88 protein-coding genes (2 of these 88 running past the window's edge) are annotated in these 115,343 nt (G+C 73.8%); 50 read left to right on the top strand and 38 right to left on the bottom strand.

Going from position 1 to position 115,343, the window contains the following annotated elements; genetic code table 11:
• On the bottom strand, window positions 1–457 hold the 5' portion of the coding sequence (gene trhA / locus NF338_RS06435) for a PAQR family membrane homeostasis protein TrhA (RefSeq protein ID WP_412846248.1). Its footprint begins 317 nt before the window's first position; only the first 457 of its 774 coding nucleotides appear in the window; its start codon is at window positions 455–457; its stop codon lies off the left edge, out of view.
• A gap of 311 nt (window positions 458–768) precedes the next feature.
• Between trhA and NF338_RS06430 the strand changes: the two genes are divergently transcribed.
• From NF338_RS06430 to NF338_RS06420, 3 genes are all read left to right on the top strand, one after another.
• Window positions 769–1,530: an isoprenyl transferase gene (locus NF338_RS06430; protein WP_204542751.1), complete on the top strand. Its 762-nt coding sequence runs from the start codon at window positions 769–771 to the stop codon at window positions 1,528–1,530.
• A gap of 63 nt (window positions 1,531–1,593) precedes the next feature.
• Window positions 1,594–2,133: a MarR family winged helix-turn-helix transcriptional regulator gene (locus tag NF338_RS06425; RefSeq protein WP_264030012.1), complete on the top strand. Its 540-nt coding sequence runs from the start codon at window positions 1,594–1,596 to the stop codon at window positions 2,131–2,133.
• A gap of 78 nt (window positions 2,134–2,211) precedes the next feature.
• Window positions 2,212–3,411, top strand: a complete 1,200-nt coding sequence (locus NF338_RS06420) for a glycerate kinase (protein ID WP_264030011.1) — start codon at window positions 2,212–2,214, stop codon at window positions 3,409–3,411.
• Between the two features lie 48 nt (window positions 3,412–3,459).
• On the opposite strand, the gene NF338_RS06415 is transcribed toward NF338_RS06420, so the two are convergent.
• Window positions 3,460–4,671 carry an AAA family ATPase gene (locus NF338_RS06415; RefSeq protein WP_264030010.1) on the bottom strand — a complete coding sequence of 404 codons (1,212 nt, stop codon included), beginning with the start codon at window positions 4,669–4,671 and terminating at the stop codon, window positions 3,460–3,462.
• Window positions 4,672–4,882: 211 nt separating this feature from the next.
• Here NF338_RS06415 and NF338_RS06410 point away from each other — a divergent pair, with 211 nt between their 5' ends.
• Entirely contained in the window at window positions 4,883–5,542 is a 660-nt protein-coding gene (locus NF338_RS06410; RefSeq protein WP_264030009.1) for a manganese efflux pump MntP family protein, read from the top strand.
• An 81-nt stretch (window positions 5,543–5,623) separates the two neighbouring features.
• Here NF338_RS06410 and NF338_RS06405 read toward each other — a convergent pair whose 3' ends face one another.
• Genes NF338_RS06405 through NF338_RS06390 form a run of 4 tightly spaced genes read right to left on the bottom strand, consistent with a single transcriptional unit; the run spans window position 5,624 to window position 10,973 of the window.
• Complete coding sequence (locus NF338_RS06405; RefSeq protein WP_264030008.1) at window positions 5,624–6,031, bottom strand: RidA family protein; 408 nt, start codon at window positions 6,029–6,031, stop codon at window positions 5,624–5,626.
• 40 nt (window positions 6,032–6,071) lie between these two features.
• Window positions 6,072–7,436 (bottom strand): alanine racemase, encoded by a 1,365-nt coding sequence (locus tag NF338_RS06400; protein ID WP_264030007.1) that lies wholly within the window; start codon window positions 7,434–7,436, stop codon window positions 6,072–6,074.
• 52 nt (window positions 7,437–7,488) lie between these two features.
• Entirely contained in the window at window positions 7,489–9,141 is a 1,653-nt protein-coding gene (locus tag NF338_RS06395; protein WP_264030006.1) for an N-acyl-D-amino-acid deacylase family protein, read from the bottom strand.
• Window positions 9,138–10,973 carry a beta-N-acetylhexosaminidase gene (locus NF338_RS06390; RefSeq protein ID WP_264030005.1) on the bottom strand — a complete coding sequence of 612 codons (1,836 nt, stop codon included), beginning with the start codon at window positions 10,971–10,973 and terminating at the stop codon, window positions 9,138–9,140. The genes NF338_RS06395 and NF338_RS06390 overlap by 4 nt, the downstream gene beginning before the upstream one ends.
• 256 nt (window positions 10,974–11,229) lie before the next feature.
• Here NF338_RS06390 and NF338_RS06385 point away from each other — a divergent pair, with 256 nt between their 5' ends.
• From NF338_RS06385 to NF338_RS06365, 5 genes are all read left to right on the top strand, one after another.
• Entirely contained in the window at window positions 11,230–12,261 is a 1,032-nt protein-coding gene (locus NF338_RS06385) for a LacI family DNA-binding transcriptional regulator (RefSeq protein WP_412846243.1), read from the top strand.
• 489 nt (window positions 12,262–12,750) lie between these two features.
• The gene (locus tag NF338_RS06380; RefSeq protein WP_264030057.1) at window positions 12,751–14,445 is read left to right on the top strand and encodes a glycoside hydrolase family 13 protein; all 1,695 of its coding nucleotides are present in this window, start codon (window positions 12,751–12,753) and stop codon (window positions 14,443–14,445) included.
• 120 nt (window positions 14,446–14,565) lie between these two features.
• Complete coding sequence (locus NF338_RS06375) at window positions 14,566–15,966, top strand: ABC transporter substrate-binding protein (protein ID WP_264030003.1); 1,401 nt, start codon at window positions 14,566–14,568, stop codon at window positions 15,964–15,966.
• Window positions 15,967–16,124: 158 nt separating this feature from the next.
• Window positions 16,125–17,090, top strand: a complete 966-nt coding sequence (locus NF338_RS06370; protein WP_374615002.1) for a carbohydrate ABC transporter permease — start codon at window positions 16,125–16,127, stop codon at window positions 17,088–17,090.
• Window positions 17,087–18,148 (top strand): carbohydrate ABC transporter permease, encoded by a 1,062-nt coding sequence (locus NF338_RS06365; RefSeq protein ID WP_264030002.1) that lies wholly within the window; start codon window positions 17,087–17,089, stop codon window positions 18,146–18,148. The genes NF338_RS06370 and NF338_RS06365 overlap by 4 nt, the downstream gene beginning before the upstream one ends.
• A gap of 89 nt (window positions 18,149–18,237) precedes the next feature.
• Here NF338_RS06365 and NF338_RS06360 read toward each other — a convergent pair whose 3' ends face one another.
• Together NF338_RS06360 and NF338_RS06355 are read right to left on the bottom strand one after the other, a co-directional pair.
• Entirely contained in the window at window positions 18,238–19,536 is a 1,299-nt protein-coding gene (locus NF338_RS06360) for an alkaline phosphatase (RefSeq protein WP_264030001.1), read from the bottom strand.
• A gap of 164 nt (window positions 19,537–19,700) precedes the next feature.
• Window positions 19,701–20,744 carry a DUF2804 domain-containing protein gene (locus NF338_RS06355; protein WP_264030000.1) on the bottom strand — a complete coding sequence of 348 codons (1,044 nt, stop codon included), beginning with the start codon at window positions 20,742–20,744 and terminating at the stop codon, window positions 19,701–19,703.
• A 204-nt stretch (window positions 20,745–20,948) separates the two neighbouring features.
• Between NF338_RS06355 and NF338_RS06350 the strand changes: the two genes are divergently transcribed.
• The gene (locus tag NF338_RS06350) at window positions 20,949–22,178 is read left to right on the top strand and encodes a ferrochelatase (protein ID WP_264029999.1); all 1,230 of its coding nucleotides are present in this window, start codon (window positions 20,949–20,951) and stop codon (window positions 22,176–22,178) included.
• Between the two features lie 40 nt (window positions 22,179–22,218).
• Entirely contained in the window at window positions 22,219–22,953 is a 735-nt protein-coding gene (gene hemQ / locus NF338_RS06345) for a hydrogen peroxide-dependent heme synthase (RefSeq protein ID WP_264029998.1), read from the top strand.
• A 148-nt stretch (window positions 22,954–23,101) separates the two neighbouring features.
• Here the strand turns inward: hemQ and NF338_RS06340 are convergent, their stop codons facing one another.
• A complete protein-coding gene (locus NF338_RS06340) occupies window positions 23,102–24,979 on the bottom strand; it encodes a M48 family metallopeptidase (RefSeq protein ID WP_264029997.1) in 1,878 nt (625 codons plus the stop codon).
• A gap of 138 nt (window positions 24,980–25,117) precedes the next feature.
• Here NF338_RS06340 and NF338_RS06335 point away from each other — a divergent pair, with 138 nt between their 5' ends.
• Window positions 25,118–25,948 carry a tryptophan-rich sensory protein gene (locus NF338_RS06335; protein ID WP_264029996.1) on the top strand — a complete coding sequence of 277 codons (831 nt, stop codon included), beginning with the start codon at window positions 25,118–25,120 and terminating at the stop codon, window positions 25,946–25,948.
• Between the two features lie 25 nt (window positions 25,949–25,973).
• Here NF338_RS06335 and NF338_RS06330 read toward each other — a convergent pair whose 3' ends face one another.
• The 3 genes from NF338_RS06330 to NF338_RS06320 form a co-directional block, all read right to left on the bottom strand.
• Window positions 25,974–27,299, bottom strand: a complete 1,326-nt coding sequence (locus NF338_RS06330) for a Glu/Leu/Phe/Val family dehydrogenase (RefSeq protein WP_264029995.1) — start codon at window positions 27,297–27,299, stop codon at window positions 25,974–25,976.
• 86 nt (window positions 27,300–27,385) lie between these two features.
• Window positions 27,386–28,189, bottom strand: coding sequence for an aldo/keto reductase (locus NF338_RS06325; protein WP_264029994.1), 804 nt, complete (start codon window positions 28,187–28,189; stop codon window positions 27,386–27,388).
• Between the two features lie 136 nt (window positions 28,190–28,325).
• Window positions 28,326–29,075, bottom strand: coding sequence for a helix-turn-helix transcriptional regulator (locus NF338_RS06320; RefSeq protein ID WP_264029992.1), 750 nt, complete (start codon window positions 29,073–29,075; stop codon window positions 28,326–28,328).
• 53 nt (window positions 29,076–29,128) lie between these two features.
• On the opposite strand from NF338_RS06320, the gene NF338_RS06315 reads away from it, so the two are divergent.
• On the top strand, window positions 29,129–32,731 hold the full coding sequence (locus NF338_RS06315) for a bifunctional proline dehydrogenase/L-glutamate gamma-semialdehyde dehydrogenase (protein ID WP_264029991.1): 3,603 nt from the start codon (window positions 29,129–29,131) through the stop codon (window positions 32,729–32,731).
• A gap of 112 nt (window positions 32,732–32,843) precedes the next feature.
• On the opposite strand, the gene NF338_RS06310 is transcribed toward NF338_RS06315, so the two are convergent.
• The 7 genes from NF338_RS06310 to NF338_RS06280 all read right to left on the bottom strand — a co-directional run bounded on the left by NF338_RS06310 (window position 32,844) and on the right by NF338_RS06280 (window position 41,139).
• Window positions 32,844–34,049 (bottom strand): winged helix DNA-binding domain-containing protein, encoded by a 1,206-nt coding sequence (locus tag NF338_RS06310; protein ID WP_264029990.1) that lies wholly within the window; start codon window positions 34,047–34,049, stop codon window positions 32,844–32,846.
• 79 nt (window positions 34,050–34,128) lie between these two features.
• Window positions 34,129–35,145 carry a LacI family DNA-binding transcriptional regulator gene (locus NF338_RS06305; protein ID WP_264029989.1) on the bottom strand — a complete coding sequence of 339 codons (1,017 nt, stop codon included), beginning with the start codon at window positions 35,143–35,145 and terminating at the stop codon, window positions 34,129–34,131.
• Between the two features lie 55 nt (window positions 35,146–35,200).
• A complete protein-coding gene (locus NF338_RS06300) occupies window positions 35,201–36,736 on the bottom strand; it encodes a glycoside hydrolase family 1 protein (protein WP_264029988.1) in 1,536 nt (511 codons plus the stop codon).
• Between the two features lie 139 nt (window positions 36,737–36,875).
• Window positions 36,876–37,796, bottom strand: a complete 921-nt coding sequence (locus NF338_RS06295) for a carbohydrate ABC transporter permease (protein WP_154798131.1) — start codon at window positions 37,794–37,796, stop codon at window positions 36,876–36,878.
• Window positions 37,793–38,917, bottom strand: a complete 1,125-nt coding sequence (locus NF338_RS06290; protein ID WP_264029987.1) for a carbohydrate ABC transporter permease — start codon at window positions 38,915–38,917, stop codon at window positions 37,793–37,795. Before NF338_RS06290 ends, NF338_RS06295 begins: the two co-directional genes overlap by 4 nt.
• A 123-nt stretch (window positions 38,918–39,040) precedes the next feature.
• A complete protein-coding gene (locus tag NF338_RS06285; RefSeq protein ID WP_264029986.1) occupies window positions 39,041–40,375 on the bottom strand; it encodes an ABC transporter substrate-binding protein in 1,335 nt (444 codons plus the stop codon).
• A 263-nt stretch (window positions 40,376–40,638) separates the two neighbouring features.
• A complete protein-coding gene (locus NF338_RS06280) occupies window positions 40,639–41,139 on the bottom strand; it encodes a DUF2505 domain-containing protein (protein WP_264029985.1) in 501 nt (166 codons plus the stop codon).
• A gap of 155 nt (window positions 41,140–41,294) precedes the next feature.
• Here NF338_RS06280 and NF338_RS06275 point away from each other — a divergent pair, with 155 nt between their 5' ends.
• A complete protein-coding gene (locus NF338_RS06275) occupies window positions 41,295–42,776 on the top strand; it encodes a sensor histidine kinase (protein WP_264030056.1) in 1,482 nt (493 codons plus the stop codon).
• 150 nt (window positions 42,777–42,926) lie between these two features.
• Here NF338_RS06275 and NF338_RS06270 read toward each other — a convergent pair whose 3' ends face one another.
• Window positions 42,927–43,175 carry a WhiB family transcriptional regulator gene (locus NF338_RS06270; RefSeq protein WP_021481972.1) on the bottom strand — a complete coding sequence of 83 codons (249 nt, stop codon included), beginning with the start codon at window positions 43,173–43,175 and terminating at the stop codon, window positions 42,927–42,929.
• Between the two features lie 234 nt (window positions 43,176–43,409).
• Here NF338_RS06270 and NF338_RS06265 point away from each other — a divergent pair, with 234 nt between their 5' ends.
• Window positions 43,410–43,871 (top strand): hypothetical protein, encoded by a 462-nt coding sequence (locus NF338_RS06265; protein WP_264029984.1) that lies wholly within the window; start codon window positions 43,410–43,412, stop codon window positions 43,869–43,871.
• 19 nt (window positions 43,872–43,890) lie between these two features.
• On the opposite strand, the gene NF338_RS06260 is transcribed toward NF338_RS06265, so the two are convergent.
• The 5 genes from NF338_RS06260 to NF338_RS06240 all read right to left on the bottom strand — a co-directional run bounded on the left by NF338_RS06260 (window position 43,891) and on the right by NF338_RS06240 (window position 54,235).
• Window positions 43,891–48,183, bottom strand: a complete 4,293-nt coding sequence (locus NF338_RS06260) for an FtsK/SpoIIIE domain-containing protein (RefSeq protein ID WP_264029983.1) — start codon at window positions 48,181–48,183, stop codon at window positions 43,891–43,893.
• A gap of 113 nt (window positions 48,184–48,296) precedes the next feature.
• Window positions 48,297–50,831: an ABC transporter permease gene (locus NF338_RS06255; RefSeq protein WP_264029982.1), complete on the bottom strand. Its 2,535-nt coding sequence runs from the start codon at window positions 50,829–50,831 to the stop codon at window positions 48,297–48,299.
• Window positions 50,832–50,854: 23 nt separating this feature from the next.
• Window positions 50,855–51,679 carry an ABC transporter ATP-binding protein gene (locus tag NF338_RS06250; RefSeq protein ID WP_264029981.1) on the bottom strand — a complete coding sequence of 275 codons (825 nt, stop codon included), beginning with the start codon at window positions 51,677–51,679 and terminating at the stop codon, window positions 50,855–50,857.
• 247 nt (window positions 51,680–51,926) lie between these two features.
• Window positions 51,927–52,670: a response regulator gene (locus NF338_RS06245; RefSeq protein WP_264029980.1), complete on the bottom strand. Its 744-nt coding sequence runs from the start codon at window positions 52,668–52,670 to the stop codon at window positions 51,927–51,929.
• Complete coding sequence (locus tag NF338_RS06240) at window positions 52,667–54,235, bottom strand: sensor histidine kinase (protein ID WP_264029979.1); 1,569 nt, start codon at window positions 54,233–54,235, stop codon at window positions 52,667–52,669. The genes NF338_RS06245 and NF338_RS06240 overlap by 4 nt, the downstream gene beginning before the upstream one ends.
• A gap of 105 nt (window positions 54,236–54,340) precedes the next feature.
• Between NF338_RS06240 and NF338_RS06235 the strand changes: the two genes are divergently transcribed.
• Both NF338_RS06235 and NF338_RS06230 read left to right on the top strand, forming a co-directional pair.
• Complete coding sequence (locus NF338_RS06235; RefSeq protein ID WP_031316534.1) at window positions 54,341–55,024, top strand: response regulator transcription factor; 684 nt, start codon at window positions 54,341–54,343, stop codon at window positions 55,022–55,024.
• Window positions 55,025–55,067: 43 nt separating this feature from the next.
• On the top strand, window positions 55,068–56,399 hold the full coding sequence (locus NF338_RS06230) for an ATP-binding protein (protein WP_087469611.1): 1,332 nt from the start codon (window positions 55,068–55,070) through the stop codon (window positions 56,397–56,399).
• 27 nt (window positions 56,400–56,426) lie between these two features.
• Here the strand turns inward: NF338_RS06230 and NF338_RS06225 are convergent, their stop codons facing one another.
• Window positions 56,427–56,948 (bottom strand): GtrA family protein, encoded by a 522-nt coding sequence (locus tag NF338_RS06225; protein WP_264029978.1) that lies wholly within the window; start codon window positions 56,946–56,948, stop codon window positions 56,427–56,429.
• A gap of 137 nt (window positions 56,949–57,085) precedes the next feature.
• On the opposite strand from NF338_RS06225, the gene NF338_RS06220 reads away from it, so the two are divergent.
• The 4 genes from NF338_RS06220 to NF338_RS06205 all read left to right on the top strand — a co-directional run bounded on the left by NF338_RS06220 (window position 57,086) and on the right by NF338_RS06205 (window position 63,284).
• Window positions 57,086–58,339: a 5-(carboxyamino)imidazole ribonucleotide synthase gene (locus tag NF338_RS06220; protein WP_264029977.1), complete on the top strand. Its 1,254-nt coding sequence runs from the start codon at window positions 57,086–57,088 to the stop codon at window positions 58,337–58,339.
• Window positions 58,336–58,875 (top strand): 5-(carboxyamino)imidazole ribonucleotide mutase, encoded by a 540-nt coding sequence (gene purE, locus NF338_RS06215; RefSeq protein ID WP_264029976.1) that lies wholly within the window; start codon window positions 58,336–58,338, stop codon window positions 58,873–58,875. The genes NF338_RS06220 and purE overlap by 4 nt, the downstream gene beginning before the upstream one ends.
• A 129-nt stretch (window positions 58,876–59,004) precedes the next feature.
• Window positions 59,005–61,131 carry an acyltransferase family protein gene (locus NF338_RS06210; protein WP_264029975.1) on the top strand — a complete coding sequence of 709 codons (2,127 nt, stop codon included), beginning with the start codon at window positions 59,005–59,007 and terminating at the stop codon, window positions 61,129–61,131.
• Window positions 61,131–63,284 (top strand): acyltransferase family protein, encoded by a 2,154-nt coding sequence (locus NF338_RS06205; RefSeq protein ID WP_264029974.1) that lies wholly within the window; start codon window positions 61,131–61,133, stop codon window positions 63,282–63,284. Before NF338_RS06210 ends, NF338_RS06205 begins: the two co-directional genes overlap by 1 nt.
• 6 nt (window positions 63,285–63,290) lie before the next feature.
• Here the strand turns inward: NF338_RS06205 and NF338_RS06200 are convergent, their stop codons facing one another.
• The 4 genes from NF338_RS06200 to NF338_RS06185 form a co-directional block, all read right to left on the bottom strand.
• Window positions 63,291–64,205, bottom strand: coding sequence for an LCP family protein (locus NF338_RS06200; RefSeq protein ID WP_264029973.1), 915 nt, complete (start codon window positions 64,203–64,205; stop codon window positions 63,291–63,293).
• A 541-nt stretch (window positions 64,206–64,746) separates the two neighbouring features.
• Entirely contained in the window at window positions 64,747–65,955 is a 1,209-nt protein-coding gene (locus tag NF338_RS06195) for an LCP family protein (protein ID WP_264029972.1), read from the bottom strand.
• Window positions 65,956–66,134: 179 nt separating this feature from the next.
• Window positions 66,135–66,539 (bottom strand): DUF2304 domain-containing protein, encoded by a 405-nt coding sequence (locus tag NF338_RS06190; RefSeq protein WP_087469604.1) that lies wholly within the window; start codon window positions 66,537–66,539, stop codon window positions 66,135–66,137.
• A 13-nt stretch (window positions 66,540–66,552) separates the two neighbouring features.
• Window positions 66,553–67,275, bottom strand: a complete 723-nt coding sequence (locus NF338_RS06185) for a glycosyltransferase family 2 protein (protein ID WP_087472484.1) — start codon at window positions 67,273–67,275, stop codon at window positions 66,553–66,555.
• A gap of 138 nt (window positions 67,276–67,413) precedes the next feature.
• Here NF338_RS06185 and NF338_RS06180 point away from each other — a divergent pair, with 138 nt between their 5' ends.
• The 4 genes from NF338_RS06180 to NF338_RS06165 all read left to right on the top strand — a co-directional run bounded on the left by NF338_RS06180 (window position 67,414) and on the right by NF338_RS06165 (window position 73,006).
• On the top strand, window positions 67,414–68,010 hold the full coding sequence (locus tag NF338_RS06180) for an acyltransferase (protein WP_264029971.1): 597 nt from the start codon (window positions 67,414–67,416) through the stop codon (window positions 68,008–68,010).
• Window positions 68,007–69,107, top strand: coding sequence for a DegT/DnrJ/EryC1/StrS family aminotransferase (locus NF338_RS06175; protein ID WP_264029970.1), 1,101 nt, complete (start codon window positions 68,007–68,009; stop codon window positions 69,105–69,107). The genes NF338_RS06180 and NF338_RS06175 overlap by 4 nt, the downstream gene beginning before the upstream one ends.
• Entirely contained in the window at window positions 69,107–70,093 is a 987-nt protein-coding gene (locus tag NF338_RS06170; protein ID WP_264029969.1) for a Gfo/Idh/MocA family protein, read from the top strand. Before NF338_RS06175 ends, NF338_RS06170 begins: the two co-directional genes overlap by 1 nt.
• A gap of 156 nt (window positions 70,094–70,249) precedes the next feature.
• Window positions 70,250–73,006, top strand: a complete 2,757-nt coding sequence (locus tag NF338_RS06165) for an FG-GAP-like repeat-containing protein (protein ID WP_264029968.1) — start codon at window positions 70,250–70,252, stop codon at window positions 73,004–73,006.
• Window positions 73,007–73,013: 7 nt separating this feature from the next.
• Here the strand turns inward: NF338_RS06165 and NF338_RS06160 are convergent, their stop codons facing one another.
• Window positions 73,014–75,011: a SpoIID/LytB domain-containing protein gene (locus NF338_RS06160; RefSeq protein WP_264029967.1), complete on the bottom strand. Its 1,998-nt coding sequence runs from the start codon at window positions 75,009–75,011 to the stop codon at window positions 73,014–73,016.
• 132 nt (window positions 75,012–75,143) lie between these two features.
• Here NF338_RS06160 and NF338_RS06155 point away from each other — a divergent pair, with 132 nt between their 5' ends.
• From NF338_RS06155 to NF338_RS06115, 9 genes are all read left to right on the top strand, one after another.
• The gene (locus NF338_RS06155; RefSeq protein WP_264029966.1) at window positions 75,144–75,599 is read left to right on the top strand and encodes a GtrA family protein; all 456 of its coding nucleotides are present in this window, start codon (window positions 75,144–75,146) and stop codon (window positions 75,597–75,599) included.
• A 2-nt stretch (window positions 75,600–75,601) separates the two neighbouring features.
• Window positions 75,602–76,564, top strand: a complete 963-nt coding sequence (locus tag NF338_RS06150; RefSeq protein WP_087469597.1) for a glycosyltransferase family 2 protein — start codon at window positions 75,602–75,604, stop codon at window positions 76,562–76,564.
• Window positions 76,561–77,838 (top strand): glycosyltransferase family 4 protein, encoded by a 1,278-nt coding sequence (locus tag NF338_RS06145; protein ID WP_264029965.1) that lies wholly within the window; start codon window positions 76,561–76,563, stop codon window positions 77,836–77,838. The genes NF338_RS06150 and NF338_RS06145 overlap by 4 nt, the downstream gene beginning before the upstream one ends.
• A gap of 186 nt (window positions 77,839–78,024) precedes the next feature.
• Window positions 78,025–79,080, top strand: a complete 1,056-nt coding sequence (locus NF338_RS06140; protein WP_264029964.1) for a glycosyltransferase — start codon at window positions 78,025–78,027, stop codon at window positions 79,078–79,080.
• Between the two features lie 145 nt (window positions 79,081–79,225).
• Window positions 79,226–80,452 carry a glycosyltransferase gene (locus NF338_RS06135; RefSeq protein ID WP_264029963.1) on the top strand — a complete coding sequence of 409 codons (1,227 nt, stop codon included), beginning with the start codon at window positions 79,226–79,228 and terminating at the stop codon, window positions 80,450–80,452.
• Window positions 80,453–80,523: 71 nt separating this feature from the next.
• Window positions 80,524–81,609 (top strand): glycosyltransferase family 2 protein, encoded by a 1,086-nt coding sequence (locus NF338_RS06130; protein ID WP_264029962.1) that lies wholly within the window; start codon window positions 80,524–80,526, stop codon window positions 81,607–81,609.
• Between the two features lie 91 nt (window positions 81,610–81,700).
• Window positions 81,701–82,888: a glycosyltransferase gene (locus NF338_RS06125; protein ID WP_204542717.1), complete on the top strand. Its 1,188-nt coding sequence runs from the start codon at window positions 81,701–81,703 to the stop codon at window positions 82,886–82,888.
• Window positions 82,885–84,666 carry an ABC transporter ATP-binding protein gene (locus NF338_RS06120; protein WP_087469591.1) on the top strand — a complete coding sequence of 594 codons (1,782 nt, stop codon included), beginning with the start codon at window positions 82,885–82,887 and terminating at the stop codon, window positions 84,664–84,666. The genes NF338_RS06125 and NF338_RS06120 overlap by 4 nt, the downstream gene beginning before the upstream one ends.
• Before the next feature lie 15 nt (window positions 84,667–84,681).
• Window positions 84,682–85,845 (top strand): glycosyltransferase family 1 protein, encoded by a 1,164-nt coding sequence (locus NF338_RS06115; RefSeq protein ID WP_264029961.1) that lies wholly within the window; start codon window positions 84,682–84,684, stop codon window positions 85,843–85,845.
• 36 nt (window positions 85,846–85,881) lie between these two features.
• Here the strand turns inward: NF338_RS06115 and NF338_RS06110 are convergent, their stop codons facing one another.
• Both NF338_RS06110 and wecB read right to left on the bottom strand, forming a co-directional pair.
• The gene (locus tag NF338_RS06110) at window positions 85,882–87,078 is read right to left on the bottom strand and encodes a glycosyltransferase (RefSeq protein WP_264029959.1); all 1,197 of its coding nucleotides are present in this window, start codon (window positions 87,076–87,078) and stop codon (window positions 85,882–85,884) included.
• Window positions 87,079–87,141: 63 nt separating this feature from the next.
• On the bottom strand, window positions 87,142–88,227 hold the full coding sequence (gene wecB, locus NF338_RS06105) for a non-hydrolyzing UDP-N-acetylglucosamine 2-epimerase (RefSeq protein ID WP_087469588.1): 1,086 nt from the start codon (window positions 88,225–88,227) through the stop codon (window positions 87,142–87,144).
• Window positions 88,228–88,369: 142 nt separating this feature from the next.
• Here wecB and NF338_RS06100 point away from each other — a divergent pair, with 142 nt between their 5' ends.
• The 12 genes from NF338_RS06100 to NF338_RS06045 all read left to right on the top strand — a co-directional run bounded on the left by NF338_RS06100 (window position 88,370) and on the right by NF338_RS06045 (window position 107,422).
• Window positions 88,370–90,559, top strand: coding sequence for a cell wall-binding repeat-containing protein (locus NF338_RS06100; protein ID WP_264029958.1), 2,190 nt, complete (start codon window positions 88,370–88,372; stop codon window positions 90,557–90,559).
• 70 nt (window positions 90,560–90,629) lie between these two features.
• The gene (locus NF338_RS06095) at window positions 90,630–92,717 is read left to right on the top strand and encodes an acyltransferase family protein (RefSeq protein ID WP_264029957.1); all 2,088 of its coding nucleotides are present in this window, start codon (window positions 90,630–90,632) and stop codon (window positions 92,715–92,717) included.
• Window positions 92,718–92,837: 120 nt separating this feature from the next.
• Entirely contained in the window at window positions 92,838–94,148 is a 1,311-nt protein-coding gene (locus tag NF338_RS06090; protein ID WP_264029956.1) for a nucleotide sugar dehydrogenase, read from the top strand.
• Window positions 94,149–94,285: 137 nt separating this feature from the next.
• Complete coding sequence (locus NF338_RS06085) at window positions 94,286–95,245, top strand: glycosyltransferase family 2 protein (RefSeq protein WP_264029955.1); 960 nt, start codon at window positions 94,286–94,288, stop codon at window positions 95,243–95,245.
• Entirely contained in the window at window positions 95,242–96,087 is an 846-nt protein-coding gene (locus tag NF338_RS06080) for a glycosyltransferase (RefSeq protein ID WP_264029954.1), read from the top strand. The genes NF338_RS06085 and NF338_RS06080 overlap by 4 nt, the downstream gene beginning before the upstream one ends.
• Window positions 96,080–98,104, top strand: coding sequence for a DUF6541 family protein (locus NF338_RS06075; RefSeq protein ID WP_264029953.1), 2,025 nt, complete (start codon window positions 96,080–96,082; stop codon window positions 98,102–98,104). Before NF338_RS06080 ends, NF338_RS06075 begins: the two co-directional genes overlap by 8 nt.
• A 120-nt stretch (window positions 98,105–98,224) precedes the next feature.
• Window positions 98,225–99,412 carry a UDP-galactopyranose mutase gene (gene glf, locus NF338_RS06070; RefSeq protein ID WP_264029952.1) on the top strand — a complete coding sequence of 396 codons (1,188 nt, stop codon included), beginning with the start codon at window positions 98,225–98,227 and terminating at the stop codon, window positions 99,410–99,412.
• Entirely contained in the window at window positions 99,409–101,427 is a 2,019-nt protein-coding gene (locus NF338_RS06065; RefSeq protein WP_264029951.1) for a glycosyltransferase, read from the top strand. The genes glf and NF338_RS06065 overlap by 4 nt, the downstream gene beginning before the upstream one ends.
• Window positions 101,424–102,293, top strand: a complete 870-nt coding sequence (locus NF338_RS06060; protein WP_087469583.1) for an ABC transporter permease — start codon at window positions 101,424–101,426, stop codon at window positions 102,291–102,293. The genes NF338_RS06065 and NF338_RS06060 overlap by 4 nt, the downstream gene beginning before the upstream one ends.
• A gap of 1 nt (window position 102,294) precedes the next feature.
• The gene (locus tag NF338_RS06055; protein ID WP_087469582.1) at window positions 102,295–103,020 is read left to right on the top strand and encodes an ABC transporter ATP-binding protein; all 726 of its coding nucleotides are present in this window, start codon (window positions 102,295–102,297) and stop codon (window positions 103,018–103,020) included.
• 11 nt (window positions 103,021–103,031) lie between these two features.
• The gene (locus NF338_RS06050) at window positions 103,032–105,317 is read left to right on the top strand and encodes a hypothetical protein (protein WP_264029950.1); all 2,286 of its coding nucleotides are present in this window, start codon (window positions 103,032–103,034) and stop codon (window positions 105,315–105,317) included.
• Between the two features lie 77 nt (window positions 105,318–105,394).
• Window positions 105,395–107,422: an acyltransferase family protein gene (locus tag NF338_RS06045; protein WP_412846214.1), complete on the top strand. Its 2,028-nt coding sequence runs from the start codon at window positions 105,395–105,397 to the stop codon at window positions 107,420–107,422.
• An 18-nt stretch (window positions 107,423–107,440) separates the two neighbouring features.
• Here the strand turns inward: NF338_RS06045 and NF338_RS06040 are convergent, their stop codons facing one another.
• Together NF338_RS06040 and NF338_RS06035 are read right to left on the bottom strand one after the other, a co-directional pair.
• The gene (locus NF338_RS06040) at window positions 107,441–108,286 is read right to left on the bottom strand and encodes a glycosyltransferase family 2 protein (RefSeq protein WP_264029948.1); all 846 of its coding nucleotides are present in this window, start codon (window positions 108,284–108,286) and stop codon (window positions 107,441–107,443) included.
• The gene (locus NF338_RS06035) at window positions 108,283–108,837 is read right to left on the bottom strand and encodes a GtrA family protein (protein ID WP_264029947.1); all 555 of its coding nucleotides are present in this window, start codon (window positions 108,835–108,837) and stop codon (window positions 108,283–108,285) included. Before NF338_RS06035 ends, NF338_RS06040 begins: the two co-directional genes overlap by 4 nt.
• A gap of 89 nt (window positions 108,838–108,926) precedes the next feature.
• Between NF338_RS06035 and NF338_RS06030 the strand changes: the two genes are divergently transcribed.
• The 3 genes from NF338_RS06030 (at window position 108,927) to rfbB (ending at window position 111,945) form a co-directional block, all read left to right on the top strand.
• Window positions 108,927–109,931, top strand: a complete 1,005-nt coding sequence (locus tag NF338_RS06030) for a glycosyltransferase (protein WP_264029946.1) — start codon at window positions 108,927–108,929, stop codon at window positions 109,929–109,931.
• Window positions 109,928–110,884, top strand: a complete 957-nt coding sequence (locus NF338_RS06025) for an NAD-dependent epimerase/dehydratase family protein (RefSeq protein ID WP_264029945.1) — start codon at window positions 109,928–109,930, stop codon at window positions 110,882–110,884. Before NF338_RS06030 ends, NF338_RS06025 begins: the two co-directional genes overlap by 4 nt.
• Window positions 110,885–110,949: 65 nt before the next feature.
• Window positions 110,950–111,945, top strand: a complete 996-nt coding sequence (gene rfbB, locus NF338_RS06020) for a dTDP-glucose 4,6-dehydratase (protein WP_264029944.1) — start codon at window positions 110,950–110,952, stop codon at window positions 111,943–111,945.
• Between the two features lie 34 nt (window positions 111,946–111,979).
• Here rfbB and NF338_RS06015 read toward each other — a convergent pair whose 3' ends face one another.
• Window positions 111,980–112,606 carry a dTDP-4-dehydrorhamnose 3,5-epimerase family protein gene (locus NF338_RS06015; RefSeq protein WP_264029943.1) on the bottom strand — a complete coding sequence of 209 codons (627 nt, stop codon included), beginning with the start codon at window positions 112,604–112,606 and terminating at the stop codon, window positions 111,980–111,982.
• A gap of 2 nt (window positions 112,607–112,608) precedes the next feature.
• Window positions 112,609–114,120, bottom strand: coding sequence for a DUF2142 domain-containing protein (locus tag NF338_RS06010; protein ID WP_264029942.1), 1,512 nt, complete (start codon window positions 114,118–114,120; stop codon window positions 112,609–112,611).
• 73 nt (window positions 114,121–114,193) lie between these two features.
• Here NF338_RS06010 and rfbD point away from each other — a divergent pair, with 73 nt between their 5' ends.
• Complete coding sequence (gene rfbD / locus NF338_RS06005; protein ID WP_264029941.1) at window positions 114,194–115,042, top strand: dTDP-4-dehydrorhamnose reductase; 849 nt, start codon at window positions 114,194–114,196, stop codon at window positions 115,040–115,042.
• Between the two features lie 28 nt (window positions 115,043–115,070).
• Here the strand turns inward: rfbD and rfbA are convergent, their stop codons facing one another.
• Window positions 115,071–115,343, bottom strand: the final stretch of a protein-coding gene (gene rfbA / locus NF338_RS06000) for a glucose-1-phosphate thymidylyltransferase RfbA (RefSeq protein ID WP_087469573.1). 591 nt of this gene lie beyond the right edge of the window; the window shows 273 of its 864 coding nt (coding positions 592–864); the start codon falls outside the window, past its right edge; it ends in the stop codon at window positions 115,071–115,073.

Below are 115,343 nucleotides of genomic sequence, written 5' to 3'. Positions count from 1 at the left end.
CGCCGCCCCACACGATCGCGAGCAGGATCGTCGCGGTCCGCTGGGGGAGCAGGAGCACGGCGAGGGGCGTGTAGGTGCCGGCGATGATGAGGAAGATGTTCGAGTGGTCGGCGCGGCGGAGCACCCCGGCGACGCGCGGCGACCACGTGCCGCGGTGGTAGACCGCGCTCGTGCCGAAGAGGAGGCACGCGCTGAGCCCGAAGATCGCGCACGACACCTTGCCCGCGACGGGCGGGGCGACGACGACGAGGACGATGCTCGCGACGAGGACGAAGGGGAACGTCCCCGCGTGGATCCAGCCCCGCAGCCGCGGCTTGACCGCCTCGGCGACCTTCTCGACGGCGTCGCCCACGCTCTCGCGGACGTCCTCCAGCGCGTCGGCGCCCGGCAGGCGCGTGCCTCCGGCGTCGGTGGCGGGCGCGCTCGGGGTGGGGTCGCTGTCGGTCGGTCGGTCCACGGCGTCTCCTCGGGGTCGGGCCGGGTCGGGCGGTGGTCGGGCGGTGGTCGAGCGGTGGTCGAGCGGTGGTCGAGACGGTCGGGCGCGCGGCGCCGTCCCTCGAACCTACGCCATCGTAAGTTACGCGAGCGTAGGTTCGCGACCCGTCGCCGCTCCGCGGTGTGAAGATCCTGGGCAGGGGCGTGCGCGGTCGCGAGCACCCTGCCGTCCGGACGCTCCAGAGCGGTAGCGTGTGCGGGTTCGGCCCGCACGTCCCGACCCGGGACCAGCCCGCCGGGCGACACCCGTCCTTCCACCGTCGAGGAACCGTCGTGCGCCTGCCCCGCCCTGTCTACGGACTCTACGAGCGTCGTCTCGCCGCGACCCTCTCGCGCGAGAGCGTGCCGCGCCACGTGGGCGTCATCCTCGACGGCAACCGCCGGTGGGCGCGCTCGTTCGGCGAGTCGACGGCGACCGGCCACCGCCGGGGTGCCGACAAGATCACGGAGTTCCTCGGCTGGAGCGAGGACCAGGGCGTCGAGGTCGTGACGCTGTGGATGCTCTCGACCGACAACCTCTCGCGCTCGCAGGAGGAGCTCTCCGCGCTGCTCGACATCATCGAGGACGCGGTGCGCGACCTCGCCGACTCGGGCCGCTGGCGCCTGCGGGTCATGGGCCGTCTCGACCTGCTCCCCGAGCGCCTCGCGGGCGCGCTCCGCGAGGCGCAGCAGCGCACGGCCTCGGTCGACGGGCTCCAGGTGAACGTGGCGATCGGCTACGGCGGCCGGCACGAGATCGCCGACGCCGTGCGCTCGTACCTGCGCGAGCAGGCGGCCGCGGGCGCGCGGCTGCAGGACCTCGCGGAGAACCTCGACGTCGAGCACATCGAGGAGCACCTGTACACCAAGGGGCAGCCGGACCCGGAGCTCGTCATCCGCACGTCGGGCGAGCAGCGGCTCGGCGGCTTCCTGCTCTGGCAGAGCGCGCACTCGGAGTTCTACTTCTGCGAGGCCTACTGGCCGGACTTCCGGCGCGTGGACTACCTGCGCGCGCTGCGCGCCTACTCCCAGCGCGAGCGTCGCCTCGGCCGCTGAGCGCGCCGCCCGCGACCCGGTAGGGTCGATGCGAACGCATCGATCGAGCGGTCCGGGGGTGTCATGGTCGAGCAGGGCCAGGGCGAGCACGTGACGGCGCCCGGGCACGGGAGCCCGCGGCTCGCGGTCGAGACCTGGGAGTCGTTGTTCCGGGCGCAGGTCACCGTCATGCGCCGTCTGCAGGCCGACCCGGTCTGGGACGGTCTCACCCTGCGCGAGTACGACGTGCTGTTCTCGCTCACCAAGGGCCCCGACGAGGGGATGCGCCTGCGCGACCTCAACGTGTACATCCTGCTCAGCCAGCCGTCGCTGAGCCGCATGGTGGACCGGTTGGCGACCCGCGGCCTGGTCGAGCGCACGTCCGCGCCCGACGACGCGCGCGGCACGCTCGTCCGGCTCACCCCGGCGGGCCGGGACCTCCAGCGGGCGACCGGCCGCGCGCACGCCCGCGCCATCGCGACCTACGTGGGTGGCGCGCTCGACGACGACGAGCTGACGACGCTCGGCGAGCTCCTCGAGCGGTTGCGCGCGGCCCAGCAGGTGATCCCCGACGTGGTCCGTGCGGCGGTTCCCGAGCCGCGGGCGGGCGAGCGGCGCCCCTGAGCGCTGTGGCGGGGAACACGTCCGGTCCGTCCGTTCCCGGGCGGACCGGAGCGGGTCCCGCTGCCTAGGATGCGAAGCGTGTCCTCAACGCCGAGCACCACCCAGACCGGTTCCTCGCAGCGTCCCGACGGCCCGCTGCGCGTCGTCGTCGCACCCGACTCGTTCAAGGGCAGCCTGAGCGCCGCGGACGTCGCGCACGCCGTCGCCGCCGGGGTGCGCGGCGTCGTCCCTGATGCCGAGGTCGTCGAGCTCCCCATGGCCGACGGCGGCGAGGGCACCCTCGACGCGCTCCTCGCCGTGTGGGGCGTGCCGGCGCGCGAGGTCGCGACGGTCGACGCGATCGGGCGCCCGCGTACCGCGCGGTTCGGGGTCTCGGCCGACGGGCGCCTGGGCGTCGTGGAGCTGGCGGAGGCGAGCGGCCTGCCGCAGGTGAGCGACGTCGCGCTGCAGCCCCTGCACGCGCACACCCTGGGCACGGGTGCCGCGGCCGCCGCCGTGCTCGACGCCGGGGTGGACGAGGTGATCGTGTGCCTCGGCGGGTCGGCGTCCACCGACGGCGGCGCCGGCATCCTCACCGGTCTCGGCGCGCGGCTCCTGGACGACGGTGGCGCGCAGGTGCCCGACGGCGGCGAGGGGCTCGCGCGGGTCGCGCGCCTCGACCTGTCCGGGCTGCACCCGCGTGCTCGCGACGTGCGTTGGCGTCTCGCGGTCGACGTGACCAACCCGCTGCACGGCGAGCGGGGCGCGGCGCACGTGTTCGGCCCGCAGAAGGGCGCCCAGGAGGCGGACGTCGCGTTCCTCGACGACGCGCTGCGCCGCTGGGCGGGCGTGCTCGTCGAGGAGGCCGGGTTCGACGTGTCCGAGCTCGCGGGCGCCGGCGCGGCGGGCGGTGTGCCCGCGGCGATGGTCGGCGTCCTCGGCGCGGAGCTCGAGCCCGGTGCGCGCCTCGTCGCCGAGGCCGTCGGGCTGCCGGACGCGGTCCGCCGCGCGGACCTGGTCTTCACGGGCGAGGGGTCGTTCGACTCGCAGTCGGTCAACGGCAAGGTCGCCGACGCGATGGGCGCGCTCGCCGCCGAGGCACCTCGGCGTCCGCCGGTCGTCGTGCTCGCGGGGCGCGTCCTGCTGCCCGCGCACCAGGCGCGCGACGCCGGGATCGCCGCGGCGTTCAGCATCGCCCCCGGCCCCATCGAGCTCGACGAGCTCCTCGACCGCACGGCGTCCCGGCTGACCGACCTCGCTGCGACGGTCACGAGCCTCCACGTCGCCTCGCGGCGCTGACCGCCCCCGCCGAGGCGAGGCTCGAGCCCGGGGCCCGCGCGGCCTGAGTCACCGCCGGGGCCAGGTCCAGGGCGGCTGGTCGAGCAGCCCCTCGCGCCCGGCGACCGTCGTCTCGCCGGACGGCGAGCGGACGAGCTCGACCTCGAGGAGGTCGTCGGGACCCGGCAGGTCCGCCGTGCCCGACGCCGTCGCGTCCCGCAGCGCCGCGACGAGCGGCGCCGCGTGGGTCACCACGACGACCTGCGTCTCCCGTGCCGCGGCGTGCACGAGCGTGCCGAGCGCGGGCAGCAGGTCGGGGTGCAGGCTCGTCTCGGGCTCGTTGAGCACGAGGAGCTCGGGCGGGCGCGGCGAGAGCAGCGCGGCGACGAGGAACAGGTACCGCAGCGTGCCGTCGCTCAGCTCGGCGCCCGTGAGCGGTCGCAGCAGGCCCTGCTGGTGGAGGGCGAGCTCGAACCGTCCCTCGTCGGCCTGGACCGCGAGGCGGCTGCCGGGGAACGCGCGGGAGACGGCGGCGTCGAGCTCGTCGCCGCGGCCGAGGTCGCGCACGGTCTCGAGCGCGGCAGCGAGGTCCGCGCCGTCGTGCGCGAGGACCGGCGTGCGCGTGCCGACCTGCGGAGCGCGGGCCGGCGCCCCCGCGTCGGTGCGGAGCTGGTCGTAGAACCGCCACGAGCGCAGGGCCTCCCGCACCGCGACGACCTCCGGCGCTCCCACGGGGTCGACGAGCTCGGTGAGCACGCTGTCGAACGACCGGAGCCGGGCGGGTGAGGAGGCCCAGCCTCCGGCGTCGTCCCGCACGCGGACGGCGGGCCCCCGCCGCTCGACCTGGAGCGTCGCGGGGCGCGGGGACGGTCCGGACCAGATCGTCTCGACCTTGATCTCCGGGTCGAGGCCGAACGCCGACCCGGGGTGCTGCGGCAGGCCGAGGTCGACGGCGTAGCCGAGGTCGCCCGGAGCCGCGCCCGCGAACCCCAGCCGCAGCGCGACGGGCGCGGTCCGCCGCGTGCCCTGGACGGGCCCGCCGTCGCGCACGGCCCGGCTGCCGCCCTGCTCTGGCCCGGCCCACAGCGTCGACCGCAGCCCGCCCTCGCGTGCGACCGCCCCGACCGCGCCGCCGAGCGCGCACTCGGCGAGCAGGCGCAGCGCGCGGTACAGGCTCGACTTGCCGGTCCCGTTGGCACCGGTCACGACCGTGAGCCGGTCGAGCGGCAGCACGAGGCTGCGCAGCGAGCGGTACCCCTCCACGGCGATCGTCGCGAGCATCCGTCACCTCCTGCCGCGCACGCTACGCGTCGCCTCCCACGGGCCTCCTCGCGGGCCGCGGACGTCCGCACCCGAGGTTGCGGACACCCGTATCCGGGAATGCGGGGAAACGCGTCCAGGAATGCTGGGAGCCACGTCCGGAAATGCCGAGATCAGCGTCACCACGACGCACCTGGACGCATTCGTCCGGCGCTTTCTAGGCTGCTTTCTCGTGGGAATTCTCGAGCTCGTGGTGATCGCCGTCGCGCTCGCGGCGGACGCGTTCGCCGTGGCGCTCGCGCAGGGCACCCGGATGCGGCGCCCGACGTGGCGCGAGACCGCGCGCGTCGCGGTCCTCTTCGGCCTCTTCCAGGCGCTCATGCCGCTCGCCGGCTGGGCGCTGTCCACGTGGTTCGCCGACGCGGTGTCCGGCGTCGCGCCGTGGATCGCCTTCGGGATGCTCGCGTTCGTGGGTGCGCACATGGTCAAGGAGGGCCTCCAGGACGAGGCCGAGCACGCCGTCGAGCACGTGGAGGGACCGGCGGACGGGCAGGCCACCGGCGCGGAGGTCGGGGCGCCCGGCGAGCCGGGCGCCGTCGCGACGCTCGCGCCGCCCGTCACCCGGCGCCCTCGCGTGGCCTACCGGGTGCTGCTCCCGCTGGCGATCGCGACGTCGATCGACGCCGCCGCGTCGGGCGTGACGTTCGCGGTGCTCGGCGTGCCGATCCTGCCCGCGGTCGTCCTCGTGGGCGTCGTGACGCTCGTGCTGTCCGGCCTCGGGGTGCGCCTCGGTGCCCGCGCGGGCGAGCGCCTGGGCCGCTGGGCGACGGTCGCGGGCGGCGCCGTGCTGATCCTGCTCGGCCTGCGCATCCTGCTCGCACACCTCCTCTGACCCGCCGACCCGCTGTGGGCGTGAAATGGGCCCGGTTCTCGATCGAGAACCGGGCCCATTTCACGCCCACAGCGGGTCGGGTCAGTCCGTGATCGCGAAGGCGTCGATCTCGACGAGCATCTCCTGGCGGGGCAGGCCGGTGAACACCGTCGTGCGGCTCGGGAGCACGCCCCTCGTGGTGTGCTGGGCGACGAACGCGCCGTAGGCGTCGTTCATGAGGGGGAAGTCCTCGCGCTTGGTGAGGTAGACGCGCAGCATGACGACGTCGTCGAAGGTCGCGCCGGACGCCTCGACGATCGCGCGCACGTTCTCGAGCGTGCGCGTGGTCTGCGCGGCGACGTCGCCGGGGTAGAGGTACTCGTTCGTCGCGGGGTCGACGGGGCCCTGGCCGGAGACCTGGACGAACGGGCCCTTGCGCACGCCCTGGTGGAACGTGTGCGCGGGCGCCGGGGCGTCGGGGGTCGAGATCGCGGTCTTCTCGCTGGTCATGGTGTCCTCTCGGTTGTTCGTGGTCGCAGGGTGAACGGGGTCAGAGGTCGATGGTCGCGAGGTCGACGACCTCGTCGCCGCGCACGACGGCGGCCACGCGCCAACGGTCGAACGTCGTGCAGGGGTGGGAGATGCCGAACCCGACGACGTCGCCCGGGCGGACCTGGGCGGTCGCGGGGCCGGTGACCTGGCCGGCACCCGCGTCGAGCGCGAGGTAGAGGTGCTGGTCGTTGAGCGCGGTGACGCGCGTCCCGGCGAGCTCGCGCGCGGGCAGCCAGCCGTCGTCGGACTGCGAGCGCAGCCAGAGCGCGACGGGCAGGTCGATGTCGAACGACACGTCGCGGCGCCCGACGCCGCAGATCGCGAGTCCCGGCTCGGGGACGGACAGCACCTGGCCCCAGACCGTCGCGGCGCCCCGCAGCGGCTCGGCGCCGGGGATGCGGCTCCACGGGTCGGTGCGCGAGTAGAAGCCGTGGTCGTGCGTGACGTACGCGCCCGAGCGCACCACGACGCGAACCTCGACCTCGCGACCGTCGGCGCCGGCGACCGGCCCGGGCAGCTCGGCGAGCACGACGTCGAGGAACGAGCTGCCGCCCGCGGACAGCACGAGCGGCTCGTCGACACCCGCGAGGCCCTCGCGGGCGAATGCGGCACCGAGGTCGCGCAGACCGTCGCACCACGCGCCGACGGCCGCGAGCTCGTCGCCGCTCGTGCCGCCCGCGACCGAGCCCTCGTACCCCGTGACACCGAGCAGGCGCAGGCCCGACGCCCGGACGGCGCGCGCGAGGTCCAGGGCAGCCGCGGTGCTGCGCACCCCCGTGCGCCCGCCGGGGACGCCGAGCTCGACGAGCACGCCGACGCGCGCCCGGACGGCGGCCGGAGCGTCGGCGAGCCCGCGCGCGAGAAGGTCGACGCCGTGCGGCGAGTCCACGCACAGCCACACCTCGTCGGCGGAACCGTCGACCACACCGGTCAGGTCGTCGCGCAGCCAGGCGATCTCGCGCGGGTCGAGCAGCTCGTTCGCGAGCAGGACGCGCGGCACGCCCCAGTCGCGCACGGTGCGCAGCTGCGACGGCGTCGCGACCGTCGCCCCCCACGCGCCCGCCGCGGCCTGGCGCGCGTAGAGCGCGCGCGACATCGTCGTCTTCACGTGCGGCGCGTGCTCGACGCCGCGCTCCGTGCACACGCGTGCGACGACACCGACGTTGTGGTCGAGCGTCGCGTCGTCGAGCGTGAGCAGCGGCCACGAGAAGGCGCCGTCCGTGACGCGCGGGGCGCCGGCGAGCACGTCCGCGACGGTCGCCGGGGCGGCGAGCCGCAGGCCCTTGGTCCGGGGCCCGACGCCGTCGCGCGCCCAGGGTCGGGCGGGTGCGGGACCCTGGGTGTGGTCCGTCGTGCCGGTCATGCGGTCCTCCTCGGGAGTCGTGCCCTCGTGCCGGACAGGTGCGGGCTCCCGCTCATACCCGCGTCGCGCCGGGGCGCAGCGGCCGGCCGGGGAGGGCGGTGGTGAGCCGGCCGTCGCGCAGGACGGGCACGCCCGCGACGAGCACGTCGTCCACGCCAGACGCCGGGCGGCGCGGGTCCTCGTACGTCGCCTCGTCGCGGATCTGGTCGGGGTCGACGAGCGCGAGGTCCGCGACCGCGCCCGGCACCACCGTGCCGCGCCCGGTGAGCGCGAACCGCTCGGCGGGTCGCGTCGACAGGTGCGTGACAGCGTCGTGCCAGGTCCAGTCCCCGAGCCTACGCACGTGCTCGGCGCAGAAGCGCGCGAAGGCGCCCCAGCCGCGCGGGTGGGGCCGGCCACCACCTCCGACGGGCGCGTAGATCGCGTCGGACCCGCCCACGTGCGCGCGGTGGCGCAGCAGGGCCCGCACGGAGTCGGGCGAGTTGGTCGGGGGCTGGGCGAACACGCACGAGGCGCGCAGGCGGGTCGCGACGAGCAGGCGGACCGCGGTCTCGGCGGGGGTCAGGCCCAGGCGCGCGGCGACGTCGGGCAGGGTCATGCCCTCGGTCCAGGTCAGGTCCTCGGCGGGCTCGCCGGGCCGTACCCCGGTGGGGACAGCGGCCATCGTGACGCGGGGCCACAGGTCGGTCAGGGTGGGGAAGTGCTCGCGGTGCAGGCGGTCCAGGACCGCCGGGTCCGTGAGGGCGGCCACGGTCGCGTCGACGTCGGCGATGGGCAGCCAGGTCGGCAGGGACACCATGGACAGGATCGAGCAGCCGCGCAGGTAGGGGTAGGAGTCGAAGGTGACGTCCAGGCCCTGGGCGTGGGCGTCGTCGACGTACCCCAGCAGCTCGGCGGCGGGGCCGTGGTAGTGCGAGACGTGGGTCGCGACGCCGGAGGTGCGCGCGACGCGCACGAGCTCGGCGAACGCCGGGCCGGCCTTGTCCTCGTAGCCGCGCATGTGCGACACGTGGGGGAGCCCGCGCGCGGCGAGGACGCTGGTGAGGGCGACGAGCTCGGCCTCGTCGGCGTAGGTGGCCGGGACGTACTCCAGGCCGGTCGACATCCCCAGGGCGCCGTCGTCGAGGGCGGCGGTGAGCAGGGCGCGCATGCGGTCGGTCTCGGCGGGCGTCGCGGCGCGGGCGGCGGCACCCAGGACCGCGTACCGGATCGTGCCGTGCGGGGCGAGGTAGCCGACGTTGACCCGCGTGGTGCGGTCGTAGGTCGCGAGCAGGTCGGCGACCGACCCGCCGCGGAACGTGGGGTGGGCGCCGTTGATCGCGGCGAAATACCCGGCCGCCCAGGCCGCGGCGTCGTGCAGGCCCGACGCCGTCTCGTCGCCCGCGGCGCGCTCCTCGCCCGGGGCGGGCGAGGGCGCGTAGGACACCCCGTCCTGCCCCACGACGACGCTCGTCACGCCCTGGCGCAGCATCGCGAGCTGCACGTCCTCGTCCAGGACCGCCGCCTCGCCGTGCACGTGCGCATCCACGAACCCCGGGAGCAGGAGGCGCCCCCCGGCGTCGAGGGTGTCGACGCCTGCGGGCGCGGCGGACCCGGCGGGGACGATGCTCTCGACCCGGCCCGCGTGGACCGTGACGTCCACGGGAACGGACGCACCGCCGTCGGGCTCGACGAGCCGGGCGCCGCGGACCACGAGCGCGCTCACGCGGGGCCGCCTTCGTCCTCGTCGCGCCCCTCGACCCAGCCGCCGACGCCGCGCAGGCCGCCCGCGGCGAGCTCGGCCGCACGGTCGCGCGGCCAGCCCGCGACGCCGGGCCGGGTCTGCCAGGGGCGCGGGCCGTCGAGCGGCCGGTACTCCACGCCCGCCGCGTCCAGGCGCGGGAGGTGGTGCGTCACGAGACGCTCGCGGAATGCGATCGACGCCGGCGAGCCTGGGGTCCGGTCCTCCTCCGGCGACCACATGACCTCGGCGAACGCCGCGAGGCGCGGGAACGCGGCGTAGTCGACCCGGCGGGCGGAGTCGAGGTGCTCGGACCAGAGCTCGGCCTGGCCTCCGAGGAGCGCGCCGGTGCGGCCCGCACCGGGCTGGTCCGTGTCGGTGTCCGTGTCCGTGTCGGTGTCCGTGCTCGTGGTCGCGAGCCCGGACGGCAGCGGCTCGAACGCGTACACGTCGTCGAGCGTCGTGAGGAAGCCGACGGGCGCCGGTTCGTCCGGGGCGTCGCCGCCGCGATGGTCGAGGTAGACGACCTGCTCGGGCGCCATGACGACGTCGTGCCCGGCGGCGAGCGCGTCCGCCCCCACGGCCCAGCCGCGCCACGACGTCACGACCACGTCGCGCGGGAGCACCGGCCCGAACGCCTCGTCCCACACGACCGCGCGCCGTCCGCTCCTCGCGACGTGCTCCGCGAGCCGGGCGAGGAACCAGCCGTGCAGCCCGCCGACGTCGTCGAGCCCGAGCGCCTCCGCGCGCGCCACGATCTCCGGGTTCTCGCGCCACAGCGTCGTCGGGACCTCGTCGCCGCCGATCGCCACGAACGGTGCGTCGAACACGTCGAGGACCTCGTCGAGCACGTGCCGGAAGAACGTCAGCGACTCCTCGGACGGGTCGAGCACCTCCGTGCTCACGCCCCACGTCGTGCGGACCTCGTGCGCCTGCTTGCGCGTGCCGAGCTCGGGGTAGGCGGCCACGGCGGCCTCGACGTGCCCCGGCGCGTCGATCTCCGGCACGACCGTCACCCCGCGCTCGCGCGCGTACGCGACGATCTCGCGCAGGTCGTCCTGCGTGTAGTAGCCGCCGTGCGGGCGACCGTCGAAGACCCCGGCGCGCCACGTGCCGACGCCCGACTCGCGACGCCACGCCCCGACCTCCGTGAGCCGCGGGTAGCGCGCGATCTCCATGCGCCAGCCCTGGTCGTCGGTGAGGTGGAGCTGCAGCACGTTGAGCCGGTGCGCCGCGGCGAGGTCGACGAACCGCAGCACGTCGGCCTTGGGCAGGAAGTGGCGCGCGACGTCGAGCAGCACGCCGCGCCACGGGAACCGCGGATGGTCGGTGATCGTGACGTGCGGGAGGACGAGCGTCGGCGTGGCGGAGGTGTCCGCCGGGGCGCGGCGGAACGAGGCCGGGCCGGCGAGCTGGCGGAGCGTCTGCGCGGCGGCGTGCGCGCCGTCGAGGTCGCCGGCGTCCACGCGGACGCCGACGGCGTCGATCGTCAGGCGGTAGCCCGACGGCGGGAGGTCGCCGTCGAGCGCGAACGTCACGGCGGTGGGCTCCGTGGCACCGAGGGGTGCCGGGACCGTCGGGGACGCCTGTCCGGGGGTCGAGGGGTCGGCCGGCACGAGGTCGAGGCCGAAGGCGTCCTCCGTCGTCCGGCGCCACCAGCGCGCGGCGGCGCGCAGCGCCTGGTCGCTCACGACCCGCGTCCCGTCGACGACGGCGGTCGTGCCCTCGCCGGGCGTCAGCGCCGCGGGGGCAGGGACGAGCCCGAACGGGTCCGTCGTGGACGCGGGGCGTGGCGCGGGCACCTTTTGGAAGGACACCGAACGAGCCTAGCCGCTACCGCCGCCGACTCCCCACCCACCCCGCGCCGGCTCGGTCGCCGCCCCGCCCCGCTCGCGCCCCGACCTGCGCCGAGAACGACATGGCGGTCAGAATGAGCGACCCCGCGGCCTTCCTGTCGGGTTCGGCAGGGCCATGCGCCCGGCGCGGACCTCGCACGTGCCCACGGACGCAAGCATGCGTTCGCTCGCCCCGGATTCACGCAAGCGGCTTGCAGCGGCGCGTATAGTCGACGGCATGTCGAGACGTCTGGCGGAGGTCGCCACCAAGGTCGGTGTCAGCGAGGCCACGGTGAGCCGCGTGCTCAACGGGAAGCCCGGCGTGTCGCAGGCGACGCGCGACGCGGTGCTCACCGCGCTCGACGTGCTCGGCTACGAGCGGCCGACCAAGCTGCGGGGCGAGCGCGGACGCCTCGTGGGACTCGTGCTCCCCGAGCTCGTCAACCCGATCTTCCCGGCGTTCGCCGAGGTCATCGGCGGCGCGCTCGCGCAGCAGGGCTTCACGCCGGTGCTGTGCACGCGGACCGCGGGCGGCGTCACGGAGGCCGAGTACATCGACCTGCTCCTGGGCCAGCACGTGTCGGGCGTGATCTTCGCGGGCGGGTTCTACGCGGAGCGCCTGGCCGACCACGCGCACTTCCGCCGGCTCGAGAAGCTCGGGCTGCCGGTCGTGCTCATGAACGCCTCGATCGAGGACCTCGACTTCCCGCGCGTCTCGTGCGACGACCTCGTCGCGATGAACCAGGCGCTCGGCCACGTGCTCTCGCTCGGCCACGAGAAGGTCGGCCTGCTGCTCGGGCCGGCGGACCACGTGCCGTCCGAGCGCAAGCTCGCCGCGGCGCAGACGTTCGCCGAGCGGCAGGGGCACGTCCTCGACCCGACCCTCGTCGTGCACAGCCAGTACTCGCTCGAGAGCGGGCAGGCCGCCGCGAACCGGCTGCTCGAGGCCGGCGCGACGGCGATCGTGTGCGCGAGCGACCCGCTCGCCCTCGGTGCCGTGCGCGCGGTCCGGCGCGCGGGTCTCGACGTCCCGACGGACGTGTCCGTCGTCGGCTACGACGACTCGAACCTCATGAACTCCACCGACCCGGCGCTGACCACGGTCCGCCAGCCCATCGAGCCCATGGGCCGGGCGGCCGTCGACCTGCTCGCGAGCATGATCGCGGGTGCCGACGTCTCGCGCGACGAGCTCCTGTTCGAGCCCGAGCTCGTCGTGCGCGGCTCGACCGCCGCGGCGCACGCCGCCGGCCGCGAGGCCACCGCCTCCTAGACGGCACCCCCACTCCTCCAGGGCCCCGCCCCGGCCGCTCAGGCCGGACGGGGCCCTCGTCGTCGTGCCCTTCGCGTCGACGTCGAACCCGGGATCGCTCCTGACCCGTGCCCGTGCGTGGGGAGAGAGCCCGGGTTCGACGCCGTCGGGACGCGTCGTCGGCGGGGGCAGTCTGCCTCGCAGAGGCTTCCGCAAGTCGTCGTAAGTCTCTCGACGTCGAGAGATAGCGTTTCGATAACGACACTGTCGGATTCTTGCGCGCATCCTGTCGTCTAGTTACAGTCGTCCACGACGGCGCGGTCGGCACCCGGTGCACGACGGCCGTCCCGGGAACCCCACCCGGTCGGATGGAACGCAGTGCGCAGCAGCAGGCGAGGCACGGCCCCGGCACGTGCAGCCCACGAACTCACGGAAGAGGACGCGGTGAGCAACGATCACCCCCGAGTCGCCGACGGCGAACCCACCCCCGACGCGACCCTCGCGCAGGCGGTGCGGGCGCCGGGGGCGGCGTCGCCCGACTGGTGGCGCAGCGCCGTGATCTACCAGGTGTACGTGCGCAGCTTCGCGGACGGCAACGGCGACGGCACGGGCGACCTCGCGGGCGTGCGCCAGCACCTCACCTACCTGCGCGACCTCGGGGTCGACGCGATCTGGTTCACCCCCTGGTACGTGTCCCCGCTCGCGGACGGCGGCTACGACGTCGCGGACTACCGCGCGATCGACCCCCAGTTCGGCACGCTGGCCGAGGCGGAGCAGCTCATCGCGGAGGCGCGCGAGCTCGGGATCCGCACGATCATCGACGTCGTCCCCAACCACGTCTCGTCCGAGCACGAGTGGTTCAAGGCCGCCCTCGCCGCCGGCCCCGGGTCGCCGGAGCGCGAGCGCTTCTGGTTCCACCCGGGCAAGGGCGAGGACGGGTCCGAGATCCCGACGCGCTGGGTCTCGGAGTTCCAGGGCAGCACGTGGACGCGCACGACGAACCCCGACGGCACGCCCGGCGAGTGGTACCTGCACGTGTTCGCGCCCGAGCAGCCGGACCTCAACTGGAACCACCCCGACGTGCGCCGCGAGCACGAGGACATCCTGCGGTTCTGGTTCGACCGTGGCGCCGCGGGCATCCGCATCGACTCCGCGGCCCAGCTCGTCAAGGACCCGGCGCTGCCCGAGGTCCCGGCCCACCCCGGACCGGGCGAGCACCCGCACGTCGACCGCGACGAGCTGCACGACATCTACCGCGGCTGGCGCGCCGTCGCCGACTCCTACGAGGAGCCGCGCGTGCTCGTGGGCGAGGTGTGGCTCGCGGACCGTGCGCGGTTCGCCCAGTACCTGCGCCCGGACGAGATGCACACGGCGTTCAACTTCGACTTCATGGCGCGCCCGTGGGACGCGAAGGCGCTGCGCGAGTCGGTCCAGACGACGCTCGACGCGCACGCCCCGGTCGCGGCGCCCGCGACGTGGGTGCTCTCGAACCACGACGTGACGCGTCCCGTGACGCGGTACGGCCGCGAGGACAGCTCGTTCGCGTTCGCGACCAAGCGCTTCGGCACGCCGACGGACCTGGAGACCGGGCGCCGTCGGGCCCGCGCGGCAGCGCTGCTGTCCGCGGCGCTGCCGGGGTCGCTCTACCTCTACCAGGGCGACGAGCTCGGCCTGCCCGAGGTCGAGGACCTGCCGCTCGCCGCGATCCAGGACCCCATGCACTTCCGCTCCGACGGCGTCGACCCCGGTCGTGACGGCTGCCGCGTCCCTCTCCCGTGGACGCGCGGCGGCACGAGCAACGGGTTCGGGCCCGACGGCGGCGCGCAGCCGTGGCTGCCCCAGCCCGCGGGCTGGGGGGAGGTCTCCGTCGAGGCGCAGGCCGACGACGAGACGTCGATGCTCGCGCTCTACCGCCGCGTCCTCGCGACGCGACGCGCGGAGCCCGCGCTGCACGGCGAGACGTTCCGCTGGCTCGACTCCCTCGGCGGGGTCGCGCTCGGCGACGACGTGCTCGCCTTCGTCCGCGAGGACACCCGCGGCGACGACGACCGCGCGGTCACGTGCGTCGTCAACCTCGGGGCCGAGGACGTGCCGCTGCCCGCGGACGCCGAGGTCCTGCTCCACAGCGGCACCCCGCACGGGGCGGACGCGTCGGAGCCGCCGACGCGCCTCGCCCCCGACACCGCGGTCTGGCTGCGCGCATGACGCCGCGCACGAGCCGTCAGGCCTGACCGCCACCAGTCCCCGGGCCGCGAGCCGGTCGGCCCGGACACCCAGCACCCACCCAGCACACCCACCCAGCACCACCGGAACACAGGAGTGACGATGAAGTCCACACGTCAGGCGATCGCCTTCACCCTCGCGGGGGCGCTCGCGATCAGCACGCTCGCCGCGTGCTCGAGCGGCGGCTCGGGCAGCGACGACGAGACCAGCGGCTCGGACGGCGACGGGAAGGTCACCCTCAAGGTGGTCTCCCTCCTCCCGGGCTCCGAGCAGGAGGCGATCGACGCCTTCAACGCGCAGGTCGAGGAGTTCGAGGCCGCGAACCCGGACATCGACATCGTGCCGGAGGAGTACGAGTGGAAGGCGACGACGTTCGCCCCCCAGCTCGCCGGCGGCACGCTGCCCGACGTCTTCGAGATCCCGTTCACCGACGCGAAGACGCTCGTCGAGAACGGCCAGCTCGCCGACCTCGACGAGCAGTTCCGCACCCTGCCCTACGCCGACAAGTTCAACCCGGCGATCATCGAGGCCGGGACGGGCGCCGACGGCCACGTCTACGCGATCCCCGCGAAGAACGTGTACGGCGTGGGCCTGCACTACAACCGCGCGCTGTTCGAGTCCGCCGGGCTCGACCCCGACCAGCCGCCGACCACGTGGGACGAGGTCCGCGAGGACGCGAAGAAGATCGCGGACGCCAACCCCGGCGTGGCGGGCTACATGCAGATGTCGCAGAACAACACCGGCGGCTGGCAGCTCACGGTCAACACGTTCGCCCGTGGCGGCCGCACGCAGGAGGTCGCGGACGACGGCACGGCGACGTCCACGCTCACCAACGACGGCACCAAGGAAGCGCTCGAGTGGCTCAAGGCCATGCGCTGGGAGGACAACTCCCTCGGGAGCAACTTCCTCCTCGACTGGGGCACGATGAACCAGGCGTTCGCCGCCGGCCAGGTCGCGATGTACACGTCGGGCTCGGACGTCTTCACGTCGCTGGTGCAGACGAACGACCTCGACCAGTCCACCTACGGCCTCGCCGCGCTGCCGCTCGAGGGCGACGACGCCGGCGTCCTCACGGGCGGCACGCTCGCCGCGATGCCCGCCAACGTGGACGAGTCGAAGAAGGAGGCCGCCATCAAGTGGATCGACTTCTTCTACCTGGCCAAGCTCGTCGACGAGAAGCGCGCGGTCGCGGACGCCGAGACGCTCGTCGCGAACGACCAGCCCGTGGGCACCCCGGTCCTGCCGATGTTCTCCCAGGAGCAGTACGAGCAGAACCAGGAGTGGATCAAGGACTTCATCAACGTGCCGCTCGACCAGATGACGAGCTACACGGACACGATGTTCGACCTGCCGCTCGTCGGTGAGCCGTCGCAGAAGACGCAGGAGATCTACGCCCTGCTCGACCCGGTCGTCCAGGCGGTCCTGACGGACGAGAACGCCGACGTGGACGCCCTGCTGGAGCAGGCGAACACCGAGGCGCAGGCCCTGCTCGACCAGGGCTGACGCCCGTGGTCGCGCGGTCCGCACCGGGCCGCGCGGCCCGCAGACCCGGGTCGGCCGGCAGCGCCCCCTGCCGGCCGACCCGTACCCCACCGGTGCCCGACGGCGCGACGCACCTCGCGTCGTCGGGCACCTCCCACCGCACCGAAGGACGTTCGCCCGTGACCGCCACCACCGCCCCGCCGCGACGGGGACCCGCCTCCCACGCGCGGGCCGACCGCGACGGCCGACGCCGCAGCCCCGTGACGTGGTTCCGTGGCGGCGGCCTGAGCAACCTCGTCTTCCTGCTCCCGCTCATCCTGATCTTCGGCGTCTTCTCGTGGTTCCCCATCGTGCGCGCGGTGATCATGAGCTTCCAGGAGACCAACCTCGTGAGCGACCCGACGTTCGTCGGGCTCGACAACTTCCGCCAGGTGCTGAACGACCCGCTCCTGTGGAAGGCCGTGAAGAACACGCTGTACTTCGCGTTCCTCGCCCTGCTGTTCGGGTACCCGATCCCGCTGATCGCGGCGGTGCTCATGCGCGAGGTCCGCCGGGCGCGCGGGCTGTACTCCGCGCTCGCCTACCTCCCGGTCGTCGTGCCGCCGGTCGTCGCCGTGCTGCTGTGGAAGTTCTTCTACAACGGCAGCCCGACGGGCGTGTTCAACACGATCCTCGGCTGGGTCGGGCTCGGCCCGTACCCGTGGCTCCAGGACGCCTCGACCGCGATGCCGTCGCTCGTGCTCGCCGCCACGTGGGCCGGCGCGGGCGGGACGATCATCATCTACCTCGCCGCCCTGACGAGCGTGCCGCCCGAGCTCTACGACGCCTCCGAGGTGGACGGCGCGGGGCTGTGGCGCAAGATCTGGCACGTCACGCTCCCGGCGCTGCGCGGCGTCCTGTTCATCACGCTGATCCTCCAGGTGATCGGCACGGCACAGGTCTTCCTCGAGCCCTACCTGTTCACGGGCGGCGGGCCGAACAACGCGACGCTCACGATCCTGCTGCTCATCTACCGCTACGCCTTCCAGAACAGCCTCGGCGGCGACTACGGGGCCGCGACCGCGCTGTCGATCATGCTCGCGGCCGTCCTCGCCGTCTTCTCGATCCTCTACTTCCGGCTCACCCGGTCCTGGAGCACGTCATGACTCTCTCGCCCACCGACAACCCGAGCGAGATCGGCGTCGTCTCGCAGGACTCCGCGGCCGCGACGGACGCTGTCGACGACCCCGCAGGGACCTCGCGTCGCGCCGCCGAGGCCAGCCGCAACCGCCGCGAGTCCGAGCGCCGCAAGGTGCGCGCGCGGCGTCGCAAGGTGCTCGACGGGGTCGAGGACCGCGGCGCGCTCTCCGAGGCGGACTGGCGCCGCCCGTCCATCCGGTGGGGGATGGGGAGCACGCACGTGCTCCTGCTCGTGATCCTCGTCGTCGCGGGCCTCGGGCCGATGCTGCTGCTCGCCAAGTACGCCGTCACCCCGACGCAGGACATCCTGCGCACCCCGATGGCGATCTTCCCGAACGGCATCGCGTGGGACAACCTCGACAAGGCGTGGAACGACGTCCAGGTCAGCCGGTACTTCCTCAACACGATCTGGCTCGCGGTCGGGTCGTGGGCGTCGCAGATCATCGTCGCGACGACGGGCGGCTACGCGCTGTCCGTCCTGCGGCCCCGGTACGGGAAGGTCGTGCAGGCGCTCGTCCTGTCGACCATGTTCGTCCCGGCGATCGTCCTGCTCGTCCCGCTGTACCTGACGATCCTCGACCCGCCGCTGCTGGGCCGGTCGCTCATCAACAGCTTCTGGGCCGTGTGGCTGCCGGCGGGCGCGAGCGCGTTCAACGTGCTGCTGGTCCAGCGGTTCTTCGACAGCCTCCCGCGCGAGGTGTTCGAGGCGGCGCGCATGGACGGCGCGGGGCCGTACCGGCTGTTCTGGTCGGTCGTGCTGCCGATGTCCAAGCCGATCATCGGCGTCGTCTCGGTGTTCGCGGTCATCGCGGCGTGGAAGGACTTCCTCTGGCCGCTGCTCGTCCTCAAGGACCCGGCGATCCAGCCGCTGTCCGTGCGCCTGCCGTCCATCGAGGCGTCGACCGACCTCGGCGTGTTCCTCGCGGCCCTCGCGATCTCCACGCTCATCCCGGTCGCGCTGTTCCTGGTGTTCCAGCGCATGTTCCTCCAGGGCGCGGGCCTCGGCGGAGCGGTCAAGGGCTGACCTTCGGTCCGCTGCCGAACACGACTTTGGTGTCGTTATCCCGCGGATAACGACACCAAAGTCGTTCTCGACCGCGCGCAGGGTCGTGCTCAGCCGCGGCCCCGGCCCTGCATCGCGCGCAGGACGGCGTCGTGGACGTCGGTGTTGCGCTGCGCGCCCGCGAGCCGTTCGGCGCCCGGCCCCTGCGCGGTGATCGGCGTGGCCTCGCCGGTGTGGCCGCCCGTGGTCCAGTCGACCGTGAACTGCAGGTCGGAGCCGGCGAGGTCGAACGGGCCGTCCTCGGTCGTCGCGCCGTCGCCGCTCTCGTCCTCCGGGTCGACGTTCTCGATCGCGAGCCCGCCCGTGGCGTGGTCACCCACGACGAGCACGAGCGTGCCCCGGTTCTTCGTCGCGAAGTCGAGCGCGAGCGCGACGGTCTCGTCGAGCGCCTGCCCCGCCTGGATCGTGCGCGTCGCGTTGCTGCGGTGCGCGAACTCGTCCACCGCCTCCTCCTCGACGAGCAGGAAGAACCCGTCACGGTCCCGCGACAGCACGTCGAGCGCCTTGGCCGTCATGTCGACGAGCGGCATCTCCGGCTCGTACAGGTCGCCCTCGCCCTCGTTGCGCTGCTCGAACATCTCCTCGTTGGCGAACAGGCCGAGCAGCTTGCGCCCGCGCGCGTCCGCGAGCCCGTCGGCGTCGCTCACGTACGTGTAGCCGAGGTCCTGCGCGCGCTCGACGAGGTTCCCCTTCGTGCCCTTGCTCTGCTCGGTCGGGTCCTTCGCGGGGTTGTCCTCCCACGCGCCCGGGTCGCCCGCCGGGAACCACCAGTCCTCGCCGCCGCCGAGCACGACGTCGGGCCGCGAGCTCTCGAGGAGCTGGCGCGCGATCTCGCTCTGGTCGCCGCGGTCGGGCACGTGCGCCCCGAACGCCGCGGGCGTCGCGTCGGTGACCTGCGCCGTCGTGACCAGACCGGTGGCCTTGCCCGCGCCGCGGGCCGCCTCGAGGAGGGTCGGGACCGGGTTCCCGTCGACGTCGACGCCGACCGCCCCGTTGTACGTCCGCACCCCGGACGCGAACGCGGTCGCGCCCGCAGCGGAGTCCGTGACGGCCTCCTCGGGGTCGGCCGAGTCCGTGGTGGTCCAGCCGGCGTGCTCGAGCGAGTCCATCGCGAGCTGCCCGTCCTTGCCGACCGTCGCGAGCCGGATCAGCTCGCGGTGCGACAGGCCGAGCCCGTCGCCCTGGATGAAGATGACGTTGCGTGCCCGATCGTTCCCGTAGCCCTGACCCTGGACGTGGCCCTGGCCGGCACCGCGCTCGCTCCCGCCGAACGGCAGGAGGAGCGCGAGCGCCGCCGCCGCCGCGACCCCCGTCGTGCCCGCGCGGAGCCGTTCTCGTCGTGACTGCATGAGCTTCCCCTTCCCACCGGCGTCGCTGCCGGTGCCGGCACGGCCGCGGAGGGGACGGGTTCGCCGTCGCGCGCGGGCCGCGCCCGACGGCGTCGGTGCCGCCGGATCGTCCCCACGCTAGGCACGCCCCGGGCACTGGCAAGCGGGGCGGAGGCGCGCCGCGCTCACCAGCGGTTGTGGACCTCCTCGGCCCAGCCGACGAGCCCGTCGAACCGCACCGGCTCGGCCGTGCCCGCCCCCGACGGGCCGCCGTCGGACGGCGTGAACGTGCCCGACCAGGTCCCGAAGCACTGGTCGGTCGACGACGACACGACGCCGAGGTGCGTCCGCGTGACCTTCGTGTGGAACGGCTCGAACGTCGCGTCGAGCCCGCCGCCGGTGACGCGCCACGGCCGGTGCGGGTCGGCGAGGTCGTAGTCCCACACGAGCTCGTCGGGGAGGTGGTGGATCCGCCCGTCGAGCGAGATCGCGTTCTCGGTCGAGCCCGTGCCGACCGTCCACCGACCCCCGACCTGGATCCCGACGACCCGCCCGTGGCTCTCGCCCGAGCCCGCGCCCCAGTTCCACCGGACGTCGTAGGGCCAGCGCCCGCGGCCGTGGTCGAGGACGGCCCACGACGACCCGGCGGGGACGTCGACCGTCCGGCCGTCGACCCACAGCGTGCCGTGCGCCGGGCGGGCGACGTCCTTGACCGTGTACTGGAAGCGCGAGTCGCTCCACGGCACGACGACGGCGAGCCGCTCGTGCCCGGGCGGCAGCTCGGCGACGACGTCGAACGAGACGTCGCGCGTCCGGGCGCGCAGGCGCGTCCCGCCGTCGACCTCGTCGAGGTCGATCGCGAGGTTCTTCGCCCGTGCGCGGGCGGGACCGTCGCCGAGCGAGCCGGGCAGCTCGACGCCGCGCGCCGGGACGACGGTCGCGGCCTCGCCCCACGTGCGGCCCGACTCCCGGTCCAGCACCCACACCTCGTGCACGGCCGCGTAGTCGAGCGACGAGACGGTCAGCGCGAGGACGTGCGTCGGGGTGACGACCCCCCAGTACTCCCAGCGCTTGTTCCGGCCACGGTGACGGCTCCAGCGGCGGTGGCCGTCCCGTGCCACGCCGGACGTGTCGACGAGCGGCTGCCGCGCCCAGCCGACCGACCGGCGGTCGAGGCTCCCGTCGGGCAGGGTGAGCGCCACGCGCTCGGTGATCTCCGGGAGCGGCACCGCTCCACCTCCACGTGGTCGGGCTCGGGCGGCTCTGCGCGGCGGGCGACGGCGCCCGGTGCCCGGCCCGAGGAGCGAGCGAGGCCGAGTCTAGGGGCCGCGGGAAGCCACCTGGACGAGGTGACACTCTGTCCCGTCAATGTCACGTCCGCCCGGTCCGTTTCCCGACGGGCGGGCCCCGGAGCAGGTGCCATGATCGGGAGCATGCCCCCGTTCTCCCCCCAGGACGTCGCTGCCGACACGGGCCGGGCCGCTGCGCCCGCTGAGCCTGCCATCGACCCCACGAGCGACGTCGACCCCGGTCCCACCCCCGACCTGCGCCCCTACGACGCGCTCCTGCTCTACTCGTTCGGCGGGCCCGACAAGCCCGAGGACGTCGTGCCGTTCCTGCGCAACGTCACCGCGGGCAAGGGCATCCCGGACTCGCGCCTCGAGGAGGTCGGCGAGCACTACTACGGCTTCGGCGGCAAGAGCCCCATCAACGAGCAGAACCTCGCGCTGAAGGCGGCGCTCGAGGCCGAGCTCGCGCGCCGCGGCGTCGACCTGCCGGTCGTGTGGGGCAACCGCAACTGGGCGCCGTACACGACCGACGCGATCGACGAGCTCGAGGAGAGGGGCGCGAAGAACGCGGTCGCGCTCGTGACGTCGGCGTACTCGTCGTACTCGGGCTGCCGCCAGTACCGCGAGGACCTCGCGGTCGTGCTCGACGGTCGCGGCCAGCTCGGCCCCGACGGCTCGACGGGCGTGCAGTTCGACAAGGTGCGCTCCTACTTCAACCACCCGGGCTTCGCGCAGGCGAACGTCGACGCGGTGCTCGACGGCTACGCGGCGCTCGCGGAGAAGGGCGGCGACGGCGCGGCCGCACGGCTCGTGTTCGTCACCCACTCGATCCCGGACACGATGGAGGTGGCGTCGCGCGTCTCGCACGCGACGTACTCCGAGCAGCACCTCGACCTCGCGCGGGTGATCGTCGGCGAGGTGTCGGCGCGCCTCGGTCACGAGGTGGCGTGGGACCTCGCGTACTGCTCGCGGTCGGGCCCGCCGAGCCAGCCGTGGCTCGAGCCCGACGTGAACGACCACCTGGAAGCCCTCGCGCAGGACGGCGTCCGCGACGTCGTGCTGTCGCCGATCGGCTTCGTCTCCGACCACATGGAGGTCGCCTACGACCTCGACACCGAGGCGATGGAGACCGCGACGGGGCTCGGGATGACCGCGGTCCGCGCGGGCACCGTGAGCACGCGCGAGCCGTTCGTGCGCGGGCTCGTCGACCTGCTCGTCGAGCGCGCCGCGCTCGCCCGGGGCGAGGCCGTCGCGGAGGCCACCGTCGGCAGCCTGCCCGCCTTCCGCTCGGTGTGCGCGCCCGGCTGCTGCCTGCGTCGCGACGGGGAGCCGAGCGGCGTCCCCGCGCTGTGCAGCACGGACGTCCACAGCTGAGCCCCGCGAAGACCCCGCACGGACCCGAGAGGAACCCCCGATGAACGACGCCGCGCGCGTACCTGCGGACCACGAGCAGATCAACACCACCATCCGCTACGCGATGTGGTCCGTCTTCGCGTCGGCGGCGCCGCTGCCCGCCGACGCGGAAGAGCGCGCGGGCCTCGTGGCCGACACGCTGACCGCCGTCGGCGGCGGTGACGACCCGGCCGCCACGGACGGCGACCTCGTCGTGCGCGGCTGGTACGACGTCGCCGGGCTGCGCTCGGACGCCGACCTCATGGTGTGGTGGCACGGCCCGACGATCGAGTCCGTCCAGGGCGCCTACCAGCGCCTGCGCGCGAGCGGCCTCGGGGCGCACCTTGAGCCCGTCTGGTCGAACGCGGCCCTGCACCGCCCGGCCGAGTTCAACCGGGGGCACGTGCCCGCGTTCCTCGCGGGCGAGGCGCCCCGCGACTACCTGTCCGTCTACCCGTTCGTGCGCTCCTACGACTGGTACCTGCTGCCCGACGCCGAGCGCCGCACCATGCTGCGCGACCACGGCCTCGCGGCGAAGGACTACCCGGACGTGCGGGCCAACACCCTCGCGTCGTTCGCGCTCGGCGACTACGAGTGGATCCTCGCGTTCGAGGCCGACGAGCTGCACCGCATCGTCGACCTCATGCGCGAGCTGCGCGCCACGGAGGCCCGCCGCCACGTGCGCGAGGAGGTCCCGTTCTTCACGGGCCCGCGCACGACGCTCACGGCGTGGGCGGACCGCCAGCCCCTGGCCTGACCCACCCCAACCCGCCGAACATGACTCTGGTGTCGTTATCCGAGGGATAGCGACACCAGAGTCGTTCTCGACGGCGCGCAGGGTCGTTCTCGGTGGGGGGCGGGGGCGAGGTCGGCGGGGCGGTGGGCGGTGGCCCGACGGCGCTGGTTCAGCCCGCGGGGACGGCGTCCGGCTCGCCCTCGCGGACGTAGGGCGCGACGTGCGCGACGAGCGCCTCGTCGCTGTCCTTGGTGAGCCGCTCGCCCGACCACGTCTCGTGGAGCGTGAGGGTCGTGCCGTCGTGCAGCGTGAGGTCGACGCGCGCGGGCGTGACCTTGCGGATCGCCGCCGCGGCGATCTGCTCGTAGGGGACGTACCGGTACCGTGCGGCGAGGTCGGCGACGGGCGCCGAGCGCAGGAGCTCCACGAGGCGCGCCTTGCCGCCCTCCGTCTTCTTGGGGCAGGGCGCCAGGATCAGCCCCACGTCCAGCACCAGGACGTCGTGGTACGCCCCGTCCACCTTGACGTTCGCGAGGCCACCGACGACGTCGCCGCCGTGCGCGGTCGCCTGCGCGGTCTGCTGGACCGCGCCCGCGACGTCGATGCCGAGGGCGTCCAGCCGGGCGCGGGCCTCCGCGGTGGTCGCGGGGTCGGCCGCGAGGCGCGCGACCTCCGCCAGGTCGAGGACGGTGCCGTCGGGGGTCTCGAGCGTCGCCGGTCCCGTCCACGACGCGCGCCACCGCGCCGCGCCGGAACGGACGGCCGCTGCCGCGAGCGCCGAGGAGATCGCGCCGGTGATCGCCTCGCGCGCCTCGGCGGCGGGTGCCCCCGGCACGAGGTCGCGCGCGACCGCGTCGAGGCGGCCGGCGCCGAGGAGGTCGAGCAGCGTCCCCAGGTCGCCCTGCGGGCGGCCCGCGGCACGGCCGACCGCACGGTAGAGGGTGTCCGCGGTGCGCTGGTCGTGGATGGGCATCGCCGCGGCGACGAGCGCGTCCCACGGGAGCTGCGCGCGCGTCCCGAACGCGACCTCCTCGACCGCGACGCGCTCGGCCCACGTCGCGAAGCCCGGGACGAGGGCGGTGGCGGGCCGCTCGTCCGTGGCGAGCGTGCCGCCGTCAGGCATGCTGTCCATCGCGGCGACGCGCCGGGCGATCGACGGGTGCGTGTCCCACGCGGACTGCTCGGCGGGCGCGTCGTCGGACCGGAGCTCGGCGAGGTCGCCGGCCCGGCCGCGCAGGAGCTCGTCGAAGCCCCCGAAGACGCCCGCCGGAGTCGGGGCGAGGCCGTGCTCCCAGCCGAGCCCGACGTACTGGCCCGTGTAGAAGCCCCACGCGGCGTCGATCACCGGGACCTCGCGCAGCGCTGCCTGGGCGGTCGCGCGACCCGCGACGCGCACGGACAGCTCGTCCGCCTCGAGCTCCTGGCGCCGGCTGACCGCTGCCGAGACGAGGACGTAGAGCTTCGCGTACTGCTTGAGCAGCCAGCCGACGACGTTCCCCCGGAGCTGCCCGACCGTCGCCATGATCGCCTCGCGGCCCCGGTAGGCGAGGGGGCCGAGACGCGTGTGCGAGCGGGAGTAGTGGCCGAGCTCGTGGGCGAGGACCGAGCGGAGCTGGGACGCGGACAGTCCTTGCAGCAGCGGGACGCCGAGGTAGAGGCGCCGCGTCCCGCCGACGAGCCCGAGCAGGCGCGTGTCCTCGCCGACCGCTGCGTTGACGTCGGCGACGAGCCGGATCTCGTCCGGCGCGCGCGTGTCCGCCACCTGCGCGAGCTCGCGGACCGTGGCCCAGAGCTCGGGCGCGTCGCGCTCCGCGAGCGGCACCCCGCCCGGACCCTGCTTCTCCGCCCTGGCGACGCGCACGAGCGCGACGACGAGGCCCACGGCGACGACGATCGTGAAGAACCCGAGCTTCGCGGCACCACCGCCCGCGTGCTCCGAGAACGCCCAGACGGTCGCGGCCCCGAGGCCGACGACGGCGCCGAGCGCGAGGACGTAGAAGCCGACGAGGAGGAGGACCGACAGCGCGGCGCGCAGGGTCGTGGTCATGGGCGTGCCTCTCACGATGCGCCGCATCCGCGCGGCGGTCTGGCGCCGGAGCATAGTGGCACGCGTGCCCGGGGCACCAGTCCCGTCCACCGACCCCTCCCCAGATGCTCAGCATGCTGATCGATGCGACGGTGGAGCATGACCACCGCAGCCGTCCCCGCTGGCGCCGTCCCCGCACCCGTTCCCTCCGACCGGGTCCGCCAGGTCGTCGTCCTCGTCGGCTCGCTCGTCGCCGCCGGTGCCGCGGCGTACGGGGCGGGCGCGTTCGGCGGCACCGCCGTCGAGCAGACCGCCGGGGGAGCGCTGTCGTCGACCGCGACGCCCGTCGCGCCCGACAACCCGGCGTTCCGCATCTGGTCCGTGATCTACCTCGGCCTCTTCGCATTCGCCGTCTACCAGGTGCTGCCGCGGCACGCGACGAGCCAGCGGCTGCGCGCGACGGCGTGGTGGGTGCTCGCGTCCATGGTCCTCAACGCCGCGTGGATCGGCGTCGTGCAGGCCGGATGGATCCCGCTCAGCGTCGTCGTCATCGCGGCCCTGCTCGCCGTGAACGCCGTGGTCGTGGTGCGGCTGGTACGGCGGCGGCCCGAGTCGACGGCGCAGGCCGTCGTGCTCGACGGGACCATGGGCCTCTACACCGGCTGGGTCAGTGTCGCGACGCTCGCGAACGTCGCGGCGGCGCTCGCGGACGCGCGCGCGGGAGACCTCGGCCTCGGCGCGACGGGCTGGTCGGTCGTGCTCGTCGTGCTCGCCGCCGCGCTGTCGGTCGCGTGGGCCGCGTTCGCCTCAGGGCGCCGTGCGCTCGCGCTCGGGATCGGCCTCGCCGTGGCCTGGGGCCTCGCGTGGATCGCCGTCGCCAGGTTCCAGGGCGAGCTCGTGGACACCGCCGTCGCGTGGGCGGCCGTCGGTGCGTCCGCGGTCGCGCTCGTCGCGGCGGTCGTCGCCGCGACCCGCCCGGCGCGCGCCTGACCCGCGCGCCGGGCAGTCCGCCGCGTCAGGGGTAGAGGCCGCGGATCTGGTGGGCCTCGGCGACGCGCTGCACGCCGATGACGAGCGCGGCGTCACGCAGGCTCAGCTCCTCGCGGCGCGCGAGGCCCGCGACCTCGTCGTACGCGTGCAGCATGCGGTGCTCGAGCTTCTCGCCGATCTCCTGCTCGGTCCACCAGTACGCCTGGTTGGCCTGCACCCACTCGAAGTAGGAGACGACGACGCCGCCCGCGTTCGCGAGCACGTCCGGCACGACCGTCACGCCGTTCTTGGCGAGCACGCGGTCGCCCTCGGCGGTCGTCGGGCCGTTGGCGCCCTCGACGACCCAGCGCGCGCGCACGGTGCGGGCGGTGTCGCCGTCGAGCACGCCCTCGACCGCGGCGGGGACCAGGACGTCGACGTCGAGCGCGAGCAGCGCGTCGTTGTCGACGGGGTCGGCGCGGTCGAAGCCGACCACGCTGCCCGTCGCGGCGACGTGCTCGAGCAGGGCGCGCACGTCGAGCCCGTCCGGGTCGTGCACGCCCCCGTACTGGTCGGACACGGCGACGACGCGCGCCCCGCGCGCCGCGAAGATCGCGGCCGCGTGCGACCCGACCTTGCCGAAGCCCTGGATCGCGACGCTCACGTCGGACAGCGCCACGCCCGCCTCGTCGAGCGCCGCGGCGGTGACGTGCACGACGCCCGCGCTGGTCGCCGTCGTGCGCCCGAGCGAGCCGCCGACGGTGATCGGCTTGCCGGTCACGACGGCCGGGATCGTGTAGCCCTGGTTGACCGAGTAGGTGTCCATGACCCACGCCATGGTCTGCTCGCTGGTGCCCATGTCGGGCGCCATGATGTCCCGCTCCGGGCCGATGACCGGCATGATCTCCGACGTGTAGCGGCGCGTGACGCGCTCGAGCTCGGCCTCGGAGTAGCAGCGCGGGTCGATCGCGACGCCGCCCTTCGCCCCGCCGTAGGGCAGGTCGACGATGGCGCACTTCCACGTCATCCACATGGCCAGCGCGCGGACCTCGTCGACGTCGACGCTCGGGGAGTAGCGCAGCCCGCCCTTGCCCGGGCCGCGCGAGACGTTGTGCTGCACCCGGTAGCCGTGGAAGAGGACGGTGCGGCCGTCGTCGCGCCGCAACGGGACGGCGACGTTCACCTCGCGTCGCGGCGTCGCGAGCATCTCGTGCAGGCCGTCGTCGTAGCCGAGGAAGCCGACCGCGCCGGCGAGCTGCGCGTGCGCGGTGTCGAGGGCGGAGGCGGGGGTCGTCTGCGGGGTCGGGGCGGGGTGGTGCGGGGTGGTGGTATCGCCGCTCGTGAGGGTGGGCGGCACGGACGTCGTCGTCACGGTTCCTCCGGTTCGAGGTTCTCCTCGGTGCCGCGGGGGTGTGCGGCACCGAGGGTCACGCTACCTCCGGAGCGGCCGCTCGCCGCTCACGCGCCCCGGCGGTGCCCCAGCGCGTCGATCGCCGCGAGCTCGTCCGCGGAGAGGCTGAACCCGGTCACCTGGAAGTTCGCCTCGATGCGCTCCGGCGTCACCGACTTGGGGATGACGACGAACCCGTGGTCGAGGTGCCAGCGCAGCACGACCTGGGTCGGCGTGACGCCGTGCGCGGCCGCGACCTCGGCGAGCACCGGCGCCTCGAGGTCGGTGCGCTTGAACGGGCTGTACCCCTCGAGCACGACGCCGCGCTGCGCGAGCTCGTGCGCCAGACGGTGGTCGTAGTCGGCGGGGCTCCACGGGATCTGGTCGACGGCGGGCGTCTCGCCGACCTGCTCCGAGACGACGTCCACCTGCTCGACCGAGTAGTTGCTCACCCCGATCGACCGCGCCTTGCCCTCGTTCCGCAGCTCGACGAACCGCTCCCAGACCCACGGCGACGCCTCGCCCGCCGGCGGCCAGTGGATGAGCCACAGGTCGACGTGGTCCGTGCCGAGGTCGCGCAGCGACGCCTCGAGCGTCTCGCGCTCCCGGCCTGCGGCGTCGGGCGGGAGCTTGGTCGTGACGAACACGTCGGCGCGGTCGACGGACGAGTCGGCGAGCGCGCGTCCGACCTGCGCCTCGTTGCCGTAGCCCGTCGCGGTGTCGACGTGCCGGTAGCCCACGTCGAGCGCGTGGCGCACGGCGCGGTACGCGTCGTCGCCCTCGGACTGCCAGGTCCCGAGCCCGAGCAGCGGCATCGCGCCGCCGGGCAGGTCGACGGTCGGGACGGGGCCTGGTGAGTCTACGGAGGTCATGCCGCCAGTCTCCGTGCCCGACGCCGCCGCCCGCCACCGCGCGGCCCTCACCGGGTCCTCGCCGAGCCCTGGATCTCTCCCCAGGACCGGCAGACGGTGAGGAGAGAACCGGGGTTCGGCGGCAGGGCGCGGGCGGTCAGCGGCGGGTGCGGCGGCGGTACTGGGCCGGGGTCTCGCCGGCGAGGCGCGCGAACGTGCGGGTGAACGACGGCTGGTCGTAGAAGCCGCTCTCGGCCGCCACCTCGCCGATCGACACCGAGGACCCCGCGAGGAGCCGGGTCGCGTGGTCCATGCGGGTGCGCAGGACGAGCTGGCGCGGCGTGACGCCGTACACGCGCCGTACGCGTCGGTCGAGCACCGCGGGCGTGGATCGCGCGGCCTCGGCGAGCCGTGCCGTCGTCCAGCGGGCCCCGAGGTCGGCCTCCACCGCCGCGACGAGCGCGGCGAGGGAGTCCATCGTCGCGTCGTCGGCCGCACCCGCGCGCAGGTCGTGCGAGACGGACACGATCCCCACGAGGTGGCCCGCGTCGTCGTGCACGGGAAGCTTGGACGTGAGGAACCAGCCCGACGTGCCGCCGAGCCGCCGGATGCGCTCGAGCTCGCCGCGCAGCGCGCGCCCGCGCAGCACCTCGGCGTCCTGCTGCTCGTAGCGCTCGGCGAGCTGCGGGACGAACAGGTCCCGAGCCCGTCGGCCCAGCACCGCGCGGCGCGAACGCTCGTTCGTCCGCGCGACGAACACGGGGTTGACCGCGACGTACCGGCCCGTGACGTCCTTGGCGCAGAACATCGTGTCCGGCAGCTCGTCCATGAGCGCGACCATGGCGGGGCTGAGGGCGGCGAGGAGCGCCGCGCCCTCGGGCCACAGGTTGTCGCGGACGGGTGCCATGTCGCCCCGGATCGTACAAGACGAGTCACGGCGACCCGAGGCACCCTGGAGGGATGAGCAACGACGCGCCCGCCCGGCCGCTCCCCACCCCCGGAGCCGTCGGCGACACGACCCTCACCTCCCCGGAAGACCTCGTCGAGGAGGCCGTCGCCCTGGCCGGTCGCTGGCTCGCCGCCAGCGAAGGTGCCGGTGACGCCCGCGCGCGCAGGACCGCCGAGCGGCTCGGCGCGCTCGTCTCCGACCCCACGGGCCTCGAGCTCGCGGTCCGGTTCGTCGACGACGTCGCGCGCCCCCAGGACGTGCATGTCGCCGCACGGGCGCTCGGCCGCCTCGGCGAGCTCGCGGGGCGCGCGGGCTCGTTCCTCGGCCCGGTCGACCGGACGCTCCTGCGCGTCGGGGCGGGCGTCGCGCCCGTGCTGCCGCGCGTCGTCGTGCCGGCCGCGCGCGTGCGCCTGCGCCAGCTCGTGGGGCACCTGGTGGCCGACGCCGGGCGCGGCCTCGGCCCGCACCTCGCCCGGACGCGGGCGGAGGGCTACGCGCTCAACGTCAACCTGCTCGGCGAGGCCGTGCTCGGCGAGGCCGAGGCGGACGCGCGGCTCGAGCGCACGCTCGCGCTCGTGCGGCGTCCCGACGTCGACTACGTGTCCGTCAAGGTGTCGTCCGTCGCGTCGCAGCTCGTCACGTGGGACCTCGACGGGTCGTGCGAGCGCGTCGTCGAGCGGCTCCTGCCGCTCTACCGCGCGGCGCGCGATCACGGCGTCTTCCTCAACCTCGACATGGAGGAGTACAAGGACCTCGCGCTCACGACCGCGGTCTTCCGCGAGATCCTCGCGCACGACGACCTGCACGACCTCGAGGCCGGGATCGTGCTCCAGGCCTACCTGCCCGACGCGCTCGGCGCGCTCGACGGGCTCACGCGGTTCGCGACCGAGCGCGTCGCCGCCGGGGGAGCGCCGATCAAGGTCCGCCTCGTCAAGGGCGCGAACCTCGCGATGGAGGCCGTCGAGGCCGAGCTGCACGGGTGGCCGCAGGCGCCGTACCCGACCAAGCCCGACGTCGACGCGAACTACGTCCGCCTGCTCGACCACGCGCTGCGCGGGCCCCGCACGGACGCGGTGCGGATCGGCGTCGCGAGCCACAACCTGTTCCACGTCGCGCTCGCCGTGCTGCTCGGCCGGGCCCGCGGCGTGAGCCACGCGCTCGACGTCGAGATGCTGCAGGGCATGGCTCCTGGCGAGGCGCGCGCCGTGCGCGACGAGGTCGCGGCCGACCGCGTGGAGGCCGGCCCGCACACGGGGCGCGGCGGGCGCGTCGTGCTGTACACGCCCGTCGTGCGCGACGAGGACTTCGACGTCGCGATCTCCTACCTCGTGCGCCGCCTGGAGGAGAACGCGGCCGAGCAGAACTTCCTGCACGCCATGTTCGCGGACGGCGGCGCCCCCGCGGGCAGCCCGATGGAGCGCCAGGAGGCCGCGTTCCGCGCGTCCGTGCGCCACGGCGTGCACTACGCCGAGACCGACGTGACACCGCGCCGCCGGCCCCGCTCCGCCGTCGAGCCCGGGGTCGCTCCCCAGGAGCCGACCGACGTGGGGACGGATCCCGGGTTCGGCGGGGGCGGTTTCGTGAATGCCGCCGACACCGATCCCGCCGTCGCCGCCGCGCGTGAGTGGGCGCGGCGCGTGACCGGCCCGAACTCCGGGTTCGTGGCCGTGCGCACGCCCGAGCTCACCTCCACCGCCCAGGTGGACGACGCCGTCGCGACCGCCGTGCGCGCGACCGCGGCGTGGGCGCGGGTCGCCCCGACCGCCCGCGCCGCCGCGCTGCGCGCCGTCGCCCGGCGGCTCGAGGAGGCGCGCACCGACCTCGTCGCCGCGATGGTGCACGAGCCGGGCAAGACCGTCGCCGAGGCCGACCCCGAGGTGAGCGAGGCCGTCGACTTCGCGCGCTACTACGCGCGCTCCGCCGAGGAGCTGGAGCACGTGCCCGGCGCCCGGTTCACGCCCGACGGCGTCACGCTCGTCACGCCACCGTGGAACTTTCCCGTCGCGATCCCCGTCGGCGGGGTCCTCGCGGCGGTCGCGGCCGGGTCCGCCGTGCTCGCCAAGCCCGCTCCGCCGACGCCGCGCTGCCTCGAGGTGGCGGTCGAGGCGATCCACGCGGGCCTGCGCGACGCCGTCGCGGCGTCGCCGGGGGACTTCGCGGGCCTGGACGCCGGGTCCGTCACCGAGGTCGTGCAGTACGTCCGCGTCCCCGACGACGAGCTCGGGACGCGCCTCGTGACGCACGACGACGTCGCGCGCGTCGTGCTCACGGGCTCGATCGAGACCGCGCAGCTCTTCGCGCGCTGGAAGCCGTCGCGACCGGTGCTCGCCGAGACGTCGGGCAAGAACGCGCTCGTCATCACACCGTCGGCGGACCTCGACCTCGCGGTCGCGGACCTCGTGCGCTCGGCGTTCGGGCACGCGGGGCAGAAGTGCTCGGCCGCGTCGCTCGCGATCCTCGTCGGCTCGGCGGGCGACCCGCGGACCGAGACGGGGCGGCGCGTGCGGCGCCAGCTCGTGGACGCGGTGCGCTCGCTCGCGGTCGGTCCGGCCACCGACGTCGCGACGACGATGGGCCCGCTCACCGAGCGCGCCTCGGGCAAGCTCCTGCACGCGCTGACGACGCTGGAGCCGGGGGAGTCGTGGCTCGTGCGGCCGCGGCCGCTGGACGGTGGGCCCGACCTGGAGGGCCGGCTCTGGACGCCCGGCCTCAAGGAGGGCGTCGCACCCGGGTCGCCGTTCCACCTCACGGAGTACTTCGGTCCCGTCCTCGGGATCATGACCGCCCCCACGCTCGACGAGGCGATCGCGCTGCAGAACGCCGTCCCGTTCGGGCTCACCGGCGGGATCCACAGCCTCGACGACGCCGAGGTCGCGCGCTGGCTCGACGCCGTCCAGGTCGGCAACGCCTACGTCAACCGGCACATCACCGGCGCGATCGTGCAGCGCCAGTCGTTCGGCGGCTGGAAGCAGTCGGCCGTCGGGCCGGGCGCCAAGGCGGGCGGGCCGAACTACGTGGCGCAGCTCGGCCGCTGGGCCGACGCGACGGGCGCGGGCGCCGACGGGGGCCCGGGCGCGTCGTCGGACACCCCTGCCGCCGGGCCCGCCGCGCCCGACGCCGGGCCGCCCGCGCGCGAGGCCGCGCCCGAGGCGTGGCTCGCGTGGGCGAAGGCCGACGACGCGCGGTGGTGGGAGCGGGAGCTCTCCGCGGAGCACGACCCGTCGGGGCTGCACGTCGAGTCGAACGTGTTCCGCTATCGCCCGGTCGACGTGCTCACGGTGCGGGTCGGCGCGGACGCGCTCCCGGTCGAGGTCGAGCGCGTGCTGCACGCCGCGCGGACGGCGGGCGTCCCGGCGGTGGTCGTGCCGTCGTCCGGTGACGCCGCGGTGAGCGACGACGAGTTCGCGCGCCGCGTCGCGTCGGGCGCGGTCCGGGGTCGCGTCCGCGTGGTCGGGTCGGCGCCCGGGCTGCACGAGGCCGCCGCCGAGCGCGTCGGCGAGGTCACGGTCCTGGACCACCCCGTCGTCGCGAGCGGCCGGCGTGAGCTGCTCACGGTCCTGCACGAGCAGGCCGTCAGCCGCACCACGCACCGGTACGGCCACGTCAAGCGCTGAGCCTGTGTCGCCGCCGAGCGAGGGGGCCCGGTCACGACGGGCCTCTCACTCGACGGGCCAGCGCTCTACCTCGGCGGACCGGGCCTCTCCCTCGCGTGACCAGGGCGCTCGGTCAGCCGGGCGGGGCGACGGTGACCGAGGCCGCGTCGCGGAACGCGCGCAGGCGCTGGGCCTGCTCGCCGACGGCGTCCGCGAGCCCGGCGTCCCACGACACCCACGGATCGGTGAGCACCGTGAGCCGCCGCCCCGACGCGCGGGGCCGCCAGGTCCCGACGACCTCGCCGTCGGCGAGCACGGCTCCGGGCCGTCCGAGCACGCGCCACAGGTCCTGGGCGCGCGCCGCGTCGGGCACGAGCGTGGCGCGGTCGCGGAGCTGGAGGTACGGGTCGTACGGGCCCACGAGCCGGACGACGGGAGTGCCGGCCCCCGCGCGGGCGTCCCGGCGCCGCGCCGCGGCGCCCGCGAGCTGCTCGACGTCGTCGTCCAGCGCCCAGCGCTCGACCGGGCGCGCGCCGGGATCGGCGTCGGTGATCTCCACGCGCACCGCGTCGTCGGGCCAGCGGTCCCGCACGTCCTTGACCGGCGCGTCGAGGAACCCCGCGACGTCCTTCACGCTCGCGGCGGGGAAGAAGCGCAGGTAGCCGCGCACGACGTCGAGCCGCGGCTCGGCCTCGACCCCGAGCCGACCGTAGACCGGCGGGTCGAGGCCCGGTACCCGCCGCAGCACCGGCGGCGACGTGCCGGGCTCGAGCTCGAGCCCCGCCTGGAGCGCCGCGAGACGGAACGTCTGCTCGTAGCTGTGCGTCGCGCCGCACGACCGGCACCAGCGCAGGTGCGGCTCGGGGAGGCGCTGCGTGAGCCGCGTCGAGAGGTCCCCCTTGACGGTCGGCTCGACGACGATCTCGCGCTCGAGCCGCGCCTGCGTGCGCAGAGCGTCGAGCACGCCGAGGCCCGCAGCGCGCAGGGGCTTGCTCGCGTCGAAGACCCGCTTGGCGGCGTCGGCCTCGGAGAGCGGGGCGGTCGCGACGGCGACGTCGCCCAGGTCCGCGCGACGGTAGACGTGCGGCGCGCCGCGCAGGGTCCACGCGAGGGCGAGGTCCGGCGGCAGGGTGCCCGGCGCGACGGCCGGGGCGCCGCGGACGGCGAGGGCCCAGGCGGCGCCGTCGGGGCCCGTGTCCTGCACGCCCAGGTCGAGCACGGCGACGTCGCCGGCCGCGGCAGCCGTGCCCGGCGCCCGGTCGAGCTGCTGGGCGTGCCAGCGCGCGGTGAGGACGTCGACCCGCGAGACCGTGGTCGGGGGAGCCGAGGACGGGTTCACGACCTCAGGCTACGGTCGCCCACCCACGCCGCCACGGGGTCGGTGCGACCGGGTCCGTGGCAGGCCTGGCCGTCGCCGGTCAGACCGAGTCGCGCTCGACGAGTTCGGGAGAGAGGACCTGCGACGCGATCTCGTCCCCACGCCCCCCGACGAGCTCGAGCAGGAGGTCGGTCGCACCGCGCACCATCTCGACCATCGGGTTCTGGACCGTGGTGAGGGGCGGGACGGTCGACGCGGCGGTCGCGAGGTTGTCGAACCCGACCACGGACACGTCGCGCGGCACGTCGCGCCCGTGCGCCGCGAGGACGCGCAGCGCACCCTCGGCCATGAGGTCCGAGGCGACGAACAGGCCGTCGACGTCCGGGTGCGTCGCGAGGATGCGCTCCATCGCCGCCGCACCGCCCGAGACGGCGAAGTCGCCGATCTCGACCGCGTCGTCGGGCAGGCCGGCGCCTTGCAGCACCTCGCGCCAGCCCGTGAGCCGGTCGACGCCGGCCGTCATGTCCTGCGGGCCGGCGATCGTCGCGATGCGGCGGCGACCCGCCTCGACGAGCCGACGTGCCGCGAGACGGCCGCCCTCGACGTTGTCGACGTCGACGTAGAGGAGGTCGGGCGTCGGTCGGAACGGCCGCCCGACGAACACGGCGGGCAGCCGGGCCGCGAGCAGCGCCTCCTCGAGCTCGTCGTCGCGGTGGTGCGACGCGACGATCGCGCCGTCCACGTGCCCGCTGCTCAGGTACCGCACGATGCGGCCCGGCTGCTCGTCGGGCCGCGCGAACAGCAGGACGAGCTGCAGGTCCGTGCCGCCGAGCGCCGCGCTGACGCCGCGCATCGTGCCCGCGAGGAACGGGTCGGTGAGGATGCGCTCGTCCGGCTCGGGGACCACGAGGGCGATCGAGTCGGTGCGGCGCGTCACGAGGGAGCGGGCGGCACGGTTGGGCGTGTAGCCGAGCTGGGCGACGGCGGCGTCGACCGCCGCCTGGGCCTCGGGCGACACGCGCAGGCCGCCGTTGATCGCGCGCGACGCGGTCGAGCGCGAGACACCCGCCGTCTGGGCCACCTCGTCCAGGGTCGGCGCGGAGCGCAGGCTGTTCATCAGGACAGTATCCCGCGCGCGCCCGGCCGACCGCACCGCCCCGCTCACCGTGTCGTCACTCCCCGGCGGCGGCGTCCGCGGCGGACGCGTCGCGCGCCGGCACCGCGTTGTCGCGCGCGACCTGCGCGTACCAGGCGCCGCTCGCCTTGACCGTGCGCTCCTGCGTCTCGTAGTCGACGCGGACGATGCCGAACCGCTTGGTGTAGCCGAGCGCCCACTCGAAGTTGTCGAGCAGCGACCAGGCGAAGTACCCGCGCACGTCCGCGCCGGCGTCGATCGCGTCGCGCGTCGCCCGCAGGTGCGCGTCGATGAACTCGAGCCGGTCCTGGTCGTCCACCGCGCCGTCCTCGCCGACCTGGTCGGGGTAGGCCGCGCCGTTCTCCGTGATGTACATCGCCACGCCGCGCGGGCCGGTGAAGTCCTGCTGCAGGCGCGTGAGCAGGCGCGTCAGCCCCTCGGGCTGCACCTCCCAGCCCATGTCCGTGCGGGGCAGCCCGCGCGAGCGGTCGTGCGCGTCGTCCGCGGCCGGGAAGGGCGACGACGTCGTGCGCACCGGCGCGTCGGCCGCGGGCTCGTCGCGCACGCCCTCGGGGCGCGTCCCGCCGCCGGACTCGGCCGGGGGCAGCGGGTGACCCGAGACGGCGCCGCCGTTGTAGTAGTTGACCCCGAGCGTGTCGATCGGGGTGGAGATGATCTCGAGGTCGCCGTCCTTGACGTGGTCGAGCAGCCCGTAGGGCGCGACGTCCTCCAGGACGTCCGCCGGGTACTCGCCGTGGAAGACGGGGTCGAGGAAGATCCGGTTGAACTGCCCGTCGATGCGGCGCGCGGCGTCGACGTCGGCCGGGTCCTGCGGGTCGACCGGGTCGGAGACCGTGAAGTTCAGCGTCAGGCCGAGGTTCGCCTCGGGCGCGCGCTCGCGCAGCGCCTGGACGGCGAGACCGTGGCCGAGCAGCAGGTGGTGCGCCGCGGCGAGGCCGTCCTCGCGCGACTGGCGACCGGGCGCGTGCACGCCCGCGGTATACCCGAGGAAGGCGGAGCACCACGGCTCGTTGAGCGTCGTCCACACGCCCACGCGGTCGCCCAGCACCTCGTGCATCGTCACCGCGTACTCGGCGAAGAGGTACGCCGTGTCGCGCGACGTCCAGCCGCCCTTCTCCTCGAGCGCCTGCGGCAGGTCCCAGTGGTAGAGCGTGAGCCACGGCAGGATGTCCGCGCCGAGCAGCTCGTCGACGAGGCGGTCGTAGAACGCCAGCCCGGCCGGGTTGACGGCGCCCCCGTCGGGACGCACGCGGGCCCACGACGTCGAGAACCGGTAGGTCCCGAGGTTGAGGCTGCGCATGAGCGCGACGTCCTCGCGGTAGCGGTGGTAGTGGTCGCACGCGACCATGCCGTCGTCGCCGTTCACGACGGCGCCCGGGACGCGGGCGAACGCGTCCCACACGGAGTCCGTCCGACCGTCCGTGTGCCCGGCGCCCTCGATCTGGAACGCGGCGGTCGCGGCGCCCCAGAGGAAGCCCGGGGGCATCTCGACGCGCCCGGTCGCGGTCGCCGGGTTCGGGAGGAGGGGCGCGGACGGGACGAAGCTGGTCATGGGTCGATTGTCCTTCGAGAGGTCGAGGAATGGCGCGCGGGCGGGCCGGTGGGCCGCCCGCGCGACGGTCGGCCGCACGGCCGGTCGCGCGCCACGCCGAGGTGGCGCGCGACCGGGTGCCGCGCGGTGGCGCCGGGCGTCAGCCCTTGACGGCGCCCTGCATGATGCCCGCCACGAGCTGGCGGCCGGTGAAGATGAAGATGACGATCAGCGGCAGGGTCACCAGGAAGATCCCCGCCATCACGAGCGAGTAGTCGACGAAGAAGTTCGCCTGGAGGGACCGCACCACGAGTGGCAGCGTCGGGTTGTTCTGGTTGAGCACGATCGACGGCCAGAAGAAGTTCGTCCACTGCTGCACGAACGTGAACAGACCGAGCATCGCGGCGGCGGGACGCGCCGCGGGGAGCGCGATCGACCAGAACGTGCGGAACATCGACGCACCGTCGACGCGGGCCGCCTCGATGAGCTCGTACGGCAGCGCCTCGCCGAGGTACTGCGTCATCCAGAAGACGCCGAACGCGGTGACGAGCGCCGGCACGATCACGGCCTGGAGCTTCCCGATCCAGCCGAGGTCCGACATGAGGATGTACATCGGGATGACGCCGAGCTGCGTCGGGACCGCCATCGTCGCGATGACGAACACGAGCAGCGGCCCGCGCCCGCGGAACCGGAGCTTGGCGAACGAGAAGCCCGCGAGCGTCGAGAAGAGCACGACGGACAGCGACGTGAGGACCGCGACGACCACCGAGTTCCAGGCGGCCTTCCAGAAGTTGATCGCGTCCGAGTTCATGACCTCGGCGAACCGGTCGAACAGGCTCGCGTCCGGCAGGAGCTGCGGCAGCGCGCTGCGCGAGATCTCCTCCGGCGTGGAGGAGCCCAGGATCAGCGTGAAGTACAACGGGAAGATCGAGACCAGCAGGACGACCCCGAGGATCGTGTACGTGACCCACCGGGGGCGGCGCTGGGTGCCGCCGACGTTCTTCCCGGCGCCGCGGCGTCGGGCGGCGGCGCGGGCCGCACCCGGCCCGGCGGTCTGGGCGATGACGGGGACGGAGCTCATCGCTTCCTCCGGTCGGTCGTGCTGGCGGCGGTCGGTGCGGGCGCCTGGTCCCCGGGCGCGGAGCGCTGGGCGGACATGGCACCCTCGGCGCGCAGGCGCTTCTGGGTCTCACGACGCCGTCTGACCCACCGGGGCGGGCGCGGCTGGGCGTTGGACGTGGAGATCCGTCGGGTGACGAGGAAGTTGACGATCCCGACGAGGATGATGAGGAGGAACAGCAGCCAGGCGACGGCGGCCGCACGGCCGAAGTTCTTCTGGTTGCCCCAGGCGACGTCGTAGAGGTAGAGCACGGTGGTCATCCACTGGCGGTCGGCGCCGCCGAGGCCCTGCGCGTCGAACATGCGCGGCTCGTCGAAGATCTGCAGGCCGCCGATCGTCGACGTGATGACGACGAAGATGATCGTGGCGCGGATCTGCGGGACGGTCACGGAGAAGAACTGGCGGACGCGGCCGGCGCCGTCGATGATCGCGGCCTCGTAGAGCTCGCGCGGCACGGCCTGCATCGCGGCGAGGAAGATCAACGCGTTGTAGCCGGTCCAGCGGAAGTTCACCATCGACGCGATGGCGACGTGGCTCGCGAGCGCGTCCGCGTGCCAGCGGATCGGCTCGATGCCGACGAAGCCCAGCAGCTCGTTGATGAGACCGTACTGGTCGGCGAAGAGGCGACCGAAGATCATCGAGACCGCGACGGGGGCGACGACGTACGGGAGCAGGACCCCCATGCGCCAGAACGTCGCGGCGCGGAGGTTCTGGTCGAGCAGCGCGGCGATCGCGATGGCGGCGATCACCTGCGGCACGGACGACAGCACGAAGATCGAGACGGTGTTGCGCAGCGACTTCCAGAACGTCGGCTGCGCGAGGACGTCCGTGTAGTTCTGCAGGCCGACGAAGTCGCCCTGACCGCCGAGCAGGTTCCAGTCGTAGACCGACACCACGGCCGTGTACACGAGCGGGAAGAGCCCCGTGATCGCGAACAGGATGAAGAAGGGCGAGATGTAGAGGTAGGGCGAGACCTTGACGTCCCAGCGGCTCAGGCGCTGGGAGAAGCCGACGCGTCGCGGCGTGCGCGGCGTCGGCCCGCTGAGCCCGGGGGAGGGCTGGGTGGGCGAGAGGACGGCCATGTGGGATTCCTGGGCTGCTGGTGACTGCGGGTGGCGGTCGGGCGGCCGCCGGGGCGGCGGCGCCCGGCGGTGGACGCGAGCGGGGCCGGGGCGGCACCGTGGTGCCGCCCCGGCCCCGTCAGGTCACAGACCCAGGTCCTTGAAGGACTGGAGCGTCTTCTGCCACGACGACGCGCCGTCGTCGGTCTTCTCGACGTCCACGCGCTTGATGCCGTCCTGGACGGTCGTGTGGATCGAGAAGTAGTTGGCGCCCTTGAACGGGGCGCTGTCGATCCCCGCGGCGCGAGCGGCGAAGATCTCGCCGACAGGCGCGTTGTTGAAGAAGTCGTTCGTGGTGGACTTCACCTCGTCCGAGCTCTGCACCTCGACCTGCGAGGGGAACGTGCCGGCGTTCGTGAACGCGATCGTCTGCTGCTCGGGGGCGGTCAGCCACGCGGCGAGCTCCTTGGCCGCCTCGGCGTTCGGGCCGGAGGCCGGGACGGTGAGGAACGAGCCGCCCCAGTTGAGGCCGCCGCCGGGGAACACGTCCGCGACGTTCCAGCCGGTGACGCCGCCCGCACGCTCCTCGATCGGACCCGTCATCCACGCGGGGCAGATCATCGTCGCGAAGCCGTCGTTCTGGAACGCCGCGTTCCAGTCGTCGGTCCACTGCTCGAGGCCCGCGGAGAGCTCGTTGGTCGTGGACTGCTCGAGGACGGTGTCGTAGATGTCGATGATCGGCTGGTTCGTCGCGAGGTCCTTGGGCGTGCCGTCGGACTCCTCGTAGGCGTTGTCGATCTGGTTGACCATGCCCTGCGAGATCGACATCGCGGAGTCGTACCAGGCCGCGTCGCTCGCGGCGACGAAGGTCTGGCCCGCGGCGAAGTAGTCGTCCCACGTCGCGTCCGCGCCGCCGAGGAGCTCCGCCACCTCGGCGGGGTCGGTCGGCAGGCCGGCGGCCTCGAAGAGGTCCTGGCGGTAGCAGATCGCGCTCGGGCCGATGTCGGTGCCGTAGCCGATGAGCTTGCCGTCCGGCGTCGTGGCCTGCTGGACCTTCCAGTCCAGCCAGCGGCCGTCGAGCTCGGGGTCGGCCAGGTCGGTGAAGAGGTCCGGGAACTGCACGAGCTCGGGGATCCAGTCGACCTCGATGGCCTCGATGTCCGCCAGGCCTTCGCCGCCGGCGGCGAGCTTGGTGGTGAGGTTGGTGCGCGCGTCCTCGGACTTGGCGGCCTTGACCTGCTTCACGGTGACGTCCGGGTGCGTCTCCGAGTAGGAGGCCAGGAGCTCGTCGGTGTAGCCGAAGTCGTTGAACGTGGCCACGGTGAGGGTGATCTTCTCGCCGTCGCCGGAACCCGTCTCGTCGTCGTTCGAGCCGGAGCCGCTCGAGCACGCGGTCAGGGTGAGGGTGATGGCCGCGAGGCCTGCGACGGCGGCGATCGCCTTGCGGGGCCGGCGGGTCGTACGGGTGCTGCTCAGCACGGTGACTCCCTTGTCGGTGGGGCGGGGTCGTGGCAGCGCTCCCACCTCCAAGTGGTAGCGCTTCCACACAACGGGGTGATCGTGCTTTCCCTGCCGAACCCGTGTCAAGCGCCGGTTGCCCTCCGCGAGGTGTGGTCGCGCTCCCACTCACATATCACCGCAGGTCAGAGCGTTCTCATGATCTACCGATCGGTCGGGTTATGCGGAAATCGTTACCGGTTCGAGACCGGCTCCGCGGGGCTCGCGGGCACCCGCGCGCGACCTCAGCGGGCGAGCCACTCCCGGCCCGCGGCCTCCTCCGCCGCCAGCGCGGCGCGGACGGCCTCGGCGGCGGCCTGCTCGATCGCGCCCCCGAACAGCGGCACCGAGGCCTTCACCTCGCCCGCGTAGCGCTCGACGGTGCCGTCGCCGTCGGGGGAGAGCGTGACCGTGCCGGTGAGCCGCACGGGGGCGCCGGTGATCTCGAGCGACACGGTCCCGGACCGCTCGCCCGCGCGCTCCGGCTCCCACGCCTCGGCCTGCCGGATCTCGAGCTGGCCGCCGACGAAGGACCGGACGTGCGCCGGGATCTGGTCGGTGGGCAGGGTGCGGCGCACCGTCACCGTGAACCCCTCGACGGCGCCGCCGGTGACGTCGACCTGCTCGACGTGGGCCCCGTCGCCACCCGAGCGCGCGGCGCGCCAGCGGACGAACTCCTCGTCGGCGAGCATCGTGCCGACCACGGGGACGGCGGCGGGGTAGCGGAGCTCGACGCTCAGGTGCACGGGACCTCCTCGGGCCCTGGGCCGACCTGCCGCCGGCCCGGGCGGGTCGGCCACAGGTCGGTCGCAGGTCGGTCGACGGGTTCGGGCGCCCGCGCGCGCGGGCGCTGAGGGGACTCTACCGGTCCGGCCCCCTTACGCTGGGGTCCGTGTCTGCCATGAGTGACCTCATCTCCCGCCACGCCGACCTCAGCCCGGCGGACAACGAGTGGTTGCACCTGCTCGTGGGCGACTGGCAGGTGATCTCCGACCTCGCGTTCGCCGACCTCGTGCTGTGGCTCCCCACGACCGACGGCAACTTCGTCGCGGTGTCGCAGTGCCGCCCGTCGACCGGCGCGACCGTCCACTACGACGACATCGTCGGCTCGTTCGCGCCCGAGGGGCAGCGCCCCCAGCTCGAGCGCGCCCTCACCGAGGTCCGCTCGCAGCGCTCGCGCGAGCCGCGCTGGTTCGGCGCGTACGCCGTGCGCGAGGAGGCCATCCCGGTCCTGCACTCCGGGCGCGCGATCGCCGTCGTGGCGCGGCAGACGAACCTCGGCAGCGGCCGCACGCCGAGCCGCCTCGAGCTCAACTACGTCGAGGCCGCGGACGACCTCATCGCGATGATCTCGCGCGGCGAGTTCCCCTTCCCCAACGCCGCGACCGGCCCGCGCCGGGGTGCCCCGCGCGTCGGTGACGGCCTCATCCGGCTGAACTCCGAGGGCGAGGTCCTCTACGCGAGCCCCAACGCGCTGAGCTGCTTCCATCGCCTCGGCGTCATCGGCCCGCTCGTCGGGCGGTCGCTCGCCGAGGTGACGGCCGACCTCATCGAGCACCAGACGCCCGTCGACGAGTCGCTCCCGCTCGTGGTCATGGGCCGGGCGCCGTGGCGCACGGAGATCGAGGCGCAGCGCGTCGCGCTCTCGCTGCGCGCGCTGCCGCTCACCGAGTCCGGCCAGCGCATCGGCGCCGTCCTGCTGTGCCGCGACGTGTCCGAGCTGCGGCGGCGCGAGCGCGAGCTCATCACCAAGGACGCGACGATCCGCGAGATCCACCACCGCGTGAAGAACAACCTCCAGACGGTTGCTGCGCTCCTGCGCCTGCAGGCCCGGCGCATGGACGTGCCCGAGGCGCGCGCCGCGCTCGAGGAGGCCATGCGCCGCGTCGCGACGATCGCCCTGGTGCACGAGAGCCTGTCGCAGACCCTCGACGAGGAGGTCGAGTTCGACGACATGGTGGGCCGGGCCCTGCGCCTCGCCGCCGACGTCGCGTCGGCGGACACGAGCGTCCGCACCGTCCGGACCGGCAGCTTCGGCCTCGTGCCCGCCGAGGACGCGACCCCGCTCGCGCTCATCCTCACCGAGCTCGTCACCAACGCCGTCGAGCACGGCCTCTCCAAGCAGGACACCGGGACCGTCGAGGTCGCGGTCGAGCGCGAGGGCTCCGCCCTGCGCATCGTGGTCGCGGACGACGGCATCGGCATGCCCGACGGCGACGTCGCCCGGGCGGGAAAGGCCGCGAAGAGCGGCCTGGGGACCCAGATCGTGCGCACGCTCGTGACGAACGAGCTCGGCGGCTCCATCGAGTGGTCGCCGCGCCCGGGCGGGGGGACGCAGGTCGTGCTCGCGCTCGTCCTGCGCGACGGCAACCGGCAGGGCTGAGCCCTCAGGTCGCGGCGCGACCGCCCGGTACGACGGCGACGGCCCGGTACGACTTCCGGGTGCGACGACGGGCCGCCACCCCGGAGGGTGACGGCCCGTCGTCGACGTGCTGCTCGACGCCCGTGGCGGGCGGAGCGGTGCGGAGCGTGGTCAGCCGGCGCGGCGCGCGCGGGCGGTGCGGCGCTTGAGGGCGCGGCGCTCGTCCTCGGAGAGGCCGCCCCAGACGCCCGCGTCCTGCCCGGACTCGATGGCCCACTTGAGGCACGTGTCGACGACGTCGCAGCGACGGCACACGGCCTTCGCCTCCTCGATCTGCAGGAGCGCGGGGCCCGTGTTGCCGATCGGGAAGAAGAGCTCGGGGTCTTCGTCGAGGCAGGCTGCGCGGTGGCGCCAGTCCATGGTCGTCGTCTCCTTGGCAGAGGGGAGCCTGGTCGCGAGGTGATGACTCGTCGCGGATGCCCGGCAGGGGGCTGCCTGGACCAGGGCTCGAGGCGGGGGTGATTGATGCTTGAACCAGGTTCACACCTCGTGAAGCGCAGCACAAGGGGTTACGAGAAAGTTTCCGTCGCATGAATCGTGAGGCCTTCGTCACACGGGTGTGAAGCCGCAGGTCGGCGCGTACGCTGGGTGATCGTGCCTCCTCGCAAGCCCTCCGGACACCCGCCCGAGCAGCCCCCGCCGACGCCTGACCCGGCGCCCGACGGCGCGTCGCGACCCCCGGCGCTGACCGCGCTCCTCGTCGGGGTCGGGCTCGAGGTCGCGGTCCTCGTCGTCGGCGCGGTCCTCCTCCTCGTCGAGCTCGTGCGCGGCGGGTCGCAGTCGTTCGGGGTCAGCGTGTTCCTCGTCATCTTCGCGCTGGGCGTCGCCGCGGTGCTCGCCGCGAGCCTGCGCGGCCTGCTGCGCGGGCAGCGCTGGGCGCGGTCGCCGGTCGCGACCTGGCAGATCCTGCAGGGCGTCGTCGCGATCAGCTCGCTCCAGGTCGGCGTGACGCCCTGGGTCGTCGTCGCGCTCGTGCTCGCCGTCGTGGTCCTGGTCCTGCTCATGCTGCGTCCGGTCGTCGAGGCGACGACCCGCGACTCCCGGGCCGCGACCTGACACCTCGACGCCCGGCGCGTCAGTGCTGATGCCCGGACGACTCGTCCCCCGACGTCCCTGACGGTCGATCGTCCACCGAGGGCAGCGCGAGCTGCACCGGGGTGAGCCGGGCGCCCTGGACGAGCACCCCACGGCCGGGCCGCGGCCGCCCCGGCTCGGCGAGCCACTCGAGGCCACGACCGAACACCTCGGCGCTGCCACGTTCACCCGGCGCCAGGACGACACCGCTGCGCACCCCGCGCAGGTCCGCGAGCGGGCCGCGCAGCGCGGACGCGGCCCCGCCGGTCGTCGCGGAGGCGAGGAGCACGAGACCGTCCCGGCACGCCGCCGCGAGCCGCTCGCCCTCGACCGCGCAGAGCTGGACGAGGACGTCCAGGTCGTCGACCACGACGACCCCTGGCGGTCCCGGCGGCCCGCCGTCGCGCCGGCCCTCCGGCACCTTCTCCCGCGGGGTCGCGCGGGCGGTCGTGCGCGTGCCGGTGGCGACGGCGTCGAGGAGCGCGCCGACGTCCGCCGGCGCGTAGCGCCGCACGACGATCGTCGGAGGACCTGCCGCGGCGGCGAGGGTCTCGTCGCGGGCGACGACCGCGGCGAGGACGCCCTCGCGCGCCAGATGCCGAGCGAGGAGGACCAGCGCGCTCGTGCGTCCCGAGCCGGGCGGTCCGACGACGAGCGCTCCCCGCGACACGTCCAGCGTGACGGTGCCGGCGACGTCGCCGCCCCGGCCCACCGGGATCTGGAGCCCGCCGGCCGCCGCGCGCGGTCCGGACGCTGCGGGGCGTGGGACGAGGGAGGTGAGCTCGGCGGGCACGACCCGCTCGGGCAACGGCAGGAGCCGGAACGCGCCGGCCGGGGCGCCTCGGTCCGGAGCGCCCGACCCGGTGCGGGCGGCCGGGGGCGTCGTCCTCCCGGGACCGGGCCCCGGTGGCGGTGCCGCCGGGAGGGCGACCTGGCACAGGACCGGCTCACCGGGTCCGAGCCACACGGCGCGCCCCGGCGGGCCTCCCCGCCCGGCGAGCGCCGCCGGCACGCCCAGCGACACGTCGTCGTGACGGTCGCGGGACACCATGACCGCCCGCACCCCGACCAGCGACGACAGCCCCGCGACCGTCGGGCCGCCGCACCCCACGGCGACGGCGGCGGGGCCGGCGAGCACGTCCGTGAGCGCGTCTGCGCCGGCCCCGCCCGCCAGCCCCGCGAGCACCGACCGGACGGCGTCGACGTCGTCCACGAGCAGGAGCGCCCGGGCGACGGCGTCGGTCCCCGGGGGCCGCTCCTGCCCGTCGTCGTGACCGGCGAGCAGCCGGAGGAGGCGGACGAGGCGGCGCGGGTCGTCGCGGTCGACGACGGTCCCCGTCCCGGGGTGGGCCGCGAGGTCGGCGAGCCCCGACCCGACGGCGTGGACGGTCCACCCGCGGTCGACAGCCGCCCGTCCCAGGGCACGCAGGGCCGTCGTGCGGCCTGAGCGGGCCCGGCCCAGCACCGCGAGGTGCCCGTCGCGCGGGTCCCAGCGGACGACCGTCCGGCGCTGGAGGTCGGGGACGTCACCGAGCGCGACGGGCAGCGTCGCGAGCCCGCTGCGTGCCGCTCCCCCCGCGAGGCCGAACCGGCCCTCGCCGGACCGCGCCGGGACGTCCGACGGGTCCTCCGGGAGGTCGCCGGTCCGGACCTCGCCGTCGTGCGCGACGTCGGCGAGGTCGTCCGGACCGACACGATCAGGCAGGGCGGGCAGCCACGGCGGCGGCGCCGGTCGCAGGCCGGCGCGCTCTGCGACCTCGCGGAGCGCGGCCACGATCCGGGGAAGCTCGTCGTCCGCGGCCCGGGGCGCTGCCGCGCCGGGGGCGCCGTCGTCGTGCGGGGGGAAGGCTCGGCGAGCGAGGCCTCGCGCGACGCCCCACGGGGGAGCGGCGCGCGCACCCGACGCCGGGACGGGCGCGGGCGCCCCGGCACGGGCGCACTGCACCGCGAGCGGCGGTTCGGCGCCCCGGCGCAGGACGAGCCGTCCCGGCGCCGAGGCCGGGACGAGCGCCGCGAGCGGTGACTCGACGATGTCGCGCGAGTCGGCGACGTCGACCACCCGCAGGGCGAGACGCAGGGTGATGTTGGCCCGCACGTCGGCGCTCACCGCCCCGGCGGGCCGCTGCGTCGCCAGGACGAGGTGCACGCCGAGCGAGCGGCCCTGGGCGGCGACGCGCAGCAGCCCGGGCAGCAGGTCGGGCAGGTCGTCGGCGAGCGCCCGGAACTCGTCCACCACGACGACGAGCCGTGGCAGGCGCCCGCGAGGAAGCTCGTCGATGCCCGTCGCCCCCGCCGCGGCGAGCACGTGCTCGCGCCGGCGCAGCTCGGACCGCAGCCCGGCGAGGGCGCGGCCGGCGAGTCCCGGGTCGAGGTCGGTCACCGTGCCCACGACGTGCGGCAGGCGCCCGCAGGCCCCGAAGCTCGCGCCGCCCTTGAAGTCGACGAGCGCGAACGACAGCTCCTCCGGCGAGCGCCCGAGCGCGAGCCCCGCGACGAGGGTCTGCAGGAGCTCCGACTTGCCCGCGCCCGTGGTCCCGGCGACGAGCACGTGCGGGCCGTCGCGGACGAGGTCCACGGCCACCGTCGCGCCTCCGGGGCCGACGCCGAGCACGGCCCGCAGGCCGGTCCCGTCGCGGCGCGCCGCGTCCTGCCAGCGGGCGTCGACCCACGTGGTGAGGTCGTCCGGGACCGTCGGCAGGCCGAGGAGCTGGCCGAGCGCGACGTCCGCCGGCAGCGCGGGGGAGGTCGGGTCGCCGGGGTCGCGCCCGGCCGGGTCGGTACCGTCGAGCCGGCCGAGGTGCTCCGCCGCGGCGATCCGGCGCGCGAGCGCGACGGCCCAGTCCTGGCCCGCTCCGACGTGCTCCCGCACGGTGCGCGCTCCGTCCGGGCCGGTGACCACGGCGGTCGGCCCGGTCACGTCCACGACTGTCCTGCACCACGCCGGGACGCGGGCCGCGTCGTCGAGCACGAGGAGCAGGTCGGTCCCCGCGGGCCCGAGCCGCTCCCAGGCCCGCGCCAGCTCGCCCGCGGGCAGGGCGCCGTCGACGACGAGGACGGTCGCCGCGCCGGTCGGGGGTCGTACGGTCTCCAACGAGTCGACGGTGCTCGCGCGCGAGAGCCAGCCGCACCAGGCCCAGTCGGACGCGACGCGCGGCGGGTGCCGGACGACCGGCACGGAGCCCGTCGACAGGAGCTCCCCGAGGACGGCCCGTGCGGCGGCGAGCGCGGCGGCGCGCGGACCGACGACGGCGACGCACCCGTCAGGGAGCCGCACCCGCGGGACCGGGATGGCCGCGGCGGTGCCGGGTCCCACGCCGGGGCCGGGCGGCGCCGTGCCGGGGAGCGCCGTGGCCGGTGCGAGCCGGGCGACAGCCGCCCAGGTGAGCGCGTCGGCGGGCCGCGGCCGCAGCGGGTCGACGGGCGTCGTCGCGGCGCGGCGTCGACGGGCCTCGACGAGCGCGGGGACGAGGAGCGCCAGCGGCCCGGCGAGCGCGAGCAGCGCGTAGAGCGGCTGGCGGAAGGTCACGGCGAGGGCGAGCGAGGCGACCGCGGGGGCGGCCGCGGTCGCGAGGAAGCCGGCGCTCGGCCGGCCCGGTGCCGCGTCGACGGACGAGGGGCCGGCGGGGCCGGTGCGAGGCCCGTGCACCAGGACGGGGCGAGGTCGCAGGGCGTAGACGCCCTGCGGGGTGACGAGGGCGTCGCCCGCGCGCCAGCGGACCGCACGCCACGACGCGACCCGGCGACCGGCCCGGGCGGGCCGCGCGACGAGGACCGCCGCGTCGTCGGGCACGCGCCGGGAGCCACGCGGTGCGCGGACCCGGACCCGCACGCCGCGGCGGGAGACGCGCCGGCGGAGGTCGAGCCCGTCGACCCGGGTGCGGCCCGCGCCGTCCGGGACGGCGACGAGCCGGCCCGCGTCCCCGCCGGCGAGGACGGCGACGTGGAGCGGCGCGGCGAGCACGTCGTCCGGGCGTGCCGCCCCGGCGACGGCCCTCCCCCCGCGGGACGCGACCGCGACCGTCGCTCCGGGGAGCAAGGGGCGGGTCCCGCAGCGCTGGTCGTCGTCGACCGGGACGCCGTCCACGAGCAGGGCGGCGGTGCGCAGCTCCGGGCGGCACACGAGGTCGGCGACACCGGCGCGCACGTCGCCGAGGCGCGCCCCGGCCGGGAGCAGGACGTCCGTGCCCGGGTGCACCGTGACGCGCAACCACGACTCGTCGGCCGGCGCGGCGCGCCCCGGCGCGGCCGGGGCGGGGCCGGTGACGGGGGACGGCGGGGCGGGGGCGGCTGGCACGCGCCGATGGTGCCGGACGGCGCTGCCTCCCCGCCGGGGAACGAGCGCGCCCCTGTGGACGGGGGTCCGTCCACAGGGGCGCGCGTCGACCGCCAGGCCCGGCGAGCCGCGGCTCAGTCCACGGCGAGCGCCGCGACGGGTGACGTGCGGGCGGCCGTCCGGCCGGGCACGACGGACGCGACGAGCCCCGCCACGAGCGCCACGACGAGCACGAGCGCGACGTCCCGCCACGGCACCGCGAGCGACACGTCGCCCATGACGCTCAGCGCCGTCGCGGCACCGGCCCAGCCGTACAGGACGCCCAGCACGATGCCGAGGACCGCGCCCACGCCCGCGATGAGCATGCCCTCGAGCGCGAGCATCCACCGCAGCTGGGCGCGGCTCAGGCCGATCGCGCGGAGCGTCGCCGACTCGCGGCGCCGCTCGATGACCGAGAGCGACAGGGTGTTCGCCACGCCGATGAGCGCGATGACGACGGCGACGGCGAGCAGGCCCACGATGACCCCGAGGATCGTGTCGATGACGCTCTGCATGGCCGCACGCTCGACGGCGATGCCGGCCACCTCCACGGGCGTGTCCGACTCGACGATCGCGTCCTGGATCGCCGGCACGACCTGCGTCGCGTCGCCGGTGTCGTCGAGACCGACCCACAGCCGGGACACGAGGGCGTCCGGGGCCAGGGTCCTCGCGTCGTCCGCGTCGAGGAGCCAGCCGTCCCCGATGGCCCCGACGTGGGCCGTCACGTCGAGGGTCGCCCCGTCCGGCCCGGTGAGCTCCAGCGTGTCGCCCTCGGCGACGTCCCAGGCCTTCGCGTCGGCCTCGGGGACCATGACCGTGCCCGGGGCGAACGCCGCGAGCACGTCGGGCGAGCGCACGACGGCGCGCGCCTGGTCCGGGTCCACCCCGTGCATCGTCATCTCGGCGCCGTCGAGCAGCGTGACCGTCGCCGCGGAGAGCTCGACGACGCGCGAGACGCCCTCGGTCCCCGAGACGGCGCGCACCACGTCGCTCGGCACCGCGTCCTCGGTCGACCCGTAGGCGTCGGTCGCGACGAGGACGTCGACCGGGTACTGGTCGTCGAGCGCCGCGTCGAGCGACGTGCGGGCGCTCGCGGCGCCGGTCGACATCATCGCGACGAGCGTGACGCCGATGAGCAGCGCGGTGCTGGTCGCCGTGGTGCGGCGCGGGTTGCGCAGCGTGTTCGCGGTGGCGAGCCGCGCCGTCGACCCGGTGCCGGCGAGCAGCCGGCCCACGAACGACACGACGCCCGGCAGCCAGTACACGGCGCCGACGAGGACGCCGACGAACGACAGGGCGCCGCCCGCGACCCCGGCGAGGAGGCCGGCCTCGGGGCTGCCGGTGCTGCCGAGCCAGATCCCGCCGCCGAGGACGGCGAGGCCCCCGAGGGTGAGCAGGGTCGCGATCACGAGGCGCACGCGGCCTCCGCCGCGCGCGAGGCTCGGCGCGTCGGCGGGGCGCAGCGCCTCGAGCGGCGCGACGCGCGTGGCGGCGCGCGCCGGGGCGAACGACGCGACGAGTGTCACGAGGGTGCCGACGAGCAGCGGGACGAGGACGACCGCGGGCGTCACCGTGATGGTCGCCGGGATCGGCACGCCCAGGTCCGCCCCGCGGGCCACGAGGAGCGCGACCTGCGTGAGCAGGCAGCCGAGCAGGATGCCGCCCACGGAGGACAGGACGCCGAGGATCGTCGCCTCGGACAGGACCGACCGGGCGAGCTGCGACCGGTTCGCGCCGACGGCGCGCAGGAGGGCCAGCGTGCGCGTGCGCTGCGCGACGAGCACCTGGAACGTGTTCGCGATGACGAGCGCCGCGACGAGCAGGGCCACGGCCGCGAAGCCGAGGATGACGTACGTGAAGACGTCCTGGCCGCCGGTCATCTTCTGGGCCTGCGCCTGGGCGTGCTCGTCGGGCGTCACGGCCTCGGCCTCGTCCGGCGAGGCGGCGACGAGACCCGCGCGCGCCGTCTCGAGGTCGGTGCCCGGCGCGAGGCCGACCATCGCCGCCGAGTACAGGCGCTCCGCGTCGTCGGGGCTCGCCTGCGCGGCCTCCCACGCGGCCACGTCCTCCGCCGTCACGACGACGGCCCCGCCCATCTGGGCGTACGCGCCGTAGGGGTCGTCGGTCGTCCCGACGACGGTCAGCTCGTCGCGGACCTCCTCGTACGCGCCGCCGTCGGGCGCGGACGCGTCCCACACGTTGCGCGAGCTCGCGACGGTGTCGCCGATGCCGACGCCCAGGCGCTCGGCCACGGCGGTCGGCAGCGAGACCTGTCCGGACGCCGTCGGCATCGACCCCTCCACGACCTCGAGCGCCTCGAAGCGCGGGTCGGAGGGGGCGGGGACGCCGAGCTGGAACACGCGCTTCGCGCCGTGCGACAGGTCGAGGTAGGTGAACTGGACCGCGTCCACCGCGTCGACGCCCGCGACCGAGCGCAGGGCGTCCACGTCGGACGCCGTGAGGTCGCTCGGCGCGGAGACGACGAGGTCCGCGTCCGCGAACTGCGCGGCGATCGAGTCGTTCGTGGTCTGGGTGATGACGTTGCCCGCGATCAGGGTCGCCGTGACGAACGCCGTCCCGATGACGATCGCGACGCCGGCCGCGACGAGGCGGCCGATGCTGCGGCGCATCTGCGCCAGGGTGAGGCGGAGCATCAGGCGCGCACCGCCTGCGACGCGGTCGGGGCGGAGCCGTCGGCGCCCGGCGCCTCGAGCGTGCGCAGCGCGTCGAGCCCCGCGAGCACCGACTCGGGCGTCGGGTCGGTGATGTCGCCCGCGATCCGCCCGTCGGCGATGAGCACGACGCGGTCCGCGTAGGCGGCGGCCGTCGGGTCGTGCGTGACCATGATGATCGTGCGCCCGAGCTCGCGGACGGACCGGCGCAGGAAGCTCAGCACCTCCGCGCCCGAGCGCGAGTCGAGGTTGCCCGTCGGCTCGTCGGCGAAGACGACCTCCGGCCCGGCGATGAGGGCGCGCGCGATGGCGACGCGCTGCTGCTGCCCGCCGGAGAGCTCGCTCGGGCGGTGGCTCAGCCGGGCCTCGAGGCCGAGCGTGCGCACGAGCGTGCCGAACCACTCGCGGTCGACCTTGCCGTTCGCGAGCTCGACGGGCAGCGTGATGTTCTGCTCCGCCGTGAACATGGGCAGCAGGTTGAACGACTGGAACACGAAGCCCACCCGGTCGCGGCGCAGCTGCGTGAGCGCGTTGTCGTTCAGGCCGGTGACCTCGGTGTCGCCGATGAAGGCGTGGCCGCTCGTCGCGGTGTCGAGCCCCGCGAGCAGGTGCATGAGCGTCGACTTGCCCGAGCCCGACGGGCCCATGATGGCCGTGAAGTGGCCGCGCTCGAAGTCCACGTCCACGCCGTCGAGCGCGTGCACCGCCGCCTCGCCCGTGCCGTAGGTCTTGCGCAGCGAGCGGGCCCGGACCGCGGGCGGGCCGGCGGGGGCGGGGTCGGTGGGGCGGTACACGGTCGTGTCCACGGCATCTCCTGGGTACGTTCGAGGGTCGTCGTCGGGTCCGTCGCGCGCTCACGCCGACCAGGTCGGAGGCGTGCGCCGGGATCGTGGACGACGCTACGGACCGGCCCCGCCCGGCCGCGTCCGGCGAGGGTCGGGTCCTGCACGGGAGCCGGGTCATCCCGTGGTCGTACCCGCCGGGCGCCGAGGGCTGACACGACGGCGCCCCACGGGTCCGGGGACCGGTGGGGCGTCCTCCGCGGGCGGACGGTCAGGCGCCCGGGCGGACCAGCCCCGCCTCGTAGGCCGTGACGACGGCCTGCACGCGGTCGCGCGCGCCGAGCTTGGCGAGGATGCGCCCGACGTGCGTCTTGACCGTCGCCTCCGCGACGAACAGGTCGCCGGCGATCTCGGTGTTGGACCGGCCGCGCGCCATGAGCACGAGCACCTCGCGCTCGCGCTCGGTGAGGCCCTCGACGGCGGCGTGCGCGGGGGAGTCGTCGGTCTGCTCGGCGGGCAGGGCCGTCACCAGGTGCTCGAGCAGGCGCCGCGTGGACGACGGCGCGATGACGGCGTCGCCGCGGTGCACCGTGCGGATCGCGGCGAGCATCTCCTCGGGCGGGGCGTCCTTGAGCAGGAAGCCGCTCGCGCCGGAGCGGATGGCCTCGAGCACGTACTCGTCGAGGTCGAACGTGGTCAGCACGATGACCTTGGGAGCGTGTCCGCCGTCGGCCGCGGCGGCGGTGAGCCGGGCGGTCGTCTGGAGCCCGTCGAGGTGCGGCATGCGGACGTCCATGAGCACGACGTCGACCGGGTGGTCCGCGAGGAGGCGCAGCGCCTGCAGGCCGTCGCCCGCCTCGACCGCGACGGTGAGGTCCGGCTGCGAGTCGATGACCATGCGGAAGCCCGCGCGCACGAGCTGCTGGTCGTCGACGAGCGCGATGCGCACGGGCTCGAGGGGCGCGAGCGGGTCTGCGGCGTACGCCCCGTCGGGGACGGGGAAGGCGTCGGTCATGGTGTCCTGTCGGTCGGTCGGTCGGGCGCGGGCTGCGAGGAGCCGTGCGCGACCGGCGGTGGCGGTGGGGGCGGGGCCGTCGCGGCGGCCGGGCGGCCCGGACCCATCCTGCCCGACGGCGCGGGCGCGGGTGCGGGGGCCACCTGGCCCGGGGGCTGGGGGAAGGCGCCCGGCCCGGGGGCGGTGCCCGGCAGGGCGGGCACGGGGATGCGCAGGTGCACGCGGAAGCCGCCGCCGGCGCGGGGTCCCACCTGCACGGACCCGCCGAAGAGCGCGGCCCGCTCGCGCATGCCCAGCACGCCGTAGCCGCCGGGCCGGGCGTCCTGCCGCGCCGCGGCGGAGGCCGACGCGCCGCGCCCGTCGTCCTCGACCTCGAGGTCCAGGGTGGCCGCGCCCCAGCGCACGACGACGGTGACCTCCGGATCGGGTCCGGCGTGCTTGAGCACGTTGGTCAGGGCCTCCTGGCACACGCGGTAGACGGTGAGCCCGGCCCCGGGCGGGAGCGGGCGGGCCTGGCCGACGCGGACGAACGACACGCGCATGCCGCTGTCGCGCACCTGCGCGACGAGCGTCTCGAGGTCGGCCGTGTCCGGCTGGGGGGCGCGCTCGAGCGCCGCCGTCGCGCTGCTCGCGGACGCCGGGTGCCCGGGTGCGGCAGGCCCGTAGGGCGAGCCGGCGGGCGGCGTCCCGGCCGGGCCGCGTCCGGACGGCAGCGTGAGCGTCCCGGACGGCCCGACGACGGGGCCCGGCGGCACGACGACGCGCGGCGGCTCCGACCGGAGCACGCCGAGGAGCCGGCGCATGTCCGCCAGCGCGGTGCGGCCCGTCTCGGACACGGTCGCGAGCGCGCGCGTCGCGGCGTCGGGGTCGTGCGCGGCGGCGTACCGGCCGCCGTCGGCCTGGGCGATGACGATGGAGAGGGAGTGCGCGACGATGTCGTGCATCTCGCGCGCGATGCGGGCCCGCTCGGCGGCGGTCGCGATCTGCGCCTGCTGGTCGCGCTCGACCTCGAGGCGTTCCGCGCGGTCGACGAGCGCGGCGATCGTCTCGCGCCGGGAGCGGCGCACGAGGCCGAACGCCCAGACCGCGAGGAACGTCATGCCGCCGAACGCGGACGTGAAGAAGACCATGGTCGCGAGGTCGGTGAGCCGACCGGACAGCAGGCCGAGCGCCACCCCGAGGACGACCGCGCCCACGAGCGAGGACACGATGGCCGTCCGGTGCGCCCAGCGCGGCCCGTAGACCGTCACGGAGTAGAGCGCGACGAGCACCGCGAAGTCGGCCGGGAAGATCACGAGGTAGCCGGCCAGCAGGTGCACGAGCGCGACCGAGTACACCGTGATCGCCGACGCGAGCGGACGGGACCGGCGCCAGGGCAGCGGGGCGAGGAGCAGCAGCGCCCAGAACGCGGCCCAGCCGCCGCTCGTGCCGGTACCGCTCGCGCCCATCGACGTGAAGGCCGCGGACGCGGGCACGAACACGACCGCGAGGACGAGCGTGACGGTGAGGTCCACACCGAACCGGTGCTCGTCGGACCACTGCCCGAGCCGCTCGTACCATCCCATGCGTTCCAGCCTAGGCAGAGGGCGGCGACGAGGCGTCCGACCAGGGTCGCAGAGTTCACGAGACACGATGGGACCGAAGTCGTACGGATGCCCTAGCATGAGCGAATGACCCACGTACTGCTAGCGGAGGACGACCCGGCGATTGCCGAACCTTTGGCGCGCGCACTGACACGTGAGGGTTACAACGTCGTCGTCCAAGGAACTGGTCAAGGGGCGATCGACTCCGCGAGCGGTGCGGACATCGTGGTGCTCGATCTGGGCCTTCCGGACATGGACGGCCTCGACGTCGCGCGCGAGATCCGTCACAAGGGTCTCACCACCCCGGTGCTCGTGCTCACCGCCCGGGCCGACGAGGTGGACCTCGTCGTGGGTCTGGACGCCGGTGCCGACGACTACGTCACGAAGCCGTTCCGCCTCGCGGAGCTGCTCGCCCGGGTCCGGGCGCTCCTGCGTCGCTCGCACGGCGAGCAGGTGGACGAGGAGGAGCTCGCCGCGCAGGACGTGCGCATCGACGTCTCCGCGCACCGCGCCTTCCAGGGCGAGCGGGAGCTGCACCTGACCACCAAGGAGTTCGAGCTGCTGCGCGTGCTCGTCGCGAGCGCGGGCTCGGTCGTCGTGCGCGACGCCCTCATGCGCGACGTGTGGGGCTCCGAGCCGGTCGGCTCGACCAAGACGCTCGACATGCACGTGTCGTGGCTGCGCCGCAAGCTCGGCGACGACGCGAACGCGCCGCGCTACATCTCGACCGTCCGCGGTCTCGGCTTCCGCTTCGAGACCGGCGAGAGCTGACCGACCCCGACCGAGGGACGAGGACACGGGAGCGAGGAGCAGCGTGCGGCGTCGGATGCTGCAGGCGACGGTGGCGGCCGTGGCCGTCGCCGTCATCCTCCTCGGGTTCCCGCTGGCCTTCTACGGCGCGCGGTTCGTGCTCCAGGGGGAGGTAGACGACGTCACGTCGCGCGTCGAGCGCCTCTCGCGCTCGATCGACGCCCGCCTCGCCGCGGGGGACGAGATCCCGGACTACGTCATCACGGACGCGGTCCAGCCCCGTGCGAGCGACCCTCCGGCGCAGGTCTACGTCACCCTGCCCGACGGCACGGTGCTCACGGCCGGCGAGGAGATCACCGGCCGGGGGATCGAGCAGCCGCTGCACTCCGAGTCGGGAGCGCTCGTCACGCTCACCGTCTCCTACTGGGACGCGTACATCCAGGCCGCGCAGGTGGTGCTGCTCGTCGTGGCCGCGGCCATCGTCGCGTTCGCCGCGGGCATCGGGATGGCGGTGTGGCAGGCGAACCGCATCTCCGCGCCTCTGGTCTACCTCGCGGCGTCCGCCGAGCAGCTCGGCTCGGGACAGGTGCGCCCACGGCTCGAGCCGTCGGGGGTCGAGGAGATCGACCTCGTGGCCGCCGAGCTCGCGCGCAGCTCCGACCGGCTCGCCGGCCGGCTCGCGGCGGAACGCCAGTTCGCCGCGGACGCGTCGCACCAGCTCCGCACGCCCCTCACGGCGCTCAGCATGCGGCTCGAGGAGATCTCCATGGCGTCGGACGACCCTGCCGTGCAGGAGGAGGCCCGGATCTCGCTCGAGCAGGTCGAGCGCCTCGTCGGGGTCGTCGACGACCTCCTGGCCTCGTCGCGGCGCGCGCAGGGCGGGACGACGGAGGCCGTCAGCCTGCTCGACGTCGTCCACCAGCAGGAGGAGGAGTGGGTCCCGACGTTCGCGAAGGCGGGCCGGGAGCTCGTCGTCGACGTCCCCGCGGAGTACCAGGTGCTCGCGACGCCCGGGGCGCTCGCGCAGGTCCTGGCGACGCTCATCGAGAACTCGCTCAAGCACGGCGGCGGGACGACGACGGTCCGCGCGCGCCCGTCCGGCACGAGCGGCGCGATCGTCACGGAGGTGTCGGACGAGGGCGCGGGCGTGCCCGACGACCTCGCCCCCCGCATCTTCGAGCGCGAGGTGACCTCCGGGGCCGGGACGGGCCTCGGGCTCGCGCTCGCGCGCGACCTCGCGGCGTCCGACGGCGGCCGGCTCGAGCTCGCCCAGCGTCGGCCCGCGGTGTTCGCGCTCTTCCTCGCGGGCGTGCCGCGGCGCCTCGACCCGCGCGTCGTCCTGCCGACGGGGGTCGCGGTCTCCGCGCACGGCCGACGTCGTCGACGTCGCGGCTGACGCGGGTCTCGCCCCGGGCAGGACCGGTCAGCGCGTCTCGGACCCCTGGGGGGCGACGTCGTCCCGCGCCCGGTCGCCCGTGAACACGAGGCGACGGTAGGCGACGTAGCGGAACGCCGTGCCGAGCGCGAGCCCGACGACGTTCGCGGAGACGTTCTTGGCGAGCGGCGACGTAAGCCCGAGCGCGTACGTGGAGATCGCGAGGCAGCCGACCGCGATGAGCATGCCGCCCACGTTGACGACGACGAAGGCCGCGAGCTCGCGGCCGCGTGTCTGCGTCCGGCGCGTCGAGAACGTCCAGTAGCGGTTGCCGACCCACGCGACGAGCGTCGCGACCGCGACGGAAACGATCTTGGCGGTGAGCGGCTTGTGCCCGAGGACCTCGCCCGGTCCGAAGCTGAGCAGGTTGAACAGGCCGAGGTCGACGACGTAGGCGACCGCGCCGACGGACCCGAACTTCGCGAGCTCGCGCACCCGGGCGAGGACGCGCTCGCGGCGCGGCAGAGTCGCTGCGTCCGCCTCCGCCCGGCGGTCCAGGTCGCTCGTCACCCTCCGAGGCTACCGGGCGCTCCTGAGCGTCGCCCGGGTGCCGGCGCGGCCGCCGGGCACGGGCCCGACGGCCCCGACGAGTCCGGAGTCCGGTCCCCGCGCGGTCCCGCGGCACCGAGGCACTAGGGTGGGTCCACGTGGCAGCCCCAGTGATCGCCGTGGTCGGCGGAGGACAGCTCGCGCGCATGATGGCCCCCGCCGCCGGAGAGCTCGGGGTGCACCTGCGCGTGCTCGTCGAGGCCCCGGACTCGTCCGCGGCCCAGGTCGTGGTCGACGCGCCCGTGGGCGTCGCGTCCGACGAGGCCGCGATCCGCTCCCTCATCGCCCCCGCCGTCGGCGAGCCCGCGGCGGTCCTCACGTTCGAGCACGAGCACGTCCCGAACGCGCTGCTCACCGATCTCCTCGAGCACGGCACCCCCGTGCGCCCGGGCCCCGACGCGCTCGTGCACGCGCAGGACAAGATCGTCATGCGGCGTCGGCTGACCGAGCTCGGCGTGCCCTGCCCGCGCTGGGCCGCGCTCCCCACCGCGCCCGACGCCGCCCGCACGGCTCTCGCGGACTTCCTCGCCGAGGTCGGGGGCGAGGCCGTCGTGAAGACGGCGCGCGGCGGGTACGACGGCAAGGGCGTCCGGGTCGTCTCGGTCGCCGCGGGCGGCCCCGAGCAGGTCGCCGAGTGGATCGAGGCGGCCGCCGCAGGCGGCCCCGAGCTGCTCGTCGAGGAGAAGGTGCCGTTCACCCGCGAGCTCGCGGTGCTCGTCGCGCGGCGTCCGTCCGGCGGACCCGACGGACGCGGCGAGGTGCGGACCTGGCCCGTGGTCGAGTCGATCCAGCGCGACGGCGTGTGCGCGGAGGTGGTCGCGCCCGCGCCCGGGCTCACCGACGCCGAGGCGGAGCGCGCTCGCGACGCGGCGGTCCGGATCGCCGAGGGCCTCGGCGTCACCGGGGTGCTCGCGGTCGAGATGTTCGAGGTCGCGGGCGAGGACGGGCCGCGCGTGCTGGTCAACGAGCTCGCGATGCGCCCCCACAACTCCGGGCACTGGACCATCGACGGGGCGGTGACCAGCCAGTTCGAGCAGCACCTGCGCGCCGTGCTGGACCTGCCGCTCGGTGACACGACGGCCACGGCCCGCTGGACCGTCATGGCGAACGTGCTCGGCTCGACGCTCGGCGAGCTGACCGACGCGCTGCCCGCCGTCCTCGCCGCGTTCCCCGACGCGAGGGTCAACCTCTACGGCAAGGGCGTGCGCCCCGGGCGCAAGCTGGGCCACGTGAACGTGAGCGGCGACGACCTGGACGAGGTCCGGCGTCGGGCCCTGGCCGCAGCGGCGATCCTGCGGGGCGAGCGTCCCGCGAGCACCGACGAGGACCCCGAGAACGAGGAGCGAGCATGAGCGAGAACCCTGTCGTCGGCATCGTCATGGGGTCGGACTCCGACTGGCCCGTCATGGAGGCCGCGGCCGACGCGCTCGCCGAGTTCGACGTGCCCGTCGAGGTCGACGTCGTCTCCGCGCACCGCATGCCCGTCGAGATGATCGACTACGGCCGCACCGCCGCCGAGCGCGGCCTGCGCGTGATCGTCGCCGGCGCCGGGGGAGCAGCACACCTGCCGGGCATGCTCGCCGCCGTGACGCCGCTGCCGGTGATCGGCGTCCCCGTGCCGCTGCGCCACCTCGACGGCATGGACTCGCTCCTGTCGATCGTCCAGATGCCCGCGGGCGTCCCCGTCGCGACGGTCTCCGTCGGCGGGGCGCGCAACGCGGGCCTGCTCGCCGCGCGCATCCTCGCGGCGGGGACCGACGACGACGCCGCGCGCCTGCGGGACAGGATGGTCGCCTTCCAGGCGGACCTGGGCGACCAGGCGCGCGCGAAGGGTGCGCGCCTGCGCGCGTCGCGGTCCGGGGAGCAGCGCACGGGCTTCGGCGCCTGACCGGCGCGCCGCGGGTTTCTGCGGCGGGCGGTTGTCGGGTTAGCCTGCGGGCGCGTCTCGCGACGCAGGGGGCTGGACCGACGACGGTCCGTGGCGGGTCGGTCTGACACCCACCCGGAGCAGTTTCACGTGGCAGCACTGCAGGAGCCTGGCGCGCCGACGGCGCCGTCCGACGTGACCCCCGAGGCTGGTGCGACGGCGGCCGGTGCTGTCCGACGGCACGCACGCCCCCGGACCGCGGCCTCGCGCGAGGGCTACCGCTACGACCTCGACGGGCTCCGAGCCGTCGCGATCCTGCTGGTGGTCGTCTACCACGTCTGGCTCGGCCGGGTGTCGGGCGGCGTGGACGTGTTCCTCATGCTCTCGGCGTTCTTCCTCACCGGGTCGTTCGCGCGTCGTCTGAGCGCCGGGCGCGGGGTCGCCGTCGGGGCGTACTGGGCGCGCACGTTCAAGCGGCTCGTCCCCGTCTCGGCGGTGGTGCTCCTCGGTGTCCTCGGGACCGCGTACCTGCTCTACCCGCCGTCGTCGTGGCCGTCGGTCTGGACGCAGACCTGGGCGTCGCTGGGCTACGTGCAGAACTGGGAGCTCGCGCGCGAGGCCGTGGACTATTACGCCCGCGACGGCGCGGCCGCGAGCCCGCTGCAGCACTACTGGTCGCTCTCGGTCCAGGGTCAGGTCTTCGTCCTCTGGCCGCTCCTCCTGCTCCTGTCCGGACTCGTCGTCCGGCGCATGCGGGTCTCCGTCACCCCGGTGCTCCTGACGGTGTTCGGGGCCGTGTTCGTGGCGTCGTTGGCCTTCTCCGTCGTCGAGACGGCGTCGAACCAAGGGCTCGCCTACTTCGACACCCGGACGCGACTGTGGGAGTTCGCCCTCGGCTCCCTCGTGGCGGTGGTGCTGCCGTTCGTCCGGCTTCCCGCCCGGGCCGCCGTGGTCGTCGGCTGGGTGGGGCTCGCCCTGATCGTGACCTGCGGACTCGTGCTCGACGTCCAGGGCGGGTTCCCGGGATACTTCGCGCTGTGGCCCACCCTGGCGGCCGCAGCCGTCATCGTCGCCGGCACGTCCGCGCACCCGTGGGCCGTGGGCAACGCGCTCGCGCACCCGGTGCTGCGGTCGCTCGGTCGGGACGCGTACGCCCTCTACCTCGTGCACTGGCCCCTGCTCATCACGTGGCGGGTGGTCACCGGACGTCAGGTCCCGTCCTGGCACGAGGGTGCGGTGATCGTGGTCGTCTCCCTCGTCCTCGCCCGCATCCTCACCACGCTCGTCGAACGCCCCGTCCGGGACCTGGCGTGGGCGCGCACCGTCCCGTGGCGCGGTGCGGTCGCCGTGCTCGTCGCGGTCGTGGTCGTGGCCGTGCCCCTCGGCACCTGGCAGTCGGCCGAGCGGGCGCGGGCCGCCGAGGCGCTGGCGGGAGCCTCGGCCGACAACCCGGGGGCGCGCGTGCTCCTGCCGGGGTACCAGGACGCGTCGGACCCGACCGCACCTCCCGTCCCCGCGGCGACGGCGCTCGACGCCCAGTGGGTGTCGCTCGCCGAGCGGTGCTCGGGTCCGTTCGCGCCCGACGTCGCGGAGCTCGCGAAGCGGTGCGGGCAGCTCGTGCCCCCGGAACCTCAGGGACCGACGGTCGTGGTGGTGGGCGACTCGCACAGCGAACAGTTCATGGGGGCGCTGATCCCCGTCGCCGAGCGGGAGAGCTGGACCCTCGTGTCGGTCCTGTACGGGGGATGCTCCTTCGGCACCGCGGGCCACCCGTGCCAGGAGTGGAACGAGCAGGTGCTCGACTACGTCCTCGGGCTCGGTCCGGACGCGGTCTTCACCGTCACCACGGCCGCCGAGGTCGACGGCCCGGGCGAGTCCGTCGTCGTCGGCCTCCAGGAGGCCGTCGACACGCTCGCCGACGCGGGGGTCGCGCTCCTCGGGGTCCGGGACAACCCGCGGTTCTCGACGGACATGTTCGTCTGCGCCGAGCAGCACGGTCCCGACGCGGACGCGTGCCGCCTCGACCTCGCGTCCCGCTCCGCCGCACGGAACCCCGCAGAAGACCTCAGGGTGGGGGACGGGTCGGTGCTCGTCGACCTCTCCGCAGCCGTGTGCCCCGACGGGTGGTGCGTCCCGGTGGTGGGGAACGTGCACGTCTTCCTCGACGACAACCACCTCACGTGGGACTACGCGCGCTCGCTCGCCCCGTTCCTCGAGGACGAACTGTCGCCGTGGACCGACCGCGCGACGACGACCACGCGACAGGGAGAGCCGTGATGACCGGACCCGTCGGCACGGGCGCGCACGCCCACGGCCCGACCCGGCCGACGGCTCCACCCCGTCATGCGCGGCCGGGTGCGGCCGGCCGGTCGACGGGCGCAGCCGCGCCGTACCGGCACGACCTCGACGGCCTGCGGGCGCTCGCCGTCGTGCTCGTCGCCGTCTACCACGTGTGGGTCCACCGCGTCTCGGGCGGGGTGGACGTCTTCCTCATGCTCTCGGGATTCTTCGTCGCCGGGGGACTGCTCCGCTCGTTCGCCCGCGGGACGCCCGTGCGACTGCGGACGTACCTCCCGCGGCTCGCCCGCCGGCTCCTGCCCGCGCTCGTCCTGGTGCTCGCCGCGGTGCTCGTCGCGAGCGCGGTGCTCCTCCCGCGCACCCGGTGGACGGGGGTCTCGGGCGACGTGCTCGGGTCCCTGCTCTACGCCGAGAACTGGCGGCTGGCCGCCGCGGAGCAGGCGTACGGCGCGGCGGACGTAGGACAGAGCCCCTTGCAGCACGTCTGGTCCCTCTCCGTCCAGGGGCAGCTCTTCGTCGGGCTACCGATCCTTCTCCTCCTCGTCTGGTGGTCAGCCGGTCGCGCAGCGGTCGCGAGACGCCTGATGATCGTGCACGCGACCGTGCTGGCCGCGGCCGTCGCCTCGTTCGCCTATGCCGTGGTCGCGGTGCGCGCCGACCAGGCGACCGCCTACTACGACACGTTCGCCCGCGCGTGGGAGTACCTCGCGGGTGCTCTGCTCGCGCTCCTGGTCACGCGCGTGCGGCTGCCCGGTGCGTGGGGACTCGTCGCGGGCTGGGCCGGGCTCGCCCTCGTCGTCGCGAGCGGCGTCCTCGTGGACGGCGCAGCTCTCTTCCCCGGTCCCGCCACCCTCGTGCCCCTCGCGGGCGCCGCGCTCGTCGTCGTCGCGGGAGCGCCCGGCCCTCGCGGGATCGCCGTCGCAGACGCGTGGTCGGTCTCGCGCCTCCTCGCGCGGTCTCCGGTCGCCCGGGCCGGCGGGTACGCGTACGCCTTCTACCTGTGGCACTGGCCCGTGCTCGTGTTCACGATCGTCCTCCGCGACCGGCCTGTGGGCTGGCTCGCGGGCGTCGCCGTGCTCGGCCTCGCAGCCGTGCTGGCGGTTCTGACGAAGCACCTCGTCGAGGACGTGCTCCGTCGAGACCCCCGAGACCCCCGAGACGTCCGGGACGCCACGCCCGCGCGGCCTCCTCGGTGGGCGCTCCGTCCTCTCGTCGTCGCGGTCACCGCGACCGTGGCGATCGCCCCGCTCGTGTGGAACGCCCACGTCCTGTCGATCCAGCGCTCGTACCAGAGCACCGTGCAGGACGCCGACGTCGCCGCCTACCCCGGGGCGCTCTCCGTCCTCGAGCCGGGCGCGTACGCGGCGGCGACCGCCGACCCGGTACCAGCCGTGGAGACGGTGGCCGAGGACACGTCGCGGGTCGTCCCGGACGGCTGCATGACGGGGAACAGGGAGAGCGACGTCAAGCGCTGCTCGTACGGACCGGAGGACGCCACGACGGTCGTCGCGCTGGTCGGCGCGTCGCACAGCGAGCACTGGTTCGCCGCGCTCGAACCGATCGCCGAGCGTCGCGGCTTTCGCGTCGTCCCCGTCCTCAAGGCGGGATGCCTCTTCCTCGACCCCGAGGACAGCGTCGGCGACGGTGAGTGCGCGACCTGGCAGCGCGAGGCGATGGACTACGTCCTGTCGGTCGAACCTGACGTCGTCATCACGACCTCGACGCGTCCGACGATGTCGGACGGGTCTCGCGAGACGGTCCCGGACGAGTACGTCCGCGCCTGGGAGCGGCTCGCGCAGGACGACATCCCGGTCGTCGCCATCCGGGACAACCCGTGGTTGCCGTTCTGGATGCCCGAGTGCGCCGCCGTCCACGGCTCGGACTCGGACGAGTGCGCCGTGGCATGGGAGGACGTCCTGGACGACGTGGACCCTTCGCTCGACGCCGTGCAGGAGCTGTGGAACACGACGATCCTCGACTTCAACGACGTCCTCTGCCCGGACCGTGTTTGCCGGCCCGTCCAGGGCAACCGGTTCGTCTACCGCGACGACAACCATCTGACGGCGACTTACGCCGTGACGCTCAGCCCGGTCTTCGACGAGCGGTTCGGCGTCGCGACCGGGTGGTGGTGACGGCCGCTACTGCGGCAGACCGCCGACCTGGCCCGGGGCGAGGTTGCCGTCACGGATGTCGACCCAGAACTGACCCACGGTCTCGGGGTCCAGCTGCACGGTGGACCCGACGTTGCCGCCCGGCCGGTAGTCGGGGTTCGAGATCGGCGGCGTGCCCGTGATGCCCTCGGGGCCGTTGGCCTTGCGGAACGCGAGGGCGAGCTTGCCGAGGTCCACGATGCCGGTGCTCTGGTCGACGGTGAGCGCCCCGAGGCCCGAGTCCAGCAGCGAGACCTGGTCGCCCGGGCGGAACAGGATGCTCGGGTTCGCCGCCTTCGAGCTGATGGCGCCGATGACCTGGCGCTGGCGCTCGGCCCGCCCGATGTCGCCCTTCGGGTCGGAGTAGCGCATCCGCGAGAACGCGAGCGCGGTGCGGCCGTCGGCGACGTGGCACCCTGCGGTCCAGACGAGCTCGCTGCGCTCGTCGTTCACGTCGTAGTCGAGGCACAGCTCGACGCCGCCGACGGCGTCGACGATGCCCTCGACCCCGCCGAACCCGACCTCGACGTAGTGGTCGACGGTGAGGCCGGTGAGCTGCTCCACGGTCTGCACGAGCAGCGGCGGGCCGCCCCACGAGTAGGCCGAGTTGAGCTTGCTCGCGCCGTTGCCGGGGATCTCCGCGTACGTGTCGCGCGGCAGGCTGATGAGCGCGACCGGGCCGCTCGGCGGGGCGTGCAGGACCATGATCGTGTCCGTGCGCGCGCCCTCGGTGCCGTCCTCGCTGATGCCCTCGCCGCGCGCGTCGGAGCCCGCGAGGAGGTAGGTGCTCCCGGGCGTGCCGGGCGCACCGGAGAGGGCCTCGACGTGCTGGATCTTGCCGTTCGCCCAGATGAGCAGGCCGACCGGCCAGGCGAGGAGCGCGACGATCACGACGCAGGCCACGAGCCCGACGACGCGGCCCTTGCGGACGCGGAATCCGCCCCCGCCGGTTCGTGGGGTCCCCGTGCCCGACGGCGGTCGCCCACCCCCGCCACCGGGTCGGCCGGCGCTCGGCCGCGGCGCCGCGCCAGGACGGCTCCGCGTCGTCGTGGGCACGGCCTGCGCACCCGCGTGGGGCGACGACGAGACGCGCGGAGGTGCCGCCGTCGCCGCCTGACGAGGCTGGCGGGACGGAGCGACCGACGGCGGGAGGGCCGACGCCGACGAGGCCGCACGGGGCCGGGCGCTGCGCGCCGGAGGTGCTGGTGGGGGCGTGCCCTTGCGCGCCGGGGTCACGGGGATCTCGCGCGACGACTGGCGTTTGATGCGTGGCTCGAGGCGCACCGCGTCGTCGGGCACGGCGGGCCGGGGCCGCGCCTGGCCACGTCCGCTGTTGCCCACGGCGATCGCGTCGTCGACCGACGACGGCCGCGGGGCGCGACCGCCCTGGGGCGTGAAGCTCGGGGGGAGCGACCGGGGGTCGCGCGACGGGTCGGTCATGGCGTCACCCGCACTGGGCGGTCTCGTCGGCGGCGGAGAACGCCTCCTTGCCGGCTTCCTTCGTCTGCACCGGAGCCGGTTCCGGCGTGGCCTCGCCGGTCCCCACGGGGGTCTCTTCGGTGCCCGACGACGGAGCGGTGTCGTCCGTGGCGGCGTCGGAACCGACCGCGGGCCCTTCCGGCGACGGGGCGACGACGGGCTCGTCGGCCCGCACCTTCGCCCACAGCTCGTCGGCCTCCGGGGTCCAGACGACCGTCGCGTCGGGATTCTGCGGGTCTGCCGTGTTCGGGACGGTCATGAAGGTGATGTTGCCACTCGTCGCGCCCTTGAGGCTGAAGGCGAGCCCGGCGAGGCTCGGGATCGACGACAGGTTGGCACTCATGGTCAGCGACCTGGTGCCCGCGTCGACGAACCCGTAGATCTGGCCGAGGTCCGAGAGCACGTTCTTCGAGAGCACCTGGTTCACCGTCGCGGCGAGGAGCTGCTGCTGGCGGCCGATACGGCTGAGGTCCGACCCGTCGCCCACGCCGTAGCGGGCCCGCGCGAACCCGAGCGCCTGGGCGCCGTCGAGCGTCTGCATCCCCGCGTCGAGCCGAAGGTCCGCCTTGGGCGAGTCGATCGCCTCAGGGATGCACAGGGGGACGCCCCCGATCGCCGTGACCATGTTCTGGAAACCCGCGAAGTCGACCACGACGAAGCCGTCGACGAACACGTCGGTCAGGCTCTCGACGGTCTGGGTCGTGCACGCCGCGGCCGAGTCGACGTCGCCGCCGACGGTCGCGCCGTTCGCGAACGCGGCGTTGAAGCGCGTGTTCGCCGGCGCGGTCGTCCTGCCGTTCGTCGTCTGGCACGCCGGGACGTCGACGCGCGAGTCACGGGGGATCGAGATCATCTCCACGCGCGTCCGGTCGGCCGACACGTGCACGAGGATCGTGGTGTCCGAGCGCATCCCCTCGACGCCCGCGACCTCGTGGCCGTTCTCGCCGCCGCGCTCGTCGGACCCCATCACGAGGATGTTGAGCGGCTTCCCGGCGTTGGGGTCGCTCGGGTCCGGGGCGGGCTGCTCAGGTCGGTCCGTGAGGAGCTCGAGCCCGTCCGAGGGAGCGATGTTCCCTTGGATGTTCGTCACCGCTGCGGCTCCGCCGACCGCGCCGAACGCGAGCACTGCCGTGGCGACGAGCCCGACGGTTCGGGCAACCCCGTGGGTCCTCATCGCCCGCGCGTGCGCCGGACCGCGCGACGGCTTGTCGGCCGCCGCATCGCGGGTCTGGGCACGGGAACGGGCTGTCACGGGAGTCGAGCATAGGCGCGCCGTGCGACCTGGCCGCGCGGGCTACGGGCTCGCGGGGTGGAGGAGTTGTGCAGGCGCGGACGGGTACGAGGACCGATCGGTCAGCCGGCGGGCGGCGCGTCCGGCCGGCCGCCCTGTCCGTCGCGCTGCTCGAGCTCGTCGACCGATGCGTCGACCCGGCTGAGCCGTGCCTCCGCGAGGCTCAGCTCGCGCGTCAGCAGCGTGATCTTGCGGGCGAGAGCATTCGCGCGTCGGTGGCTCGTGGCGATGTAGCTCACGAACGCGATGACGAGGGCGTAGAGGAGGAGGTCGGTCCCGCGTCCCACGTCGAGCAGGTTGGCCAGGCGGGTGAGCCATTCGGGGAACAGGACGGAGAGCCCGGCGACCACGACGAACCCGACGAGCAGCAGGCGGCGGATCGCCTGGTGCCGCGCGTCGACCGTGGAGCGGGTGAGCAGGACCGTGACCACGGCGATGGCGACGACGAGGACGATCTGGATGAGCATGTGCGGCTCCCGTCTACTTGAACACGAGGTCGACCAGGATGTTCACGGAGTTCCACAGCGACTGCCCCTTGGCCCGCGAGTAGTCCGTGTAGAGGACGTGCACCGGGTACTCGCGCCAGGGGAGACCTGTGCGTCCGAGCTGGAGCACGATCTCGCTCGCGTGCGCCATGCGGTCCTGGCGCAGCTCGACCTGGCGCGCCGCGTCGACCCGGATGACCCGCAGCCCGTTGTGGGCGTCGGTGAGCCGTAGGCCGGTGCTCCGGTTCGTGAACCAGACCGCGGTGCGCAGGACGACGCGCTTGAGGAGCCCGGGCCGGGTACGGGCGTCGAGGAAGCGGGACCCGAAGACGATCGCGACGTCCTCGCGCCGAGCCAGGTCGACCATGGCGGCGGCGTCCTCCACCTGGTGCTGGCCGTCTGCGTCGAACGTGACGAGGTACCGGACTCCCGGGAGGTCGCGGGCGTACTCGATCCCGGTCTGCAGGGCGGCGCCCTGGCCGAGGTTCACGGCGTGCCGCAGGACCGTGGCGCCGGCCTCGGCGGCGCGTCGGACGGAGTCGTCCGAGCTCCCGTCGTCGACGCAGACGACGTGGGGGAACGTGGCGAGCGCGTTCTCGACCACGCCGGCCACCACCGCGCCCTCGTTGTACAGGGGGACGACGAGGCAGGCGTCGTCGACGGGTCCGACGGCCGCGGCGCGCGGGCGACCACGCGTCGCCGCGTCCGGTTCGTGCATGGTGTCCATTGTTGCAGCCCGCCGACGGGACTCGGGACCTTCGGCGCTCGAAGCCGGGTTCCGTGGCCAGGTAACCTTGCCGACGCGACGCCCGCGCCCGACGCGGGACCGTCCACCTCAGACACCGAAGGAGCCTGCATGGGAGTCCGCATCGCCCCCAGCGCCGATGTCGCGGACGGCGCGTCGATCGGTGACGGGAGCCAGATCTGGCACCTCGCCCAGGTGCGCGAGGGGGTGTCGATGGGGGAGTCGTGCGTCGTCGGACGAGGCGCCTACATCGGGACCGGAGTGCAGATGGGCAAGAACTGCAAGGTGCAGAACTACGCGCTCGTGTACGAACCGGCCTCGCTCGCCGACGGGGTGTTCATCGGCCCGGCCGTCGTGCTCACCAACGACACCTACCCCCGCGCCGTGAACCCTGACGGGTCGCTCAAGAGCGCGGACGACTGGCACGCGGTCGGGGTGACGATCGGCGAGGGCGCCGCGATCGGTGCCCGGGCAGTGTGCGTCGCTCCGGTGACGATCGGCGCGTGGGCCACGGTGGCCGCGGGCGCGGTCGTGACGAGGGACGTCCCCGACCACGCGATCGTCGTCGGGGTCCCTGCGCGGCGCGTCGGGTGGGTGGGACGTGCAGGAGAGCCGTTGCAGCACGACGGTGAGCACTGGGTGTGCCCGGTGACGGGCGCGCGCTACGAAGAGCACGACGAGACCATCAGAGAGGTTGCGGCCGAATGAGCCAGACACTGATCCCCGCGGCGAAGCCGATCGTCGGGGACGACGAGCGCGCGGCCGTGGACCGCGTCCTGCGCAGCGGGATGATCGCGCAGGGCCCCGAGGTCGCCGCGTTCGAGCAGGAGTTCGCCGAGGTGCTCGTCGGCGGGCGCACGTGCGTCGCGGTGAACTCCGGGACCTCGGGGCTGCACCTCGGCCTCCTCGCCGCGGGCGTCGGTCCCGGCGACGAGGTGATCGTCCCGTCCTTCACGTTCGCGGCGACCGCCAACTCGGTCGCGCTGACCGGTGCGACGCCGGTCTTCGCCGACATCGAGCCGGACCAGTTCTGCCTCGCTCCCGACGCGGTGCGGGACGCGATCACGGAGCGCACCAAGGCGATCATGCCGGTGCACCTCTACGGGCACCCGGCAGACATGACGGCGCTGGGCGCCCTGGCGGACGAGCACGGTCTGCTCCTGTTCGAGGACGCCGCGCAGGCGCACGGGGCGACCCTGGACGGACGACCGGTGGGCTCGTTCGGCGCGTTCGCCATGTTCAGCCTCTACCCGACGAAGAACATGACGTCGGGCGAGGGCGGCATGGTCTCGTGCGCGACCGACGAGATCGCGCGCAACGTCCGCCTGCTGCGCAACCAGGGCATGGAGCGCCAGTACGCCAACGAGGTCGTCGGCTTCAACGCCCGCATGACGGACGTCCACGCGGCGATCGGCCGCGTGCAGCTCACCAAGGTCCAGGGCTGGACGGCGGACCGCCAGCGCAACGCGGCCTTCCTGTCCGAGAACCTCGAGGGGGTCGTCACCCCGCCGGTCGCGGACGGGGCGGTGCACGTCTACCACCAGTACACGATCCGCGTCGCCGACGACCGTGACCGTGTGGTGACGGCTCTCCGCGAGGAGCACGGCGTGGGTTCCGGGGTCTACTACCCGATCCCGAACCACCGCCTCGAGAGCCTGAAGCACTTCGCGCCCGGCCTCGACCTGCCCGAGACCGAGATCGCGGCGCAGCAGGTGATCTCCCTCCCGGTGCACCCGTCGCTCACGCAGGGCGACCTCGAGCGCATCGTCACCGCGGTCAACACCGTCGTGAAGGCAGGTGCGTGATGGCAGACCTGCGTGCGGGCCTGATCGGGCTCGGAGCGATGGGACGGCACCATGCCCGGGTGCTCCGCGAGATCGACGGCGTCGACCTCGTCGCCGTCGCTGACCCCGGCGGAGACCCGTACGGCGTGGCGGGGGACCTCCCGGTGCTGCCCGACGTCGGCGGACTGATCGACGCCGGCATCGAGATGGCCGTCGTCGCCGTCCCGACCGTGTACCACGAGGAGATCGCGCTGGCCCTCGCCGCCGCGGGCGTCCACACCCTCGTGGAGAAGCCCATCGCGGCCACGAGCGAGGCCGGTCGCAAGGTCGCCGAGGCGTTCGCCGCGGCCGGGCTCGTCGGCGCGGTCGGGCACATCGAGCGGTTCAACCCGGCGCTCCAGGAGCTGCGTCGCCGCATGGAGGCGGGCGAGCTCGGGGAGGTCTACCAGATCGCGACCCGACGGCAGGGGCCGTTCCCGGCGCGCATCGCCGACGTCGGCGTGGTGAAGGATCTCGGCACGCACGACATCGACCTCACGGCCTGGGTCGCCCAGAGCTCCTACCGTGCGGTCGCCGCGCAGACCACGCACCGCAGCGGGCGCCCGCACGAGGACATGGTCACCGCGACAGGTCGTCTGGAGAACGGCGTCGTGACCAACCACGTCGTCAACTGGCTCTCCCCGATGAAGGAGCGCGTCACGATCGTCACGGGCGAGCGGGGCGCGTTCGTCGCCGACACGGGCACGGCCGACCTCACCTTCTACGCCAACGGCGTCATCCCGACCGAGTGGGAGGCCGTCTCGGCGTTCCGCGGCGTGTCCGAGGGCGACATCACGCGCTATGCGTTCGCGAAGCGCGAGCCCCTGCGGGTCGAGCACGAGGCGTTCCGGGACGCCGTCCGGGGGATCCGCCACGACGTCGTGACGATGGAGGAGGGTCTGCGCACCCTCGAGGTGGCCGAGGCCGTCCTGGAGTCGGCGTCGTCGGGGCGGACCGTCACGCTCTGAGCCGGAGCCCGGCGGCCCCGTGGTGGGGTCGCCGGGCCGACTCCCGACTCTCCCGGCGATCGTCCTGCGAGAACGTGCCCGCCTTGTGATACTGGCCGGGTTCGTCGGGGCGCGAGCAAGCCCTGGGTGATCTCTGCGACGACCGGGGTGAGCACGATGACCAAGAGGTGGACGACCGTCCTGACGGTGCTGGCGGTGACCGCGACGTCGGCGGTGACGGGCAGCACCACCGCAGGGGCAGCCAGCCCCGCGCCACGGGCCGCGACCTCGGTGGCGCCGCACGTCGCACCTGCCCCGGTGGCCGTGCCCGCACCGGTCGCCCCCGAGATCGACGAGACACCGCTCGAACCCGTCGACGCGTCCGGAGAGGCCCCCACGACGCCGGTGCCGTCGGAAGCGGGCGCTGCCGAGGGGCCCGGTGAGCAGGTGCTCCCCGAGGTCCCGGCCGACGACACGACGAGCCCGGAGGGGACCTGGTCCGCGACCAGCCCGGCGACCGGTGCGACGACCGTCGTCGGCGTCACCTGGGACCTCGGGTCGGCAGGGGACGACGTCGTCGTCGAGGTGCGTTCACGTACCGGGACCGTCTGGACCGGGTGGACCGACGTCCACGCGGAGGATGCCGAGCAGACCGGAGGCTCCGGGGAGCAGCGCGACGGTACCGAGCCGCTGTTCGTCGGGGACGTCGACGAGGTCGAGGCGCGGGTCCTGCCCGGCCAGGGGGCCGCCCCGGTCGACCCGGTCCTGGTGGTCGTCGATCCGGGAGCGGACGCGGGAGGAAGCGGCGGCGGCGCGGGCGGGCTCGGACGGTCGACGACCTCCGCGCTCGCGACGCCTGCCGCCGCACCGGCAGCCGCTCTGCCCACCGCCACGACCCGTCCGGCGATCTACTCGCGCGCCCAGTGGGGTGCCGACGAGCGGCTGATGACGTGGACGCCCCAGACCGGCAACGTCGTCGGCGCGGTCGTGCACCACACGGCCGGGTCGAACGACTACACCGCGGACCAGGTCCCGGCACTCATCCGGGGCATCTACGCGTACCACGCGCAGTCCCGCGGGTGGGGCGACATCGGGTACAACTTCCTCGTCGACAAGTACGGGCGCATCTGGGAAGGGCGCGCCGGAGGGATCGACCGGGGGATCGTCGGTGCGCACGCGTCCGGGGTCAACTCCCAGCGCTTCGGTGTCTCCGTGATGGGGAACTTCGACGCCGCGCAGGTCTCCTGGGCCGCCGTCGACGCCGTCTCGGCCGTCATCGCGTGGAAGCTCGACATCCACGGGGTGCGAGGCACCGCGGGAAGCATCGTGGTGGGGCACCGCGACGTCGGCCAGACGTCGTGCCCCGGGGCCTCTCTGTACGCGGCGCTCCCGCAGGTCCGCGCGCTGGCAGCGTCCCGCCAGGGACCTGTGACGGATCGCTCGCTGCGGCGCGACGTCGGGCTCGACGGGTACCCCGACCTGGTGGCGCGGACGTCCGGCTCGATCTCGTTGCTCACCGCGCCCGACGCCGGGTGGGGAGCCACCCGCACGGTGGGATCGGGCTGGCCCGGGGAGCGGGTGATCGCCCCGGGGGACTGGAACGGCGACGGCAACCCTGACCTCATGCTCATCGACCCCGCCACCGGCTACCTGTGGCTGTACCCGGGGACGGCCTCCGGCGGGTGGGCCGGCAAGCAGCGGATCGGCACGGGCTGGGGCGTGGCGAACCTGATCGTGGGCGGACAGGACTGGGACGGAGACGATCGCAACGACCTGATCATGCGACGCCACGACGGGTCCCTGTGGCTCTACCCGGGCGACGGCCGCGGTGGGTTCGGGACCGCGAGGAAGATCGGGGCCGGCTGGAACGGCATGAGCACGATCGCCATGGTGGGCGACCTGCGCGACGGTCGGCCCGCGCTCGTCGCGCGTGCCGGGGGCGACCTCTACACCTACGTGGGCGACGGCCGTGGGGGCTTCTCGGGCACGCGGACCTTCGTCGGCCCGGGCTGGGACGTGATGTCGACGATCGTCGGCGCGGGCGACCTCAACGACGACGGTCTGCCCGACGTCGTCGCACGCGACACCCAAGGTCGCCTGTGGCGCTACGTGGGTGACGGCGGTGGCGGACTCGTCGGCCGCTCGCTCATCGGGACCGGGTGGGGCGGCTTCAGCGTGGTCCATCCGGCGGGACGGTCGGGTCGTGGCGAGGACTTCTTCGCGGTGCGACGTGACGGCACCCTGCTGCGGTACGACTACCGAGGGGGCGCCGCGTTCTCCCGGGTGGCCGGGACGGGCGTCTCGGGGTCCGGTGTCGTCGAGGCGATCGCCCCCGGTGACTGGAACGGGGACGGCCGGCCCGACCTCATGACGCGCCGTTCGAACGGCGACCTCTACCTCCACGTCGGGACGAGTACCGGCAGCTTCAACGCGGCGGGATCCCGCGTCGGGACGGGATGGGGCGTGATGACCCAGGTGGTCGGTGCGGGGGACTGGCTGGGCACGGGCGTGCCCGGGCTGATCGCGCTCCAGCGCGGGACCGGCCAGATCTGGCTCTACCCGGGCGACGGTCGAGGCGGGTTCGGCACCCCGCTCGTCATCGCCCGGGGTGCGCAGTTCATCGACCGCATCGTCAACGCCGGTCACTGGCGCGGCGCTGCGACGCCCGACCTCATCGCCCGCGACGCGGGCACCGGTCGGCTCCTGCTCTATCCGGGGAACGGTGGCGCCCTGCTCGGGTCGTCGACGGTCGTCGGGACGGGGTGGCAGGGGATGTCGAACGTCGTCGGTGCGGGCGACGTCGATGGCGACGGACGGCCCGACCTCGTCGCGTCCCGCGCGGGCTCCCTGGTGCTCTACCCGGGGAACGGGTCGGGCGGCTTCCGAGCGGCACGGACCCTGACGAGCGCGCCGTCCGGCGCGAACGTCTCGTAGGTCCCGCCTACAGGGTCCGGGTGATCCCGCCCCACCCGGTGCCGACCTGGACACGGCCGGCGAACCGTGATCCCGTCCACGGGTACAGCCAGTACCGGCCGGACGAGTCCGCCGCGAGCAGGTCCGGCACGCCGTCGCGACCGAAGTCGTTCACCAGGGTCAGCAACCGCATGCCCCGCCAGCCGGAGCCGATCTGCACAGGGGTGAACCCTCCCGCACCGTCGCCCCGGTAGAGCAGGAGGCGCCCGCCCGTGTCGACAGCGAGGAGGTCCGACCAGCCGTCGCCGTTCCAGTCGCCGCCGCCACCGACCCACGTCATGGCGTTCCACCCGCTGCCGACGAGCACGGCGTCGCCCAGGGTGCCGTTCCCCAGGCCCGGGTACAGCCAGAGCCGTCCCGACGTGTCGACCGCGAGGAGGTCGGCCGACCCGTCGCGTCCTACGTCGCCCGGGGCGACGAGGAAGCGCATGGCGCCCCAGCCGCGACCGGCCTGGACGCGGGTGCCGAGCGTCCCGGACGCCGTCGTCGGGTAGCGCCACAGTCGCCCGGCCGAGTCGACGGCGAGGACGTCGTCGCGACCGTCGCGGTCGAGGTCGTTGGCCCGGACCGCGAGCAGCATCGTCTGCCAGTCGTGACCCGCCGGGCGGCTGCCGACGAACCGCCCGTCGCCGTCCCCGAGGTACGCCGTGAGACGGCCGTCGGCCCACTGGCCGAGGACGTCCACGCGCCCGTCGTTGGTGGAGTCGCTGTCGAGCCGGCTCGTGCCGGTGAGCTTCCACCAGTCGGAGCGCAGACCGAAGGCGCTGCGGAACTGCGCGCCCGTGAGCGCGACGGAGCCTGCCGATCCGGTGACGACGACCCGGACCACGCGCCCGCCCCACTCGCCGTCGCCGGTCCGCGACGTGACGTCGATGCTGCGCGGCGAGCCAATCTGCGGGTACCGCGCGCCGACGTCCGAGGCCCGGAGCGAGACGCTCCACGCGTGCACGGGGTTGCCCTGCGCGTCCCAGGGGTCCGGTCGGGACGGGAGGTAGGGGAAGGACCCTGCCGCGCTCCAGCCGCCGTTCGACGAGCCGAACTGGGTGAAGGCGAGACTGCCGCCGTGGTGGCGCACCTGCCCCGAGGTCGCGGCGACGGCGGCGTCGGTCGAGGCCGCCTCGTGGTGGCGCGTCTCGACCCCCGCGGACGTGAAGCTCTTGTGCCCGGGGTAGACCTGGCAGGCGGTGGTGTCGCAGGTCTGCCAGGAGCCCGACCGGTGCGCGCGGTCGTACGACGCGTAGGTGCGCGCGGCGACGGCCTGCGCCCGCAGCGCGTCCGCCGGCCAGCTCGACGGCGACTCCGCCGGCACGACGGAGCGCAGGTAGTCCTCGAGGCCCACCACGTTCACGGTCTGCTGCCCGGGGCTCGTCCCGGAGGGGACGGCCCGGACGGTGCCGCGGTAGTCCGTCTGCGTACCGTCGGGCCTGATCAGCCGGATGAACCCCGACGGCGCGGCGATGCTCAGGAAGCCGGGGGAGGCGCCTTGCGACCACTGCCGCCAGGACCCGCCGACGAGCCCGTGCAGCACGAACCCGCCGGGGCCGCGCACGATGCGCCACTGCTGCGGCGTCGCGCCGCCGAAGCTGATCGGGGTGCCGGTCGAGGCCGCGTCGCTCGCCGTCATGCCCGGGACCGCGAGGATGCGGACGTCGTTGTCGGTGTCGCCGCTGATGAGGACGCTGATCGTGCTCGCTGCCTGGGTGACCCGTGTCGTGCCGGGGTAGTACGCGTCGAGGATCTGCTGGTAACCCACCCCCTGCGCAGCGGCCGCCCGTGCCCCCCACTGCGACATCCCGCGGCCGTGACCGAAGCCTCGCCCCGCGACCGTGACGGTCGTGCCGGTGCCGAGGACCACCCGTTCCTGGGTGAGCGTGTCCGCGTGCGCGGCGACGGACTGCGCGACGAACGACGTCCCGACCAGGACGGCCGCCAGCAACGACGCCGTCATCCTCTTCCGTGCGCCCATGGGTGACCTCCGTAGCCCTCGGTCCGATCCACGGTAGGTCGGGTGACGGGAGGGCGCCCGGCGGGCAGGTACCCTGGGGCGTCGTCGGGCGCGGTGCCCGACCCGAGACGAGGGGGAACCCTGGCAGGCGTCGTGCGGACAGTGCTCGAGCACTCGGCGTTCCGCTACCTGCTGGTGGGCGGCTTCGCCTTCCTCCTCGACCTCGGGCTGCTGGCTCTGACCTACCGGGTGCTGGGCGCGCCGCTGTGGCTCGCGACGGCGGTCGGGTTCTGGGGGAGCTTCGCGTTCAACTTCACGCTCCAGCGGCGCTACGCCTTCGGCGGTGCGATGCCGACCGGGCCGGCGCTGTGGCGGTACGGCGTCCTCCTGGCGGCGAACTCGCTCGCGAACATCGCGGTGGTCGGTGTCTTCGAGCACCTCGGTTGGGGTTTTGCCGTCGGCAAGGTCGCGGTCACCGTCGCGCAGACCGTCTGGAACTACTTCGCCTACCGCTACTGGGTCTTCGGTGGGCGCGCTGCGCCCACCTCGCCCGCAGACGACCGAGCAGGGCCCCCGTTGCCCGTCGAGCACGACCACAAGGAGAGCTGAGGATGTACAAGGGCGCGCGGATCGCCGCCGTCGTGCCGGCCTATCGTGAGGAGGCGATGATCGCGACGGTCGTCACCACGATGCCGGACTTCGTCGACGACATCGTCATCGTGGACGACTGCAGCCCCGACGGGACGTCCGACGCCGTGAAGGCGCTGGACGACCCGCGCGTCACGCTCGTGCGCCACGAGGTGAACAAGGGCGTCGGCGGGGCCATCATCACCGGGCACCGCACCGCGATGGAGCTGGGCTCGGACGTCAACGTCATCATGGCGGGCGACGCCCAGATGGACCCGAACTACCTGCCCGACCTCCTCGACCCGGTGACGTCCGGCGGCTACGGGTTCGCGAAGGCGAACCGGTTCTTCCGCCCCGACTCGTACACGGGGATGCCGCGGTACCGCGTGTTCGGGAACATCGTGCTCTCGTTCCTGACGAAGTTCGCGTCGGGGTACTGGCACCTCTTCGACCCGCAGAACGGCTACACGGCCATCCGGACGTCGGTGCTCGAGAAGCTCGCGCTCGACCGCGTCGCCGAGCGCTACAGCTTCGAGAACGACCTGCTGATCCACCTGAACGTCGCGGGCACGGCGGCCGTCGACGTCCCGATCCCGGCGGTGTACGGCAACGAGGTGTCGAGCATCCGCCTCGGCAAGGTGGTCCCCGAGCTGCTCAGCCTGCTCTTCCGCGGGTACTGGTACCGGATCTGGTACCGGTACGTCCTCTGGTCGTTCTCGGCGGTCGCTCTGCTGCTGTTCTCGGGCCTCCTCCTCACGCTCCTGGGCGTCGCCGCGGGCATCTGGATCATCGCCGCGACCTGGGACTCCCCGCCCGCCACGGCCGGCACGGTCCTCCTGGCGGTGACCCCCTTCGTGCTCGGCGTCCAGATGCTCGTGTCGTCGTTGCAGCTCGACATCCAGGAGAGCCCCGACACCCCGACGCTCGCCCCGTTCGACGAGGGATGAGCCCCGAGAAGGAGCTCCGCGGCGAGGGCGACGACGTTCGCCGCGCGGGGCGGACGGCCCGCGTCACGATCGCGTCGCGGATCTTCCTGCCTGAGCCGGCCGCGGCGTCCTTCCGCCTCGCTGCGCTCGCCTCGGCACTCGCGGACGAAGGGGCGGAGGTCACCGTCGTGACGGCCTCGGTGCCCGCGTCGATGGGCTCGGGCCCGGAGCACGAGCGAGTCCGGGTGCGGCGCCGCCCCGTGCTCCGGGACGCCAGCGGGTACGTCCGGGGATACGTGCCGTACCTGAGCTTCGACGCGCCCCTCTTCCTCCGCCTGCTCGCGGGCCGACGGCCCGACGTGGTCGTGGCCGAGCCACCGCCGACCACGGGGGCGGTGGTGCGCCTGGTGTGCGCCCTGCGACGGGTGCCGTACGTCTACTACGCGGCCGACATCGTCTCGGACGCGGCGGGGTCGACCGGTGCGCCCCGGCTCGTGGTGGGCATCGTGCGCGCGCTCGAGCGCTTCGCCCTGCGCGGTGCGTCGGCTGTCCTCACCGTGACGGACGCGGTCGAGGCGCGGGCGACGCAGCTCGGCGCCCCTCGGACGACCATCGTGCGGCACGGCGTCGACACAGCGACCTTCAACGCCGAGGTCGTGCCGCTCGCACCCGAGGGCCGGGGCCCGTTCGCCGTGTACGCGGGCAACGCCTCGGAGTGGCACGGTGCCGAGGTCTTCCTCGAGGCCTGGCCCGGCGTCGTGCAGGAGGTCCCCGGCGCGCGCCTCGTGTTCCTCGGACGAGGCAGCATGCACGGCCGGCTCGCCGAGATGGCGGCCGCGATGCCCGACGGCGGAGCGAGCGTGACGTTCCTGCCGCAGCAACCCGCTGCCCAGGCCGCCCGCTGGCTCCGCGGTGCCGACGTCGCGCTCTCGAGCATCCGGCCCGAGTCGGGGTACGAGTTCGCGATCCCCACCAAGGCGCTCGCGGCGATGGCCGTCGGTACGCCGGTGCTGCAGGCCGGACCCGGTCCGGTAGGACTGATCATCGAGCGGGCGACCGCGGGCCGGGTGGTCCCCCACGCATCCGACGCGGTCGCGCGCGCACTGGTGGAGATGCTCGAGGCGCCGCCGTCGGACGACGAGCGGCTCCGGGTCGCGGCGTGGGCCGAGGAGCACCTCTCGGTGCGCTCGACGTCCGTGATCGCCGCTCGGTCGGTCCTCGGTGTGGTGGGTTCCCGGCTCCGGCGACGCGCGGGGGAGGGGATCCGTCGTGCGACGCACCGATCACGGCCCTGACGCCCTGCGTGCCCGCATCCACGTCGTTCCGCCGGGCTCGCCGTGAACGGTCGTCCGCCCTCGCTGATCCGTCGGGCCGCGTGGTGGATCACCTCGTGGCTCCCGCCGGCCCTCTTCCTGCGGGTCGTCCGGGCGAGAGGGCGCCGGGGCGCCGTCGTCCCGCGCGTACAGGTCCCCAGGACTCCTGTGCGTCTCTTCGTCGGCCCGGCGAACTCGGCGGGACAGGGCTGGGAATGGGCGCGGTCCGCCGAGAAGTTCCTCGACGGGGTCGGTGCGCGCAACATGACCTACCGGCGATCCTTGCCTTTCCCCGCCGACGTCGACGCTCCGTTCCCGTTGCGCGGGTCGAGGGCATGGCAGGTCGCCCAGCTCAGGGCGGTACGGCGCTTCAGCCACGTGATCGTCGAGTCGCAGCTCCCCCTGTTCCCAGCGCTCGGCCGCGGCGTGACGGGGGAGATCCGCGAGCTGCGCGACTCCGGCGCCGCCGTGGCGACTCTCTGCCACGGCAGCGACGTCCGCCTGCCGAGCGCTCACGCGGCGCGCGACCCCTGGTCGCCGTTCCTGCTCGAGTCCTACCGTGACACCCCGCTGCTGCAGGCCCGCGCCGAGCGCAACCTGGACCTGCTTCGACGCCTCCACGAGGACGGCGTCCCGGCGTTCGTCTCCACACCCGACCTGCTGCTCGACGTCCCGTGGGCGACATGGCTCCCCGTGACGGTGGACGTCGAGCGGTGGAGGGCGCCCGGGACGCCGCTCGAGCGCGACGTCCCGGTCGTCGTGCACGCGCCGAGCCGCGCTGTGCTCAAGGGAACCGACCTCGTCGAGCCGGTGCTCCGGGAGCTCGAACGGGACGGGCTCGTCGAGTATCGCCAGGCCACAGGTCTCGACCGGGACGGGATGCTCAGGCTGTACCGCGAGTCGGACGTCGTCGTCGACCAGCTCCGCATGGGGATCTACGGTGTGGCGGCGTGCGAGGCGATGGCCGCCGGCCGGGTGGTCGTCTCGCACGTGTCCGACCAGTCGCGCTCGGTCGCGGGGCGCGCAGCAGGACAGGATCTTCCCGTGATCGAGGCGACGGGCGACACCCTCCGTGCGGTGCTGCTCGACGTCCTGGACCGACGGGAGGACGCGCGCGCGACGGCCGCTCGTGGCCCCGGGTTCGTCCAGGTTCTCCACGACGGCCGCGCGTCCGCCCGAGCGCTGGAGCCGTTCTTGTCCAGCCCTGGCTCCCCGTCTCGGTAGACTCACCCGGTTCCTGATCCGTGACCTGGAGCGCCATGCGTACCGCCCTGATGGTTGACCACGACACCCGTGGTGGCTCGCGCGCCGTCGAGCGTCCCTGCCCCGCGGCCGGCGTGCCGACGACGGGAGTCGAGGGGAGACGGCCGTGAGCGTGGTCAACAAGCTCGTCAGCAGCCTGGTGGCGAAACGCTCCCGGCTGCCACGGCGTGTCAACGCGATGATCGACCGGCTGGTGGCACCCGGCACGGGGCCGCTCGGGCGCGCGGTCCAGCGACTCGGGGGCGTGGCCGTCGGTGGCGCTGTCGCCCCGCCGCCCCGGGTGCCGGAGGGGTCCGTGCGGCTCTACGTGGCACCCACGAACTACGCGGGTCAGGGGTACCTCTGGTGCCGGGCCGTGGAGCGCGAGCTCGACGGGGTCGGCGCGGTCAACATGGTCGCAGAGGCTGACCACGGCTTCCGCTTCCCGGCCGACGACAGCGTGCCCATCGCCACCTATCTGATGAGCCGGCGGTGGCAGCAGGAGCGGGAGGGATACGTGCGGAGGTTCACGCACGTGATGTTCGAGGCGGAGCGTCCCCTCTTCGGTCGGCTCCACGGCGGCGACGCCTTCACCGAGGCGCGGATGCTGCGCGAGACGGGCCTGGGCGTGGCGATGATGTGCCACGGGACCGACGTGCGGCTGCCGAGCCGACACCGGGCGGCCAGCCCGTGGTCGCCGTTCCACGAGGACCCGCGCTTCGACGTGCTGGAGGAGACCGCCCGTCGCAACCTCGCCGGCCTCGCCGCCCTGGGTGCCCCCGTCTTCGTCTCGACACCGGACCTGCTGGAGGACGTCCCGGCGGCGACCTGGTGCCCCGTCGTGGTCGACGGCGACCGCTGGCACGCCGAGGCGGACGCGCTCGAACGGACCCGCCTTCGCGTCGTCCACGTCCCGAGCAGCTCGGCCGTGAAGGGGACGAACCTCATCAACCCGGTGCTCGAACGGCTCGCCGCGGAGGGCGTCCTGGACTACGAGCACGTGCAGGGGGTGCCGGCGTCGCAGATGCCGGCCGTCTACGCGCGTGCCGACGTGGTCCTCGACCAGTTCCGTGTCGGCAGCTACGGTGTCGCCGCGTGCGAGGCCATGGCGTCCGGGAGGGTGGTGGTCGGGCACGTCACGTCGTCGGTGCGCGACCACGTCCGTGACGCCACGGGCCGGGACCTGCCGGTGGTCGAGGCGACGCCCGACACCCTGCGGGACGTCCTCCTCGAGATCGCGGAGGACCGCGAGACCTACCGGACGAAGGCTGCTGCGGGACCCGGTTTCGTCGCGTCCGTGCACGACGGGACGCTCTCCGCGGCGGCGCTTCGCGCGTTCCTGCTGGGTCCGTGAGCCGTCCGGCGCAGCGACGCCGTGCCGCACCGCCCGGTGTCGGCACCACGAACGATCGAGCAGGAGGAGCAGTGGCAGAGCTGTCGTCCGATCCCGTCGTCGACCTCGTCGTCGCCGTCCACAGCACGGCGCGTCCCGTCGAGCGTGCGGTGGCGTCGGTGCTCGCCCACACACGCACCCCGCTGCGGGTCACGGTCGTCTGCCACAACATCGACGCGGGCCCGATCGCGGAGAAGCTGGGTGCGCTGGTCGACGACCCCCGGGTGCGCACGATCGAGCATCGAGACGGGCTGCGTTCACCGTCGGGTCCCTTCAACCGGGGGCTGGACGAGGCCACGGCGCCCTTCGTCGCGATCATGGGTTCCGACGATCTGCTCGAACCGGGAGCGGTCGACTCCTGGGTGGCGCGGCAGCGGGCCGACGACGCCGACATGGTGGTGACGCACCTGCGGCACGCCTCCGGCGCGTACGTCCCGACACCGCCGGTGCGGCCGTGGCGGACCCGCCTCCTCGAGGGCTCGCGCGACCGGCTCGCCTATCGCAGCGCACCGCTCGGCATCGTCCGGCGTGCGGCCTTCCCCACGCTGCGACTCACGGAGGGGGCACCGGTCGGCGGCGACATCGCGTTCGTGCTCTCGATCTGGTTCTCGCGCCGACGGATCAGCTACGACCGTACCGGTCCCGCGTACGTCATCGGGGCGGACGCCTCCGACCGGGTGACCTTCCGGCCCAAGCCCGTCGCCGAAGAGTTCACCTACCTGGAGAGCCTGCTGGAGGACTCGCGGTTCGTGGGGTTGGGTCCGCGGGAGAGGGCCTCGTACGCGGTGAAGTTCTTGCGCGTCCAGGTCTTCGGGGCGGTGCACAACCGCCCGGACCCTGCGTTCTGGACGGCCCAGGAACGCGCCGACCTGCGCGCGGTGACGCGGCAGATCCTCGACCTCGCTCCCGGTGCGGAACGTGTCCTCTCGATCGCCGACCGTCGTGTGCTGGACGCGGTGCTGGACCTGGGAACACCCGTGGAGGTCCTCTTCGCGCGCGGCGTCGCACGCCGTCGCTTCCGCAGCCCGGCAGCACTGCTGACACGTGACCCGTCCCGCCTCCTCGCCCGGGAGGCCCCCCTGCGGTTCATGGTCGCCTCGGTCCTCTCACGGCGGTGATCCCGAGCGTCCGTCACGTCCCGCGAGTTTCGGGGACGAGCGGTGCGCTTCGGTAGACTCGCCCGGTTCTCGAACTCTTCCCTGGAGACACATGCGCATCGCGTACATCGTCCACAACGACACCCATGGCGACGCGCGGGTCCTGAAGTACCTCGACTCGGCCGCCGCGAACGGCCACGAAGCGCGGCTCTTCGCCGTGGGCGGCGGTGTGTCCCGCTTTCCTCCAGGTGAGGAACGTCGGCCGAGCGGCGGCGTGATCGTCCGTCTCGGCCCGCGCCAGCGCACCGCAGACCGGGTCAAGCCCGGGCCGAAGTCGCGGCGCCGATGGCTCCAGCTGGGGCTGCGGCAGTGGACGTTCGCACTGCGCGCCGCGGTGGCGATCCGTCGGTGGAAGCCCGACCTCGTCCACGCCCACGACGCCGACACGCTCTTCGCCGCCATCCTGGTGCGCCTCGTGACGCGGAGGCCGTTCGTCTACGACGCGCACGAGATCTGGGAGGCGCAGACCCTGCCCCCCAGGATCGCCGCCTACTACCGGTGGATCCTCGACCGGGCCTCCTCTCGGTGGGCCGGGACCATCACCGTCTCCCAGGGGATCCAGCGCTGGATGACCGACCGCTTCTCCCTCGACACGCAGCCGACGCTGGTCCGGAACGTGCCGCTGGCCGCCTCGCTGCCGGTGCCGGGGAGCCGTGGGATCCTGCGATCCGCCGCCGACGTTCCCGAGGGCGCCCGCCTCGTCGTCCACGTCGGACTCATCGGACCGGCACGCGGTGTCGCCGAGACGGTCAAGGCGTTGGCGCTCCTTCCCGACGACGTCTATCTCGCCCTGATCGGCCCGGCACCTCAGCGCTCCCGGGACCACATCGCCTCCGTGGCACGAGAGCACGGGGTGGCCGACCGGGTGAGGTTCGTCGACCCCGTGGAGTCCGACGAGGTGCCCACGGCGATCTCCGACGCCGACGTGTCGGTCGTCTACCCGCAGCCCGTGAGCCTCAACTCGATCTACAGCCTGCCCAACAAGCTGTTCCAGTCGATCCAGGCGGGGTTGCCCGTCGTCGCCTCCGACGCCGAGGACGTGGCCGCGGTCGTCACCTCGCTCGGGATCGGGGTCGTCGCTCCGGCGCGTGACGTCGCCGCGCTCGCCCGGGCGGTCTCCGACGTGCTCGCGGCGGGAGACGGCTACCGCGAGGCCGCTCGCCGTGCCGCGCCGGAGATGACGTGGGAGCACGAGTTCGCCCGGGCGAACGAGCTCTACGGCACGGTGGTGGCACGATGAAGCGACTTCTCGACCAGTACCGGTCGATCTCGCCCTACCTGCCCCGCAGTGCGCAGCGCTTCCTCATCATCTTCTCCATCGGGTCGGCGTTCCTCTCCGTGCTCGACGTCGTGGCGCTCATGCTGCTCTCCAGCGTCCTCGCGGCGGCGGTCACCGGGGGCGACTTCACGATCCCCTTGATCGGGACGATCCCGATCAGCTCCGTGCCGGCGTTGATCGTGGTCCTCTCGGGCGTCGTCCTGCTCAAGTCCGCGATGGGCGTGGCCCTTCAGTGGAAGGCGACACGTCACTTCGCGGGCTTCGAGCTCTCGGTCGGCGACCACCTCTTCCGGTCCTACATCCACTCGCCGTGGACCGAGCGGATCAACATCAGCACGCCGAGGGTCATCCAGCTCACCGACGGCGGGGTCTCGAGCGTCGTGGGTGGGCTGCTGCTGCCCCTGACGACGGTGCCCGGCCTCCTCGTCACCGCCGTCGGGGTGGTCGTCATCATCTTCCTCCAGCAGCCGTTCACGGCGGCGATCACGCTGGCCTACCTCGGCGGTATCGGTGTCCTCCAGTACTACGTGCTGGGGAGGCGCACGCGGGTGGCCGCGCGGGTCGCCCGCGACTCGTCGCTCAAGGTCGCCGGCCTTCTCACCGGCATGATGGCGGCGCTCAAGGAGATCACGCTCCGGGAGAAGGAGGACGAGGTCGCGCAGGCCGTCGCCACGACCCGTGCACGGACCTCCCGGGCACGGTCGAACCTGTACTTCCTGAGGGCAGTCCCGAGGTTCGTCCTCGACGCGGCGGTCATCGGCGGGTTCGTGCTGACCGGGGGCGTCGGCTTCGCCGTGGGCGGCATGACCGAGGCCGTCTCCGCGCTCGCCCTGTTCGGCATCGCCGGCTTCCGGCTGGTGCCGTCGATCACCTCGTTCCAGTCGATCGTCACGAGCTCGGTCTCGGCGGACCCCTACATCCGGACGATCATCGGCGACATCGAGCGCTCTCGTGAGCGTGCCACCGCGAACCCCGAGGACGACGACGCGGGCCCCGCGCTCCCCAGCTCGCTGGCGATCGAGATGCGGGACGTCTCCTACACGTACCCGACGGGGACCGAGCCGGCTCTGCGGGACGTCGAGCTGACGATCCCGTTCGGTTCGACGGTCGGGATCGTCGGTGCTTCCGGTGCTGGCAAGTCGACGCTGGTGGACATCCTCCTCGGGTTGCTCGAACCGAGCGGTGGGACCGTCTCGTTCGGAGGCGGGGCCCACGCCCAACGACCCTCCGAGTGGCGCCGCCACGTCGGGTACGTGCCACAGGCCGTCGCGCTGTTCGACGGCTCGATCGCCCAGAACGTCGCCCTGACCTGGGGCGGCGACTTCGATCGCGACAGGGTCGAGCGGGCCCTGCGGCGTGCCCAGCTCTGGGACGCCGTGACCGCTCGATCCCGAGGGATCGACGAGCGGATCGGAGAGGGAGGGCTGGCGCTCTCCGGCGGCCAGAGGCAGCGACTGGGGATCGCGCGGGCGCTGTACTCGGACCCGCTCGTGGTCGTGCTCGACGAGGCGACGAGCGCCCTCGACACGAAGACGGAGGCGGACGTGGCGGCGGCGATCAACGAGCTCGCCGGCGAGATCACGGTGATCTCGGTCGCGCACCGGCTCTCCACGATCCGGGACGCGGACCAGATCCTCTACATGGAGTCGGGGGAGATCGTCGCGTCGGGGACGTTCGACGACGTCGTGGCCGTGAGCCCGGCGTTCCACCAACAGGCCAGCCTCGCGGGCCTCGTCTAGGCGGCGAGGCGAACCATGACCGCCACGACGGACACCCTGCTCATCCTCTCCTTCTCCCGGCTGGAGCAGGACGCCCGGCTGCGCCGCCAGATCGCGCTGTTCGCCGAGACGTACCGTGTGGTCACGGCGGGGTGGGGGCCGCCGGTACCTGGTGCGGAGCGGCACATCGAGCTCCGGGTGCCGCCGTCGGTCGGCTGGCGCCGACGGGCGCGGTTCTACGTCGAGGCCCTGCTCCTGCGCCTGCACGCCTACCGGCTCCTCTACTGGAGCCAGCCCGCCGTGCGTTCCGCGCGGCGGGCGCTCCGCCGGGAGCGGCCGGCCCGCATCCTCGCGAACGACATCGAGAGCCTGCCGATCGCGCTCCGGCTCGCCCCGGGGAGCAGCGTGCACGGGGACCTGCACGAGTTCTACCCGGGACTGCACGACGACAATCCTCGCTGGGTGCGGGTGCGTCAGCCCTACCTGGAGTGGTTGATCCGGCGGTATGCACCCCGCGCGGGCTCACTCACGACCGTCGGGGCGAGCGTGGCCGAGGCCTACCGACCCTTCGCGCTCGAGCTCGGCGTCGTGACGAACTCGCCCTCGTACGTCGCCATGGAGCCGACCCCGGTCGCAGACCCCGTCCGGATCGTCCACCCCGGGGCGTCGCTGCGGGGCAGGCGGCTCGAGAACATGGTGAACGCGGTGGCGGCATCGACCGCGGACGTGCGACTCACCCTCTTCCTCACGGGGAACGACCCCGGCTATGTCGCGGAGCTCCGCGCGCTGGCCGAGGAGACCGACGGACGAGTGCGTGTCGAGGACGCGGTCCCGCACGACGAGCTCCTCGCGCTCGTCAACACGTACGACGTCGGCATCCACGTCCTGCCCCCGACCGTCACCAACAACGCGCTCGCGCTCCCGAACAAGTTCTTCGACTACGTCCAGGCGCGCGTCGGGGTCGTCGTCGGACCGACGCCCGCGATGGCCCGCCTCGTGCGGGAGCACGGACTCGGGGCGGTGACGGACGGGTTCGACGCGGACGCCATCCGCGCGGTCATCGACGAGCTGACGCCCGAGCGTGTCGACGGCTGGAAGCGTGCCGCGGACGCGGCCGCCCGCGAGCTCTCCGCGGAGGCGCAGCTGCCGGTCTGGCAGCGAGCAGTGGAGGGGCTCCGGCCGGCCCGACGGGCAGACTGACCGGTCGCGGGCGGCTGTGCGTCGACGCCAGCACGCTCAGCCGGCTCGGGTGCCGTTCTCGACGGCGGCTAGGAAGGCCTCGCGCTCGACCTCCGCGTTGAGCACGTCGGCGGCGCGGTCCGACGCGGCCTTGACGCGGACGACGTCGTCGGGCGTGAGGCCCTCCAGCGCCGTCGCGAGATCGGCGGCGTCGAAGCCGGGGACCACCACGCCGATCCCGTGCTCGCGGACGAGCTCGGCCATGGCCGGGCTCTCGCCGACGACGACCCCCAGCCGTCCCTGGACCGCCTCGAAGAACTTGTTCGGGAGGGCGAACTCGAGGTTCCGTTCGAGCGGTCGGTAGAAGATCACCTCCAGGTCGTACTCGTTGATCCGCTGCGCCAGCTCGCGCATGGGCGCCGGAGGCACGATCCGGATGCGGTCACGGGACGGGTGCGCGTCGACCTGCTCCCGGAGCCGTGCGTGGACCGCCGGGTTCGGCATGAGCATGAACGTCATGGTGAACCGTTCGGGCAGCACCGTCATGGCCTCGAGGATCGCGTCGAACCCCCGCTTCCACGACGCGAGCCCGTGGAAGAGCAGCCGTATCTCGCCCGGGTCGACCGGGCTCGGCTCCTGGTCGACGAACGGCGGGATGTTGCGCACCGGGACCAGGGGCTCGACGCCGAACTCGTCGACGTAGAGCCGACCGATCGGGGCGTTCACGACCGAGCGGGACGTGAAGGCGCGATGCCCGATGAAGCTCCGCACCCACCGGTAGTGCGGGCCGGTGATCCGTGCGCCGAGGGTCTGACGTCGCTGGACGGGGTTGTGGTACTCGTGCAGGTCCAGGTGCAGCCGTGCCTGCAGGGCCTCCGGCGTGAAGACGGTCGGGTCGTCGAGGAGCGGGCCGAACTCCGTCTCGTTGAACACGACGAGGTCGTACTGCCCGGAGCGCAGCCTCTCCCGTGCGGCGCGCGGGATCCGGTCGACGATCTGTCGCCGGAACCGCACCCTGGCCGGGAGCAGGAGCTGCGACGCGAGCACCCCGGATCGCGTCGTCACCCAGCGGGACGGCTCCTCGAGCAGGAAGTGCTGCCTGACGGTCGTGGTCGGTCGGCCGCCGAGCCCGAGCGTGTCGACCGCCCATCCCGCACCGGTGAGCCAGTCCACCTGCCGTCGGACCCGCGGGTCCGACTCGATGACCGAGTACGAGAGCACGAGGGCTGATCGCGGTCCGTTCGGGCTGGTCACTCAGGCCTCACCTCTCGTCGACGGGCGCCCGCCGACGCCGACCGCGATCCTATCCGAGCTCCGTCAGGCCCGGTCCGGCACCGTCGAGGCGAGCTCCACGAGCGTCTCCACGACCCGCCGGGCGGCGTCCCCGTCACCGTAGGGAGCCTCCTCGGTCGCGGCGGGCACGGGCCGTGCGACGGCGTCGCGGATCGCCACCACGTCGTTGGCGAGCACGTTCCAGCCGAGCTCGACCGTCTCGACCCACTCGGTCTCCGTCCGGATCGTGGTGCACGGGACCCGCAGCAGGAACGCCTCCTTCTGCAGGCCGCCCGAGTCGGTGACGACGCCGCGGCTGCGCAGGGACGCCGCGACCAGGTCGGGGTAGGCGAGGGGCGCGTGGGAGCGCAGCGCGCCCGTGTCGAGCGAGAGACCGTGCTCCGCCGCCTTCGCGACCACCCGGGGATGGGCGAGCAGCACGACCGGACGGTCCAGCCCGGCGAGGGCCTCGACGATCATCGCCATCCGCGCCCGGTCGTCGGTGTTCTCCGCACGGTGGATCGTGGCGAGGTAGAACTCGCCCGTGACCAGGTCGAGCTCGTCGAGGATCGGGACGTCGCGGTCGGCGACGGCGTCCCGCACCTGGAAGAGCACGTCGGTCATCACGTCGCCGACGAGGACGGAGCGACCGGCGAGCCCCTCGGAGGCGAGGTGGTCCATCGCGACCTGCGTCGGTGCGAGGCAGAGGTCGGCTGCGTGGTCCGTGAGCACGCGGTTGTGCTCCTCCGGCATGCGCCGGTTGAACGACCGGAGGCCGGCCTCCAGGTGCGCGAGCGGGACGTGCAGCTTCACCGCTGAGACGGCGGCCGCGAGCGTGGAGTTCGTGTCGCCGTAGGCGAGCACCCAGTCGGGGCGGTGCTCGTCGAGCACCCCGTCGAGGGCGCCGAGGATGGCCCCTGTCTGCACGCCGTGGCTGCCCGACCCGACCCCCAGGTGCACGTCCGGGGCAGGGATGCCCAGGTCTCGGAAGAACACGTCCGACAGCATCGGGTCGTAGTGCTGCCCGGTGTGGACGATGACGTGCTCGACGCCCGCGGCAGCCGCCGCGTGGGCGATCGGTGCGAGCTTGACGAACTGGGGGCGCGCGCCGACGACGCTGAGGATCTTCACGGTCGTCGATGCTATCGGGAGCGGGTACGGCGAGCGCCCCGCCCGGAATGGGGCTTTTCCTGGGAAGGGATCTGGGCTAGGTTCACGCACCGTCCGCCGTCTTCGTCTACGCGGACTGCCCACGTACCCAGGAGGCGAGACCGTGGCGCGCGACGAAGCACGGAAGATCCCGACCAGGAGCTCGACGGCGCACCGGGCGGCTGAGCCCGCGCGTGCCGTCGTCGCACGACTTCTCGCCCTCGGCCTGGTGCCGTTGCTGGCGCTCTCGGCCGCGCCCGCAGCGTCCGCCGCCGCCCTGCCGCGGTCAGCGGTCGCCGGGCCGCAGGAAGCCTCTGCGGCGGCACCGGACGCACCTGCTGCGCTGCCGCGGCTCGGCACGACGCCGGCCACCGTCGAGTCGCACGACCCGACCTCGAGCGGTGTCGTCCTCGTCGCGGACGGCTTCCAGACCGCTGCCGTGACCTGGCCGTCGGACCTCGACCCCGCGGTCCCGGAGCTCCGGCTGCGCGCGCGGGCGGTCGACGGCGCGTGGGGACCGTGGATCCACGTGGAGCGGTCGGCCGACGGAGCGGACTCCGGCAGCCACAGCGAGATCGTGACGTCGAGCACGGTCTACGTGGGCCAGTCGGAGGAGGTGCAGGTCTCCACCGTCGAGGCCGGTGCGGTGCTGCCTGAGGGCATCCGGGTGACGACGGTCTCGTCCGCGCTGACGGGGTCGCCCACCGCGCGGCGGTCCGGTCCGGTGACCGAGGCCCGTACCACGGACGCCGCGACCGCGAGCGTGGCCGGACCGGCGATCGTGACCCGTGAACAGTGGGGCGCCGCTCCGGCGTCGTGCGCCTGGGACTCCGCTCCCGCGCTCAAGGGCGGCACCGTCCACCACACGGTCAACGCGAACGACTACACGACCACAGCGCAGCTGATGCAGATCATCCGGAACGACCAGGCGTTCCACCAGGCGGAGCCGCCGAAGGGGAACGGCTGGTGCGACCTGGGCTACAACTTCCTCGTCGACAAGTGGGGCAACGTCTACGAAGGCGCCGACTCCAGCATCGAGTCGGCGCTCATCGGTGCGCACACCGGGGGCTTCAACACGGGCACTGTGGGCGTGGCGATGGTCGGCACGTTCACGAGCGTGACCCCGACGGACGCCCAGCTCGACGGAGTCGCGCGGATCATCGCGTTCCGCCTGGCGCAGTACGGCGTCGACCCTGCCGGGAGCACCACCTTCACAGCGGCGAGCAAGACGGCCGGTGGACGGTTCGAGGCCGGGCAGTCGGTGGTCCTCCCGCGCATCTTCGGTCACCGGGACACCCACCAGACCGAGTGCCCCGGGACGCTCGCCTACGGGAAGCTGGCGCGTATCCGCGAGCTCGCGGCCGGGCACTACCAGGCGTTCCGCGCGGAGATGGTCGAACGGGTCTCGGGGGCCAACCGGTACGCCACCTCGGCGGCGATCTCCGCCGCGACGTTCGAACCGGGGGCGCGCGTCGCCTACGTGGCGAACGGGCTCGCGTTCCCCGACGCGCTCTCCGGCGGCGCCGCCGCAGTCGTCTCCGGCGCTCCGGTGCTGCTGGTCGCACCCGGTGCCGTGCCGGCTCCCGTCGCCGCCGAGCTCCGCCGGCTCCGGCCGCAGGAGATCGTCGTGCTCGGCGGGTCGGGCGTGGTTTCCGGGACCGTCGTCGCGCAGCTCTCGGACCTCGCGACGACCGGGAAGGTGACCCGTCTCGCCGGTACCGACAGGTACGCCACCTCCGCGGCGATCTCGTCGGCGACCTTCGCGCCCGCCGTACCCGTCGTGTACGTCGCGAACGGGCTCGCGTTCCCCGACGCTCTTTCCGCCGCCCCGGTGGCGGGCGCGGCCGGCGCCCCGGTGCTGCTCGTCGGCCCGACCTCCGTCCCTGCCTCCGTCGAGGCCGAGCTCCGGCGGCTGCAGCCCGACCGGATCGTGGTGCTGGGCGGGACCGGGTCGGTGTCCGAGGCAGTCGCGGGTCAGCTCGGTGCACTGGCGTCGAAGGGCGTGGCCCGGACCTCGGGCAGTGACCGCTTCGGGACGTCCGCCGCCGTGTCCGCGGCAGCCTTCTCCCCGGGGGTACCGGTCGTGTACGTCGCCAACGGGCTCGACTTCCCCGACAGCCTCTCTGGTGCCGCCGCGGCCGGGGCTGCCGGCGGGCCCGTGCTGCTCACGTCGAGCAGTCGCGTCCCGGCAGCGGTCGCGGCCGAGCTGGACCGGCTCGACCCGGCGCAGATCGTGGTGCTCGGGGGGTCGGGGGTCGTCTCGGACGCCGTGCGTGCGTCGCTCGCCGGGTACGAGGCCGGGCAGGGGTCGTGACCGGCCCGGCCGACGACCGCGGGTAGTCTTCGGCCGGTCACTGTCCACTCGTAGAGAGCACACCCGTCCCGTGCACCGGTCTCCCTCCACGCGTCGCTCCGCCGACCCCGTCGGGAGCGCCCCGGCGAGCACGGCCACCCAGGAGGGGAAGCGGCCCGCCGAGCGGTTCCGCCTGGACGTCCAGGGTCTGCGGGCCGTGGCGGTCGGTGCGGTCGTGCTCTACCACGCGGGAGTGCCCTGGCTGCCGGGAGGCTACGTCGGCGTCGACGTCTTCTTCGTCATCTCGGGATTCCTCATCACCGGCCACCTGCTCCGCTCGCTCGAGACCGGCGGGACGGTCGGGTTCGCCGAGTTCTACGCCCGCCGCGCCCGTCGCATCCTGCCGGCGTCGTTCGCCGTGCTCCTGGTGACCCTGGCGGTGGCGGCGCTCACGCTCGGACCGGTGCGCGTCCGGGAAGCGGCCGTCGACGCCGTAGCCACCGCCGTCTACGTGCCCAACCTGCTCTTCGCGTACCGGGGGACGCAGTACCTCAACGAGACGGATCCGCCGTCCCTCTTCCAGCACTACTGGTCGCTCGGGGTCGAGGAGCAGTTCTACCTCGTGTGGCCGTTGCTCCTGGTGGGCTTCTTCGCCCTGCGGCGGTCGCACCGGGTACTGACGGTGCTGATGGGCGCCGTCGTCGTGGTCTCGTTCGTGGCGTGCCTCGTGCTGACCGTCCGGGCTCAGCCCTGGGCCTTCTTCGGCCTTCCCACGCGGGCCTGGGAGCTCGCGGCCGGAGGCCTGGTGGCGGCGGTCGTGGGTCGTGGCTCCGTCCTGCGCCGGTCCCTTGCCGTCCCTCTGGGTTGGGCGGGGCTGACGGCGATCGTCGCGTCGGTCCTCCTGCTCGACGCGTCGACGCCGTTCCCGGGACCCTGGGCTGTGCTCCCCGTGGCGGGGACGGCGCTCGTGATCCTCGCCGGTGCGAGCGCCGGGCCGGGCGGTCCGGCCGCGGTGCTCGCGCGCTCGCCCATGGTCTGGGTCGGCGGGATCTCCTACTCGCTCTACCTGGTCCACTGGCCCGCGATGACGCTCCCGCAGGCGATCCTCGGCCGGGCGGAGCCCGTGCCGCTGCCCTGGCAGCTGCTCGTCGCTGCGGCGTGCGTCCCGCTCGCCTGGCTCTCGTACCGGTTCGTCGAGACCCCGTTCCGCACGGCGCGGCGACTGCGGTCGGCCCGGCCGCGGAGGGTGGGACTCGCGGTGCTCGCGGCGACCGCCGTCGTCGTCGCGTCGGCCGGGCTGGCGGTCTGGGGCGCGGACCGCGCGCCGCAGTCGTCGGCGACCGTGGTCACCGCCACCGAGCTGCGACGCGCTCCCGTCGGCACGCCGGTCGTCCCCGCGAACCTCGAGCCGTCGCTCGCCGAGGCCGCGGACGACCTTCCGGTGGTCTACGAGGACGGCTGCCAGCTCGACGCGTCCGAGCAGGAGCCCCGCTCGTCGTGCGTCTACGGCGCCGACCCGGCGGCTCCGCGGGTCGTCCTGTTCGGCGACTCGCACGCCAGCCAGCTCGTCCCTGCGCTGAGCCCGCTGGCGGACGCCGGCTCGATCCGCCTGGACGTCATGACCAAGAGCGGCTGTCCCGCGTCGGACCTCGGTGTGGTCACGGGCAGGGGGCAGCCCTACCCGACGTGCCCGCCGTGGCGGGCGGCGGTGCTCGATCTGCTGCGGACCGATCCGCCCGCGGTCGTGGTCGTCGCCGACTACGCGGGCGAGTCGGGCGGAGCGGACGGCGCGCGCTTCGGCCCGGACGAGTGGGGCGAGGCTCTCGGGCGGACGCTCCGAGCGCTCCCGTCGACGACCCAGGTGCTGGTGGTGGGGGACACCCCGACGCCCGGGACGGCGCCCGGCGTGTGCCTCTCCGACCACGTGCAGGACGCGGCGGCGTGCGACCTGGGCGTCGAGGTGCGCAACGTCGTCGTCCAGGAGGGCCAGCGAGCCGCGGCGGAGGCCGCCGGGGCGCGGTTCGTCGACCTCGACGAGTACCTGTGCAACCCGGAGGCGTGCCCCGTGATCATCGACAACACCCTGGTGTACCGCGACGGGACGCACCTGACGGCCACGATGGCGGCGCGTCTCGGCGAGGTGCTGGGTCCCGAGGTCCTCGCGCTGCTGCCGCGGTGACCCTCGCCTCGCGTATCCTGCACGGTGGTCCGACCGCTCGACGATGAACGACACCGTCGCGGTCCCCCGATCCGGGAGACGCTGCCGGACCGACCACCCGCTCGCCGGAAGGAACACTCGATGCGCATCGCCGTCGTCGCCCTGGGGAAGATCGGCCTTCCCCTGGCCGTCCAGTTCGCGTCCAAGGGACACGAGGTGATCGGAGTCGACGTCAACGCCGGTACGGTCGCCACGGTCAACGAGGGCAGGGAGCCGTTCCCGGGTGAGGCGCACCTCGCCGAGAAGCTCGCTGAGCTGGTCCCGGCCGGCCGGCTGCGCGCGACCACCGACTATTCCGAGGCGATCCCGGGTGCCGACGCCGTCGTGCTGGTGGTCCCGCTGTTCGTCGACGAGGAGACGGCGGCGCCGGACTTCGGCTGGATGGACGCCGCGACGAGGTCCCTCGCGGAGCACCTGACGGCGGGGACGCTCGTCTCGTACGAGACGACGCTCCCCGTCGGCACCACCCGCAACCGGTGGAAGCCGATGCTCGAGGAGATCTCGGGCCTGGTGGAGGGCGAGGACTTCCACCTCGTGTTCTCCCCGGAGCGCGTGCTGACCGGTCGCGTGTTCGCGGACCTGCGCAAGTACCCCAAGCTGGTCGGCGGGCTCTCGCCCGATGGGGCGCAGAAGGCGCGGGAGTTCTACGAGGCCGTGCTCGACTTCGACGACCGTCCCGACCTGGACCGCGAGAACGGGGTCTGGGACCTCGGCTCGGCGGAGGCCTCCGAGCTCGCGAAGCTCGCCGAGACGACGTACCGCGACGTCAACATCGGTCTCGCGAACCAGTTCGCGCTGTTCGCCGACAGGCAGGGCATCGACGTGCACGCGGTGATCGACGCGAGCAACTCCCAGCCGTACAGCCACATCCACCGTCCGGGGATCGCCGTCGGAGGGCACTGCATCCCGGTGTACCCGCGGCTGTACCTGTCGGTCGACCCGGACGCGTCCATCGTGCGCGAGGCCCGTGCGGTCAACGCGTCCATGCCGGAACGCGTCGTGGGTCGTGCGGCGGACCTCCTGGGGTCGCTCGACGGTCTGGACGCCGTCGTGCTCGGCGCCGCGTACCGCGGCGGGGTGAAGGAGACCGCGTTCTCCGGGGTCTTCGCCACCGTGAAGGTCCTGGAGGCGCGGGGCGCGTCGGTCCGCGTGCACGATCCCCTCTACTCCGACGCCGAGCTCGCCGCGCTCGGCTTCGCTCCCTTCCACCTGGGAGACGAGGCCGACGTCGTCGTGGTCCAGACCGACCACGCCGAGTACCGTGAGGTCGGCCGCGAGAGCGTGCCGGGGGTGCGGCTCGTCGTCGACGGTCGGGGCGTCACGGACGCCGGGCGCTGGGCCGGCGTGCCGCGCGTCGTGCTGGGGCGGGGCGACGGCCCCGACGAGGCCTGAGCCGCGCGCGCGCCCTCCCGCTCATCGTCCGGACGCCGCCTGCAGGCCTCCTGACCTGCGCATCCACCCGCTGCGGGTGGACTATCCTGCACGAGCGCCTTCGCTCGTCTCCATCCAGCCGATCCCCGAGGTTCTCCATGCGAATCGCCGCGGTCGTCGTCGCGTACGACCGGCGTGACCTGCTCGTCGAGGCGCTCGACGCGCTCGCCGCACAGACCCGTCCGCTCGACGCGGTCGTCGTGGTCGACAACGCGTCCCACGATGACTCGGCGGTCGTGGCGGCCGAGCACCCCGTCGGGGCGGAGGTGCTCGAGCTGCCCCGGAACACCGGCGGAGCCGGCGGCTTCGCGGTCGGCATGGCCCACGCGGTCGAGGCCCTCGACGCGGACCTCGTCTGGCTGATGGACGACGACACGATCCCGACTCCGACGGCCCTCGCCGAGCTGCTCGCCGCGCGAGAGGCGTACCCGGGCCCGGTCGCGCTGCTGGGGAGCCGCGTCGTCTGGCACGACGGCCGCGACCACCCGATGAACACGCCGCGCCGTCGCCCGGGGGCGTCCGCGGAGCAGATAGCGCGGGCCCGGGAGTCCGGGGCGCTTCCCGTGCGGTCCTCCTCGTTCGTCTCGATGCTGGTCGACGCGCGGGCGATCCGGCACCACGGCCTGCCCGTCGCGGACTACTTCATCTGGAACGACGACTTCGAGTACTCGGCGCGGCTGCTGCGCCGCGGGACCGGCCTGCACGTGCCGGCCTCCGTCGTCGAGCACCGGACCAAGAAGTTCGGGGCCACGGACGCCGACCCCGGCGAGCGCTTCTACTACGAGGTGCGGAACAAGCTCTGGATGCTCCTGCGCTCGCCCTCGCTCTCGCCGGAGGAGCGGTTCCTCTACCTGGGCGCCTCGCTGCGCCGCTGGGCTCGCACGTTCCGCGGCTCGGAGCGCCGCGAGGTCCTGCGGGCCGCGGCGTTGCGGGGCGCGCGCGACGGCGTGCTCCGACGGCCACGGCGCAACGCGACGGTGCTCGCCGCGATGGGACCGCTGACCGCGGAGGTGGACGCGCTCGACGCGCGTCGCGGGCGGCCGGGCGCGCCGGCATGACCACGGGGTCGACGCCGCCCTTCTCGCTCCTCCTCCCGGTCTACCACGGCGACGACGCGGCGCACCTGCGCCGCGCCTACCGCTCGGCGACGACGGAGCAGCATCTTCCGCCCGACGAGGTCGTGCTCGTCCAGGATGGTCCCGTCGGTCCCGCGCTCGCGGAGGTCGTCGCCGAGATCGAGGACACGGCGCAGGCCGTCACCGTCCTCCGCCTCGAGCGGAACGTGGGCCTCGCGCTCGCGCTCGAGGCCGGGCTCGCCCGCTGCAGCCACGAGATCGTCGCGCGGACGGACGCGGACGACGTGTGCCGGCCCGAGCGGTTCGCGCGCCAGGTCCCGCTGGTCGCCGAGGGGTACGACATCGTCGGGTCCGCCATCCAGGAGTTCGTCTCCGAGGACGAGCCGGGGCTCGTGCGGGTCCCGCCGCTCTCCAGCGACGCCATCACGACCGGCGCCCGCTTCCACTCGCCGTTCAACCACCCGACCGTGGTCTTCCGCCGCTCCGCCGTGTCTGCCGCCGGTGGCTACCGCGACCTCCCGCTGCTCGAGGACTACTGGCTCTTCGCGCGCATGCTCGCGGCCGGCGCTCGGGGCTGCAACGTCCCCGAGCCCCTGCTGCTCTACCGGGTCGGGGCCGGGGCGTACGCGCGACGTGGGGGGACGCGCCTGCTGCGGTCCGAGATCGAGCTCCAGCGCCGGATGCGTCGCCTCGGCTTCACGACGCGGGCACAGGCCGTGCGCAACGTCGTCGTCCGGGGCGGGTACCGTCTCGTCCCGGAGAAGGTGCGCACCGTCCTGTACCGCACCTTCCTCGCAGACCGGGGAGGGCGTCGGCGTGGGTGAGTGGCTCGTCACGTGGCCCGCCGCGCTCGTCGCGGTGCTCGTCCTCGTCGTCCCTGGAGTCGGCCCCGCCTACGGGCTGGGGCTGCGCGGCCTCGTCGCCTGGGGTGCGGCGCCCGCGCTCTCCGGCGCGGTGGTCGGTTCGACGGCGGTCGTGCTCGGCGAGCTCGGGGTGGGCTGGAACGTCGCGTGGGTGGCGGTCGGCTCCGCGGTCGTGACCGCGCTCGGGTACGGCGTCTGGCTCCTGTCGGGCCGACGGAGCACGGGGACGCTGCGCCGTGGCCGGACACGCGCCGCGGTCGCCGTCGCGGTCGGCGTCACCGGGCTGGTGGCCGTCGCCCTCCAGGTGCGCAGGACCGCCGCGGCGATCGGGGGCCCCGACCGTGTCGCGCAGACCTTTGACACGCCGTACCACCTGAACTCGGTCCGGATGATCCTCGAGAACGGCGACGCCTCGTCGTTCCACATGACCCTGACGCAGCCCGAGGCCACGACGGCCTTCTACCCGGGGCTGTGGCACGGCTTCGTCAGCCTCGTCGTGCAGGTCACGGGGGCCGAGATCCCGGTCGCGGCGAACTGGGTCTCCGTGGCGACCACGTGCGTGGTCTGGCCGCTCAGCATGCTCGCCCTCGGGCGACTGCTCCTCGGCCCGCGCCCGCTCCTCCTGGGGATCGTCGTCCCGCTCTCCTTCGCGATGACGCAGTTCCCCAACCGGCTCCTGTCGTTCGGGCTCCTGTACCCGAACGTCCTCTCCTACGCGATCCTGCCCGGAGTCCTGGCCCTCAGCGTCCTCGCGCTGGTCCGCACGCACGGCCGCGGGCGGCTCCCGGCCGTCGCCGGCGTCCTGACCGGGCTGGTCGCGCTCACCTTCGCGCAGCCCAACGGCGTCTTCGCGCTCGGGTTCGTCGCGATCCCCCTGGTGGTGCACGCGCTCGTCCAGGTGACGGCCCGGCTCCGCCACCGAGGGCGCGGATGGGTCGTCGCCCTGCTCCCGTGGCCGGTCACCGTCCTCGTCGTCGCGGCGGGGTACCGGGCGCTCGGCATGCTCCCGCTCGTGAGCGGGTTCCGCGGGAAGGTCGTGTGGGCCGTCACCGCGGGCCGGGAGCAGGCCACGGCCGAGGTGCTGCGGCTGACCGCCATGCACCCGTCGATCACCCCCAACTTCCCGGAGACCGAGATCCTGTCCCCGGGGACCCCGAACATCCTGGTCGGGGCGCTCGTCCTCGTCGGGGCCGTCGCGGCGCTCTTCGTCGCGCGGTGGCGCTGGCTGCCGTTCGCCTACGCGATCCTGGCCGGCCTCTACCTGCTCGTGCGCGCGGTCGACATCCCGCTGCGCGGCACCCTCACCGGCTACTGGTATGCCGACCCCCAGCGCATCGCGGCCCTCCTGCCCCTGGTCGGCGTGCCCCTGACGGTCGTCGCCGTGGCCGGGCTGGCCCGTCTCGTCACGCTCGCCGTGGGGCGCGTCCGCGGCACCGACCGTCTCCGGGTCTCGCCCTGGGCAGGGGCTGCGATCGCGGTCGTCCTGGGGCTGCTCGTCTCCGTGGTGCTGCCGCGAACGGCCACGTTCCGCGAGTCCTTCTCCTACCTGGCGCACGCGTACCGGGTGGACCCCGAGGCGGCGACGTCGACAGGCCTGGTGGACGCGCGCGAGCTGCGGCTCCTCGGTCGCCTCGACGAGATCGTCCCGGAGGGGGTGTCCGTCGCCGGCGACCCGTGGGACGGCAGCGCGCTGGTGTGGGCGCTCGCCGACCGCGAGGCGATCTACCCGCACATGGGCATGGTGATGGACCCCGACCGGGCGCTCGTCGCGTCCTCGCTCAACGAAGCCCTGACCGACCCGGCCGTCTGCGAGGCGGTCGACGACCTGGGCATCGGCTACGTGCTCACCATGGGCAGGCATCTCTCCGACGGCGGGCAGGGCGGGTTCCCCGGCCTCGAGGGGCTCGAGGAGGCCGGCGTCGCTCGGCTCGTCGCTGCCGAGGGCGAGGCGCGTCTCTACGAGGTCACCGCCTGCTGAGACGCCGCCGCCGCGGTGGTGAAGGTCTTGTGGGGATGTGGACCGCCCGAGCCGTCCGTCGAGGCGGGATGGCCCGACCTTGTAGGCTTGGGCGGCTGTTCGTCGAGGCTAGGAGAGTGTGTGGACGCGGATCTTGTCGTCGTGGGGTCGGGCTTCTTCGGTCTGACCGTCGCTGAGCGCATCGCCGAGGAGTACGGCCGGAAGGTCCTCGTGATCGACCGCAGGCCGCACATCGGCGGCAACGCGTACAGCGAGGCCGAGCAGACGACCGGCATCGAGGTGCACCGGTACGGTGCCCACCTCTTCCACACCTCGAACGAGCGGGTCTGGGAGTACGTCAACCGGTTCACCGCCTTCACGAGCTACGTCCACCGCGTCTACACCACGCACCGGGGCGAGGTCTTCCCGATGCCGATCAACCTCGGCACGATCAACCAGTTCTTCCGTTCGTCGCACGGTCCTGACGCGGCGCGCGAGCTGGTCAGGGAGCTCTCCGCGGAGCTCGGCGGCAAGAAGCCCGAGAACCTCGACGAGCAGGGCGTCTCGCTGATCGGGCGACCTCTGTACGAGGCCTTCATCCGCGAGTACACGGCGAAGCAGTGGCAGACCGACCCGCGCGAGCTGCCGGCGTCGATCATCTCCCGGCTCCCGGTGCGCTACACGTACGACAACCGGTACTTCAACGACACCCACGAGGGGTTGCCCGTCGACGGGTACACCGCCTGGCTCGAGCGCATGGCCGACCACCCGAACATCGAGGTCCGGCTCGGCGTGGACTTCTTCGACGAGTCGCAGCCCGTCAGCAAGGGCAACGTCGTCGGGAACGTCCCGGTGGTCTACACGGGGCCGGTGGACCGGTACTTCGACTACGCCGAGGGCGACCTCTCGTGGCGCACGCTCGACTTCGAGGAGGAGGTGCTCCCGGTCGGCGACTTCCAGGGGACCTCCGTCATGAACTACGCCGACGCCGACGTCCCGTACACGCGGATCCACGAGTTCCGTCACTTCCACCCGGAGCGGGACTACCCGACCGACAAGACGGTCATCATGCGAGAGTTCTCCCGGTTCGCCGAGCGCGCCGACGAGCCGTACTACCCGGTGAACACCGCGGCAGACCGCGAGCGGCTCCTCAAGTACCGCGACCTCGCGGCGTCCGAGACGGACGTGCTGTTCGGCGGTCGGCTCGGGACCTACAAGTACCTGGACATGCACATGGCGATCGGTGCCGCGCTCTCCATGGTCGACAACAAGCTCGCGCCCCACTTCGGCAAGGGCGCAGGCATCGAGAGCGGGGGAGTGGACGCATGAGTGTCAAGACGGACGCGTCGGTCGGCACCGGCACCGGGCTCGAGAGCGAGGGTTTCCGCACGGTCCAGCGGGTCATCCTCCCCGTCGACGCCGACTCGGACTCGCTGCCGCTGTACGTCGAGGCCGGCGAGCTCCGGGCACAGCAGATCCCGACCGACCTCGAGTCGATCTGGGGCGGCAAGGCGCGACCCGACCTCCTCGGAACGCGGGCATCCGAGTCGGTCCGGTCCCAGGACATCTCCGGACGGTTCTCGATCTCCGTGCGGCCGGGTCGGCGCATCTCGTTCGCCACCTACTTCAACGCCTTCCCCGCCAGCTACTGGCGGCGGTGGACCGTCGTCGACTCGGTCCGGCTGACCGTGCGCACGCGCGGCACGGGCACCGTCACGGTGTACCGCTCCAACGCGCGAGGCGTGCAACAGCGGGTCGAGTCGCACCCGGTGTCCGGCGACGGGCGCACCGTGGTGGACCTGTCGCTGGGCCAGTTCGGCGACGGCGGCTGGTACTGGTTCGACCTCATCGGTGGCACCGAGCAGCTCCATCTCGTCGAGGCGGCCTGGTCCGTCCCCGAGTCGGGGCGCGGTCACGGACGCACCAGCCTCGGCATCACGACCTTCAACCGTGCCGACTACTGCCTGGAGACGATCCGGACCGTCGCGGAGAGCCCCGAGGTCCGGGAGGTCCTCGACGAGCTCATCGTCGTCGACCAGGGGACGAAGCGCGTCCGCGACGAGGACGGCTTCGACGACGTCGCGGCCGAGCTCGGTGACCAGCTCCGGATCGTCGAGCAGGGCAACATCGGGGGGTCCGGCGGCTTCTCGCGAGGAATGTACGAGACGCTCCAGGCGGGGAAGAGCGACTACGTCATCCTGCTCGACGACGACATCGTCCTCGAGCCGGAGAGCGTGGTGCGCCTCGTCACGTTCGCCGACTTCACCCGTGTGCCGACGCTGGTCGGTGGGCACATGTTCGACATGTACAACCGCTCGACGCTGCACACGTTCGGCGAGATCGTCGAGCCGTGGCGGATCCAGCCGGGCCTGCCGCACAAGGACATGGAGAACGGACACGACTTCCGTGGTGCCGGCCTCCGGTCGACGCCGTGGTTGCACAGGCGCGTCGACGTCGACTACAACGGCTGGTGGATGTGCCTCATCCCGACCTCGGTCATCCGTGAGATCGGCCTCTCCCTCCCCGTCTTCATCAAGTGGGACGACGCCGAGTACGGGCTCCGCGCTCGTGCGCACGGGTACCCGACGGTGTCTCTCCCCGGTGCCGCGGTGTGGCACGTCTCGTGGGCCGACAAGGACGACCTGGTGGGCTGGCAGGCGTACTTCCACGAGCGCAACCGCCTCATCACGACTCTCCTCTACTCGCTCTACGAGCGTGGAGGGCGCGTCCTGCGGGAGTCCTCGTACATGGACGTCAAGCACCTCATCTCGATGCAGTACTACTCCGAGCAGGGCCGTCTCATGGCCATGCGCGACGTCCTGGAGGGCCCCGACGCCCTCCACGGCGTCATCGGGACGAAGCTCCCGGAGATCCGCGGCATGGTCGCGGAGTTCACCGACGCGCAGTACAAGCCCGACCTCGACGCCTTCCCGCCGCCCGCGCCCAGCAAGCCGCGCAACAAGGGCCGCGGCGTCCAGGTCCCCAACCGCCTCACCCTCGTCCCCTGGGCGGCGAAGACCGTGATCCGCCAGGTCGGCAAGCCGGTCGAGCCGCAGCTGGTCGACCAGCCGCAGACGATCGTCCCGCACCAGGACGCGCGGTGGTGGCGGCTCTCGCAGTACGACAGCGCCATCGTCTCCAATGCCGAGGGCACGGGTGCGTCGTGGCACAAGCGTGACCCGCGCAAGGTTCGGAGCATGCTCGCCGAGGGGGTGCGCCTGCACGCGGAGCTGTTCGCGCGGTGGGCGGACCTGCGCTCGACCTACCGCGAGGCCCTGCCGCGCATCACCTCGGTCGAGGCGTGGGAGAAGACCTTCGGCGAGAACCCCCCGATGCCACGATGAGCCAGACGGTCGTGACCGAGCGGCCTCTGGTCGAGCCTGGTCGTGGCCACGGACTCGTGGACGTGGTCCGGAACCGCTTCCTCCTCCGGCTCATCGTCAAGAAGGAGGTCCGGGTCCGCTACCGGGGCTCCGTCCTGGGCATGCTGTGGTCGTACGTCAAGCCTGCGGTCCAGTTCGTCGTCTTCTTCCTCGCGCTGGGCCTGTTCCTCGGTCTGAACAAGGGGATCGAGGACTACGCGGTCTACCTGTTCTCGGGAATCGTCGTCATCAACTTCTTCGGCGAGGGCTTCTCGAACGCGACGCGGTCGATCGTCGGCAACGCTCCGCTCATCCGGAAGATCTACCTGCCCCGCGAGCTCTTCCCCGTCTCGTCGCTGTGGGTCTCGGCCGTGCACTTCCTGCCCCAGCTTCTCGTCCTCCTGGTCGGCGCGCTCATCTTCGGGTGGCGGCCCAACCCGGCCGAGCTCGGGGCGGGGCTCCTCGGGTTCACGATCGTGGCGGTCCTGTCCCTGGGGCTCGGGCTGCTCTTCGGCGCGGTGAACGTGTTCTACCGCGACGCGGAGAACTTCGTCGACCTGATCGTCATGGTGGCCACGTGGCTCTCGCCCGTCCTCTATCCGTGGGAGGCGGTGCACGACGTCCTCCCGTCGTGGCTGTTCACGATCTACCAGCTCAACCCGCTCACCGGCGCGGTCGAGCTCTTCCACTACGCGTTCTGGTACCCGGGCACGACGTCGCCCGACGTGGCGCTCCCTCCGTCGATGTGGGTCTTCGGCTGGGCGGGCCTCGGCATCGCCCTGCTGCTCCTCCTCGCGGGACAGTCCGTCTTCCGGCGCCTCGAGGGGCGCTTCGCCCAGGAGCTCTGAGATGACCACCAGCATCGAGATCCGGGACGTCCGGAAGCAGTTCACGCTGCGGCACAACCGCTCGCTCAAGGAGCTGGCGATGTCGGCGATCCGCCGCCAGCGCCTCGCGGACGACTTCGTCGCGCTCGACGACGTCAACGTCACCGTGGAGGAGGGCGAGACGGTCGCGCTCCTCGGGTTCAACGGGTCCGGGAAGTCGACGCTCCTCAAGCTCATCTCGGGCGTGCTGCGTCCCGACCAGGGCACCGTGCGCACCCGCGGGCGCGTCGCGGGTCTCATCGAGGTGGGCGCGGGCTTCCACCCGGACCTCACGGGACGGGAGAACGTCTACCTCAACGGGGCGATCCTCGGGATGCGCGAGGAGGACATCGACCGCCTGTTCGACGACATCGTCGCGTTCAGCGAGATCGAGCGGTTCATCGACACCGAGGTCAAGTTCTACTCGTCCGGCATGTTCCTGCGGCTCGCCTTCGCGGTCGCGGTGCACTCCGACCCGGAGGTGTTCCTGATCGACGAGATCCTCGCGGTCGGTGACGAGCCCTTCCAGAAGAAGTGCCTGGCACGGGTCCGGCGCCTGCGCGACGAGGGCAAGACGCTCGTCATCGTGAGCCACGACCTCGACATGGTGGCCGACCTGTGCGATCGCGGCATCCTGCTCGAGGGCGGCCGCGTGCGTGCGGACGGCCCGAGCCACGACATGGTCGACCTCCTGCGGGCGGCGGCGTAGCGGTGGCGACGATGGAAGACGGCACCGACCCGGCGACGGTCGTGGCGTCAGCGGACGGCGAGGCCGGTGCGAGCGCCCCGACGCAGGCGCCGTCCGACCCCGCGCGGTGGGACGCCTTCCGGGCGTGGGGCGAGCGTGGTCGTCGTGGCCCGCTCGTGGCGCTCGCCCTCGTCGTCGTCGCGGTGGCGCTGTCGTTCGTCCCGTACCTGTTCGACGAGCGCTTCTACTTCAACGACGACACCCAGACCGGCGCGTACGGCATCTGGTACGTCATCGGGCAGAGCCTCCGGGCCGGCGAGATACCGTTCTTCGAGCCCAGCCGGTGGATGGCGGGGAACTACGCGGCCGAAGGCCAGTGGGGCCTCTTCAACCCGCTCATGATGCTGGTCGGGCTCGGCGCGAGCACGGCCCAGGACATGACCGCGTACGCGGCCCTGGTGAAGGTCGCGTTCCTCGCGATCGCAGCCGGCGGCTGGTTCCTCGTGCTGCGCTCCTACGGCGCCGACCGCACCTGGGGCTTCCTCGGGGCCGTGCTGACGACGTGCACCGGGTTCACCGTCTACGTGGACGCCGCATCGTGGGTCACGGGACTCTTCGTCTGGGCCCTCCTTCCGTGGGCGTGGTGGGGACTCCGCCGTGTGGCGGGCCGGGAGGGGAGCCCGTTGTGGGCCTTCCTGGGCGGCTACCTGGTCATCACCGTGGGATATGTCCACGGGACGATCATGCTCATCGCGGTGATCCTCGCGACGCTGGTCGAGGCGCTCGTCGCCCGGCGGCGGGCGGGGGCGGTCCGCGTCCTCGCGGTGGGGGCGCTCCTCGGCCTCGTCGCGCTCGCGAGCTACCTGCCCGGGCTGCTCACCGCACCGGTCACCGTTCGGGACGCGACGGGGATACTCAACGACAACTTCATGTCCCCGGACCTCTCGGGCCTCTCGACGTCGTGGATCGCGACAGCCCAGCCCTGGGTGTCCGGCTTCTGGGGGCTTCCGGCGCCCGGGCCGATCCTGTACATCGCGTGGCTCCTCCCCGCCGTGCTCTTCGTCCGGCTCGACCGGGCACGGAGCGTCCTGCCCACTCTGCTCGGGCTGCTTCTCGTCGGCGCCTTCGCCGCCGTCTTCGTCCTCGGGCCGAGCGCCGTCGGACCGTTGCGGTTCCCTGCCCGTCTCATGCCGTACCTCGCGACGTGCGTGATCGGTGTGGTCGTGGTCCTCCTGGCACGGGCCGCAGGCCGGCCGAGCACGCGCAGGATCGTCACGGTGTCCGTCGTGGTGCTCGTCGGCGCCTACTTCGCGTACGCCGAGGCGCCGTCGTGGTGGAAGGTCTACGCGGCGTCCACCGTGCTCGCGCTCGCCGGGGTCGTCGCGCTCGGGATGCTCCTCCGACGGGGTGGGCCGCGGCAGACTCGTGCCGTCCTGGCGGGCGGGCTCGCGGTGACCACGCTGGTGGTCGTCCTGCAGCACGCCACGATCCCTCAGGCACCGCTCCCGGACTACGGGCTCTCGGGGCAGCGGGCCGACTACCAGGACAAGCTCCCCGAGGCGGAGGGCGACGTCATGGTCGTGGGCACGCCTCAGTTCGTCCCCGGTGCCTGGAGCGACGTCGCGTACGCGAACCTCTGGTATCTCAACGACGCGTCCGTCCAGAACGTCTACACCCCGTTGCAGTACCGCACCTACTCCGAAGACCTGTGCATGTCTTCTCACGGTGCCACGTGCTGGGACGTCGTGGACACCCTCTTCGCGACCGACGAGACCACGGGACGGCCGGTCGCGGACCTGCTCTCCGTGAGCACGCTGCAGATCGTCCGGCGGTCCGACGGCGAGTCGCCCGACCCGTACGCCGACGCCGAGCCTCCGCCCGGTTGGCACGAGGCGGGCCGCACTCCCCTGAGCGTCGCGTGGGTGCGGGACGAGCCCGTCGATCCGGCGGGCGGGATCGCCTGGACGTCCGAGGGCACCGAGGTCTCCGACGTCACGGTGACCGGCACGAGGGTCGAGCTCACGGTCGACGGCGTCCCCGAGGGCGGCGGCCAGATCGTCTTCTCCCGGCTCGCGTGGCCCGGATACACGGTGGAGGGTGCCTCGCTCGCGGAACCCGTGCGCGACTACCTGCTCACGGTGGACGTCCCGCCGACGAGCGCGGGCGAGCGCGTGACCGTCTCGTTCCTCCCGCCGGGATGGACCGTCGGGCTGGTCTCGTTGGGCGTCGCGATCGGCGGCGCCCTCGTCTGGTCGATCCTCTCCCTGGTCGTCCCCCGGTTCCGCCGCGCGAGCGCGACCCGGTCCGCCCGGACGTGAACGCGCGGCCGAGCACGGCGGCCGCGCACCAGGACCAGGGGGCGCGGAAGGGCCACGGGCGCCGCGACGTCCAGGGGATGCGTGCGCTGGCCGTGGGTGTCGTCGTCGTCTACCACCTGTGGCCGAGCCTGCTGCCCGGCGGGTTCGTCGGCGTCGACGTCTTCTTCGTGATCTCTGGCTACCTGATCATCGGTTCCCTCGTCCGCGAGCTCTCGCGGACCGGTCGGGTGCGGCTCGCCGACTTCTACGCTCGTCGGATCCGTCGGCTGCTCCCGGCATCGACGCTCGTCATCGTGGTGTCGGTCGTCGGCACGCTCCTGCTCCTGCCCGAGTCGCAGTGGCGGAAGGTGCTCTCGAGCGCCCTGACGTCGGCGCTCCAGGTGCAGAACTGGGTCCTGGCCTACGGGCCGGACGAGTACGCCCAGGCCACGGCGGAGGTCTCACCGTTCCAGCACTTCTGGTCCCTGGCCGTCGAGGAGCAGTTCTACCTCGTCGTGCCGCTGCTCATGGTCGTGGCCGCGCTCGTCGCGCGACGGACCGGGCGCGCGTCGCGTCGGGTCGTGACGGCCATGCTCGCGGTCACGTTCGTCGCGTCGCTGGTCTGGTCGGTCTTCCTCTCGGCGACCGAGCCGGCGGTCGCGTACTTCGTCACGACGACACGAGCCTGGGAGCTGGCGCTCGGCGGGCTCGTCGCGCTCCTCGGCGCGCGCGTGCGGTCTCGGCGGGCGGGTGCAGCCTTGGGTGTCGTCGGGCTCGTCGCCGTGCTCGTGCCGGCGGCGACCTACTCGACCTCGATGGCGTTCCCCGGCTGGATCGCGCTCGTCCCCACGCTGGGGACCGCGCTGCTGCTCGTCTCGGGCGCCACGTCCGGGCCGAGCACGGGAGTCGCGCGCGCGCTCTCTGCCCGCCCGCTCGTGTACGTCGGCGACATCTCCTACAGCCTGTACCTGTGGCACTGGCCGATCATCGTCTTCGCACTGGTCGTCGTCGGCGGCGCCCAGCTCACCGCACCCCTCGCGCTCGCGGTGCTCGCTCTGTCCGTCCTCGCCGCGGTGGCCTCGACGAGGTGGGTCGAGGCACCGTTCCGACGGAGCCCGACCACGACACCGGCCGCGGCCCGGCACGCGCGCCCGCGGGCCGTTCTCGCACCGACGTACGCCCTGGGCGCGGGCCTGGTCGGGCTCTCGTTGGCGGTTGCCGTCGTCCCGCTCGCGGAGGTCGTCGCGCGATCGGACGCGGCGACCCAGGTGGTCGCCGGTGCGGAGAACCCGGGCGCAGCCGTGTTCGACGGCGTCGTGGCGCCTGCGGGGGCCACGATCGTCCCGGACCCGCTCGTCGCGGCCGGCGACCTGCCGGTGGTCAACCTCGACCGCTGCATCGAGGCGGACATCACCGCACCGGAGTCGAGCGCCGTGCCCGTCGACGCCTCGACGTGCCGCTACGGCGCCGACGGTGGCGCCCCCGTCGTGCTCGTCGGTGACTCGCACGCCGCCGTGCTGAGCACACCGCTCGCCAGGATCGCGGAGCAGCACGGCCTCCGGCTGACCGCGCTCGTGCGCAACGGCTGCCCGTTCACGCTCGACCCGATGTCGAGCGAGGGCATTCCGTTCGCCGAGTGCGGGGAACGCAACCGGAGGAACCTCCAGCTGATCCTCGACGAGCGACCCGAGCTCGTCGTCGTCTCGGGGATGACCGCCGACGGCTACCGGACGGCGCTCGGGTGGGGGTGGGCGGACGAGACGACGGCGGTCGCCGCGTATCGCGACACCCTGCGGCCGCTCGTCGAGGCGGGCATCCGTGTCGTCGTCGTGCGGGACACGCCCTATCCGCCGTTCGTCGGGCCCGAGTGCGTGGCCGAGCACGGCCCCGGCGCTCTCGCCTGTGCGTTCCCCCGTCCGGTCGACGGGAAGGTGGTGGACCCGGCGGTCGAGGCCGCACGGAACCTCGACGGTGTCGACGTCGTCGACCTGACGGACGGGCTCTGCGAGCCAGAGGAGTGTCGCGCGGTCGAGGGCAACGTCCTCGTGTACCGGGACAACCACCTCACGGACACGTACGCCCTCAGCCTGCTGCCGCGCCTCACGCGCGAGCTCGGGCTCGGGTGAGGGACCCGGTGGTACCGCTCAGTCCTGGCCGCGCGGACGCATGCGACGCCCGAGCACGAGGTAGGCGGCGCGACGCTGCAGAGCGACGACCTTCGCCAGACGGTCACCTCGGCGCACGTCCTGCTCGGTGATCGTGGCGGGCGCCAGCTCGCGCGCCAGGCGGTGGAACTCCGCCGCCTCGTCCGCCTGCTGCTGCATCAGGCGGACGGACCACTGGCTCGCGCTGACGCGGAACGACGCGAGGGACTCGCGCAGGGCGACGACCTGTCCCTGGACCATCACGTGGGCGTACGAGCCGGCGTCGATGTAGTACCGCAGGTCCTGCCACCACCCCGCGCGTCGCAGGGCGTCGGTGCGCATGAGCACGCAGGCGGGCTCGCCGAAGAGGTTCGTGCCGGAGCGCACGGTGGCCCGCAGCGCCTCGGCGCCGTCCACGACGCCGTCGAGGTCGCCCAGGCCCCGCGCACGGACGAACACGTCGCCGCGTGCGTCGACGAGGTCTCGCTGCGACGCCACCAGCACGGCCCCGGGACCGGCCGCGTCGATCGCCGCGACCTGGCGGGCGAGCATGGTGGGGTGGACGAGGTCGTCCCCGCAGACGAGCTTGACGAGCTCGCCCCGGGCGAGTTCGCTCACCCGGTTCCAGTTCCGCCGGGCTCCGCCGCCCGCCTCCGTCCGCACGAGCCGCACCCGGGGGTCGTCGGCGAACGCCTGGAGCTGCTCCCACGTGTCGTCGGTGGACGAGTGGTCCGCGACGACGAGCTCGAAGTCGTCGAAGGTCTGGTCCAGCACGGAGCGCATCGTCGCGGCGATGTAGTCGCCGTTGTTGTACGCGGGCACGACGACCGAGACGCGAGGGCTCACGTGGGGGCGTCCTTTCTGCTGTGGCTGTCGGGAGCGCCGGTGTCGGCGACGTCGGTGGGAGCAGGCTTCTTGCGTCGGAACGAGAAGCCCTTGTGGCCGAAGTAGCTGATGAGCGCGGTGACGCAGGTGATGAGGAGCTGGGCGGGGATCGGTGCGAGCCCGAAGAGCTCGACGACGAACGGCAGGGCGACGAGGTTGACACCGAGCGCGCCGAGGTTCACCACCTCGAAGCGGGCGAGGTCGAGCCAGACGTGCCCCGTCACCCGGAAGACGAACTTGCGGTAGAGGACGAACGCGCAGAGCACGGCCGCGACGTGGGCGCAGACCAGGCTCGCCATGTAGCCGAACCGGCCGAGCTGGTCGCGCAGGAGCATCTCGAAGAAGACGAACCACGCCGTGCCGATGACGGTGTTGAGGCCGCCGACGATGAGGAACGCGACCCGCTGGTCCTTGACGAGGGAGAAGAGGGGGCCGAGCGACCCGTGCATCCCTGCGGGAGGGGCCGGGGTCGGCGATCCGGGGGCGTCCGTCGTCGGGGGCTCCGGGTCCATGACCATCGGGCGGGGTACCTCTTCTCGGAGCTCGCGGGCGCACCCGAGGGCGGACGGGCTGCGACGACCCAACGACTATAGTCTCCAGCGTGACGAACGAAGACCTCGACGGCGTCCTTCACAAGATCTCCGTCGTCGTTCCCGTGTACCAGGGTGAGCGCACGCTCCCGGCACTCCTCGAGGAGCTCGAGAGTCTCTGTGCCCCGTTCGCGACACCGGCGGGCGCGCAGGCCCAGGTCACGGAGGTCCTGCTCGTCTTCGACCACGGTCCCGACGGTTCCGCCGCGGTCATCCGCGACCTCGCCGCGAAGTACGACGTCGTCCGGCCCGTCTGGCTGAGCCGCAACTTCGGGCAGCACGCCGCGACCCTCGCCGGGATGGCCTCCTCCGGCGGCGACTGGATCGTCACGCTGGACGAGGACGGCCAGCACGATCCCGCGGACATGGGCGTGCTGCTGGACGCGGCGCTCGCACAGCGGGCGACCGTCGTCTACGCGGCGCCGACCAACGCCCCTCCGCACTCCGCGTTCCGCAACGTGACGTCCAAGGCGGCGAAGCGCGTGATCGAGGCGCTCGCGGGAGGTACCGACACGTCGCTCTACCAGAGCTATCGGCTCGTTCTCGGCGAGATCGGTCGGTCCGTGGCCGCGTACGCGGGCCCCAGCGTCTATCTCGACGTCGCGCTCGGCTGGGTCGCGGGGACCGTCACCACGGCCCCCGTCGCGCTCCGTGACGAGGGGGAGCGTCGGTCCGGGTACTCGCTGCGACGCCTCCTGTCGCACTTCTGGCGGATGGTGCTCTCGAGCGGCACCCGGGGTCTGCGGATCGTGAGCGTGCTCGGCGCGGTCTTCGGCGTCGCGGGCGTGGTGGTCGCGGTCGCGCTCACGATCGCCCGCATCGCGGGCGAGTCCGTCCCTGCCGGCTGGACGTCGCTCATCGTCGTGATGCTGCTGGCGACCGGTCTCATCCTGTTCGCGATCGGTGTGGTCGCGGAGTACATCGGGGTGGCCGTCAACATGGCGATGGGCAGGCCGCTCTATCTCATCGTGAGTGACCCCGCGCAGGGCCCGCTCGGACGCGCGCGCGATCGATGACCGGTCCGGGGAGCGCGACCCTGGTCGTGGGCGCGGGGGGGCTTCTCGGCCGGGCCGTGACCCGTGAGCTCGGCCGCCGCGGGACGGCGTCCGTCGGGGCGCGGGTGCGGTGGGGCGTGCGTGCCGACGCCGTCGAGGACCTCGGGCGCGCGGTCGACGAGCTCCTCCGGACGGCGGGCGACGGGCCGTGGGCCGTGGTCTGGGCTGCGGGGGCGGGGGTCACCGCGTCGACGGCCGACGCGCTCGGCGCCGAGCTCGACGTCATCCGCGACGTGGTCTCCCGGATGCGGGCGCTCCCGGCGGACGTCGCGGCACGGGGCGCGCTCCTCTTCGCCTCGTCGGCCGGCGGGCTCTACGCCGGGAGCGACGATCCACCGTTCAGCGAGGAGACCGCGCCGCGGCCGCTGGCGGCGTACGGGCGTGCCAAGCTCGACGCGGAGGAGGCCTTCCGTACGCTCGCCGGGGCGGGAACGCGCGTGGTGCTGGCACGCATCGCAAACATCTACGGTCCTGGGCAGAACCTCGCGAAACCCCAAGGGCTCATCTCCCAGCTCTGCCTGGCGCACCACACGGCCCGCCCGATCGGGATCTACGTCCCGTTGGACACGCTCCGCGACTACCTCTTCGTCGACGACTGCGCGGCGATGGTCCTCGACACGCTCGACCGCGTGGCCGCCCTCCCGCCGGGGAGCGACCCCGTGGTGAAGATCCTCGCGTCGCAGCAGTCGGTCTCGATCGCCACCCTGCTCGGCGAGATGCGCCGTATCTACAAGCGCCGCCCCCAGGCCGTGCTCGCGGCGTCTCCGTTCGCCTCTCGGCAGGCGCTCGACCTGCGGTTCCGGTCCCGGGTGTGGCCCGAGGTGGACCGCCGCGCGTTCGTGCCGCTCCCGGTGGGCATCGCCGCGACGGGCGCCGACATCGGTCTCGCCCTGCGGGCACGGACGCGGGTCTGAGACCGGGGGACCGGTCGTCTAGAGTGGTCGGTCGGCCGCACGACGACTTGGCAGGAGCAGCGCACATGAAGATGCTGGTGACCGGCGGAGCCGGTTTCATTGGGTCCAACTTCGTCCACCAGAGCGTCCGGGAGCGCCCGGACGTCGAGATCACCGTCCTGGACGCGCTCACCTACGCGGGCGACCGCTCGTCGCTCGATCCCGTGGCGGACCGGGTCCGCCTGGTGCAGGGTGACATCGCCGACGCCGACGTGGTGGACCCGCTCGTCGCCGAGCACGACCTGGTCGTGCACTTCGCTGCCGAGTCCCACAACGACAACTCTCTCAACGACCCGTCGCCCTTCGTGCGCACCAACGTGGTCGGGACGTTCACGCTGCTCGAGGCCGTCCGCCGGCACGGGGTGCGCTTCCACCACATCTCGACCGACGAGGTGTACGGCGACCTCGAGCTCGACGACCCGGCGAAGTTCACGCCGACGACGCCGTACAACCCCTCGAGCCCGTACTCCTCCACGAAGGCGGCGAGCGACCTCCTCGTGCGTGCGTGGGTCCGTTCCTTCGGGGTCGAGGCGACGCTCTCCAACTGCTCCAACAACTACGGCCCGTACCAGCACGTGGAGAAGTTCATCCCGCGCCAGGTGACCAACCTCATCGACGGCGTGCGCCCCCGGCTCTACGGTGCCGGGCTCAACGTGCGTGACTGGATCCACGTCGAGGACCACAACAGCGCGGTGTGGCGGATCATCGACGCCGGGCGGATCGGGGAGACCTACCTCATCGGCGCCGACGGGGAGACGAGCAACCTCGACGTGGTGCGGACGCTGCTCGAGATCTTCGGGCGTCCCTCCGACGACTTCGACCACGTGGCCGACCGCCCTGGGCACGACCTGCGCTACGCGATCGACGCCTCGCGGCTCCGGGAGGAGCTCGGCTGGGAGCCGCGCTACACCGACTTCCGGGACGGCCTCGCCGCGACGGTCGACTGGTACCAGGAGAACGAGTCGTGGTGGCGCCCGGCGAAGGCCGGCGTCGAGGCGACGTACGCCGCGTCCGGGCAGTAGGAGGGGGCCTCGCGGTCGGCGGGTGCCCGGGTGCTCAGGCGCCCGTGCCCCGCCGGTCGGCGAGGAAGGACCGCACGGCGTCCCAGCTGGGCAGCAGGCCCTGCGCGTGCGCCTCGTCGAACGTCGGAGCCTGGGCGTCCTTGTCCGAGAGCAGCGGGCTGAGCGCGCGGCCACGGCGGTCCGTCGTCGGCCACTCGATCGCGAGATCCGGGTCCAGCGGGTGGATCCCGTGCTCTCTGCCCGGGGCGTACGGTGCCGAGCAGAGGTAGGCGACGGTCGAGCCGTCCTCGAGCGAGCAGAACGCGTGCCCGAGGCCCTCGCTCAGGTAGACGGCGCGGCGGTCGACGTCGTCGAGCAGCACCGAGTCCCAGCGGCCGAAGGTCGGCGAACCGACGCGGATGTCCACCACGACGTCCATCACCGCGCCGCTCACGCAGGTCACGTACTTGGCCTGGCTCGGCGGGACGTCCGCGAAGTGCACCCCCCGGACGACCCCGGCGGCGGAGACCGACAGGTTCGCCTGCCGGAGGTCGAGGTCGTGCCCGACCGTCGCAGCGAACTCGCTGCCCTGGAACCACTCGAGGAACACGCCTCGGTCGTCACCGAACTGGCGCGGCGTGAGCTCCCACGCGCCGGGGATGTCGAGCTCTCGGATCTCCACGGTCACTTCTCCGTCGGTCGGGGTTCGGGCACGTCGTCCAGGGCCCGTTCGGGGGTGGGAGCGGCTCTGCCCAGTCGTTCGGCGAGGAGGAAGACGGCGAGCGCGGCGAGCGAGCCGGTGACGAGCACGGTCAGCGGGGTCGGGGCGAGGACGTCCCACCACCAGCGGGGGTCGCCGTCGAGGTTCCACACGGGCGTCTCGATGCCGACGGTGAACCTCCGGATCGTGGTGAACAGGGCGACCGCCGCCGCCAGCGCGAGCGCCGCCGCCCCGGTGACGCCTTGTGCCCGGGTCCACTCGACCTTGCCCCGGGCGGTCGCCACGGTGAGGACGCCCACGAGCAGGACGAGCACGGGCAGGAGGTAGCGCGGCTGGACGAACGAGCCGGGGAGCACCCCCGACTGCTGGTGCAGGAGCGTCGGCATGCCCCACAGCGCGCCGAGGGTGACGACCGCCGCGATCAGGGTCCGGGGCGTGGCCTTGCCGAGGCCGAGGAACACGGCGGCAGAGAGGACGGCCCAGACGAGGACGGGGACGAGGGCTGGGAGGGGGACGTCGAACCAGCCGAGGCCCCACCCGCCGACGGCCCCGATCCACAGGTCCGGGACCTCGAGCACGGTGCGGAAGGTGTCCCACACGCCGAGGGGCGGCCCTCCGGGTCCGTCGCTGAAGCCGCCGCTCACCTGGCCACCCTGCGTCGAGCTCAGGTAGAAGAGCGCGCCGACCGCCGCGATGACGGCGCCCGCCACGACCGGGACGACGAGACGGCGGTCGCGGCGGAGGGAGAGGATAGCGACGATCACGACGGCGAGGCACGCGTAGATCCCGGCATCACCACGCGCTCCGGCGCCGAGGAACCCGGCGAGCACGGCGAGCAGGGCGAGCCCGATCTGGCGGCGCCCCTCGACGAGCGTGCTCGCGTAGAGCGCGAGCCACGTCACGCCCGCCGCGAGGTACGCCCACGAGCTGGGGTTGGTCGAGGGGACGACGAAGGCCCCGAGCGGGACCGCCGTGACGGCGAAGGGCAGGACGGCGCTGCGCCGCAGCCGCCCGGGGACCAGAGCGGCCACCCCGGTGACGAGCCCGACGAAGAGGAGCGCGTTGAACGCCCGCATGAGCAGGACGGACGTCTCGACGTCGGCCGAGGCGAAGACCGACATCGTCGCGTAGAAGACCGGGGGGTACAGGTGCGTCGTGTTGACCCGGTCCGTCTCGACGAGGTCGGTCGAGCCGGACCAGCAGGACGCGTCCCGAGCGGCGTCGCGGGCATAGCAGGGCTCGCCCGCGACCGCAGCCGGGACGAGTCGCGTGAGCTCCTCGGAGCCCTGCTCGCACAGGCCGTCCCGCTCGCCGAGCCCGCACCAGATCGACGGGAGGTGGAAGTCGTCGTCCGGGCTCGAGCCGACCGGCGAGGCGAAGCCCCATGCGAGGAGGGCGACCAGGGCGAGGAGGGGGAGCACGACCCAGGTGGCCGTCCGGCGGGCGCGGGAAGGTCCGCCGATCTCAGGGGTCATGGTTGGTCATCCTACGAGACGGGGGCCTCCACTACGCTCGTCTGGTCATCGCCCACAGGATCGGAGGTCGCTCGTGCACTGGTTGGTCACGGGAGGGAAGGGCATGCTCGGCTCGGACCTCGCGGGTCGGCTCACCGAGCGTGGGGAACGCGTGTGGGCTCCGTCGTCCCGGGAGCTCGACGTGCTCGACACCCGGGCCGTGGAGGACGCGGTCGCCGGGGTCGACGTCGTCGTCAACTGCGCAGCGTGGACGGACGTCGACGGCGCGGAGCAGAACGAGTCCGACGCGTTCGCCGTGAACGCCCTCGGTGCCGACGTCCTCGCGCGAGCGTGCGCCCGTGGCGGGCGCCGCCTCGTCCACGTCTCGACCGACTACGTGTTCGCGGGGACGGCCGACGCGCCCTACCGCGTCGACGACGCACCGTCGCCCGTGTCCGCGTACGGGCGGTCGAAGCTTGCGGGCGAGTGGGCGGTGCGTGCGGCGTCCCCGGAGAACCTGGTGGTGCGCACGGCGTGGCTCTACGGCGCGCGCGGCGCCTGCTTCCCCCGGACCATCGCCCGGCTCCTGCGCGAGCGCGGCGGGGTCGACGTCGTCGCCGACCAGGTCGGTCAGCCCACCTGGACGCGGGACGTGGCCGAGACCGTCGATCGCCTCGTGGTGACGGGCGCCCCCGGTGGCGTCTACCACGCGACGGCGAGCGGCGCGTGCTCGTGGTACGAGTTCGCGCGCGCCGTCGCGGTCGCCGACGGCCACGACCCCGAGAGCGTGCGGCCGACGACGAGCGAGGCGTTCGTGCGGCCGGCACCGCGTCCCGCGTACTCGGTGCTGGACCACGCACCGCTGGCGGCGGTCGGGCTCCCCGTGATCGCCCGCTGGGAGGACCGGTGGCGGGCGGCAGCCGCCGAGGTCCTCGCGGGCTGACGGCGCTCGCATCCGCCGACCGCGGTCGTCAGGGTGCGAGGAGACCCAGCAGGTAGCTTCCGTAGCCGGACTTCACGAGCTTCTCGGCGCGCGAGCGGAGCTCGTCGTCCGTGAGGAATCCGCGCCGCCACGCGACCTCCTCGGGCGAACCGACCTTCAGGCCCTGACGGTTCTCGATCGTGCGGACGAAGTCCGACGCCTCGAGGAGGGAGTCGAAGGTCCCGGTGTCGAGCCACGCCGTGCCGCGGGGCAGCACCTCGACGTGGAGCCGCCCCTGGCGGAGGTACTCCGTGTTGACGTC

Source organism: Cellulosimicrobium sp. SH8 (genome assembly GCF_025818875.1).
GTDB classification, from domain to species: domain Bacteria; phylum Actinomycetota; class Actinomycetes; order Actinomycetales; family Cellulomonadaceae; genus Cellulosimicrobium; species Cellulosimicrobium cellulans_D.
This window is presented reverse-complemented; position numbering and strand designations above follow the sequence as displayed.

Excerpts from the sequence above, each read along its gene's own strand:
- NF338_RS06295 (WP_154798131.1), bottom strand. The coding sequence starts at position 37,796 with ATGAGCTCCGTCCCCGTCATCGCCCAGACCGCCGGGCCGGGTGCGGCC.
- NF338_RS06385 (WP_412846243.1), top strand. The coding sequence starts at position 11,230 with ATGTCGAGACGTCTGGCGGAGGTCGCCACCAAGGTCGGTGTCAGCGAG.
- NF338_RS06255 (WP_264029982.1), bottom strand. The coding sequence starts at position 50,831 with ATGCGCCGCAGCATCGGCCGCCTCGTCGCGGCCGGCGTCGCGATCGTC.
- NF338_RS06275 (WP_264030056.1), top strand. The coding sequence starts at position 41,295 with ATGAGTGACCTCATCTCCCGCCACGCCGACCTCAGCCCGGCGGACAAC.
- hemQ (WP_264029998.1), top strand. The coding sequence starts at position 22,219 with ATGAACGACGCCGCGCGCGTACCTGCGGACCACGAGCAGATCAACACC.
- NF338_RS06335 (WP_264029996.1), top strand. The coding sequence starts at position 25,118 with ATGACCACCGCAGCCGTCCCCGCTGGCGCCGTCCCCGCACCCGTTCCC.
- NF338_RS06150 (WP_087469597.1), top strand. The coding sequence starts at position 75,602 with ATGTACAAGGGCGCGCGGATCGCCGCCGTCGTGCCGGCCTATCGTGAG.
- NF338_RS06175 (WP_264029970.1), top strand. The coding sequence starts at position 68,007 with ATGAGCCAGACACTGATCCCCGCGGCGAAGCCGATCGTCGGGGACGAC.
- NF338_RS06145 (WP_264029965.1), top strand. The coding sequence starts at position 76,561 with ATGAGCCCCGAGAAGGAGCTCCGCGGCGAGGGCGACGACGTTCGCCGC.
- NF338_RS06350 (WP_264029999.1), top strand. The coding sequence starts at position 20,949 with ATGCCCCCGTTCTCCCCCCAGGACGTCGCTGCCGACACGGGCCGGGCC.
- NF338_RS06315 (WP_264029991.1), top strand. The coding sequence starts at position 29,129 with ATGAGCAACGACGCGCCCGCCCGGCCGCTCCCCACCCCCGGAGCCGTC.
- NF338_RS06290 (WP_264029987.1), bottom strand. The coding sequence starts at position 38,917 with ATGGCCGTCCTCTCGCCCACCCAGCCCTCCCCCGGGCTCAGCGGGCCG.
- NF338_RS06165 (WP_264029968.1), top strand. The coding sequence starts at position 70,250 with ATGACCAAGAGGTGGACGACCGTCCTGACGGTGCTGGCGGTGACCGCG.
- NF338_RS06235 (WP_031316534.1), top strand. The coding sequence starts at position 54,341 with ATGACCCACGTACTGCTAGCGGAGGACGACCCGGCGATTGCCGAACCT.
- NF338_RS06045 (WP_412846214.1), top strand. The coding sequence starts at position 105,395 with ATGCGTGCGCTGGCCGTGGGTGTCGTCGTCGTCTACCACCTGTGGCCG.
- NF338_RS06205 (WP_264029974.1), top strand. The coding sequence starts at position 61,131 with ATGACCGGACCCGTCGGCACGGGCGCGCACGCCCACGGCCCGACCCGG.
- NF338_RS06325 (WP_264029994.1), bottom strand. The coding sequence starts at position 28,189 with ATGACCTCCGTAGACTCACCAGGCCCCGTCCCGACCGTCGACCTGCCC.
- NF338_RS06050 (WP_264029950.1), top strand. The coding sequence starts at position 103,032 with ATGGAAGACGGCACCGACCCGGCGACGGTCGTGGCGTCAGCGGACGGC.
- NF338_RS06120 (WP_087469591.1), top strand. The coding sequence starts at position 82,885 with ATGAAGCGACTTCTCGACCAGTACCGGTCGATCTCGCCCTACCTGCCC.
- NF338_RS06245 (WP_264029980.1), bottom strand. The coding sequence starts at position 52,670 with ATGACCGACGCCTTCCCCGTCCCCGACGGGGCGTACGCCGCAGACCCG.
- NF338_RS06090 (WP_264029956.1), top strand. The coding sequence starts at position 92,838 with ATGCGCATCGCCGTCGTCGCCCTGGGGAAGATCGGCCTTCCCCTGGCC.
- NF338_RS06320 (WP_264029992.1), bottom strand. The coding sequence starts at position 29,075 with ATGGCACCCGTCCGCGACAACCTGTGGCCCGAGGGCGCGGCGCTCCTC.
- NF338_RS06060 (WP_087469583.1), top strand. The coding sequence starts at position 101,424 with ATGAGCCAGACGGTCGTGACCGAGCGGCCTCTGGTCGAGCCTGGTCGT.
- NF338_RS06025 (WP_264029945.1), top strand. The coding sequence starts at position 109,928 with ATGACCGGTCCGGGGAGCGCGACCCTGGTCGTGGGCGCGGGGGGGCTT.
- NF338_RS06185 (WP_087472484.1), bottom strand. The coding sequence starts at position 67,275 with ATGCACGAACCGGACGCGGCGACGCGTGGTCGCCCGCGCGCCGCGGCC.
- NF338_RS06035 (WP_264029947.1), bottom strand. The coding sequence starts at position 108,837 with ATGGACCCGGAGCCCCCGACGACGGACGCCCCCGGATCGCCGACCCCG.
- NF338_RS06240 (WP_264029979.1), bottom strand. The coding sequence starts at position 54,235 with ATGGGATGGTACGAGCGGCTCGGGCAGTGGTCCGACGAGCACCGGTTC.
- NF338_RS06425 (WP_264030012.1), top strand. The coding sequence starts at position 1,594 with ATGGTCGAGCAGGGCCAGGGCGAGCACGTGACGGCGCCCGGGCACGGG.
- NF338_RS06375 (WP_264030003.1), top strand. The coding sequence starts at position 14,566 with ATGAAGTCCACACGTCAGGCGATCGCCTTCACCCTCGCGGGGGCGCTC.
- NF338_RS06170 (WP_264029969.1), top strand. The coding sequence starts at position 69,107 with ATGGCAGACCTGCGTGCGGGCCTGATCGGGCTCGGAGCGATGGGACGG.
- NF338_RS06340 (WP_264029997.1), bottom strand. The coding sequence starts at position 24,979 with ATGACCACGACCCTGCGCGCCGCGCTGTCGGTCCTCCTCCTCGTCGGC.
- NF338_RS06055 (WP_087469582.1), top strand. The coding sequence starts at position 102,295 with ATGACCACCAGCATCGAGATCCGGGACGTCCGGAAGCAGTTCACGCTG.
- NF338_RS06305 (WP_264029989.1), bottom strand. The coding sequence starts at position 35,145 with ATGAACAGCCTGCGCTCCGCGCCGACCCTGGACGAGGTGGCCCAGACG.
- NF338_RS06180 (WP_264029971.1), top strand. The coding sequence starts at position 67,414 with ATGGGAGTCCGCATCGCCCCCAGCGCCGATGTCGCGGACGGCGCGTCG.
- NF338_RS06360 (WP_264030001.1), bottom strand. The coding sequence starts at position 19,536 with ATGCAGTCACGACGAGAACGGCTCCGCGCGGGCACGACGGGGGTCGCG.
- NF338_RS06115 (WP_264029961.1), top strand. The coding sequence starts at position 84,682 with ATGACCGCCACGACGGACACCCTGCTCATCCTCTCCTTCTCCCGGCTG.
- rfbB (WP_264029944.1), top strand. The coding sequence starts at position 110,950 with ATGAAGATGCTGGTGACCGGCGGAGCCGGTTTCATTGGGTCCAACTTC.
- purE (WP_264029976.1), top strand. The coding sequence starts at position 58,336 with ATGAGCGAGAACCCTGTCGTCGGCATCGTCATGGGGTCGGACTCCGAC.
- NF338_RS06010 (WP_264029942.1), bottom strand. The coding sequence starts at position 114,120 with ATGACCCCTGAGATCGGCGGACCTTCCCGCGCCCGCCGGACGGCCACC.
- NF338_RS06190 (WP_087469604.1), bottom strand. The coding sequence starts at position 66,539 with ATGCTCATCCAGATCGTCCTCGTCGTCGCCATCGCCGTGGTCACGGTC.
- NF338_RS06125 (WP_204542717.1), top strand. The coding sequence starts at position 81,701 with ATGCGCATCGCGTACATCGTCCACAACGACACCCATGGCGACGCGCGG.
- NF338_RS06300 (WP_264029988.1), bottom strand. The coding sequence starts at position 36,736 with ATGACCAGCTTCGTCCCGTCCGCGCCCCTCCTCCCGAACCCGGCGACC.
- NF338_RS06400 (WP_264030007.1), bottom strand. The coding sequence starts at position 7,436 with ATGACCGGCACGACGGACCACACCCAGGGTCCCGCACCCGCCCGACCC.
- NF338_RS06085 (WP_264029955.1), top strand. The coding sequence starts at position 94,286 with ATGCGAATCGCCGCGGTCGTCGTCGCGTACGACCGGCGTGACCTGCTC.
- NF338_RS06195 (WP_264029972.1), bottom strand. The coding sequence starts at position 65,955 with ATGAGGACCCACGGGGTTGCCCGAACCGTCGGGCTCGTCGCCACGGCA.
- NF338_RS06365 (WP_264030002.1), top strand. The coding sequence starts at position 17,087 with ATGACTCTCTCGCCCACCGACAACCCGAGCGAGATCGGCGTCGTCTCG.
- NF338_RS06160 (WP_264029967.1), bottom strand. The coding sequence starts at position 75,011 with ATGGGCGCACGGAAGAGGATGACGGCGTCGTTGCTGGCGGCCGTCCTG.
- NF338_RS06405 (WP_264030008.1), bottom strand. The coding sequence starts at position 6,031 with ATGACCAGCGAGAAGACCGCGATCTCGACCCCCGACGCCCCGGCGCCC.
- NF338_RS06065 (WP_264029951.1), top strand. The coding sequence starts at position 99,409 with ATGAGTGTCAAGACGGACGCGTCGGTCGGCACCGGCACCGGGCTCGAG.
- NF338_RS06080 (WP_264029954.1), top strand. The coding sequence starts at position 95,242 with ATGACCACGGGGTCGACGCCGCCCTTCTCGCTCCTCCTCCCGGTCTAC.
- NF338_RS06415 (WP_264030010.1), bottom strand. The coding sequence starts at position 4,671 with ATGCTCGCGACGATCGCCGTGGAGGGGTACCGCTCGCTGCGCAGCCTC.
- NF338_RS06270 (WP_021481972.1), bottom strand. The coding sequence starts at position 43,175 with ATGGACTGGCGCCACCGCGCAGCCTGCCTCGACGAAGACCCCGAGCTC.